At 72.2% G+C, this 113,454-nt stretch carries 103 protein-coding genes, 3 pseudogenes and 1 riboswitch (2 of these 107 only partly in view); of the genes and pseudogenes, 60 read left to right on the forward strand and 46 right to left on the reverse strand.

Annotated elements, in window-relative coordinates:
- Together ACPXBU_RS09275 and ACPXBU_RS09280 are read left to right on the forward strand one after the other, a co-directional pair.
- Nucleotides 1-5 carry the 3' end of an SRPBCC family protein gene (locus ACPXBU_RS09275; protein WP_425757734.1) on the forward strand. 1,099 nt of this gene lie to the left of the window's left edge, so 5 of the gene's 1,104 nt are visible here — the last part of the coding sequence; its start codon lies off the left edge, out of view; it ends in the stop codon at nt 3-5.
- Nucleotides 6-18: 13 nt separating this feature from the next.
- The gene (locus ACPXBU_RS09280; RefSeq protein ID WP_425757735.1) at nt 19-648 is read left to right on the forward strand and encodes a CG0192-related protein; all 630 of its coding nucleotides are present in this window, start codon (nt 19-21) and stop codon (nt 646-648) included.
- 42 nt (nt 649-690) lie between these two features.
- Here the strand turns inward: ACPXBU_RS09280 and ACPXBU_RS09285 are convergent, their stop codons facing one another.
- Nucleotides 691-2,727 carry a glycosyl hydrolase family 28-related protein gene (locus tag ACPXBU_RS09285; RefSeq protein ID WP_425757736.1) on the reverse strand — a complete coding sequence of 679 codons (2,037 nt, stop codon included), beginning with the start codon at nt 2,725-2,727 and terminating at the stop codon, nt 691-693.
- Nucleotides 2,728-2,948: 221 nt separating this feature from the next.
- Between ACPXBU_RS09285 and ACPXBU_RS09290 the strand changes: the two genes are divergently transcribed.
- Together ACPXBU_RS09290 and ACPXBU_RS09295 are read left to right on the forward strand one after the other, a co-directional pair.
- The gene (locus ACPXBU_RS09290) at nt 2,949-4,043 is read left to right on the forward strand and encodes an NYN domain-containing protein (protein WP_425757737.1); all 1,095 of its coding nucleotides are present in this window, start codon (nt 2,949-2,951) and stop codon (nt 4,041-4,043) included.
- Nucleotides 4,044-4,179: 136 nt separating this feature from the next.
- On the forward strand, nt 4,180-6,840 hold the full coding sequence (locus ACPXBU_RS09295; protein WP_425757738.1) for an AAA family ATPase: 2,661 nt from the start codon (nt 4,180-4,182) through the stop codon (nt 6,838-6,840).
- Between the two features lie 68 nt (nt 6,841-6,908).
- Here ACPXBU_RS09295 and ACPXBU_RS09300 read toward each other — a convergent pair whose 3' ends face one another.
- Complete coding sequence (locus tag ACPXBU_RS09300; protein ID WP_425757739.1) at nt 6,909-7,904, reverse strand: hypothetical protein; 996 nt, start codon at nt 7,902-7,904, stop codon at nt 6,909-6,911.
- Here ACPXBU_RS09300 and ACPXBU_RS09305 point away from each other — a divergent pair.
- From ACPXBU_RS09305 to ACPXBU_RS09315, 3 genes are all read left to right on the forward strand, one after another.
- Nucleotides 7,891-8,922 carry a hypothetical protein gene (locus tag ACPXBU_RS09305; protein WP_425757740.1) on the forward strand — a complete coding sequence of 344 codons (1,032 nt, stop codon included), beginning with the start codon at nt 7,891-7,893 and terminating at the stop codon, nt 8,920-8,922. The genes ACPXBU_RS09300 and ACPXBU_RS09305 overlap by 14 nt on opposite strands.
- 157 nt (nt 8,923-9,079) lie before the next feature.
- Nucleotides 9,080-9,301 (forward strand): hypothetical protein, encoded by a 222-nt coding sequence (locus tag ACPXBU_RS09310; RefSeq protein WP_030335934.1) that lies wholly within the window; start codon nt 9,080-9,082, stop codon nt 9,299-9,301.
- 289 nt (nt 9,302-9,590) lie between these two features.
- Nucleotides 9,591-9,773 carry a hypothetical protein gene (locus tag ACPXBU_RS09315; RefSeq protein ID WP_425757741.1) on the forward strand — a complete coding sequence of 61 codons (183 nt, stop codon included), beginning with the start codon at nt 9,591-9,593 and terminating at the stop codon, nt 9,771-9,773.
- 102 nt (nt 9,774-9,875) lie between these two features.
- Here the strand turns inward: ACPXBU_RS09315 and ACPXBU_RS09320 are convergent, their stop codons facing one another.
- From ACPXBU_RS09320 to ACPXBU_RS09330, 3 genes are all read right to left on the reverse strand, one after another.
- Nucleotides 9,876-10,937 carry a Gfo/Idh/MocA family oxidoreductase gene (locus ACPXBU_RS09320; RefSeq protein ID WP_425757742.1) on the reverse strand — a complete coding sequence of 354 codons (1,062 nt, stop codon included), beginning with the start codon at nt 10,935-10,937 and terminating at the stop codon, nt 9,876-9,878.
- An 88-nt stretch (nt 10,938-11,025) separates the two neighbouring features.
- Entirely contained in the window at nt 11,026-11,691 is a 666-nt protein-coding gene (locus tag ACPXBU_RS09325; protein WP_393367366.1) for a response regulator transcription factor, read from the reverse strand.
- Nucleotides 11,679-12,968 carry a histidine kinase gene (locus ACPXBU_RS09330; RefSeq protein ID WP_425757743.1) on the reverse strand — a complete coding sequence of 430 codons (1,290 nt, stop codon included), beginning with the start codon at nt 12,966-12,968 and terminating at the stop codon, nt 11,679-11,681. Before ACPXBU_RS09330 ends, ACPXBU_RS09325 begins: the two co-directional genes overlap by 13 nt.
- Before the next feature lie 153 nt (nt 12,969-13,121).
- Between ACPXBU_RS09330 and ACPXBU_RS09335 the strand changes: the two genes are divergently transcribed.
- The 3 genes from ACPXBU_RS09335 to ACPXBU_RS09345 are packed head-to-tail and all read left to right on the forward strand — an operon-like array spanning nt 13,122 to nt 16,269.
- Nucleotides 13,122-13,817: an SDR family NAD(P)-dependent oxidoreductase gene (locus ACPXBU_RS09335; RefSeq protein ID WP_393367368.1), complete on the forward strand. Its 696-nt coding sequence runs from the start codon at nt 13,122-13,124 to the stop codon at nt 13,815-13,817.
- Nucleotides 13,811-15,445 carry an MFS transporter gene (locus ACPXBU_RS09340; RefSeq protein WP_425757744.1) on the forward strand — a complete coding sequence of 545 codons (1,635 nt, stop codon included), beginning with the start codon at nt 13,811-13,813 and terminating at the stop codon, nt 15,443-15,445. Before ACPXBU_RS09335 ends, ACPXBU_RS09340 begins: the two co-directional genes overlap by 7 nt.
- Before the next feature lie 56 nt (nt 15,446-15,501).
- Entirely contained in the window at nt 15,502-16,269 is a 768-nt protein-coding gene (locus ACPXBU_RS09345; protein ID WP_393367370.1) for a TetR/AcrR family transcriptional regulator, read from the forward strand.
- Here the strand turns inward: ACPXBU_RS09345 and ACPXBU_RS09350 are convergent.
- The gene (locus ACPXBU_RS09350) at nt 16,266-17,114 is read right to left on the reverse strand and encodes a helix-turn-helix domain-containing protein (RefSeq protein ID WP_425757745.1); all 849 of its coding nucleotides are present in this window, start codon (nt 17,112-17,114) and stop codon (nt 16,266-16,268) included. The genes ACPXBU_RS09345 and ACPXBU_RS09350 overlap by 4 nt on opposite strands.
- A gap of 132 nt (nt 17,115-17,246) precedes the next feature.
- Between ACPXBU_RS09350 and ACPXBU_RS09355 the strand changes: the two genes are divergently transcribed.
- Both ACPXBU_RS09355 and ACPXBU_RS09360 read left to right on the forward strand, forming a co-directional pair.
- Complete coding sequence (locus ACPXBU_RS09355) at nt 17,247-18,170, forward strand: SDR family NAD(P)-dependent oxidoreductase (RefSeq protein WP_393367372.1); 924 nt, start codon at nt 17,247-17,249, stop codon at nt 18,168-18,170.
- Nucleotides 18,171-18,178: 8 nt separating this feature from the next.
- Nucleotides 18,179-20,350 carry a hypothetical protein gene (locus ACPXBU_RS09360; protein ID WP_425757746.1) on the forward strand — a complete coding sequence of 724 codons (2,172 nt, stop codon included), beginning with the start codon at nt 18,179-18,181 and terminating at the stop codon, nt 20,348-20,350.
- A 3-nt stretch (nt 20,351-20,353) separates the two neighbouring features.
- Here the strand turns inward: ACPXBU_RS09360 and ACPXBU_RS09365 are convergent, their stop codons facing one another.
- Both ACPXBU_RS09365 and ACPXBU_RS09370 read right to left on the reverse strand, forming a co-directional pair.
- Entirely contained in the window at nt 20,354-20,749 is a 396-nt protein-coding gene (locus ACPXBU_RS09365; protein WP_393367374.1) for a hypothetical protein, read from the reverse strand.
- Entirely contained in the window at nt 20,746-21,195 is a 450-nt protein-coding gene (locus ACPXBU_RS09370) for a hypothetical protein (protein ID WP_425757747.1), read from the reverse strand. Before ACPXBU_RS09370 ends, ACPXBU_RS09365 begins: the two co-directional genes overlap by 4 nt.
- Nucleotides 21,196-21,590: 395 nt before the next feature.
- On the opposite strand from ACPXBU_RS09370, the gene ACPXBU_RS09375 reads away from it, so the two are divergent.
- The 3 genes from ACPXBU_RS09375 to ACPXBU_RS09385 are packed head-to-tail and all read left to right on the forward strand — an operon-like array spanning nt 21,591 to nt 26,944.
- Nucleotides 21,591-21,815, forward strand: coding sequence for a hypothetical protein (locus tag ACPXBU_RS09375; RefSeq protein WP_393367376.1), 225 nt, complete (start codon nt 21,591-21,593; stop codon nt 21,813-21,815).
- A 54-nt stretch (nt 21,816-21,869) separates the two neighbouring features.
- Nucleotides 21,870-25,325: a BTAD domain-containing putative transcriptional regulator gene (locus ACPXBU_RS09380; protein ID WP_425757748.1), complete on the forward strand. Its 3,456-nt coding sequence runs from the start codon at nt 21,870-21,872 to the stop codon at nt 25,323-25,325.
- Entirely contained in the window at nt 25,310-26,944 is a 1,635-nt protein-coding gene (locus ACPXBU_RS09385; RefSeq protein WP_425757749.1) for a Na+/H+ antiporter, read from the forward strand. Before ACPXBU_RS09380 ends, ACPXBU_RS09385 begins: the two co-directional genes overlap by 16 nt.
- Here the strand turns inward: ACPXBU_RS09385 and ACPXBU_RS09390 are convergent, their stop codons facing one another.
- Together ACPXBU_RS09390 and ACPXBU_RS09395 are read right to left on the reverse strand one after the other, a co-directional pair.
- Nucleotides 26,945-27,343, reverse strand: coding sequence for a hypothetical protein (locus tag ACPXBU_RS09390; protein WP_425757750.1), 399 nt, complete (start codon nt 27,341-27,343; stop codon nt 26,945-26,947).
- Between the two features lie 34 nt (nt 27,344-27,377).
- Entirely contained in the window at nt 27,378-29,336 is a 1,959-nt protein-coding gene (locus ACPXBU_RS09395; RefSeq protein WP_393367381.1) for an amino acid transporter, read from the reverse strand.
- 166 nt (nt 29,337-29,502) lie between these two features.
- Between ACPXBU_RS09395 and corA the strand changes: the two genes are divergently transcribed.
- A complete protein-coding gene (gene corA, locus ACPXBU_RS09400) occupies nt 29,503-30,636 on the forward strand; it encodes a magnesium/cobalt transporter CorA (RefSeq protein WP_393367382.1) in 1,134 nt (377 codons plus the stop codon).
- A gap of 15 nt (nt 30,637-30,651) precedes the next feature.
- On the opposite strand, the gene ACPXBU_RS09405 is transcribed toward corA, so the two are convergent.
- The gene (locus ACPXBU_RS09405; protein ID WP_357245912.1) at nt 30,652-30,837 is read right to left on the reverse strand and encodes a hypothetical protein; all 186 of its coding nucleotides are present in this window, start codon (nt 30,835-30,837) and stop codon (nt 30,652-30,654) included.
- Nucleotides 30,838-31,030: 193 nt separating this feature from the next.
- Between ACPXBU_RS09405 and ACPXBU_RS09410 the strand changes: the two genes are divergently transcribed.
- The gene (locus ACPXBU_RS09410) at nt 31,031-32,308 is read left to right on the forward strand and encodes an MFS transporter (protein WP_425757751.1); all 1,278 of its coding nucleotides are present in this window, start codon (nt 31,031-31,033) and stop codon (nt 32,306-32,308) included.
- Nucleotides 32,309-32,359: 51 nt separating this feature from the next.
- Here ACPXBU_RS09410 and ACPXBU_RS09415 read toward each other — a convergent pair whose 3' ends face one another.
- A complete protein-coding gene (locus ACPXBU_RS09415) occupies nt 32,360-32,875 on the reverse strand; it encodes a 2'-5' RNA ligase family protein (RefSeq protein WP_393367948.1) in 516 nt (171 codons plus the stop codon).
- A gap of 77 nt (nt 32,876-32,952) precedes the next feature.
- On the opposite strand from ACPXBU_RS09415, the gene ACPXBU_RS09420 reads away from it, so the two are divergent.
- Nucleotides 32,953-33,477, forward strand: a complete 525-nt coding sequence (locus ACPXBU_RS09420; RefSeq protein ID WP_425757752.1) for a mycothiol transferase — start codon at nt 32,953-32,955, stop codon at nt 33,475-33,477.
- Nucleotides 33,478-33,487: 10 nt separating this feature from the next.
- Here the strand turns inward: ACPXBU_RS09420 and ACPXBU_RS09425 are convergent, their stop codons facing one another.
- Nucleotides 33,488-33,991, reverse strand: a complete 504-nt coding sequence (locus ACPXBU_RS09425; RefSeq protein ID WP_393367384.1) for a DinB family protein — start codon at nt 33,989-33,991, stop codon at nt 33,488-33,490.
- Nucleotides 33,992-34,120: 129 nt separating this feature from the next.
- On the opposite strand from ACPXBU_RS09425, the gene ACPXBU_RS09430 reads away from it, so the two are divergent.
- The gene (locus tag ACPXBU_RS09430; protein WP_425757753.1) at nt 34,121-35,032 is read left to right on the forward strand and encodes a DUF72 domain-containing protein; all 912 of its coding nucleotides are present in this window, start codon (nt 34,121-34,123) and stop codon (nt 35,030-35,032) included.
- 15 nt (nt 35,033-35,047) lie between these two features.
- Here ACPXBU_RS09430 and ACPXBU_RS09435 read toward each other — a convergent pair whose 3' ends face one another.
- On the reverse strand, nt 35,048-35,419 hold the full coding sequence (locus ACPXBU_RS09435) for a hypothetical protein (RefSeq protein WP_425757754.1): 372 nt from the start codon (nt 35,417-35,419) through the stop codon (nt 35,048-35,050).
- A 155-nt stretch (nt 35,420-35,574) separates the two neighbouring features.
- Entirely contained in the window at nt 35,575-36,204 is a 630-nt protein-coding gene (locus tag ACPXBU_RS09440) for a hypothetical protein (RefSeq protein WP_393367387.1), read from the reverse strand.
- A 196-nt stretch (nt 36,205-36,400) separates the two neighbouring features.
- Here ACPXBU_RS09440 and ACPXBU_RS09445 point away from each other — a divergent pair, with 196 nt between their 5' ends.
- Nucleotides 36,401-36,571 carry a hypothetical protein gene (locus ACPXBU_RS09445; RefSeq protein ID WP_393367388.1) on the forward strand — a complete coding sequence of 57 codons (171 nt, stop codon included), beginning with the start codon at nt 36,401-36,403 and terminating at the stop codon, nt 36,569-36,571.
- Between the two features lie 22 nt (nt 36,572-36,593).
- On the opposite strand, the gene ACPXBU_RS09450 is transcribed toward ACPXBU_RS09445, so the two are convergent.
- Both ACPXBU_RS09450 and ACPXBU_RS09455 read right to left on the reverse strand, forming a co-directional pair.
- The gene (locus tag ACPXBU_RS09450; RefSeq protein WP_425757755.1) at nt 36,594-37,457 is read right to left on the reverse strand and encodes an alpha/beta fold hydrolase; all 864 of its coding nucleotides are present in this window, start codon (nt 37,455-37,457) and stop codon (nt 36,594-36,596) included.
- A 99-nt stretch (nt 37,458-37,556) separates the two neighbouring features.
- Nucleotides 37,557-38,813 (reverse strand): hypothetical protein, encoded by a 1,257-nt coding sequence (locus ACPXBU_RS09455; RefSeq protein ID WP_425757756.1) that lies wholly within the window; start codon nt 38,811-38,813, stop codon nt 37,557-37,559.
- A 353-nt stretch (nt 38,814-39,166) separates the two neighbouring features.
- On the opposite strand from ACPXBU_RS09455, the gene ACPXBU_RS09460 reads away from it, so the two are divergent.
- The 5 genes and pseudogenes from ACPXBU_RS09460 (at nt 39,167) to ACPXBU_RS09480 (ending at nt 45,883) form a co-directional block, all read left to right on the forward strand.
- Nucleotides 39,167-41,224, forward strand: a complete 2,058-nt coding sequence (locus tag ACPXBU_RS09460) for a DNA gyrase/topoisomerase IV subunit B (RefSeq protein WP_425757757.1) — start codon at nt 39,167-39,169, stop codon at nt 41,222-41,224.
- A gap of 44 nt (nt 41,225-41,268) precedes the next feature.
- A pseudogene (locus ACPXBU_RS09465) lies at nt 41,269-41,670 on the forward strand (DNA gyrase subunit A); the annotation flags it as partial.
- A 12-nt stretch (nt 41,671-41,682) separates the two neighbouring features.
- Nucleotides 41,683-42,564, forward strand: a pseudogene (locus tag ACPXBU_RS09470) (LAGLIDADG family homing endonuclease); the annotation flags it as partial.
- A gap of 393 nt (nt 42,565-42,957) precedes the next feature.
- Nucleotides 42,958-45,039 (forward strand): annotated as a pseudogene (locus ACPXBU_RS09475) (DNA gyrase subunit A); the annotation flags it as partial.
- Nucleotides 45,040-45,364: 325 nt separating this feature from the next.
- Nucleotides 45,365-45,883 (forward strand): TrmH family RNA methyltransferase, encoded by a 519-nt coding sequence (locus tag ACPXBU_RS09480; protein ID WP_425757758.1) that lies wholly within the window; start codon nt 45,365-45,367, stop codon nt 45,881-45,883.
- 23 nt (nt 45,884-45,906) lie between these two features.
- Here the strand turns inward: ACPXBU_RS09480 and ACPXBU_RS09485 are convergent, their stop codons facing one another.
- From ACPXBU_RS09485 to pseB, 7 genes are all read right to left on the reverse strand, one after another.
- On the reverse strand, nt 45,907-46,542 hold the full coding sequence (locus tag ACPXBU_RS09485; protein ID WP_425757759.1) for an alpha-ketoglutarate-dependent dioxygenase AlkB: 636 nt from the start codon (nt 46,540-46,542) through the stop codon (nt 45,907-45,909).
- 34 nt (nt 46,543-46,576) lie between these two features.
- On the reverse strand, nt 46,577-47,773 hold the full coding sequence (locus ACPXBU_RS09490; RefSeq protein ID WP_425758003.1) for a PseG/SpsG family protein: 1,197 nt from the start codon (nt 47,771-47,773) through the stop codon (nt 46,577-46,579).
- On the reverse strand, nt 47,770-48,522 hold the full coding sequence (locus tag ACPXBU_RS09495; RefSeq protein ID WP_425758004.1) for a cytidylyltransferase domain-containing protein: 753 nt from the start codon (nt 48,520-48,522) through the stop codon (nt 47,770-47,772). Before ACPXBU_RS09495 ends, ACPXBU_RS09490 begins: the two co-directional genes overlap by 4 nt.
- A gap of 128 nt (nt 48,523-48,650) precedes the next feature.
- Entirely contained in the window at nt 48,651-50,420 is a 1,770-nt protein-coding gene (locus ACPXBU_RS09500; protein WP_425757760.1) for a class I SAM-dependent methyltransferase, read from the reverse strand.
- A gap of 205 nt (nt 50,421-50,625) precedes the next feature.
- Nucleotides 50,626-51,474, reverse strand: coding sequence for a hypothetical protein (locus ACPXBU_RS09505; RefSeq protein WP_393367396.1), 849 nt, complete (start codon nt 51,472-51,474; stop codon nt 50,626-50,628).
- A 10-nt stretch (nt 51,475-51,484) separates the two neighbouring features.
- A complete protein-coding gene (locus ACPXBU_RS09510) occupies nt 51,485-52,642 on the reverse strand; it encodes a DegT/DnrJ/EryC1/StrS family aminotransferase (protein ID WP_425757761.1) in 1,158 nt (385 codons plus the stop codon).
- Nucleotides 52,639-53,622, reverse strand: coding sequence for a UDP-N-acetylglucosamine 4,6-dehydratase (inverting) (gene pseB, locus ACPXBU_RS09515; RefSeq protein ID WP_393367398.1), 984 nt, complete (start codon nt 53,620-53,622; stop codon nt 52,639-52,641). The genes ACPXBU_RS09510 and pseB overlap by 4 nt, the downstream gene beginning before the upstream one ends.
- A gap of 365 nt (nt 53,623-53,987) precedes the next feature.
- Here pseB and ACPXBU_RS09520 point away from each other — a divergent pair, with 365 nt between their 5' ends.
- The gene (locus ACPXBU_RS09520; RefSeq protein WP_425757762.1) at nt 53,988-55,721 is read left to right on the forward strand and encodes a hypothetical protein; all 1,734 of its coding nucleotides are present in this window, start codon (nt 53,988-53,990) and stop codon (nt 55,719-55,721) included.
- Nucleotides 55,722-55,814: 93 nt separating this feature from the next.
- On the opposite strand, the gene ACPXBU_RS09525 is transcribed toward ACPXBU_RS09520, so the two are convergent.
- Nucleotides 55,815-56,324: a GNAT family N-acetyltransferase gene (locus tag ACPXBU_RS09525; RefSeq protein WP_425757763.1), complete on the reverse strand. Its 510-nt coding sequence runs from the start codon at nt 56,322-56,324 to the stop codon at nt 55,815-55,817.
- A 100-nt stretch (nt 56,325-56,424) separates the two neighbouring features.
- Between ACPXBU_RS09525 and ACPXBU_RS09530 the strand changes: the two genes are divergently transcribed.
- Genes ACPXBU_RS09530 through ACPXBU_RS09545 form a run of 4 tightly spaced genes read left to right on the forward strand, consistent with a single transcriptional unit; the run spans nt 56,425 to nt 59,149 of the window.
- Entirely contained in the window at nt 56,425-56,676 is a 252-nt protein-coding gene (locus tag ACPXBU_RS09530; protein ID WP_091401397.1) for an acyl carrier protein, read from the forward strand.
- A complete protein-coding gene (locus tag ACPXBU_RS09535) occupies nt 56,673-57,962 on the forward strand; it encodes an AMP-binding protein (RefSeq protein WP_425757764.1) in 1,290 nt (429 codons plus the stop codon). The genes ACPXBU_RS09530 and ACPXBU_RS09535 overlap by 4 nt, the downstream gene beginning before the upstream one ends.
- Nucleotides 57,955-58,710, forward strand: coding sequence for an SDR family NAD(P)-dependent oxidoreductase (locus ACPXBU_RS09540; RefSeq protein WP_357569970.1), 756 nt, complete (start codon nt 57,955-57,957; stop codon nt 58,708-58,710). The genes ACPXBU_RS09535 and ACPXBU_RS09540 overlap by 8 nt, the downstream gene beginning before the upstream one ends.
- Nucleotides 58,694-59,149, forward strand: a complete 456-nt coding sequence (locus ACPXBU_RS09545) for a hypothetical protein (RefSeq protein WP_425757765.1) — start codon at nt 58,694-58,696, stop codon at nt 59,147-59,149. Before ACPXBU_RS09540 ends, ACPXBU_RS09545 begins: the two co-directional genes overlap by 17 nt.
- A 27-nt stretch (nt 59,150-59,176) precedes the next feature.
- Here ACPXBU_RS09545 and pseI read toward each other — a convergent pair whose 3' ends face one another.
- Both pseI and ACPXBU_RS09555 read right to left on the reverse strand, forming a co-directional pair.
- Complete coding sequence (gene pseI, locus ACPXBU_RS09550; protein WP_425757766.1) at nt 59,177-60,229, reverse strand: pseudaminic acid synthase; 1,053 nt, start codon at nt 60,227-60,229, stop codon at nt 59,177-59,179.
- A 130-nt stretch (nt 60,230-60,359) separates the two neighbouring features.
- A complete protein-coding gene (locus ACPXBU_RS09555) occupies nt 60,360-61,529 on the reverse strand; it encodes a glycosyltransferase family 2 protein (protein WP_425757767.1) in 1,170 nt (389 codons plus the stop codon).
- A gap of 276 nt (nt 61,530-61,805) precedes the next feature.
- Between ACPXBU_RS09555 and ACPXBU_RS09560 the strand changes: the two genes are divergently transcribed.
- From ACPXBU_RS09560 to ACPXBU_RS09585, 6 genes are all read left to right on the forward strand, one after another.
- Nucleotides 61,806-63,041, forward strand: coding sequence for an acyltransferase family protein (locus ACPXBU_RS09560; protein WP_425757768.1), 1,236 nt, complete (start codon nt 61,806-61,808; stop codon nt 63,039-63,041).
- 92 nt (nt 63,042-63,133) lie between these two features.
- Nucleotides 63,134-63,583: a hypothetical protein gene (locus ACPXBU_RS09565; protein WP_425757769.1), complete on the forward strand. Its 450-nt coding sequence runs from the start codon at nt 63,134-63,136 to the stop codon at nt 63,581-63,583.
- 133 nt (nt 63,584-63,716) lie between these two features.
- Nucleotides 63,717-64,487: a hypothetical protein gene (locus tag ACPXBU_RS09570; protein ID WP_425757770.1), complete on the forward strand. Its 771-nt coding sequence runs from the start codon at nt 63,717-63,719 to the stop codon at nt 64,485-64,487.
- Nucleotides 64,488-64,771: 284 nt separating this feature from the next.
- Nucleotides 64,772-64,913: riboswitch (cyclic di-AMP (ydaO/yuaA leader) on the forward strand.
- A 232-nt stretch (nt 64,914-65,145) separates the two neighbouring features.
- On the forward strand, nt 65,146-65,994 hold the full coding sequence (locus ACPXBU_RS09575) for a C39 family peptidase (RefSeq protein ID WP_393367408.1): 849 nt from the start codon (nt 65,146-65,148) through the stop codon (nt 65,992-65,994).
- Nucleotides 65,995-66,127: 133 nt separating this feature from the next.
- The gene (locus ACPXBU_RS09580; RefSeq protein WP_425757771.1) at nt 66,128-66,874 is read left to right on the forward strand and encodes an alpha/beta fold hydrolase; all 747 of its coding nucleotides are present in this window, start codon (nt 66,128-66,130) and stop codon (nt 66,872-66,874) included.
- 58 nt (nt 66,875-66,932) lie between these two features.
- Nucleotides 66,933-68,234 carry a hypothetical protein gene (locus ACPXBU_RS09585; RefSeq protein ID WP_425757772.1) on the forward strand — a complete coding sequence of 434 codons (1,302 nt, stop codon included), beginning with the start codon at nt 66,933-66,935 and terminating at the stop codon, nt 68,232-68,234.
- Between the two features lie 40 nt (nt 68,235-68,274).
- Here the strand turns inward: ACPXBU_RS09585 and ACPXBU_RS09590 are convergent, their stop codons facing one another.
- The 4 genes from ACPXBU_RS09590 to ACPXBU_RS09605 form a co-directional block, all read right to left on the reverse strand.
- Nucleotides 68,275-69,963: a CDP-glycerol glycerophosphotransferase family protein gene (locus tag ACPXBU_RS09590; RefSeq protein WP_425757773.1), complete on the reverse strand. Its 1,689-nt coding sequence runs from the start codon at nt 69,961-69,963 to the stop codon at nt 68,275-68,277.
- A gap of 34 nt (nt 69,964-69,997) precedes the next feature.
- Complete coding sequence (locus ACPXBU_RS09595) at nt 69,998-71,515, reverse strand: D-ribitol-5-phosphate cytidylyltransferase (RefSeq protein ID WP_425757774.1); 1,518 nt, start codon at nt 71,513-71,515, stop codon at nt 69,998-70,000.
- 135 nt (nt 71,516-71,650) lie between these two features.
- Entirely contained in the window at nt 71,651-72,427 is a 777-nt protein-coding gene (locus tag ACPXBU_RS09600; RefSeq protein ID WP_393367955.1) for an ABC transporter ATP-binding protein, read from the reverse strand.
- 34 nt (nt 72,428-72,461) lie between these two features.
- Nucleotides 72,462-73,355, reverse strand: coding sequence for an ABC transporter permease (locus ACPXBU_RS09605; RefSeq protein WP_393367413.1), 894 nt, complete (start codon nt 73,353-73,355; stop codon nt 72,462-72,464).
- A gap of 179 nt (nt 73,356-73,534) precedes the next feature.
- On the opposite strand from ACPXBU_RS09605, the gene ACPXBU_RS09610 reads away from it, so the two are divergent.
- From ACPXBU_RS09610 to ACPXBU_RS09620, 3 genes are all read left to right on the forward strand, one after another.
- Nucleotides 73,535-74,173, forward strand: a complete 639-nt coding sequence (locus tag ACPXBU_RS09610; RefSeq protein WP_425757775.1) for a TetR/AcrR family transcriptional regulator — start codon at nt 73,535-73,537, stop codon at nt 74,171-74,173.
- Between the two features lie 123 nt (nt 74,174-74,296).
- Nucleotides 74,297-76,411, forward strand: a complete 2,115-nt coding sequence (locus ACPXBU_RS09615) for a DUF6077 domain-containing protein (protein ID WP_425757776.1) — start codon at nt 74,297-74,299, stop codon at nt 76,409-76,411.
- A gap of 231 nt (nt 76,412-76,642) precedes the next feature.
- Entirely contained in the window at nt 76,643-78,406 is a 1,764-nt protein-coding gene (locus ACPXBU_RS09620) for a CDP-glycerol glycerophosphotransferase family protein (RefSeq protein ID WP_425757777.1), read from the forward strand.
- A gap of 82 nt (nt 78,407-78,488) precedes the next feature.
- Here ACPXBU_RS09620 and ACPXBU_RS09625 read toward each other — a convergent pair whose 3' ends face one another.
- Complete coding sequence (locus ACPXBU_RS09625) at nt 78,489-78,827, reverse strand: DUF952 domain-containing protein (protein ID WP_425757778.1); 339 nt, start codon at nt 78,825-78,827, stop codon at nt 78,489-78,491.
- A gap of 113 nt (nt 78,828-78,940) precedes the next feature.
- Here ACPXBU_RS09625 and ACPXBU_RS09630 point away from each other — a divergent pair, with 113 nt between their 5' ends.
- From ACPXBU_RS09630 to ACPXBU_RS09640, 3 genes are all read left to right on the forward strand, one after another.
- Nucleotides 78,941-79,252 carry a hypothetical protein gene (locus tag ACPXBU_RS09630; protein ID WP_355031047.1) on the forward strand — a complete coding sequence of 104 codons (312 nt, stop codon included), beginning with the start codon at nt 78,941-78,943 and terminating at the stop codon, nt 79,250-79,252.
- Nucleotides 79,253-79,336: 84 nt separating this feature from the next.
- Nucleotides 79,337-79,993, forward strand: coding sequence for a response regulator transcription factor (locus ACPXBU_RS09635; RefSeq protein WP_393367418.1), 657 nt, complete (start codon nt 79,337-79,339; stop codon nt 79,991-79,993).
- Between the two features lie 9 nt (nt 79,994-80,002).
- A complete protein-coding gene (locus ACPXBU_RS09640) occupies nt 80,003-81,445 on the forward strand; it encodes an ATP-binding protein (protein WP_425757779.1) in 1,443 nt (480 codons plus the stop codon).
- Between the two features lie 10 nt (nt 81,446-81,455).
- On the opposite strand, the gene ACPXBU_RS09645 is transcribed toward ACPXBU_RS09640, so the two are convergent.
- The 4 genes from ACPXBU_RS09645 to ACPXBU_RS09660 all read right to left on the reverse strand — a co-directional run bounded on the left by ACPXBU_RS09645 (nt 81,456) and on the right by ACPXBU_RS09660 (nt 85,786).
- Nucleotides 81,456-82,418, reverse strand: coding sequence for a TAXI family TRAP transporter solute-binding subunit (locus ACPXBU_RS09645; RefSeq protein WP_425757780.1), 963 nt, complete (start codon nt 82,416-82,418; stop codon nt 81,456-81,458).
- 81 nt (nt 82,419-82,499) lie between these two features.
- The gene (locus tag ACPXBU_RS09650; protein ID WP_393367421.1) at nt 82,500-83,210 is read right to left on the reverse strand and encodes a hypothetical protein; all 711 of its coding nucleotides are present in this window, start codon (nt 83,208-83,210) and stop codon (nt 82,500-82,502) included.
- Nucleotides 83,211-83,317: 107 nt separating this feature from the next.
- Entirely contained in the window at nt 83,318-84,115 is a 798-nt protein-coding gene (gene yaaA, locus ACPXBU_RS09655) for a peroxide stress protein YaaA (RefSeq protein WP_393367422.1), read from the reverse strand.
- Nucleotides 84,116-84,166: 51 nt separating this feature from the next.
- Nucleotides 84,167-85,786, reverse strand: a complete 1,620-nt coding sequence (locus tag ACPXBU_RS09660) for a hypothetical protein (protein ID WP_425757781.1) — start codon at nt 85,784-85,786, stop codon at nt 84,167-84,169.
- 124 nt (nt 85,787-85,910) lie between these two features.
- Between ACPXBU_RS09660 and ACPXBU_RS09665 the strand changes: the two genes are divergently transcribed.
- The gene (locus ACPXBU_RS09665) at nt 85,911-86,951 is read left to right on the forward strand and encodes an App1 family protein (protein ID WP_393367424.1); all 1,041 of its coding nucleotides are present in this window, start codon (nt 85,911-85,913) and stop codon (nt 86,949-86,951) included.
- Between the two features lie 7 nt (nt 86,952-86,958).
- Here ACPXBU_RS09665 and ACPXBU_RS09670 read toward each other — a convergent pair whose 3' ends face one another.
- Nucleotides 86,959-87,606, reverse strand: coding sequence for a TetR/AcrR family transcriptional regulator (locus tag ACPXBU_RS09670; protein WP_425757782.1), 648 nt, complete (start codon nt 87,604-87,606; stop codon nt 86,959-86,961).
- Nucleotides 87,607-87,689: 83 nt separating this feature from the next.
- Between ACPXBU_RS09670 and ACPXBU_RS09675 the strand changes: the two genes are divergently transcribed.
- From ACPXBU_RS09675 to ACPXBU_RS09705, 7 genes are all read left to right on the forward strand, one after another.
- Nucleotides 87,690-88,697 (forward strand): alpha/beta fold hydrolase, encoded by a 1,008-nt coding sequence (locus ACPXBU_RS09675; protein WP_425757783.1) that lies wholly within the window; start codon nt 87,690-87,692, stop codon nt 88,695-88,697.
- 190 nt (nt 88,698-88,887) lie between these two features.
- The gene (locus ACPXBU_RS09680) at nt 88,888-89,271 is read left to right on the forward strand and encodes a hypothetical protein (protein WP_425757784.1); all 384 of its coding nucleotides are present in this window, start codon (nt 88,888-88,890) and stop codon (nt 89,269-89,271) included.
- A 5-nt stretch (nt 89,272-89,276) separates the two neighbouring features.
- Nucleotides 89,277-89,795: a hypothetical protein gene (locus ACPXBU_RS09685; protein ID WP_425757785.1), complete on the forward strand. Its 519-nt coding sequence runs from the start codon at nt 89,277-89,279 to the stop codon at nt 89,793-89,795.
- An 11-nt stretch (nt 89,796-89,806) separates the two neighbouring features.
- Nucleotides 89,807-90,196, forward strand: coding sequence for a hypothetical protein (locus ACPXBU_RS09690; protein ID WP_425757786.1), 390 nt, complete (start codon nt 89,807-89,809; stop codon nt 90,194-90,196).
- 108 nt (nt 90,197-90,304) lie between these two features.
- The gene (locus ACPXBU_RS09695; protein WP_425757787.1) at nt 90,305-90,778 is read left to right on the forward strand and encodes a hypothetical protein; all 474 of its coding nucleotides are present in this window, start codon (nt 90,305-90,307) and stop codon (nt 90,776-90,778) included.
- A gap of 244 nt (nt 90,779-91,022) precedes the next feature.
- The gene (locus ACPXBU_RS09700; RefSeq protein WP_425757788.1) at nt 91,023-91,682 is read left to right on the forward strand and encodes a DUF6346 domain-containing protein; all 660 of its coding nucleotides are present in this window, start codon (nt 91,023-91,025) and stop codon (nt 91,680-91,682) included.
- Complete coding sequence (locus tag ACPXBU_RS09705; RefSeq protein ID WP_425757789.1) at nt 91,683-92,183, forward strand: hypothetical protein; 501 nt, start codon at nt 91,683-91,685, stop codon at nt 92,181-92,183.
- Nucleotides 92,184-92,309: 126 nt separating this feature from the next.
- Here ACPXBU_RS09705 and glgB read toward each other — a convergent pair whose 3' ends face one another.
- Nucleotides 92,310-94,412, reverse strand: coding sequence for a 1,4-alpha-glucan branching protein GlgB (gene glgB, locus ACPXBU_RS09710; RefSeq protein WP_425757790.1), 2,103 nt, complete (start codon nt 94,410-94,412; stop codon nt 92,310-92,312).
- Nucleotides 94,400-96,475 (reverse strand): maltotransferase domain-containing protein, encoded by a 2,076-nt coding sequence (locus ACPXBU_RS09715; RefSeq protein ID WP_425757791.1) that lies wholly within the window; start codon nt 96,473-96,475, stop codon nt 94,400-94,402. The genes glgB and ACPXBU_RS09715 overlap by 13 nt, the downstream gene beginning before the upstream one ends.
- Nucleotides 96,476-96,714: 239 nt before the next feature.
- On the opposite strand from ACPXBU_RS09715, the gene ACPXBU_RS09720 reads away from it, so the two are divergent.
- A complete protein-coding gene (locus tag ACPXBU_RS09720; RefSeq protein WP_425757792.1) occupies nt 96,715-96,954 on the forward strand; it encodes an AbrB/MazE/SpoVT family DNA-binding domain-containing protein in 240 nt (79 codons plus the stop codon).
- 37 nt (nt 96,955-96,991) lie between these two features.
- Entirely contained in the window at nt 96,992-97,399 is a 408-nt protein-coding gene (locus ACPXBU_RS09725; protein ID WP_425757793.1) for a type II toxin-antitoxin system VapC family toxin, read from the forward strand.
- Nucleotides 97,400-97,795: 396 nt separating this feature from the next.
- On the opposite strand, the gene ACPXBU_RS09730 is transcribed toward ACPXBU_RS09725, so the two are convergent.
- A complete protein-coding gene (locus ACPXBU_RS09730; protein WP_425757794.1) occupies nt 97,796-98,023 on the reverse strand; it encodes a winged helix-turn-helix domain-containing protein in 228 nt (75 codons plus the stop codon).
- Nucleotides 98,024-98,278: 255 nt separating this feature from the next.
- Between ACPXBU_RS09730 and ACPXBU_RS09735 the strand changes: the two genes are divergently transcribed.
- Complete coding sequence (locus ACPXBU_RS09735) at nt 98,279-98,476, forward strand: hypothetical protein (protein WP_425757795.1); 198 nt, start codon at nt 98,279-98,281, stop codon at nt 98,474-98,476.
- A gap of 16 nt (nt 98,477-98,492) precedes the next feature.
- A complete protein-coding gene (locus ACPXBU_RS09740; protein WP_425757796.1) occupies nt 98,493-99,629 on the forward strand; it encodes a helix-turn-helix domain-containing protein in 1,137 nt (378 codons plus the stop codon).
- A gap of 25 nt (nt 99,630-99,654) precedes the next feature.
- Here ACPXBU_RS09740 and ACPXBU_RS09745 read toward each other — a convergent pair whose 3' ends face one another.
- Entirely contained in the window at nt 99,655-100,233 is a 579-nt protein-coding gene (locus tag ACPXBU_RS09745; RefSeq protein ID WP_393367436.1) for a TetR/AcrR family transcriptional regulator, read from the reverse strand.
- A 100-nt stretch (nt 100,234-100,333) separates the two neighbouring features.
- Here ACPXBU_RS09745 and ACPXBU_RS09750 point away from each other — a divergent pair, with 100 nt between their 5' ends.
- From ACPXBU_RS09750 to ACPXBU_RS09760, 3 genes are all read left to right on the forward strand, one after another.
- Nucleotides 100,334-100,750, forward strand: a complete 417-nt coding sequence (locus ACPXBU_RS09750; protein WP_425757797.1) for a nuclear transport factor 2 family protein — start codon at nt 100,334-100,336, stop codon at nt 100,748-100,750.
- The gene (locus ACPXBU_RS09755; protein ID WP_425757798.1) at nt 100,747-101,577 is read left to right on the forward strand and encodes an NAD-dependent epimerase/dehydratase family protein; all 831 of its coding nucleotides are present in this window, start codon (nt 100,747-100,749) and stop codon (nt 101,575-101,577) included. The genes ACPXBU_RS09750 and ACPXBU_RS09755 overlap by 4 nt, the downstream gene beginning before the upstream one ends.
- Before the next feature lie 278 nt (nt 101,578-101,855).
- A complete protein-coding gene (locus tag ACPXBU_RS09760) occupies nt 101,856-102,809 on the forward strand; it encodes an inositol-3-phosphate synthase (RefSeq protein ID WP_425757799.1) in 954 nt (317 codons plus the stop codon).
- Here ACPXBU_RS09760 and ACPXBU_RS09765 read toward each other — a convergent pair.
- Together ACPXBU_RS09765 and glgA are read right to left on the reverse strand one after the other, a co-directional pair.
- On the reverse strand, nt 102,781-103,275 hold the full coding sequence (locus ACPXBU_RS09765; RefSeq protein WP_393367444.1) for a hypothetical protein: 495 nt from the start codon (nt 103,273-103,275) through the stop codon (nt 102,781-102,783). The two genes, ACPXBU_RS09760 and ACPXBU_RS09765, sit on opposite strands and share 29 nt — an antisense overlap.
- 13 nt (nt 103,276-103,288) lie before the next feature.
- Nucleotides 103,289-104,539, reverse strand: coding sequence for a glycogen synthase (gene glgA, locus ACPXBU_RS09770; protein ID WP_425757800.1), 1,251 nt, complete (start codon nt 104,537-104,539; stop codon nt 103,289-103,291).
- A 72-nt stretch (nt 104,540-104,611) separates the two neighbouring features.
- On the opposite strand from glgA, the gene glgC reads away from it, so the two are divergent.
- Nucleotides 104,612-105,844 carry a glucose-1-phosphate adenylyltransferase gene (gene glgC / locus ACPXBU_RS09775; RefSeq protein ID WP_393367446.1) on the forward strand — a complete coding sequence of 411 codons (1,233 nt, stop codon included), beginning with the start codon at nt 104,612-104,614 and terminating at the stop codon, nt 105,842-105,844.
- A gap of 31 nt (nt 105,845-105,875) precedes the next feature.
- Nucleotides 105,876-107,516, forward strand: coding sequence for a phosphoglucomutase (alpha-D-glucose-1,6-bisphosphate-dependent) (pgm, locus tag ACPXBU_RS09780; protein ID WP_393367448.1), 1,641 nt, complete (start codon nt 105,876-105,878; stop codon nt 107,514-107,516).
- Between the two features lie 170 nt (nt 107,517-107,686).
- Here pgm and ACPXBU_RS09785 read toward each other — a convergent pair whose 3' ends face one another.
- From ACPXBU_RS09785 to wecB, 3 genes are all read right to left on the reverse strand, one after another.
- The gene (locus ACPXBU_RS09785; RefSeq protein WP_393367959.1) at nt 107,687-108,598 is read right to left on the reverse strand and encodes an NAD(+)/NADH kinase; all 912 of its coding nucleotides are present in this window, start codon (nt 108,596-108,598) and stop codon (nt 107,687-107,689) included.
- 100 nt (nt 108,599-108,698) lie between these two features.
- On the reverse strand, nt 108,699-111,803 hold the full coding sequence (locus tag ACPXBU_RS09790) for a M14 family zinc carboxypeptidase (protein WP_425757801.1): 3,105 nt from the start codon (nt 111,801-111,803) through the stop codon (nt 108,699-108,701).
- A 129-nt stretch (nt 111,804-111,932) separates the two neighbouring features.
- Nucleotides 111,933-113,015 (reverse strand): non-hydrolyzing UDP-N-acetylglucosamine 2-epimerase, encoded by a 1,083-nt coding sequence (gene wecB / locus ACPXBU_RS09795; RefSeq protein ID WP_425757802.1) that lies wholly within the window; start codon nt 113,013-113,015, stop codon nt 111,933-111,935.
- Nucleotides 113,016-113,191: 176 nt separating this feature from the next.
- Between wecB and ACPXBU_RS09800 the strand changes: the two genes are divergently transcribed.
- Nucleotides 113,192-113,454, forward strand: partial view of a bi-domain-containing oxidoreductase gene (locus ACPXBU_RS09800; RefSeq protein WP_425757803.1) — the beginning only. It continues 1,906 nt past the right edge of the window; only the first 263 of its 2,169 coding nucleotides appear in the window; the start codon lies at nt 113,192-113,194; the stop codon falls past the right edge of the window.

The following is a 113,454-nucleotide window of genomic DNA, read 5'->3' on the forward strand; positions in this document are numbered from 1 at the left end:
TCTGACTAGGCTGCCGGCATGGCACTGCTGCACAAGGCGACCCTGCGCCCCACGAAGCTCGACCTGCTGGCGACCTGGCTCCCCGACCGAGAGTGGTACACCGGGCCCGCCGGTGCCGAGGTGGTGAGCCGAGGGGCCTACCGCTTCGACGATCCGGCCGGCGAGGTCGGCATCGAGACACTGCTGGTCAGCACCCCCGACGGGCCGGTGCACCACGTCCCGCTGACCTATCGGGCCGCACCCCTCGACGGTGCGGACACCTGGTTGGTGGGCACCACCGAGCACTCGGTGCTCGGCCGGCGCTGGGTGTACGACGGCTGCGTCGACGAGGTGTACGCCGCCGCGCTGGCCCACGCCATCCGCACCGGCTCTGGCCAGGCGGAGCAGTACTTCGAGGTGGACGGTCGGCGTGAGGTGCGCGAGCCGAGTGTGACGGTCACCGTCAGCGGCGCCGGGAACGCCGACGCGCCCCCGGTCGGCGCGGTGCGCCGGGTGGTCGACGAGGACAGCACGCTCGTCGTCACCGACACCGTCGAACTTGTCGTCGTCCGCCGCCCCGGCGCTGCCGACGCCGCCGGCGCTGCGCTGCTCGGCAGGTGGAGCGGGCAGCCGACGACCGTGCCGCTGGCGTACCTGCGAGCGCGGTGACGCCGCGGTGGGCGGCCCGACGAGTCGGACCGCCCACCGCGTTCACCACTGCGCCGGAGGCGGGGGCGGCGACACGGGCGGCCGGTCGTCGCAGGTGATCGTGTTGGGCAGCAGCCACGGCGCGAGCCAGCCGCCGTCGTTGCCGCCGAGGTCGGTCACCGTGAACTCCGAACCGGCCGGGGTGAAGTGGAACGAACCGCAGTTGTTGACCCCCACCGCGCCCACGTGACGGGCGTCCACGTTGGCGAACGAGGCGGACCCGGCCGAGCGGGCGCTGACCACCGAGGTGCCGGTGCCGTCGACCCGGATGTCGCGGAACCGCACGTTGGAGATCGAGTAGAGGTCCTTCACCGGCCAGTCGCTGACCAGCATGATCGCGTTGTAGGTGCTGTCGAGGTACGCGTCGCCGGTCACCTCGACGGCCGCGTCGATGCTCCGGTCCAGGGCGAAGAACCAGATGGCGCCCAGCCCGATGTTCCAGTTCAACTCGTACGTGCCGGCGCGGGCGGTGGTGTTGTCGGTGATCCGCAGGTGCCCGGTGAACGGCTCCGCGCCGAAGCGGGCCCCGACGTGGATGCCGCTGCCCTCGCGGACCGGGTCGGCGACGAGGTTGTGCGAGACGGTGGTGTCCGTACCCCCGTAGATGGCGATGCCGTTGGCAAGCGTGGGCGACTGCACGGTGTTGTGGTCGAACGTGTTGCGCGCGTTCGCGGTCTTCTCCGACCACATCGCCAGACCGTCGTCGCCGGTGTTGCGGACGAAGTTGTGCGCCACGAGGGAGTCGGTCACTCCGGTGTGGAAGTTGAGCGCGTCGGCGATCTGGTCGACGACGATGTTGTTGGTGACGCGGACGTTGCGCATCGGCCCGTCGAACCACAGGCCGGCCTTGGTGTGACGCAGGTAGAGCCCGTCGATCGTGGAGTCGCTCATCGCCCCACCGATCGCGTTTACCTGGTCGGTGTCGATGCGTTCCCGGACGTCCCCCTCGATGGTGAAGCCGGAGAGGTGGACGTTGCGGCTGCCGCCGTCGGCGGCGTCGCGGCCGTAGAACCCGACGCCTGTGTGCACCGAGCCGTCCGGCGCGGGCGTGGGCAGGGCGACCTCGCGGCCCTTGATGACGGTGTACCAGTTGCCGGCGCCCTCGATCGTCACGTCGTCGACGATGATGTGCCGGTTGACCTGGTAGGTGCCCGGCGGAACGTAGACCTTGAGGTGCGCGCGCCGGGCGAAGGCGATGGCCCGATCGATCGCGTCGGCGGAGTCCCGCCGGCCGGTGGGGTCGGCGCCGAAGGCGAGCACGTTCGCCGCGAGGAGCCGGACGCGGGGCGGCGCAACCAGCTCGGAGTCGAGCAGGTCGATGACGGTCCAGGCGGCGGCGCTGCCGGTCGGCGCGGTCAGGCGGATCCGGTCACCGGCCCGGTAGGTGCGCCCGAGCAGCAGTCGCTGCTCGTCGTAGAAGTGGGTGGGCCGAAACGGCGTGCTGATGCTCGGGTACGGCGTGGTGGCCGCCGGCACGCACTGGCACTCGGTGATCCACCAGTCCGGGTGCAGCAGCCCGGCCTGCGGGTCGTTGGAGAACGGGTACTGGTTGTAGAGCCAGGAGTACTGCGAGGTAAGCGTCATGGTGCGGACGTGCCTGCCATTGGCGTCGACACGCAGCGGAGCGGTGATCCCACCGCCGGACGGGGCGTCCGGGATGCTGTACCGCACGCTGATCCCGTTCGCCGCGCTGGGGAGGACGAACTCCACGTACTCCCCGGGGGCGAGCCGGACCGCCCGGCGGCCGGAGGCCTCGGCGGGCAGCGTGTAGGCCGTCCGGTCGGGGCCGATGATCTCGCCGTTGGTGCGGGCGTTCTCCGCCTCCTGTTCGTCGAAGTCGACGTCGGCGCCGCGCCCGGCGACGAGTGCCGGGTCGAGGGCGGCGCGGGTGACCACCGGTCGCGTGCCGGAGGGCGCGGGCGGGCCGGCGACGGCGACGGTGGGCACGGCGACAAGCACGGCGAGGCCGGCGGCGAGCGCCACGGCGGTGCCGGCTCGTCGGCCGGGGCGTCCCCGGGCCGGCAGGATGCTGCGAATCATCGGTGACCCTCCTGGATGGGTGGTGGTGGAGGTCCGCCCGGCGCTTCCCCCGACGCCCGACATTGATCGTCATGATGCAGCACCGGACATCGCACTGCAAGACCACAATCGAAGAACGAAAATAGACGACCACCAGACCGCAAGAAATGGACGATCGGTGAGTTGAGGTGTCGCGCTTCGCCTGCGCCCAGACCGCCCACGCCCGGCGTACGCTGGGCCTCGTGGATCAAGAAGACCGGATCGCCCTGTTCCTCGACTACGAGAACCTCGCGTTGGGGGCGCGCGACCACCGTGGCGGCGCGGACTTCGACTTCCGGCCGATCGCCGACGCGCTCGCCGAGCGAGGTCGGGTGGTCGTGCGCCGCGCGTACGCCGACTGGTCCTACTTCGACGAGGACCGTCGGATGCTCACCCGGTCCCACGTCGAGCTGATCGAGATCCCGCAGCGGATGGGCGCGTCCCGGAAGAACGCCGCGGACATCAAGATGGCCGTCGACGCGATCGAGTTGGCGTTCGAACGCGACTACATCTCCACGTTCGTGATCTGTAGTGGCGACAGCGACTTCACCCCGCTCGTGCACAAGCTTCGCGAGCTGAACAAGCGGGTCATCGGTGTCGGGGTCGAGGGGTCGACGTCGGCGCTGCTCCCGCCGGCCTGCGACGAGTTCCTCTACTACGACCGCCTGGAGGGCGTGGACATCCCGCCGACCCGCAGCCGGCGCGGTCGTCCGACCCGCCCGGCCGGCCCGGATCAGCGCCCGCCCGAGCCGGAACTCGAGCGGGAGCCGGAGCCGGAGGTCGGCCGGCCGGCCGGTGAGGAGCCCGGACGGGACGTGGACGCGCTCGCCGTGCTCGTCGCCCAGACGGTGGCCGGTTTGCAGGGCAGCGCCAACGGTGCGGTCACCGCGTCCCGGCTCAAGCGCACCCTGCTGCGCAAGGACCCGACGTTCAGCGAGTCCGACTACGGTTTCCGCACCTTCGGGGAGTTGCTGCGGCACCTCGCCGAGCACACCGTGATCGAGCTGGCCGAGGGGCCCGCGAAGGGCGACCCCGAGGTCTCGCTGCCCGAGCACGGCGACCGGGAGGTGGCGTTCGGCCTGCTCCGTGGCGTGGTGGCGGAGCTGGGCAGCAGCGGTAACCCGGTGGCGCTGTCCGGGTTGAAGAACCAACTGCGCCGGGCCCGGCCCGACTTCAGCGAGAAGAAGCTCGGTTACCGCAGCTTCCTGCAATTCTGCAAGGCCGCGGCCACCGGTGGCGTGGTCGACCTGCGGTGGAGCCCCGAAGCCGACGACTACCTGCTGACCACTCAGAGCTGAGCGCCGCGCCCGGCCCGCCCGCCGTGCCCGCCGCGCCCCGCCGGCCCGGTCTCGCATCGACGGCTGTCGAGCGGGAGTGCCGGAACTCCCCCTAGGGTGAGTGGTAGGGCTGCCCGAGGGCGAGGTGAGGGTCGTCATGCCGGGACGTGGCGAATGGACGCTCGTCGGCCGCGACGACGAGCTGAAAATCATCGAGGACGTCGTGTCGTCGCGGTTGCCGGGGCTGGTGCTCGTCGGCGCCGCCGGGGTGGGAAAGACGCGGCTGCTGCGGGAGGCACTGGCCCGCGCGGCCCAGGACGGCGTCGAGTGCCACTGGGTCTCCGCGACCGGAGCGGCCCGGTCGATCCCGTTCGGCGCGGTCTCGCACCTGATCCCCGCGCAGACCCGACCGCGTGCCGATCCGGTGGGGCTGGTCGGCACCGTCGAACGCGACTTCGCCCGGCGCGGTGGTGACCACCCCATCGTGATCGGCATCGACGACGCCCACCTGCTGGACGAACCCTCCGCCGGGCTGCTGCACCAGCTCGCCGTACACGGTCTCGCCGTGGCGGTGGCGACCGTCCGGGCGGGCCTCCCGCTCTCCGACGCGCTCACCTCGCTGTGGACCGGGTCCGGCCGGCGACTCGACGTCCGCCCGCTTCCGGCCACCGCAGTGGAACACCTGCTCGACGAGGCCGCGCCCGGACCGCTCGACGCGATCAGCCGCCGGCGGCTGACGCGGCTCGCCGACGGCAACCCGCTGCTGCTGCGGGAGTTGTTGGCCGACGCCATGGACACCGGCGGGCTCCGCGAGTCGCGGGGGGTCTGGCGGTGGCGCGGCACCGCCTCGGGCAGCCCCCGGCTCGCCGAGCTGGTCAGCGCCCGGCTGCGCGCCCTGGAACCGGCCGCCCGGCAGGTGCTGGAGGTGGTCGCCTGCGGCGAACCGCTCTCCCTGGCACTGCTGGAACGATTCACCGACCCGGTCGCGATCGAGGCCGCCGAACGCAGCGGCATGGTGGTCGCGGAACGCTCCGGCGCCCGTACGGCGCTGCGCATGGCCCATCCGCTCTACGGGGAGGCGCTGCGCGCCAGCATGCCGGCCAGCCGGTCCCGCACCGTGTTCGGGCAACTCGCCGACGTGCTGGCCAGCATGCCGCTGCGGCGACGGGACGACGCGCTTGTCGCCGGGGTGTGGCAGCTCCGTTCGGGCAGCGTCCGGCATCCGGGCATCGCGCTGGCCGCCGCCCGGCAGGCGATCGACAGGTTCGACATCGACCTGGCCGAGCGGTTGGCCCGCACGGCGTACGACGCCGCGCCGGGCTGGGAGGCGCAGTGGCTGCTGGCCCGGGTGTTGCAGTACCAGGCGCGCAGCCAGGAGGCGCTCGACATGCTTCCGCCGGCCCCACCGCCGGGCAGCAAGCGCCTCGCCATGTGGGCGATCACCCGCGCCGGCCTGCTCTACTGGGGCCTGGACCGGATCGACGAGGCGCACGAGACGCTGCAAATGGTGCCGGCGGGCTCGCCCGGCCACGACCTGGCCGAGGCCACCCGGTCGTGGGTGCTGTTCTACGACGGCCGGTGCGAGGCCGCGCTGTCCGTCGGCCAGGCCGTGCTGGCCCGGCCCGACACGGGGGTACGGGCGGCCAGTTGGGCGACGATGGGCGCGGCGTCGGCGGCCGGGATGCTCGGTCGGCTCGGGCTCGCCGCCGAGCTGGCGGAGCGGGGCCGGACGGTGCTCGCCGCCGAACCCGAGCCGATGCCGTGGAACGAGGCGCAGGTCGGGTTGGGGCTCTGCTACGCCCAGTACGCTGCCGGCGAGCTGACCGCAGCCGCCGACCTGGCCGATCACGGCTATGCCGCGGCGGTGGCCAGCGACGCGCGGGGAATGGTCGCCGTGTGGGCCGGGTTCCGGGGGATCGTCGCCAAGACCCAGGGACGGCTCGACGCCGCCGAGGCGGACCTGCGGGAGGCCATCGCGCTCGTCGAGGAGAACGACCAGTACCACCTGGTGCGCACGTACTGGGCGGCGTTGGCGGGGGTCCGCGCGCTGGCCGGCGACCCGTCCGGCGCCCGCCGCTGGCTGGCCGCCGCCGACGCGCGGGAGCGCGCCGCGAACCGGATCTTCCACCCGTGGGTGGAGTTGGATCGCGCCTGGGTGCAGGTGGCCGAGGGTGATCTCACCGCCGCGATCCGTACCGCCCGCACCGCCGCCGACCTGGCTCGGGGCAGCGAGCAGCCGACAATCGAGGCGGTGGCGCTCTACGAGTGCGCGCGGCTGGGCGCGCCCGAGTCGGTGCGGGAGCGGCTGGGCGCTCTCGCCGAACGGCTCGGCGGGCTGGCGTCGACGCTCGCCGGCGCGGCCGACGCTCTGGTCCGCGATGACGGGCCGGCACTGGAGACCGCCGCGGGCGAGCTCGTCGCCCGTGGCCACACCCTGCTCGCCGCCGAGGCGCTCGGCGCCGCCGCCCGGGCGTACGCGCGGCGCGGCCGACCACGGGTGGCGGTGGCGCAGCGGGCCGCGACGCTGGCCCGGGAGTGCCGAGCGGTCCGGACGCCCCTGCTCACCGCGACCGCCGCGGGCGCCGAGGAGGCGACGCTGACCCGCCGGGAGCGGGACGTGGCCATGCTCGCGGTGACCCTGCCCAGCCGCAGCATCGCCGACCGGCTGGGATTGTCGGTGAACACCGTCAACAACAACCTGGCCCGCGTCTTCACGAAGCTGGGTGTGCGCAACCGCCGGGAGTTGGCAGTGGTGCTCGGCCACGACCGACCGGGGGCGCCGGACAGGTCACCGGGCGCGATTGATCCTCCACAGTAGGTAAGGGTGACTGATCTACCGGGTTACCGCACACCTGCCTACCGTGCGGTAACAACTACCGGCGCACCTCAGTCCCTGGAGGACGGCATGAGCCAATTGCACCCGGGTGGACCGCCAGGACCGCGACCCACCAGGTCGCCCCGCGTCCACAATGCTCTCTTCGCCGCCGGGGTGGCGGTGGCGGTGGCCACGGTCACCGCACTTGTCGCCCCGGCCGCCGGCGGCGCACCGGCCAGCCCCGCCGCCGCCGGTGCGGAGCGGGCGTCGTACGACGCGCCGCCGTGCACCCGCGAGTTGGAGGGTACGACCTGGCTGCTCGACCCGTGCGTCAAGCCGGGCGGGAAGCTTCCGGTGGAGGTCGAGGCGCGGCTCGCGCAGATCCGGACCCAGCACGCGGCCGAGGCGGCCGACTGCCCGGACCCGACCGGATCGCCGTCGGCCTCGACCGCGCCGACCCGGGCGACCCGGCCGCCCGTCACGGCGGAGCCGGTCGCGAAGCGTGCCCCGGCCGCCACCGCGACCGCACCCACCACGACGGCGTCACCCAGTTCGACGACGTCACCCAGTTCGACGGCCTCGCCCACCGGCACGCCCTGCCCCTCCGGCAGCGCGTCGCCGTCCGGTAGTGCCTCCCCATCCGGCAGCGCCTCGCCGTCGGGCAGTGCGTCGCCCTCGGGTAGTGCGTCGCCCTCGGGCAGCTCCTCGCCGTCGGGCAGCGCGTCGCCGTCCGGCAGTTCCTCGCCGTCGGGCAGCGCGTCCCCGTCGGGCAGTTCGTCGCCATCCGGCAGCGCGTCGCCGTCGGGCAGTGCGTCGCCCTCGGGGAGCGCGTCGCCGTCGGGCAGTTCCTCGCCGTCCGGTAGCGCGTCGCCGTCCGGGTCCGCGTCGCCCAGCGGCAGCGGCTCGCCGGAGCCGACCGACCCGCCCAACCCGACCGACCCGCCCACCGGCGGGCCGCCCTCGCCACCACCCCCGCCGCCGACCGGCTGCCCCAACGTGGCCGGCAACCCCACGCTGGTGGACGCGAACAAGGACCGGATCCGCTGCCGGGAGGTGCAGACGGTCACGGACGACACGGTGCTGACCCTGACCGGTGACTCGATCAGTTCCGCGCACCACCAGTTCGGTTTCGGGGTGGGCCCCGGCTGCCCGATGACCTCGTTCGACGGCCGCGGCATGCCCGGCAACAACGGCGTCTACAGCTACGGCCGGCGGTACTTCGACCTGGACGGCAGCGTCGTCGACTACGACAACTACGCGCGCACCGGGTACGGCACCGGGGACATCATCGCCGGTCGCGCCGGCCCCGACGCGTGCGGGAACGCCTGGGGTCGGGTGGCCAGCCCACTCGGCCTCGCCACCGCGCGGATCGCGAAGGCGAAGGCGGACGGGCACCACGCGTACCACGCCACCACCGGAGGGGTGAACAACACCAACTGGAACACCGTGCTGATCCGGCTGGCCATGTGTCGCGCGCTGGAGTTCGCCGGGGAGAGCCTCAACCCCACGGGTCTGTTCCGCTTCGAGTGGGCGGCCGTCGGCGGCAAGCAGGGCATCGTCACCAACGGTGGGGGCTGCAACTTCTGGCTCGACCTGCCGGCCGGCGAGGACTACTACATCAACATCGGGGTGCCGCGGTACAACGGCCCGGCTCAGTACGCCGGCATCACCGCCGATGCCACCACAATCGTCAACTCGTTGCTGGCCGCCGGCGCGGACAAGGTCGTCTGGATGCTGTATTACGACATCACCCCGGCCAACGTCGACATCGGTCAGTATTCCTGGGCCAAGCTCAGGTCGTTGCTGCCGACCGGATTGCAGTCATACCTGCCGGCGGCCCCGGTGTCGACGCTGCAACCGCTCATCGACCCGCTCTGGGTGGGCACCGTGCGGACAGTGATCAGCGATCTGAACTGGGCGGTCCAGCTCGGCGTGCCGTTCGACCCGGCCGTGCGGGTGGCGACCCCGCCGCCGTTCACGCCCGGCGACATCCAGATCACTGCCGAGGGTGGTTCGCCGCACCCCAGCCCCGCAGGCCAGGACGCGTTGGCCGCCACCCTGGCCGGTGTGCTCGGCGACATGTGAGCACCCGCTGACTGGTCGCTCAGGACGAGGAGGATCCGCCGATGCGGGTCCTCCTCGTCAACGCATAGGCCGAAATGCGCCGGAATTACGGCTATCGCCCTGGTATAAGCCCACCTGCGCCGTACCCCCGGCGCAAAATTTGCTATACGGTCGGCGAATGAAGGTCGAGGAGCATTGGTGGAACGGAGACACGACCCCGCGCGGACGCCGGGACGTGTATATCCGTACTGACGGGCAGGGTTGGGAGGTCCGCGCCCAGATCGGTGGGGCGTCGGGTCGTGAGCGGGTGCAGCAGTGCCCAAGCCGGGCCTCGGCGGCCATCCTCGCCGATGCCTGGCGCGGCACCCACCCATCCTGGCGCGAGCTGAAGCAGCGCTGATCCGGCACCGGGCCGGGCCGGCAAACGCTCCTGGGTTCCCCGCCCGGTGCGCTCCCCGGCCGGCCCGGCGCTCGGCTCATCGGCCAGCAATGCTCCGGCTCTTCAGGGCCGTGGACTGTGGGTCGCCGAGGACGTGGATTCTCCTCGATCAAGTGACGAAAAGTAGGTGTCCGAGGGCGGATTCGACTACTTTTCATCACCTGATCAAGGGACGCCGCGTGCGGTCCGTGTTCCCGCCCTCAGGCCGGGTACACGGAGACCTGCCGGTCGTGCCCGATGGAGGTCGCCCATGTCGCAGAGCCCCGACGAGGAGAACCCCGGCCTCGACGAGGAGGTTCGGGAAGCCGAGCGTCGGCTCGGCCACCTCACCACCTCGTCGGACGACGCGCTTACCGACGACGACGCGCGAGCGCCGGACGAGGCCCCCTCCGAGCAGGACGAGGTCCGTTCCGAGCAGGACGCCGACCAGTAGGTCCACTCGCCTTCGGTGACGTCGGTGTGTCCGGGGCGGTTTGACACCCCGACTTCGCGGAAACCGAGTCGATCATGAACGGGCCGGCGGTGATCGCCTCGGTCAGGCGGGCGGGACCGGCAGCACCGCGCCCTCGGCGGCCGATCGGTGCGCCAGCTCGATCAGCTCGACGGTGGCGACCGAGTCCCGCGGGTCCACCGGCATCGGCGTGCCGTCGCGCAGCGCCGCCGCCACCTGCGCGTAGAAGCTCTGGTACGCGCCGGGCTCGGTCGGCACCGCCCGCAGGTCGCCATCCACGCCGAGCAGGCCGTACCGCTCCGGCGGAACCTCGCCCCACCCCGGCTGGCCCGGTCGGCCGCCGTCGTGCAGGGCCGCCTCCTGCACGTCGAGGCCGTACGTCGTGTAGCCGGCCCGATCGCCCAGCACCCGCAGCCGGGGCCCGAGCTGCGCGGTCACCGCGCCCATCCACAGGTGCGAGCGCACCCCGTTGGCATGGGTCAACGCCACGAAGGCGTCGTCGTCGACGGCCGCGCCCGCGCGGCGGCGGTCCACCTCCGCGTAGACGCGCTCGACCCGGCCGAACAGTTGCACCGCCTGGTCGACGAGGTGGGCGCCGAGGTCGAAGAGGGCGCCGCCGGCCTCCTCGGGACCGGCAAGCTCCCGCCAGCCCGGCTTGATCGTCGGTCGGAACCGCTCGAACCGGGACTCGAAGCGCAGCACGCGGCCCAACTCGCCCTGCTCCACCAGTCGGCGGGCGGTCCGGAAGTCGCCGTCCCAGCGCCGGTTCTGGAAGACCGTCAGCGGCACCCCACGCTCGGTGGCCTCGCCGATCAGGGCGCGACCCTCCGCGGCGGTCGGGGAGAGGGGCTTGTCGACGACCACCGGCAGCCCGGCGGCCAGTGCCGCTCGGGCCATCGGCACGTGCTGCCGGTTCGGTGTCGCCACCACGACCAGGTCCAGAGCGTCCGGGGTACGCCACAGCTCGTCGGCGTCGTCGACCAGGCGGGCGTCCGGGAAGTGTTGCCGGGCCTGTTCGCGCCGCTGCGGATCGCGGGTCACGATCGCGTCGAGCCGCAGCCCGGGGGTCGCGGCGATCAGCGGAGCGTGGAACACCCGACCCGCCAGCCCATATCCCAGCAGACCGACCCGCAGCGCCTCCGCCATGCCCGTACCCCCGTCTCGCCGGCCCGCGCCCATCGGTGGCGGCGGCACCGCGCGTCGAATCTACGCCCCGACCTCGCCCCGGTGCTGGTCAGCCCGTCGGGTCGCGGCGCAGGTAGGTGAGCACCGCGAGCACCCGGCGGTTGGTGTCGTCGCTGGGCGGCAGGTCGAGCTTCAGCAGGATGTTGCCGACGTGCTTGCCGACCGCCGCCTCGGTGACGTGCAGTCGGCCGGCGATCGAGGCGTTCGACCGGCCCTCGGCCAGCAGCGCCAGCACCTCGCGTTCGCGGGCGGAGAGCGCGGCGAGCGGATCGCGCGGGCGATGCAGCAGTTGCCGCACCACGTCCGGGTCGATGGCGGTGCCGCCGGCCGTGACCCGGCGCAGCGTGTCGACGAACTCGGTGACCTCGGCCACCCGGTCCTTGAGCAGGTAGCCCACCCGCTGACCGTCGCCGCTGTCCAGCAGCGCCGCCGCGTACCCGGTCTGCACGTACTGGCTGAGCACCACCACCGGCAGGTGGGGTCGCTCGGCGCGCAACGCGACGGCCGCCCGGAGCCCGTCGTCGTGGCGGCCCGGCGGCATCCGGATGTCGGTGAGCACCAGGTCCGGTTGGTGTTCGCGGGCCGCGCCCAGCAGTTCGGGCGCGGAGCCGACGGCGGCGCACACCGTGAACTCGAAGCGGGTCAGCAGCGCGACCAGGCCCTCCCGCAGCAGCACCTCGTCCTCCGCGAGGACCACTCGGGTCACCGACGACACGGCAGCTCCACCCGGACCAGGGTAGGCCCGCCGGGCGGGCTGGACAGCAGCAGCCGGCCGTCCACGGCGGCGACCCGGTCGGCGAGACCGGTCAGGCCGGTGCCCCGGGTGGGGTCGGCGCCGCCACGGCCGTCGTCGGTCACCTCGACGACGAGGTCCCCACCGGACCGGCCGAGGCGTACCTCGGCGTGGGTCGCCCCGGCGTGCCGGACGACGTTGCCCAGCGCCTCGGACACCACGAAGTAGGCGGTCGTCTCGACGATCTCCGGCAACTCGCCGTGCAGGTCGGCGTGCACGGTGACCGGGATGGTGGCGACGTCGGCCAGCTCGCTCGCGGCACCGGCCAGACCGAGGTCGGTGAGGCTCTGCGGGCGGATGCCGTGCACCAACTGTCGCAACATCACCATCAGGCCCCGGGCCTGGTCGTGTGCCACGGCGAGGGGTCGGGCCGCCGGGGAGTCCTCGGGTACGTCCAACCGGGCCAGGCCGAGCTGGAGGGTGAGGCTCGTCAGTCGTGGTTGCGCGCCGTCGTGCAGGTCCCGTTCGATCCGGCGCCGTTCCGCCTCGTACGCGCCGACCAGCCGGGTGCGCGAACGGGCGACCTCGCGCAGCGCCGCCGCGTTCACCGGCCAGGCCAGCGCCCACCGGGTCACGGCTGCCTGCGCGGCGGCGATCAGACCGGCCGCGTAGCAGAGGACGGGCAGCAGCAGCACCGCCACGATCGCGTACGGGATGGCTTCCCCGGTGGTCTCGATCGGCTGCCAGATGACGACCGGCTCGGCGTCGCCGGCCAGCCAGGGACTGGTGATCATCCCGAGGTCGAGCAGCACCAGCAGCAGGAAGAACCAGTACACGACGGGCACGAGCCCGCCCAGGCAGAACAGGTACGCCACCTCTCGCCAGGCCCCGGCGCTGCGGTAGCGGGCGACCAGACCCGGCCACGGCGGCGCGGGCAGCGGGCGGTTGTCCACGAGCCGGAGCCGCCACCGCTCGATGACGGCCACCGGGAAGCTCACGATCGGTGCGACCGCCAGCAGGCTGAGGCTGCCGACCGCCAGGAACAGCAGCAGCGCGACGCCGGGTGGCCGACCGTGCAGCAGCAACCCGTTGGCGGCGGCCAGCAGCGGCGCGCCGATGATGAGCAGCCCGACGGAGAGCGTGCCCGCGATCGGCACGGTGCTGATCAGGTAGACCAGCGCCCGCCAGGGCCAGGCGGAGACCAGCCAGTTGCGGCGACGCAGCGCCTCGTCCAGCCGAGTAGGGGGTTCCGGGGTCATGCCGATGACGCTAATCGGGCACGACCTGGCGCCCCAGCCGTCCAGATCCCCTTTTCGAGGTAGGTCCAGCACTACCGACCCGTCGCGTGTGCGGCCTCCGGAAACGGGAAGAACGCGGCGTACGTGACCTGTCCGGGCAGCGGCTGGAGAGACATGGGTGCCAGAACCTTCGTGGTTGTCGGCGGTACCAGTGGCCTCGGCCTCGCGGTGGCCCGGCTGCTCGTCGACGAGCATCAGGTCGTGGTGTTCGGCAACGTGCCGGCCGAGGTCGCTGCCGCGACCGACGAGCTGGGGTGCGACGGCGCGGTCTGCGATATCTCCTCCTACGAGCAGGTCCGCGACGGGTTCGCCGAGGTGGTCGAGCGCTACGGCACGATCGACGGGGTGGCGGCCTGCGCCTCGATGTGGGCGGGCGGCGAGCTGGGGGACCTGTCGGTGGAGCACATCCGCCGAGCCGTGGAGATCAACGTTCTGGGCCTCACGTACCTGCTGCGGGAGGTGGTGGGGCACCTGCACCGGCAGGGCCACGGGAATGTCGTCTACATCGGCGCACTGGCGCTGGCGGCCCCCCGGCCCGGCATCCCTGTCTACCGGGCCACCAAGAGCTACGGGAACAGCCTCGTCGACTCGCTGGCCGAGGCGCAGCACAGCAACCGGGTGAAGGTGATGCAGTTGCACCCCGGTCCGATGCCGACGCGGTTGCAGGAACGGGTGGGCGCCGAGTTCCTGGACGAGGTGTACGCCCTGCCGGAACAGGTCGCCACCGAGGTCGTCCGGTTGCTGCTGCTCGAACCCGACGATCTCTACGTGTCCGGTGAGCGCGTGCTGCGCGCGGACGGGCGGTGGTGACGGCCGGAGCCGGACCCGACGACCGTCCGGCGTCGGCCTGGGCCCCGCTGCGGACCGTGGTCTACCGCAACCTGTGGTTGGCCCTGCTCGCCGCCAACATCGGCACCTGGATGCAGACGGTCGGCGCCCAGTGGCTGCTGATCCACCACTCCAACGCCTCCACTCTCGTCGCGCTGGTCCAGACCGCCAGCCTGCTGCCGGTGCTGCTGCTGGCGTTGCCCGCCGGGGTGCTGGCCGACAACTTCGACCGCCGGCACCTGCTGATCGCCGTGCAGCTGTTCCTGGTCGCCGTGGCGGTGGCGTTGACGCTGCTCACCCTGACCGACCGGATGCCGCCGGCGTTGCTGCTCACCCTCACCTTCGCGTTCGGGGTCGGGCAGGCGTTGACCCTGCCGGCCTGGGCGGCGGTGATCCCGGAGCTGGTGCCGCAGGATCAGCTCCGGTCGGCGTCCGCGCTCGGTTCGATAAGCGTGAACGTGGCGAGGGCCGTCGGGCCCGCGGTGGCCGGCGTGCTGATCGCCCGTACCGGCGTCGCCCCGGTCTTCGGCATCAACGCGGTCGCCTTCGGGATCTTCGCGTACGCGCTGTGGCGCTGGCGGCCCCGCAACGCCCGCGCGGTCGAGGTGCCCGAGCGGTTCACCGCCGCCCTGCGCGCCGGCAGCCGGTACGTACGCCACTCGCCGACCGTGCGCCGGCTCCTGCGTCGTGCGCTGGTCTTCGTGGTCCCGGCCAGCGCGCTGTGGGCGTTGCTGCCGCTGGTGGCCGCCCGGCGGCTGGGGTTGGGTTCCGGCGGGTACGGGCTGCTGCTGGCGGCTCTCGGCGTGGGTGCCATCACCGGCGGTGTGCTGCTGGCGGTGATCCGCACCCGGCTGTCGGCCAACCAGCTCCTGCTGATCGCCGGCGTGCTGTTCACCGTCGCGCTGACAGTGGTGGGCACCGTGCGGGTGGTCCCCCTGGTGCTCCTCGCCCTGCTGCCCGCCGGGATGGCCTGGGTGACGGTGCTGGCCAACGTCAACGCCGAGATGCAGCTCTTCCTGCCCAGCTGGGTACGGGCCCGGGGCCTGGCCGTCTACCAGGTGTGTTTCGCCGGTGGGCAGGCGGTCGGCGCTCTGGTCTGGGGACTGGTGGCCGACATGGCCGGGCTGGTCGTCGCCTATCTCGCGGCGGCGGCGCTGATGCTCGTCGGCACCGCGACCAGCCGGCTCTGGCCGTTGCCGGACCTGCGGTCGGTCAACCGTGAGCCGGCGGCCTACTGGCCGCAACTGCACCTGGCGCGGGAACCGGACCCGGGGGTGGGGCCGGTGCTGGTGACGGTGCAGTACACCGTCCGGCCGGAGCGGGTCGGATCGTTCCTCGCGGCGATGGACCAGGTGCGCGGCGCGCGGCAGCGGACCGGCGCGATGCGGTGGGGGCTGTTCCGGCCGGCCGAGACGACGGACCGGTTCGTCGAGGTGTACCTGGTGCCGTCCTGGGACGAACACCTGCGTCAGCACGGCGGTCGGCTGACCGGCGAGGATCGCGCGGCCGAGGAACGGGCCCGGGAATTGACCGACGACGAACCGGAGGTGCGGCACCTCGTGCCCGCCGCCGCCGGCCCGACGTTGTCCGACGACCGCGAGGAGCTGTGAGGTCGGGCCGCCGGGCGACGTACGGCGTACGCCCGCGTTGTTAGGATGACCGGATCATGGCGAGTGAACGCAGGGGGACCGCGGACCCGGCCCGCAGCCTGGCCATCCTCTGGCGCACCCGGGAACCGGCGAGCCGCAGCGCCGGCCCGGGGCTCAGCGTCGACCGGATCGTCCGGGCCGCGATCGACATCGCCGACACCGAGGGCCTCGACGCGCTGACCATGCGCCGGGTCGGCGAGGCGTTGGGCGTCGGCACCATGTCGGTCTACACCTACGTGCCGGGCAAGGCCGAACTCGTCGCCGTCATGATCGACACCGCGTACGGCGAGATGCCGCACCCCGCCGCCGAGGGGGACTGGCGGGCTCGGCTGGAGCGGGTCGCCCGCGACAATCTCGCGCTCTACCTGCGGCATCGGTGGATGCTCCGGGCCGAGACGACCCGGCCGGTGCTCGGCCCCCACCTGCTGGCCAAGTACGACCGCGAGCTGAGCGCGGTCGCCGACATCGGGCTCACCGACGTCGAGATGGACGCGGTGCTCACGCTCGTCCTCGGGCACGTGAAGAGTTCCGCCCGTGCCGCCAGCGAGGTGGTCGACCTGGAGCGCGAGACCGGCATGACCGACGGGCAGTGGTGGCAGTCGCACGCGCCCTGGCTGGAGACGTTCCTGACGGCCGGTGCCTACCCGACCGCCGCGCGGGTCGGCACGGCGGCCGGCCAACAGCACGGTGCCCCCTACGACCCGGACTACGCCTTCGAGTTCGGCCTGCAACGCGTCCTCGACGGGATCTCGGTGGTGGTCGCCGACCGGGCCACCGCCGGTTAGGGCGTGTGTCCGGCCGGATCGGGCGACGTGCCCACCGCGTGCCGGGCCAGCCGGGCGAGCGCGCGCGCCGACGGGCTGCCCGGCTCGGCGTGGTAGACGACGAGCGACTGGGTCGTGCCGGCGATGGTGAGCTTCTCGTAGCGCAGCTCCAGCTCGCCCACCCTCGGATGACGGAACGCCCGGACCCCGCCACCGGCGCGGGCGGCCACGTCGTGCCGGGCCCACAGCCGCCGGAACCGTTCACTGCCGGCGGACAACTCCTCGACCAGGTCGGTCAGCCGCGGGTCGTCGACCTCGGCGCCCACCTGCGCGCGCAGGCCGGCCACCGCGTTCGCCGCGACCGCCTCGGAGGCGGGGTAGAGCGACGGCACGACCGGGTCCAGGAAGACCGCGCGCAGCAGGTTCACGCCGACCGCGTAGATCGGGGCCAGCGCGGTCGCCACCGGGTTGGCGAAGAGGACGTCCAGGTGCCGGCCGTGCACCAGGGCGGGTGTGTGGGTCCACGAGCCGACGAGCTGTCGGATGCCCACCGGCACGCGTTCGGGCCGTCGCGCCGGGCGGCCGGTGGACGCCTGCTCGCCCAGCCGGTGCAGGTGCGTCGTGGCCGCCGCGTCCAGCCGTAACGCCCGGGCCAGCGCGTCGAGCACCTGCGTCGACGGGTGCCGGTCACGCCCCTGCTCCAGCCGCAGGTAGTAGTCGGCGCTGACGCCGGCCACCAGCGCCACCTCCTCGCGCCGCAGGCCGGGCACCCGCCGACGGCCGTGCGCGGGCAGCCCGACGTCGCCCGGCCTGATCAGCTCGCGCCGGGCACGCAGGTACTCACCGAGCGGACCGGCCGTGCGCACCAACCCATCCTAGGAGCGGCCACCGGCCGCCCATCCTGGTCCTGCCACTACCAGGAAAACCAGGAACCCGGCTAACGCCGGCCGGCGGGGTGACAGTTTGGGGCGTACGCACCAACGAGAGATGGGACAGAGATGAGCGAGCGACTCACGACCCCGTTCGGGTTCGCCTCGACCGCCGACGAGGTCCTCGCCGGAGTCGACCTGACCGGCAAACGGGCCCTCATCACCGGAGGTGCCGCCGGCATCGGCGTCGAGACCGCCCGCTCGCTGGCCGCCGCCGGCGCCGAGGTCGTCCTCGCGGTCCGTCGGGTCGGCGCCGGCGAGCAGGCCGCCGCGGACATCGCGGCCGGCCTGGGCGCGGACCGGGTCACCGTCCGCGAGCTGGACCTGGCCAACCAGGATTCGGTACGCCGGTTCGTCGCCGGTTGGGACCAGCCGCTGCACATCCTGGTCAACAACGCCGGGATCATGGCGCTGCCCGAGCTGGAGCGCACCGCCGAGGGCTGGGAGATGCAGTTCGCCACCAACTTCATGGGGCACTACGCGTTGACCGTCGGCCTGCACGACGCGCTCGCCGCCGCCGGTGGCGCCCGGGTGGTGTCGGTCAGCTCCAGTGGCAACCTCTTCTCCCCGGTGATCTTCGACGACCTGCACTTCGCGTTCCGGCCGTACGACCCGCTGCTGGCCTACGGGCAGTCCAAGAGCGCCGAGGCCCTACTCGCCGTCGAGGCGACCCGCCGCTGGTCCGGCGAGGGCATCTACGCCAACGCGCTCAACCCGGGTGCGATCGCCACCGGCCTGCAGAAGCACACCGGCGGGCTGCGTACGCCCAGGGAACGCCAGAAGACCCCGCAACAGGGCGCCGCGACCTCGGTGCTGCTCGCCGCGTCCCCGCTGCTCGACGGCGTCGGCGGTCGCTACTTCGAGGACTGCGCCGAGGCCCCGGTCGTCACCGAGCGGCCAGCCGACTACACGGGCGTGGCGGCGTACGCCCTCGATCCGGGCAACGCGCGGCGGCTCTGGGACGTGGCGGCGGAGCTGGTGGCGGCCGGGTAGCCGGCCCGATGCCGCAGAGACCACCGAGGCACGGCGACCAACCGCGACGCGACGACGTGGTGGAGTTGCGGGTGCACGGCGTGTCCGGGGCGCGACCCTCGGTCGTGCTGCGTGAGGCGAGGGTGCGGCAGGTCGCGGGCGACGACAGCGGGGGCTTCCACCGCCGCGCCGGGCCCGACGGCACCGACGCGGACGGCCTGACGCTGGAGGCGTACCGCTGGGGTGACCTGCCCTCGGGCACCGTGGCGCGGACGCTCTCCCTGGTCTTCCTGCTGCCGTTCATGCTCAGCAACCTGGCGGTGTGGATGCGGCCCGCCGGTCGCGCCGCCGCCGGGGTCACCGTCCTGTGCCGGCTCCTCGCGCTGAACCTCACAGTGGTCTACGTGGTGTCCATCGCCGGGGTCGGCCTCGACCTGCTCGCCTGGCGCTGTCTCGGCGCGGCGGACTGCCGGGCGCCGTTCGACACGCTGGCCGGGCTCGACGACCGACACGTCGGGCAGCGGCTGGCGGTGCTGGCGCTGCTGCCGATCGCCGCCGTCGCGCTCCTGCGGCTGCTCGGAACCCGCAGGTCCCGCCCGTCCGGCAACCCGCTGTGGGCGGTGGAGCCGCTGGTGGGGCGGCTGCGGGCGATCCACGTCGCCGCCGCGTTCGCCGTACTCGATCTGCTGTTGCTCGTGGCCCGCCGCGGCGGCGGCGCGACGCCCGCGACGACGCTGCTGCTGACGCTCAGCGCGGCGGTCCTGCTGGCCTGCGTCGGTCTGCTCGCCGTGCCGGGGCTTATCGACCGGGCGGCGACCGCACGGATGTCCACCTGGGCCGCCCGCGCGGCGGGAGTGGTCGCGGCCGGGCTGACCGTGGCGACCCTCGTCGCCGTCGCGGGCGACGATCGGGGCTGGTCATCGTCGGCCACGCTCCCCGGCTACGGCGCGATCACGGGCGCGGCGCTGCTCGGCCAGATGGTGCTGCTCGTGCTGCTCTGCGGGCTGGTGCTGTGGCGGCACGGTCACGTCCGGCGCCGGTCTGCCCTGCCGCGGGGACTGGGTGCGACGGTCATCGCGGCCATCGCGGTCGGTCTGTCCGGCGCGTTCTCCGCCGACCTCGTCTATCAGACGGGGGTACTGCTCGGCGGCTATCGCGCCGACGACGAGCCGCCGCTGCCGTACCGCTGGACGATCCTGGCGGTGTTCCTGCACCTGGTCGCGGCGGCGCTGGTGTGCACCGCGTTGACCGTCCTGTCCCGGCGTCGCCGGTGGCATGCGGCGGCGGACATCACCGCCCGCGACTTCCCCACGCCGCCGCCGGAGGCGACCGGACGGCTGCGGGAGGTCACCGGGGCCGTGGCCCGGGCGCGGTTCACCGAGTGGCTGGGCCCTCTGGCCACCGGGTACGCGGTGCTCGCCGTGGTCGGGCTGGCCGCGGGTCTGCTCGGGCAGTTCGGGCGCGAACCGGACGAGGTGGCGTGGCAGGTCTTCGGGCTGCCGACCGGGTTCGTCGGGATGGCGCTCACCGTGGGCACCTACGTCATCGCCGCAGTGGTCCTCGTCCTGTTGTCGGGTGGTGTGTTCGCCTACCGGACGGCATGGTTCCGCCGGCACGTCGGGATCCTGTGGGACCTGGGCACCTTCTGGCCCCGGGCCGCCCACCCGTTCGCGCCCCCGAGTTACGCCGACCGCGCGGTGCCGGAGCTGGCCGACCGGATCACCCAACTGGCCGAGCGGCACGCCGGGGTGGTGCTGTGCGGGCACAGCCACGGCTCGGCGTTGCTGGCCCTCGCGGTGCTGCGGCTGCCGCCGCGAACACGCCGACGGGTCGCGCTGCTCACCTACGGCTCCCCGCTGGACCGCCTCTACGCCCGGCTCTTTCCGGCGTACCTGAACGAGACCGTGTTGCGCGAGGTGGGGGAGCGGGTCGGCTGGCGGTGGCTCAACCTCTGGCGCGACACGGACCCGGTCGGCGGTTGGATCTTCGCCGCGCACCGGCCCGGGGATCCGCCGCCGGACGCCGCCGACCCGGCCGGGCGTGTCGACCGGAGGCTGCGCGACCCCCGGGACCTGCTGCCCGCACCGGGGGAGCGTCGACCGCCACCGCTGCGCGGGCACCACCCGGACGAGTCCGCGCCCGAGTTCCGGGCGGCCCTGCGGGAACTCGCCGGCCGGTTGCGCCGGTCGGACGACGAATGAGCCTCACCGGTCCTCGGACAGTCGCTCGGACTCCGCGACCACCGTGCGGATCTTGCGCAGGGTGGCGTCGGGGGCGTGCACTGCCGTACGCCACCTGTCCAGCGTGCGGGTCAGCACCCGGACCACGTACTGCAACTGGTTGACCTGCTCGCGCAGCAGCCCCAACTCCGACCGGGCGCTCACCGCCTCGCTCTCCAACTCGGTGATCCGCGTCTGGAGGGGTTGCACGAGCGTCAGGGCGGCCTCGGTGAGCGTGTCGGCGGCGTCGGCCTTGAACTTGCCCCGCTGCGACACGACCGTGGCGATGGCGGCCAGGCCGGTCGTGCCGCCGAGGACGCCGAGCAGGCTGAGCAACACCTGGACCCAGTGCGGTGCCTCGGGTGTCGATACCGAGATCACGTGACACCTCCCACGACCCGTCGGTGAGTCGTGCACTGGTGCCCGTGGGCCAGGCAGCGGAGGTCGGACGCGATCTGGGCGATCCGCCAGAAGGACCCCAGCACCACCGCGCTGATCAACGACGCGGCGACGATGCCCTGCTGGCCCGCCACCGCCACCAGCGCCACCGCGTACATGCCGGTGATGGTGCCGAGCATCAGCACGGACGCGAACTCGATGCCGAGGCCCGTGGAGAGCCGACCGGGCCACAGGATGCCCAGCAGCCCGCCCACGCCGACGGCGATCAGGGCGACCTCCCAACCGAGCTGGATGGGTTCCGGCATGGACAGTTGGACCGACGGTGGCCGGACGTCGAGCGCGAGCAGCAGGACACCACAGACGGGTGTCGTGATCAACGCGGCCACCTCGAACGGTTGGTGCTTGGCGCGGTTGCGCAGATGCCCCACGGCGACTCCTTGGTCGAGGACCGTGCTCGCCAGACCGACACCGGGCCTGTGCCGTGGGGTGGGTCGCGACCGCGGGGCGGTCCGTGCGGCGAAGCCCGAGGGCGGCGGTGCAGTTGGACGGTCGATGGGCGACTCGCCGCCGTTGGCTGCCGGTATCTGCCTGTGTATCACCGCCGACCGGTTCGCGTCCACCCCCGCAGAGTCGCATTTCCGCAGGTCAGGGCCACCTTCGGCGGTCTTTCGGCACGGGAGCGTCCGGCGGCCCGCTCACGTTTCGGAGGTATTACCGTCGTCCCTGCTCCACCACGATCATTATCGGTGGCCACACCTGTGCCCGACTCGGCACGATGACGATCACAGCCGCAGAGCGGGTTCCGCCCGCGGGAAGAGGTCCGATGAGCCGCTATTCGATGGACGAGCGCGAGGCATTCGTGGCGATGTCCCGCTTCGTGTGGCAGTTCGCGAACCGGGCCGGGGACGACCTGTTCACGCTTCTGGGAGACATCCACATCGAGGCAGACGGCGGACCAACGGACCCCGCCGCGTGGGACGACTGGTTGGCCTGCGTTCGCTCCGTGGTGGACGGCGCGGAAGACCCGGCCGGCGGCTCGGCCGGCTAGAGCCCGGTCAGCGCCGCATCAGTGCCCGCCGGCACGGCCGCCTAGATTGGTGTCATGACCAGGCAGTCGACGTCACCGGTGCGGGTGACGTTCGGCGTACTCGGGCCGGTGACCGCCGCCACCGAGAGCGGCCCGGTCCCGCTGCGGGGGCACCGGCAGCGCCTGGTGCTGGCCCGGCTGTTGATCGCCCACGGCCGGGTGGTGCCGGTGGACCGCCTCGTCGACGACCTGTGGGAGGTCCCGTCCGACGGCGCGGTGGGCGCGATCCGGACCTTCGTCGCCGACCTGCGCCGGGCGCTGGAGCCCGACCGGCCGCCCCGGCAGCCACCCCGCCTCCTGCTCACCGAACCCTCGGGGTACGCGCTGCGGACCGCCCCGGACGCGGTGGACGCGGCACGCTTCGAGGCGGCCGTCGGCGAGGCGGGACGACTGCTGACCGCCGACCTGCCCGCGCCGGCCCTGACGGCGCTGGACGCGGCGCTCGGGCTCTGGCGCGGACCCGCGTACGCGGACTGCGTGGGCGCCGTCTGGGCCGTCGCGGAGACCAACCGGCTGGACGAACTGCGGTTGCTCGCCGTCGAACGGCGGGCCGAGGCACTGCTCGCGCTGGGTCGGCCGGACGAGGCCGCCGCCGACCTGCCCGCCCACCTCGCCGGCCATCCGCTGCGGGAGGACGCCTGGCGGCTGCTCGCGTTGGCCCGCTACCGCGCCGGTCGGCAGGGCGAGGCGCTGGCCGCGCTGCGCGAAGCCCGCGACGCCGTGGTGTCCGCGCTGGGGGTGGACCCGGGGCCCGAGCTGCGCCGGCTGGAGGCCGACATCCTGGCCCAGGCGGCACACCTCACCCCCACCCCCGCGGTGGCCGTCGCGGCCGGTGCCGTTCGCGGTGGCGGTTCGGATTCGCCGCCGGGGCGACCGTTCGTCGGGCGGGACGCGGAGTTGGCGCGGCTGCGGCACGCCGCCGAGGCCGCCACCCGGGCGGGTCGGCCAACGCTCGCCCTGCTCAGCGGGGACCCGGGCGCCGGCAAGTCCGCCCTGGCCGAGGAGCTGAGCAGGCAGCTCGTCGCCGAGGGCTGGACCACGGCATGGGGTCGCAGCCCCGAGTACGACGGCGCCCCTGCCGCCTGGCCGTGGACGCAGATCACCGACGCGCTCACCGAGCCGGCCGGATCGGTGAGCGGCGGGCTGGTGGGCGGCGAGCCGGCCGGGCCGGTGGACGGCGGGCCGGCCGGATCGGTGGGTGGCGGGCCGGCCGGATCGGTGGGCGGCGTGCTGGCCGAGCCGGCGGTGACCGATGGCCCGAGTGATCCCGCCGTGGCCCGGTTCCGTCGGCACCGCGCGGTGGCGGCGCTGGTCTCCGCCGTCGCCGCCCGGGGACCTCTGCTGCTGGTCCTGGACGACCTGCACCGCGCCGACGGGGACACGTTGGACCTGCTCACCGGCCTGCTCGCCGGCCCGCAGCCGGCCACCGGCCCGATGCTGGTCCTCGGCACCTACCGGGCCACCGAGATCAGCCCGGAGCTAACCGCCGCGCTGGCCCGCGCGGCCGGACTCGAACCGGTGCGGGAGTACCTCGGCGGACTGTCCGGCGAGGCGACCGGCGCGTTGGCCCGTGCCGTCGCCGGGTCGGAGCTGGACGCGTCGACCGTCCGGCTGATCCACCACCGCAGCGGCGGCAACCCGTTCTTCGTCCGGGAGCTGGCCCAGTTGTCCGCGAGCGCGGGTCAGGCGGCGCTGGCGGCGGTGCCACCGGGGGTGCGCGACGTGATCCGGCACCGCCTCGCCCAGCTACCCGCGCCGACCCGTACCGTGCTGCGGCAGGCGGCGGTGCTCGGCCGGGACCTCGACCCCGCGGTGCTCGGCGCGCTCGCGGACGACCCGGCGGCAGTGCTGGACGCCGTGGACCGTGGGTTGCAGGCCGGGTTCCTGACCGAGCAGGAGTCCGACGGGCGGCTGCGGTTCACCCACATCCTGGTCCGCGACACGCTCTACGCCGACCTGTCCGCGTCGCGTCGCGCGGCCTGGCACGCGGCCGTGGCCGAGGCGATGCGACGGCAGCAGCCCGTCGACCCCGCCGCGCTCGCCCACCACCTGCTGCACGCCGGCGGGCAGGAGGCCGCCCACCGCGCCGCCGGCTACGCCCGAACCGCCGCCGAACAGGCCGAACGCGACGGCAACCCGCACGAGGCGGCCCGGCTGTGGGCGCAGGTCATCGACGCGTACGACCGGGCCGGGCGGGACGAGCGGCGCGAGCGGCTCGGCGCGGTGCTGGGCCTCGGGCGCGGGCTGGCGGTGACGGGTCGGTTGGCCGAGGCGCGGCGGCATCGCGCCGCGGCGATCACCGACGCCGAGGCGGTCGGCGACCCCCGGCTGACCGCGGAGGTACTCGCCGGGTTCGACGTGCCCGCCATCTGGACCCGCAATGACGACGACGCGCTCTCCGAGCGGATCGTGCGTGCCGCCGAGCACGCCCTGACCGGCCTCGGCCCGACCGGCTCGGCGCACCGCAGCCGGCTGCTGAGCACGCTCGCGCTGGAGTTGCGGGGCGCCACCGGCGACCGTGGCCGCCGGGCCGCGGCCGAGGCCGAGCGGATCGCCCGGACCGTCGGGGATCCCGGGCTGTTGGCGTTCGCACTGAACGCGCGTTTCATGCACGCCTTCCACCGTGTCGGGCTGGCCGACGAGCGGGCCCGGATCGGCGCGGAGCTCGTCGACCTGGCCACCCCGCAGCAGTTGGTGACCTTCGAGGTGCTGGGTCACCTCGTCCTGGTCCAGTCCTGCTGCGCGCGTGCCGACCGGGCCGGCGCGGACGCGCACGCCCGCGCCGCCGACCGCCTCGCGCAGCGCTACGAGCTGCCGCTGGTCGGGGTTTTCACCGGCTGGTACGCAGCGCTGCGCCTGGCCGTGGGCGGCGACCGGGACGCCGCGGCGACCGCGTACCGGGCCGCCGCCGAACGCCTGCCCGCCGACGCGATGCCGGGCCTGGCCCGGGGGTTGCTGCCACTCGCCCTGCTCGGCCTGCGACTGGCCGACGCCGTCAGCGAAGCCGGACCCGACCTCGGGCGTCAGCGCCCGATTCCCGGGCCGGACGACGAGGACTGGGCGAGGTTGGACTGGGGTCCGCACGAGCCCTGGGTCCGGCCGCTGCTGCTCGCCGCCGACGGCGACCGGGTCGCCACGCGGGCGGCGCTGCGGGCCCTCCCGGACGGGCCGCACGACCTGCTGCGGGAGGTGCGGCTGTGCCTCACCGCTCGGGCGGCGCTCGCCATCGGCGACCGGCGCACCATGGAACGCGTCGCCGCCGCGCTCCGGCCGGCCGCCGCCGAGCTGGCCGCCGGCAGCGGAATGGTCACCGCCGGCCCGGTGGCCGGGCACCTCGCCGAGCTGGCCACCGCTCTGGGCCACGACGAGGAAGCCGCCGCGCACCGCCGTACCGCCCACGCGCTCACCGCGCGCACCCCGGCGACTTGCCCGAACGTGCCGAACCGGCAACCGGGGTGCGGTCAGATGTAACCACCGGCGCGCGCACCGTCGCGCCGACGATCGAGGGGGTACGCGTGGAGGTGCTCGTCCTGATCGTGGTGCTGGGCGGCACCGTCCTGATCGGCACCACCCTCGGCGGTCGGTACCGGGTCGCCCCGCCGGTCCTGCTCATCGCGTTCGGGGTGCTGCTCGGGCTCACGCCGCCGCTGTCCGAGGTGACCCTGGAGCCGGACCTGGTGCTGCTGATCTTCCTGCCGGCGATCCTCTACCGGGAGAGCCTCACCATCAGCCTGCGGGAGATCCGGGCCAACCTGCCGGTGATCGGGCTGCTCGCCGTGGTGCTGGTGGTGCTCACCATGGTCACGGTGTCGTTCACCGCGCAGGCGTTCGGCGTGAATCCCGCCGCCGCCTGGGTGCTCGGCGCGGTCCTCGCGCCGACCGACGCCGCCGCGGTCACCGGCCTGGCCAAACGGCTGCCCCGGAAGCTCCTCACCACCCTGCACGCGGAAAGCCTGATCAACGACGGGACCGCCCTGGTGGCCTTCGCGGTGGCCGTGGGTCTGCTCAGCCAGAGCGCCGAGCCGGGCGTGCTGGGCATCAGCGAGGAGTTCGTCGGCGCCAGCGTCGGCGGCGTGGTCGCCGGCTTGCTGGTGGGGGCCGCCGTGGTGCTGATCCGCAAGCGGCTCGACGATCCACTGCGCGAGGGCGCGCTGAGCGTGCTGACACCGTTCGGCGCCTTCCTGCTCGCCGACTCGGTGCACGCCAGCGGGGTGCTGGCGGTGGTGGTCGCCGGGCTGGTGCTGGCCTACGCCGGCCCGCGGGTCATCCGCGCCCGGTCCCGGGTGCTGGCGTACGCGTTCTGGGACCTGACCACGTTCCTGATCAACGGCGGGCTGTTCGTCCTGCTCGGTACGCAGATACCCAGGGCGGTGCGGGGCATCACCAGCACCTCGCCCGAGCGGGCTCTGGTGATCGTGCTGGTGGTGACCCTTGTCGTCGTGGCCACCCGGCTGGTCTTCATCTACCTCACCGCGCTGTCGGCGCGGCTGCGGCGTCGCCGGATGGTGGACGACGCCCAGGATTCCCCCGGCTGGCGGGTGGGGGTGGTCGGCGGCTGGTCCGGTTTCCGGGGCGCGGTGTCGCTCGCCGCCGCGCTGGCCGTCCCGACGATGACGGTCGCCGGCCGGCCGGTGGTCGAACGCGATCTGATCATCTTCGTCACCGCGCTGGTGATCGTGCTGATCATGCTGCTCCAGGGCACCACCCTGCCGCTTGTGGTGCGCTGGGCGGGACTGGTCGGCGATCCCGGACGCGTCCACGAGACCAGGCACGCCCGGCGACGCGCCACCGAGGCGGGCCTGGCCGCCCTGCCGCAGGTCGCCGCCGAGGTGGGTGCCCGGGAGGAGTCGGTGCGCCGGTTGCAGGCCGAGTACCAACGGCACCTGGCGGACGTCAACGAGACCGGCGGGAGCACCGCCGAGGAACGTCGCGTGGAACGTCGACTGCGCCTCGGGGTCCTCGCCCACAAGCGGCGGGAGGTCACCCGGCTGCGCGACAACCGGGAGATCGACGACCTGGTGCTACAGGAGCTTCAGGCCGCGCTGGACAACGAGGAGATCCGGTTGCTGGGGCGCGAGCCCAACGACTAATTAGCAGCTCCGCAGGACGCGCTCGATGTCCGCACCCGCCTTCACGACCACGGCGTCGGCGCGAAGCACGTCGGGAAGGTGGCGCCGCTGCCCTTCGTGCGCGAGCAGGGTGGGGCAGCCGGGCGGAAGCACGACGGCGTCAGCGAGCCCGAGGTACTCCACGAGCAGGTCGAGAATGGCGCCGGGGGAGAAATGGCTGATCATGAGGCTGCCGAGCGTGTCGCCGGCAGGGGCGGCGTAGACGTCCGCCGTACCGCCGTCGTCGGCGCTGACGTGCCAGTAGTTGTCCTCGGGTTCTCGACTGTCGACGCGAGGCGCGAAGACGGCCAGGAACGCCGCACCCGCCATCGGTGCCGCATCGCCCTGCTCGAACCGCTGGACGACCATGTCGTAGCTCATCCGGGCAAGCTAGCCGATCATGTCAAGCCGCAGGTCAACCGGCGTGCACGTGCGGCCGGCGACACGGGTCGGGCTCCTGGCGGCGCAGGATCTCCCGGGTGACCGAGGCGATCGCGCCCTGCCCGAACGCCAGGTAGCGCAGGAAGTTGCGGGCCGGACCACCCTCGCTCCACTCGAAGTAGATGTGCGGTCGCCGCCCCGTCCGGTCGCGAATCTCCAGCAGCAGGACGGCGAGCGCGTTGGGCACCGAGGAACTGGTCAGGCTGAGCACCGCGAAGCGGTCGTCGGCCAGGACGCCGCGTACCAGCAACTCGGTCTCGAAGTCCGACGGGTCGGTGACGTGCACCTCGACGAAGATCACGTCGCTGTCGTCGGGGAAGTCGTTGTCCGCCATCGTCTGTGCCAACTTGGCGCGGTACTCGGCCTCGTCGTGCCGGTCTGGCTCGTGGGCGACGAGCCGGATTCGCCGTCCGGCACGCTCGTCGATCATCCGGGTGGCGACCGGATCCAGCTCGATCCGGTCCACCCGCAGCTCGTAGGCACGAGACACCCGGGACAGCACCGACACCACGATGATCCCGCCGATGAAACAGGCCGCGATCTTGACGCCGTCGGGGCGTTCCACCACGTTCGCCAGGGTGGTGTAGACGAAGACCACCGCGATGACGCCGAACGCGACGGTGCGACCGCGCTGACGCCGCCGGGCCGCCGCCAACGTCACCGCCGTCGCCGCCGAGGTGATCAACACCAGCACACCCGTGGCGTACGCGCCGCCCTGCGCGTCCACGCTGGCGTCGAAGACGACAGTGATCAGGAAGGCCACCGCGGTGAAGACCAGCACCAGCGGTCGGACGGCCCGCGCCCAGGCCGGTGCCATGCCGTAGCGGGGCAGGTAGCGGGGGACGAGGTTGAGCAGGCCGGCCATCGCCGACGCCCCCGCGAACCAGAGGATCCCGATGGTGGACAGGTCGTAGACGGTGCCGAACACCTCCCCGAGGTGCTGGTGCGCCAGGTAGGCGAGCGCCCGGCCGTTCGCCGGCCCGCCCGGCCGGAAGTCCTCCGCCGGGATCAGGATGGTGGTCGTCACGCTGCTGGTGATCAGGAAGACGCTCATGATCACCGCGGCCGTGGTGAGCAGTCGGCGCGCGCCGCGGATGCGGCCTAGCGGTCGAGCCTCGGAGTCCCGCGGGTCGCCCCGTACGCTCGGCATCACGGCCACCCCGGTCTCGAAGCCGGACAGGCCCAACGCCAGCTTCGGGAAGACCAGCAGGGACAGCCCGACCACCAGCCAGGGATCGCCGTGCGCGGTGGTCAGCGTCGTGGTCCAGTCCTCGACCGCGCTCGGGTGCGTCACCACCCGCCACAGCGCGTCGACCACCACCACCGCGTTCAGCGCCAGGTAGACCGCCACCAGCACGACGGCGATGCCGATGGCCTCGGTGAATCCCTTGAGGAACACCGCGCCCAGCAGCGACACGAGCACCAGGGTGACAAGCACCTCGTGTCCCCTGAACCCGTCCGGCCAGAAAGGGTTCTCGTCGATGTGCGCGGTCGCGTCGGCGGCCGACAGGGTGATGGTGATGATGAAGTCGGTGGCCGCGAAGCCGAGCAGAACCAGCACCAGCAACTTGCCCGGCCAGTAGCTGAGCAGGCGTACCAACATCGCGATGGAACCCTCACCGTGCGGGCTCTCCACCGCCACCCGCCGGTAGACCGGCAGCGCGCCCAGCAGCGTCACCAGCACCAGCACCAGGGTCGCCACCGGCGACAGCGCCCCGGCGGCCAGCGCCGCGATGCCCGGTTGGTAGCCCAGCGTGGAGAAGTAGTCGACGCCGGTCAGGCACATCACCTTCCACCACGGATGCTGCCGGTGCTCCGGTGGGCGTCCGTGTGGCCCCGGATGCCGCACGGCCTGGTCCGAGCCGGCGTCGAGCAACCACCCCCGCAGCCGGCCGCCGCGCCTGTCGACCTCCATCGGCGCGTCCCCCGTCATCCGCCCATGGTCACCGTGAGTATCCGCCCGTTGGGCCGCGCCCGTCCCCTGGTGCCCGGAACCCACCCGACGCGGGCCGGGGTTTCGGGCGGAGGACACGGGGGATGCAGCGCCCCCGGGTGTGCGGGAGCGCACCGGGCCGGACGGCGCCGGGGAGGGGACAGGCATGGTCGGTGGCCGTCGCTTCCGCCCTGGTGGTGGCTTCGGTCGCCAACTGGACGAGTACGAGACCCCGGTTGGCGTGCCGCCGCCGACGACGGTGCCGCCCGACCAGCCCACCGGCGGTCTGGTGGACAGCGCCGTCTACGTCCGAGGGCACCGCTTCGCCTCGCCGTCCGGGCTCGCCGAGACGTACCGCTGCCTGCAGGAGCAGGACGCCGCGATGGCCTGGATCGGGTTGTACCGACCCGACATCGAACAGATCACGTCACTGGCCCGGGAGTTCCGGCTGCACGACCTGGCGGTCGAGGACGCGATAAACGCCCACCAGCGACCCAAGCTTGAGCGGTACGGGCACACCCTGTTCGTGGTGCTGCGCGCCGCCCGCTACGACGACCTGCGCGAGGAGGTCGAGTTCTCCGAGCTGCACCTGTTCATCGGGCCGGGCTTCGTGATCACCGTCCGGCACGGTGAGGTCCCGGACCTGGCCGCGGTGCGGCGGCGGATGGAGACCGACGCGCCGATGCTCGCCCGGGGCCCGGAGGCGGTCCTGTACGCGATCCTCGACCAGGTCGTCGACGGGTACGCGCCGGTGGTGGCCGGGCTGGAGAACGACATCGACGAGATCGAGACCCAGGTGTTCGGCGGCGACCCGAACGCCAGCCGGCGCATCTACGGCCTCAGCCGCGAGGTCATCCAGTTCCAGCGGGCCGCCCGCCCCCTGCTCGCCGTGCTCGACGCGCTCGCCGACGGGGCCGGCAGCGCCGGCACGGACGAGGAGCTGCGCCGCTACCTGCGGGACGTGACCGACCACCTGACCCAGGTGGTGGAGCGGGTGGACGGTTTCCGGCACCTGTTGCAGAACATCCTCACCGTCAACGCGACCCTCGTCTCGCAGCAGCAGAACGAGGAGATGCGCAGCCTCACCGCGGCCAGCTACGCGCAGAACGAGGAGCTGAAGAAGGTCTCGTCCTGGGCGGCGATCCTGTTCGCTCCCACACTCATCGGCACCGTGTACGGGATGAACTTCGTCCACATGCCGGAGTTGAACTGGCGCTTCGGCTACCTGTTCGCGCTGCTGCTGATGCTGCTGGTCTGCGGCACCCTCTATGTGATCTTCAAGCGGCGCGGCTGGCTGTGAACCGCGCGGTCGGGATCACTCGATGCCGCGCAGGATGTGCCGTTCGTCCTCGACGTCGTCGTCGCCGGCGGCGATCCGGCCCAACAGGACGGCGGCGGCCCAGATCGTCAGTGGCGTCGCCGCCCCGGTCATGCCGCCGCCGGTCCGGTCGTCCCGGGCCTGGCTCCGCTCCGCACGTGCTGGTCTGCGCTGAGCCTGCATGGGCCCCGCCTCTCCTCGTCGAAGCCCTCGTCGGCGGCGCGACGTCCACGCTCCACCGGTACGACAGCCACTCGAACCTTCCCACGTTCGGCCATATTCGCACCGCTTCTTTACGGGTTTCCGACTGCGCCCTGCCAAACCGGACATTACGCATCGACGTTGGACGGACCTGACGACTGGGTAGGGAGACCGGGTGACCCGAGCTGCCGAGACGGTCTCGCCCGCCGTCCCCTCGCGCCGAGCGTTGCCCGTCTACCTCGTCGCCGCGACGCTGGCCCGAGGCGCGGACGCCGGCGCGGCGGTGGGGGTGGTGCTGCTGGCCACCCTGCCGGCGGTGGGGGCGGCCCGTCCGGCGCTGCTCGGCGGCCTGCTGGCCACCTGTCTGACCGCGCCGCACCTGCTCGGGCCGCTGCTGGCCCGCTGGCTGGACCGGGCGCCGGACGGCCGGGGCCGGTTGGCGGCCGGCTTCGCCACGTACGCCTCGGCGGTCGCGGCGGCCGGGCTGCTGCTCGGTCGGGTACCGGTCGGTGTGCCCGCGGTGTTGCTGATCGTCGCGGGAACCTGCGGACCGCTGTTGACCGGGGGTCTGAGCAGTCGGCTCGCCGGACTGCTCGACCCCGACGAACGGGTGCAACGTCGCGGTCAGGGCTGGGACGCGGTGACGTACGGGGTGGGTGGCAGCGCCGGACCGGGCGCGGTGGCCGCCCTCGCCGTCCTGGCCGGACCTCGCCTGTCCCTGGTCGGGTTGGGTGCCGCCACCCTGCTGGCGGCGGCCCTGGTGGCCACCCTGCCGGCGCGGGTGCCCGGACCGCGCAAGCCGGCGCGGGCGCCCGGATCGGGGGAGCCGGCGCGCGTGCCCGGACCGCGCAAGCCGGAGCGCAGCGGGCCTGCCGCCCGTGGCGCGATCCGGGCGCTGCTCGGACCCGGGCCACTGCGCCGGGTCACCGGCGTCACCACCCTCGCCGCGCTCACCGGCGGGACGGTGCCGGTGCTCGCCGTCATGCTGGCGGCGGACCTCGGTCGGGAGGCGGTCTCCGGCGCGCTGCTGGCCGCCGCGTACGGCTGTGGCAACCTGGCCGCCGCGCTCCTGGTCACCGCGTTACCGCTGGTCGGCGAACCGGAGCGACTCGCCCTGCGGTGGGCGGCGCTCAGCTCGGTGGGGCTCGCGCTCTGCGCCGCCGTACCCGGCTTTCCGGTGGCGGTCGTCGTGTTCGCCCTGGCCGGGGCGGCGACGGCGCCGCTGTTCGTGGCCACCCTGGCGGCGCGGTCGGCGTACGCGCCGGAGGCCGTGCGGGCGCAGGTGTTCGTGTCGACGGCCGCGCTGCGGGGGGCCGCCGGCTCGCTCGGCATCGGACTGGCCGGGGCGCTCGCCCCGCTGGGTCCCCGCCTGCTGCTGGTGGCCGGCGCGTCGATCCCGCTCGCCGCCGCGGTGGCGGCGACGGTCTCCGCACGACGACGGCGCGACAGGTGACCACCCCGTCCACGTCGGACGACGGTCCGGTCGGCGCGGGGCCGGCGGTGGTCAGGGCAGCGGGTGGGCGATGCCCCGGGCGTGGTCGGTGAGCGCCGCGCCGACAACGGTCGCGGCCAGCGGCAACACCTCGAGACAGCGGCGCACCGCCGCGGCCATCAGCGTGTTCGGCACCCGCATGGAGAGCGTGCAGTGCGGCACCCAGCGGCCCGGCCGGTAGTGCTCGGTCAGGGGGATGCCGGCGGCGGTGAGCCGGTCGGACACCATCCGCTGGTGGGTCAGCAGCTCCGAGGTGGGGGCCGGGCCGAGCCAGAGCACCCGGCCGACGAACTGCCCGGCGTGCTGGAAGTCCAGTCGCAGCGGGGCCGCGACGACGGTGCCGTGCAGCGCCTCGGCGACCTGCTCGGGGTTGAAGCGGGGTGCCACCGCGAGCGAGACGTGTGGCCGGTGGCGCCGCTCCCACAGCGAACGCATGCTCTGCACGCCCTCGGCCTCCAGGGCGTCCCAGAGCGCCCGGATCCGCCGGGTGGCGTCCGGGTCCAGATACAACTCCAACGCGGCGACCACCCGATCACCGTAGTGGCCGAGGTTTGATCGCACGCCCCAGCGGTACCTGAGGAGAAACCGACCCGAAGGGCGTGCCAGTGAACGTGAGCGACCTGCTGACCGAGGCGTACGACCGACTGCCCGACCTCGTGCGCGCGGCGGTCGACGGGCTGGGACCCGAGCACCTGCGCTGGGCGCCCGGCCCGGGTGCCAACTCGATCGGCTGGCTCGTCTGGCACCTGACCCGGGTCCAGGATCACCACGTCGCCGACCTGCTCGACGCCGACCAGGTCTGGGTCAGCGGCGACTGGGCGGGCCGGTTCGGGCTCACCGCCGACCCGGACAACACCGGCTACGGTCACTCGGCCGACCAGGTCGAGACGGTGCGGCCGGAGAGCGCGCAGGCGCTCGTCGACTACTACGAGGCGGTGGCGTCGCGGACCGGATCGTTCCTGGCCGGCCTGCGCCCGGCGGACCTGGACCGGGTGGTCGACGAGTCGTGGGACCCGCCGGTCACCCTCGGAGTCCGGCTGGTCAGCATCGTCGACGACGACCTGCAACACGTCGGCCAGGCCGCCTACGTGCGCGGCCTGATCGACGCGTCCGCGGGCAAGGGTCGATAGGCCTCGCCGGTCAGCCCATCGTCTTCGTGCCGTCGATCGACTCCCGCAGGATGTCGGCGTGCCCGGCGTGCTGGGACGTCTCGGCGATGAGGTGCAGCAGCACCCGGCGGACCGTCCAGCTCGCCCCCGGCTCGAACCAGGGCGCCTGCGGCAGCGGGTGCGCCGAGTCCAGGTCGAGGGTGGCGATCAGCGCGTCGGTCTGGTCGGCCACCTCCTGGAACCGCGCGACCAGACCGGCGAGGGTCTCGCCCGGCGTCATCTGGAACTGACCGACCCAGTCGATCTCCTCGCGCTGCATCGCCTCCGCTCCGCCCACGGCGAAGAGCATCCACCGGTGCTCGACGCCTGCCACGTGCTTGACCAGGCCGCCGAGGCTCAGCTCGCTCACCGTCGGGCGGGTGGCCGCCTGCTCGTCGGTGAGCCCGTTCACCGTGTGCAGGAGGAAACCTCGGTGCCGGCGAAGCGTCTGCAGTAGATCGGCCCGCTCACCGGTGAGTTGCTCCGTGCTGGTCATGCCGCCACCCCTCGTCGATGTTCACCCACCCTAGGGCGAGGCACCGACACTTCCGGTGTCGGACACCGCGTGCGACGCGTCATTCGCCAGCGGTTGCCGATCCGCGTCCGTGGCGGTCCACTGAATGACATGGGTGTGATTAAGGTGGGCACGTCGTCCTGGGCCGACCAGTCGTTGCTGCGCTCCGGGTGGTACCCACGCTCGGCCAACACGCCGGCCCGTCGACTCGGTTTCTACGCCAGCCGGTTCCCGCTCGTCGAGGTGGACACCTCCTACTACGCGGTCCCCGTCCCGGAGACCACGCACGGCTGGGTCGACGCCACACCTGACGACTTCACCTTCGACGTCAAGGCGTTCAGTCTCTTCACCGGCCATCCGACGCCTGTCGCCGCGTTACCCCGGGACCTGCGTCCGGCCGGTGGCCCGAGCCGGATCCGCCGTCGTGACCTGCCCGAGCGCGCGTACGACGAGCTGTGGGCCCGGTTCCGCGCGGCCCTCGACCCGATCGCGGCGGCCGGCAAGCTGGGCGCGGTGCTGTTGCAGTTCCCACCCTGGCTGGCACGCGGCGCCGCGGCCGAACGCCGGATCGTCGAGCTGGCGCAGCGCTGCCGCCCGTGGCGGGTCGGCGTGGAGCTGCGCCACGGCTCCTGGTTCGACGGTCCGGCCGCGGCCCGGACACTGGACCTGCTGCGCGCGCACGACCTGTCACTTGTCTGCGTCGACATGCCGCAGGGGCACCCGTCGTCGGTGCCCCCGATCCTGACCGGGACCGCGGAGCCGGTGATCGTCCGGTTCCACGGTCACAGCCAGGCCTGGCGTGACGGCGACAAGCAGGAGAAGTTCCGGTACGCCTACGGCGACGACGAGCTGCGGCACTGGGCCGGCCTGCTCGCGGACCTCGCCGGCGCGACCGACGACCTGCACGTGCTGTTCAACAACTGCTGCGCCGGTCAGGCCCAACGCGACGCCACCCGGTTGGCGCAACTGCTCACCGAGACGATGATCGCCGATCGGAGCGTCGCGGCCGGATCGACCGGCTGACCGTCCCCGGTGGGGTCAGGAGCGTCGGCCCCGGCTGCGCAGCGCGTCCTGCGTCGACTCGCCGATGTCGGCGTCGTCCGGGAAGGTCCGGCCGCTCGGCGCCGGGTCCGGTGGGGCACCGGGTCCGGCCATCGTCGTGCGGGTCGGCTCCACCGAGCCGAAGCCGTGCCGTCCCGCCGGGTCGGTCCGGCCCGCCGGGGCGCCCGCCCGCCGCTCCCCGCGTCGTCCCTCGGGCACCGCGGTCTGCTCGCTGCCCTCGTCCATCGGCGAGTCCGCGTCGGTGCCCCAGGGCGCGTCGGCGTCGACGCCGTCGCCGACGCCCCACGGCTGGGTCGCCTCCGGCTCCTGCCGGTCGTTGTCACCGCTGCGTCCCTTGTGCGCCGTCATGGCCACCCCGCTCCTCGGTCCGCCGCGGTCGGCGGACGGTGTGCTCTTCTCAGGTCGCGCGGTGTCGCCACCCGAGGGTCGTCGCGGCGCTGCGCGCGCTGGGCCGGCCGGCGTCCCGCCGTCGACAGGCGGTGGGACGCCGGCCGGCCCGGCGTTCAGCGTCCGGCCATCGCCATCGGCCGCTTGCCGTTACTCATGCCGGCCATCTTGATCATGCCTTTCGAGGCGCCCTTCATGCTGCTGCCCCGACCGAGAATCCCCTTGAAGACCTGGCCGGGCTTCTGCTGCTCACCCATGTACGCGGTGACCACGACCAGGGCCCCGGTCAGCGCCGGGATGGCCCACTGGAGCATCCTCATCTGCCGCTGCGAGGAGGCCACGCTCGCCGGGGTCTGGTGGTTGGGCTCCGTCGTCCCGCTCACCGGTGAGGCGCCGGCCTTCTCCAGGCGCATGCCGATCAACCGGCTGTAGCCGGTCACGGCGAGCGCGCCGATCGTCAACGCCGTCTTGATGGCGCTGGTCCGGCCGACCCCCGACTGAGCCGCCACGCGTGGGCTCTCGGTCACCAGTTCGCCGACCGCACCGGCCAGATGCGCGCCGATGGCGGCGGCGTTGACAGGGGTCCATCTGGACCATCCCGCCGACGCGACCGAGAGTCGCTGGGTCGAGTCGCTGATCTTCGCGGCTGCGCCGTTGACGCCGAAGGCACCCATGAGGGAGCCGCCGAACCAGGCCGCGAGACCCAGATCGTGCATCGAGCGCAGTGCGGTATGCCGTTCGGACATGTGATCCCCTTCCGCCGTGTTGGGCGCTGCGGCTTACCCGCCGCCCGGGCGGCTAACCCCGTCGCCCGGCGGCTGATCCGCGCCGCGACGGCACGACCGGGACGTTCGGGTTTCGACGTCGACCATCGCCGCCGGCAGGAGTCGTCCGCGCGGTGGCGGGTAGATCCCGAGCGACGCTGACGGAGAGGGGAACGGGATGTCGCAGCCGGACGAAAGTCGGGAGAAGACCCCCAAGACCGACGCGGTGCTCATGCACCCGGACAACGACCCACACCGGAACACCGCGGAGGTCGCGCCTCGCAAGGAGCACGCGGAGATCCAGGTGGAGCGCGACGGTGAGCTGGTGCCGCTGGACCAGGACGACTGAGCCCTCCGCGACCCGGTGCGGCTCAGTGGGGCGGCAGGTCGCCGGCGAAACCGGCGATCCGCCGCGCCAGCGGGGTGCTCGCGCGGACCCAGGAGAAGTGGTCCAGGGCGGCGCCGGCCTGCGCCGCCGTGTAACGCTCCCGGGTGAGCGGGGCGGCGGTGAGCTTCGCGCAGAGGTCGTCCATCGTCTCGTGCGGGGTGTACTGGTCGTCGTCCACACTGACCGCCAGCACCGGTGTGCGCACCGCGCGTACCGCCGCCTCGGTGTCCGTACCGTCGAGCCGGGGAAAACGGCCGGTCCGCGCGGTGTACGCCCAGTCGCGGATCACGCCGCGCGCCTGCCGCCCGCCGAAACCCCAACCCGGCCAGACCCCGAGCAGGGCTGCGGTGGCGGCGATCCCCTGGGTGTACGGCAGCACACCGAGGCCGCGCAGCCCTGGGTAGCTTCGCCAGTACGGGATGCCGACCGCGATGAGCGCCAACGCGTCCACCTCGTCGGCGCCGTGCAGGGCGAGGTGCAGCAGCGCGGCCTGGCCGCCGAGCGAGTGCCCGACCAGCAGCCGGTTACGCCCGTCCAGCCGTGGCTTGAGCGCGCCCAGCACGGCGCCGACGTCGTCGGCCAACTCGGCGTAGCCGTGGCGGTCGGCCCGGCTCGGCGTCGGGGTGCTCGCCCCGTTTCCGCGCAGGTCGGCGACGACCACGGCCAGCCCGGCGGCGCGCAGCTCGGTCGCGAAGGGCCGGTAGTAGCGGGCCCGCACACCCATCGCGGGCCAGATCACGACCACCGGCGCGCCCGTCGTGCCCACCGGCTCCGGGTAGACCTGCACACCCAACCGGCCGCCGTCGACGTCGACGAACTCCTGCGCGTACCCCGGGTCTGCGTCCACCGGCCCAGCCTACGGCTCCGGCGTTACCGGCGGGTAGCCGACGGCGCTCGGACGCGACGGAGGGCCCCGCCGTGGCGGAGCCCTCCGGTTGGCGACGGGTCAGGAGACGGAGATCGTCCCGTTTCCGGCGCGGACGCAGGCCACCGCGCGGGCGCTTGTGGAGGCCGCCCCGCTCAGGCACTGGCCGAGCACCTGGTGCCCGGTGGCGTTCGGGTGCCACGACTCCTGGCAGGTCTGGAAGTAGCTGACGCAGGTGTTGGCGATCCGCTGGATGGCGATCTTGTCCTTGCCGGCGAGGCTGGTGACGAAGGTGCCGCTCGCGCCGTCCTGCAACCGGATCGGCGTGGCCAGCGAACCCGTCGGGCTGCTCGTCTGCTCGCACAGCCGGGCGCCGTTGAAGGCCTGCTGCACGTTCAGGTACACCAGGTCGTCGGCGGGGAACTCGGCGGCCAGGGTGTCCCGCGTGGACTTCACGATGGCGCCCAGGGCCTGCGAGAAGCGGTGGCCCGGCGCCAGGCTGGCGCGGTGGATCGGGCAGCCGCCCGCGTACCGCTCGGCACCGAGGTCACGGAACTTGTCCCGGGTGTCGTCCCGGCCGTCCTCCTCGTAGTACGCCGGGGTCAGGTCCAGCGGCAGCGGGTTCGTGTAGTCCTGGAACACCACCCGGTGCTGCCCGTCCGGGTCGATCTGGTCCAGAGTGGTCAGCACCTGGCGGACGGCGGCGGTGGTCTCGGCGGTCGCGGCGCTGATCTGCGCGGCGGTGGCCAGGTCGGCGTCGCTGCACGGCTTCTGCTCGACCGGGCCGTTCAGGTACGCCCAGAACTCCCACCAGCCGGTCCACGCGTCGGCGATGAACCGGTTGGCGCACTTCTCCGCGACGCTGCCGAAGGTGAACGAGCTGTTGTTGGAACCCAGGCCGATCAGCACCAGGTCGATGTCCTGGGTCTGCGCGACGGCGCGGAGCTGGTCGAGCTGCGAGGCCACCGTACGGCCGTTGGTCCGCGCCTGCGAGGCGGTCGCGATGTCGTGCGGCTGGCCACCGGAGCAGGCCAGATTGAACCGGTTCTGGATGCCCGGCAGGTTGGCCTGGTTGAGCGAGGCGTTCGCCGAGCGGTGGCAGAAGAACGCGTTGTTGTTCGCGGCAGTCCAGCCGGGGAAGCCCTGGGCGACGCCGTTGACGTCGACCACAGGGGTGTACGCCCCGGCGCCCTCACCGCTGATGAAGCTGTCCCCGAGCGCTACCGCGGCGGTGGGTAGCGCGGCGGACGCGGGTGCGGGCAGCGCGACGGCTGTCGACAGCGCGGCCAGGGCGATCGTTAGTCCCGCGGCGAGCGCGGTACGGCGGAACCTGGGCATGGGGCCCCCATCCATCGAAAGATGAAAGATTCTCTGAGAGCGCGATCAGATCACCCTCGTGCAACGGGCGTCAATGGCCCGTAACAGAATCGTTCGATGAAAGACACGTGGCTCACTCCGGTCGCTTTCCGAAGCCGTGCGCCCCAACCGACCGTGATCGTGCCTTGCGTTGCGTGCTCCCGTGCTCACCGGCTGACTGTTCCGTGGCTCACGTCCGGCGGCTGCCGCGCGGCGGGTCGCGTAGGTCCTCCGGGAGTTGTCCTAGCCTCGGGCTAGGCTCGCTGCGGCGCGCCACGCCGGCTGATGTCGCCGGTGACCGGCAGCACACAGCCGAGACCGGGGAGTACGACCAGTTGACCGCAGAGCCTGACACCCTGTACGGGGCCGATGACCTCACCCACCTTGAGGGGCTGGACGCCGTCCGTAAGCGGCCCGGCATGTACATCGGCTCCACCGACAGCCGTGGCGTGGGTCACCTCGTCAACGAGATCCTCGACAACTCCACCGACGAGGGTGTCGCCGGCCACGCCAGCTCCGTCGAGGTGATCCTGCACACCGACGGCTCGGTGCAGGTCGACGACGACGGCCGGGGCATCCCCACCGATGTGCACGCCAAATCCGGCATCTCCGGCGTCGAGCTGGTGCTCACCCGGCTGCACGCCGGCGGCAAGTTCGGCGGCTCCGGTTACAAGACCTCCGGCGGCCTGCACGGCGTCGGCGCCTCGGCGGTCAACGCGCTGTCCCGACGGTTCGACGTGACCGTCCGCCGAGCCGGCAAGATCCACACGATGTCGTTCCGGCACGGCGTCCCGGGCGTCTTCGACGGCCCCGGACCGGACGCGCCCTTCACCGCCGGCCCCGGCCTCCAGGTCAGCGGCGCCATGAAGCGCAACCAGCGCACCGGCACCTCGATCCGCTGGTGGCACGACGCCCGCTACTTCGAGACCGGCGCCGCGCTCGACGTGGACGCGGTCCGCACCAAGCTGCGCAACACCGCGTTCCTGGTCCCCGGCGTGACCTACCTGCTGCGGGACCTGACCGGCGAGGCGCCCGCCGAGGAGCGGTTCCACTACCCCAACGGGCTCAGCGACATGGTGGAGTTCCTCGCGCCGGCAGGTGACCGGCCCGTGTCCGGCACCCTGCTGGTCAACGGCGAGGGGACCTACCGGGAGAACGCCGCCGACGCCAACGGCGTCATGCAGTCGAACGTGCAGCGGCGCGCCGAGGTCGAGGTGGCGTTCCGCTGGGGCACCGGCTACGAACGCACTGTCGAGTGCTTCACCAACACGATCCGCAACGCGCACGGCGGCACCCACCGCAAGGGCTTCGAGCGGGCCCTCGTGCGCGCCCTCGCCGACGCGGTCCGCAACACCCGCGGCCTGCTCAAGGCCAAGGAAGAGCCGCCCCTGCTGGACGACGTCCTGGAGGGGATGACAGCAGTGGTGCACGTGCGCATCCCCGAGCCGCAGTTCACCTCGCAGACCAAGGACGAGCTCTCCACCCCCGGGATCACCAAGGTGCTCCAGGGCCTTGTCGACGCGCACGTCAAGGCCTGGCTGGAGGACCGGCGCACCAAGGCCGAGGCCCGCACCGTCCTGCAGAAGATCGTCGACGCCGCCCGGGTGCGGCTCACCCAGAAGCAACAGAAGGACGCCGCCCGGCGCAAGACCGCCCTGGAGGGCGCGTCGATGCCACCCAAGCTCGTCGACTGCCGGGCCACCGGCGTCGAACGCAGTGAGCTGTTCATCGTCGAGGGTGACAGCGCCCTCGGGACGAGCAGAATGGCACGATCGTCGGAATACCAGGCGCTCCTGCCGATCCGGGGCAAGATCCTCAACGTGCAGAAGGCCAACCTCCAGCAGGTGCTGGACAATGCCGAGTGCGCCGCGATCGTCCAGGTCCTCGGTGCCGGCTCGGGGCGTACGTTCGACCTGGCCGCGCTGCGCTACGGCCGCGTGCTGATCATGGCCGACGCCGACGTGGACGGCGCGCACATCCGTACCCTGCTGATCACTCTCTTCGCTCGGTACATGCGGCCGCTCATCGAGTCCGGTCGGCTCTACGCCGCGATGCCGCCCCTGCACAAGATCACTACCAGGGGGCGCAACCCGCAGACCGTCTACACCTACACCCAGGCCGAGATGGAGACGACGGTCCGCAAGCTGGAAAAGGCCGGCAAGCAGATCGTCACGCCCATCCCGCGGTTCAAGGGTCTCGGCGAGATGGACGCCGACGAGTTGTGGGACACCACGATGAACCCGGCCACCCGGGCCGTCCGCCGGATCACCCTCGACGACGTCGACGCCGCCGAACGCATCCTCGAACTGCTGATGGGCGAGAAGGTCGAGCCGCGCCGCAACTGGTTGATCGACTCGGCCGACCGGGTCGACCGGGAAGCGATCGACGCGTGAGCGCCCGTTCCGTTCCACTTCCAGTTCCCGTGGAGAGCTGAGTCATGGCACGCCGTAAGGAAAACAAGGTCGATCTCTCCTCGTTCGACCAGGCCGGCGCGCGGGTCTTCGACAACCCGCTGGTCACCGAGGTCTCCGACTCCTACCTGGAGTACGCGTTCTCGGTCATCCACTCCCGCGCCCTGCCCGACGCGCGCGACGGCCTCAAGCCCGTGCACCGGCGCATCCTCTGGTCGATGTACGAGCAGGGCTACCGCCCGGATCGCGGGCACGTGAAGTCTGCCCGAATTGTCGGGGATACAATGGGAAAGTATCATCCACATGGTGATACAGCCATTTATGACGCTATGGTTCGCCTCGCGCAGGACTTCTCACTCAACGTGCCGCTTATCGACGGGCACGGGAATTTTGGGTCCCCAGACGATGGCCCGGCTGCCTCGCGCTACTGCGTTACGGGAGATACCCGGATTCGACTTGCTGACGGCACCAGCCCGCGAATTGCTGACCTGGTAAGCCTCGCTGCGGACAGCGAGGTCGACGTCGACTTCGAGGTGCTCGACAAAGACGGTAAAGCCGTTCAGGTTGACAGGGTGTTCAACTCCGGCGTCCATCCGACGGTCCGGATCGGCACGGATGCCGGTTTCTCGCTTCGGGGCAGTGAAAATCACCTGGTGCTCTGTCTTGAGTCGCCCATGGGCGTCCCCATTTTTCAGTGGCGACGGCTCGACGAGCTTGCAGTCGGCTCGATTGTCTGTGTGGCGCGCAATGCTTGGTCGCAGGTCATACCCACCGCTCGCGAATACTCGCTGGGCATTCTCGGTGGCGCATGGGCATCCGAGGGCTTCGCGAGTGAGACAAGGGCTGGGTTCAACAACACCGACGAGCACTTCTTCGATGAGGTTCTGCATGCGTACGACCAGGTGGTTGGTGGTCAGCGTTACGTCAGCGAGCGGCAGACCCGTCGCGACCGGAAGCGCATTCAGGAAATCGACGTCCAGATCTATGCCGGCGGCATGGACGCTTTCCGGGCAAGCCCATTGGTGGAGTTCATCGGGCATCAGGCCCGGGACAAGTTCATCCCGCAATTCGTCTGGAACGGTGGCTGGGGTGTCAAGCGCGCCTTCCTGATGGCTCTTTTCGAAGGCGACGGCGGGGTGCGGGTCGCCAAGGACAGCTTCACCATCCAGTACACGAGTTACAGTGCGCGGCTCACCAGGGATGTCCAAGAGTTGCTCACCGAATTCGGTGTCGTCGCCTGCTGGCGCCGCTACACGCGTCCCAGCGGCTCGGTCGAGCACCGCTTGGTGATTTCCGGTCTGCGAAACATCAAGGCATTCGCTAATCGGGTGGGCTTCCTCCGCACCAAACAGGCGAAGCTGAACAAGGTTCTGCGTCACGCGCCGCTGCGTCCGCATCGGCTGAGTAAGGATCACGTTCCCTTCGTCGCCGCATATGTGCGTGACACCTTGGACTTTGACCGTCGTGGTAGCGGGCGCAAGTGGCTGACGACGCACAACTTCGATCGCGTCGAGCGATGGGAGACCGAGCGCCTTCGAATCATTGATCGCATCAAAGAGCCGGAACTGCTGGCGACAATTCTTCCGATCATGGACTCTGGGTACCGGTTCGAGCGCGTCACCGAGGTAACGCCCTGCGAGCCGGCGGAGGTCTACTCGGTCCGGGTCAAGTCCGAGGACCATTCCTTCCTCGCCGGCGGTTTCGTCAACCACAACACCGAAGCACGCATGTCGCGGGAGGCGATGCTGCTCGTCGGTGAGCTGGGCGAGGACACCGTCGACGTCGAGCCCAACTACGACGGGTCGCTGACCCAGCCGACAGTGCTGCCGGCCGCCTTCCCCAACCTGCTGGTCAACGGCGCGTCCGGGATCGCGGTCGGGATGGCCACCAACATGATCCCGCACAACCTCGCCGAGGTCGTCTCCGCGGCCCGCTGGCTGATCAACCACCCGGACGCCACCCTGGACAAGCTCATGGAGTTCGTCCCCGGCCCCGACCTGCCCACCGGTGGGGTGCTGCTCGGCCTGGACGAGGTGCGCCGGGCGTACGAGACCGGGCGCGGTGTGGTGCGGATGCGCGGCAAGGTGGAGATCGGCCCGATCGAGGGCAGCCGGGGCCGCCAGGCGATCACAGTGGTCGAGCTGCCCTACGGCGTCGGCGCGGAGAAGGTCATCGCGGCGATCACCAACGAGGTCACCAAGACCAAGCGGCTGACCGGCATCGCCGACGTCAAGGACCTCACCGACCGGGAGAGCGGCACCCGACTCGTCGTCGAGTGCAAGGTCGGGGTCAACCCGCAGGCGTTGCTCGCCGACCTCTACCGGCTGACCCCGCTGGAGCAGTCGTTCGGCGTGAACAACCTGGTCCTGGTCGACGGGCAGCCGCGCACGCTGGGGCTCAAGGCGCTGCTGGAGGTCTTCCTGGCGCACCGCTACGAGGTGGTCACCCGGCGCACCTCGTACCGTCGGCGGAAGCGTCAGGAGCGGCTGCACCTGGTCGACGGTCTGCTGATCGCGCTGCTGGACATCGACGAGGTGGTCCGGCTGATCCGGGGCAGCGACGACGCGCAGGCCGCGAAGGACGGGCTGATGAGCCGCTTCGGCCTGTCCGAGATCCAGGCCACCTACATCCTGGACACTCCGTTGCGCCGGCTGACCAAGTTCGACCGGATCGAGCTGGAGACCGAGCAGGAGCGGCTGCGCGCCGAGATCGCCGAGTTGAGCAAGATCCTCGACGACGAGCGGGTGCTCCGGAAGGTGGTCTCCGACGAGCTGGCGGCCGTGGTCAAGCAGTTCAGCACCGAACGGCGGACGACGCTTGTCGACGGTGACCTGAAGGAGGTGTTGGCCGCGTCCGCGCCGGCCGGCCCGCTGGAGGTCGCCGACGACCCGTGCCAGGTGATCCTCTCGGCGACGGGGCTTGTCGCCCGGACCGCGGCCGAGTCGGAGGAGAGCGCCGAGGGGCGTCGGCGCAACGGCCGGGTCAAGCACGACACGGTACGCGCCATCGTGCACTCCACGGCCCGTGGTCGGGTGCTGCTGTTGACCAGCGCCGGTCGGGCGTTCAAGGTCGACGTCCTGCCGCTGCCGGTGTTGCCCGAGCAGGCCGGCACGGTGTCGCTGCGGGGCGGCATGTCCGCGGCCGAGCTGGTGCCGTTGGCGGCGGGGGAGACCGTGGTCGGCCTGGCCCCGCTGGGCGGGCAGGCGGAGGGCTCACCGGGGCTGGCGTTGGGCACCCGGCAGGGCGTGGTGAAGATCTGCGCGCCGGAGTGGCCGGTGCGCTCCGACGAGTTCGAGGTGATCGGCCTGCGCGACGGCGACGAGGTGGTGGGTGCGACCTGGTTGGCCGATGGGACCGAATCGCTGACGTTCGTCACGTCGGAGGCGTCGCTGTTGCGCTTCCCGGCCGGGCTGGTCCGTCCGCAGGGCCTCAAGGGCGGCGGGATGGCCGGCATCAACCTGCCGGCCGGGGCGCGGGTGGCGTTCTTCGGCGCGGTCCGCACCGACGACCCGGGGCACGGCGAGCCGATGGTGGTCACCTCCACCGGGGCGACGGTCAAGGTGACGCCGTTCAAGTCGTACCCGGCGAAGGGTCGGGCGACCGGCGGCGTGCGTGCGCACCGCTTCCTCAAGGGTGAGACGGACGTGGTCGTCGCCTGGGTGGGTCCGCGCCCGGTCGGCGCGACCGGCACCGGTGAGCCGGTGGAGCTGCCGGCGGCGGATCCCCGTCGCGACGGCTCCGGCTTCGCGGTGATGCTCGGCCCAACCGTGGTCGGCCACGTGATCGAACGCGACTGATCTCAACCTGCCGTCCCCGGGGTGTGTCTCGCCCGAGGGATCCGCGCGACTTCCGGGTAGGTGCTGCCTCCGACATGCCGCGGGCGGCATCTACCGGAAGCTGCGCGGATCTTGACGTTCGCACCTCCGCATGATCGCGCTCGATCCTGGTTGTAGTGGTATCGGCGCGTCGGCGATACCACTCGATCCTGGATGGAGCACGATCATGTGGAGGGAGCCCCCGGGGCGGTATGGTGAGGGCTCCTGTTGCCGGTGATGGCCTGGGTGCGCCGCCAAGCACCTCTCACATGACCTTTCTTCTGTCCGGCGGAGTCGCCGACGCGGCGTGAGCGCCGCCATCCGGGTCCGGCCGAGGCGCGAGCTGCGTGCCGCCCGCCGACCCCGCCAGCATCGCTGCTGGGGCCACCTGATCGCCGCCCCGCTCTGGCCGCTGCACGGCGCGAACCTGGGCACCCTGCTGCGTACCTGCGACGCGGTCGGTGCCTGCCTGGCAGTGCCGCCGTTTCGGTGGGTGGACGAGGCTCTCGCCCGCGGCAACACCCTGCGCCGGCCGGGATGTGTCCACCGGGTCGGCAGCCCGCTGCGGTGGCTGGCCGACGAACGGGCCGCCGGTACCCGGCTCCTCGGGGTGGAGTTGGCCGACGAGGCCATTCGACTCGGTGATTTGCCGGCCGCCCGGGGGCGCACCGTGGTGCTGCTCGGGCACGAGTCGACAGGCATCCCGCCCGAGGCCCTCGACCACCTGGACGCGGCCGTGGAGATTCCCATGGTCGGGCACGGCCAGAGCCTGAACGTCGCCGTCGCCGGATCGCTGGTCCTCTACAAACTCGCCGGCCTTCTCTAGCCCACCTACGGTGGGGCTTGAGTTCAGGCCACGCCGACCGGGCGGAACTGGACGCTCACCCGGGGGCCGACCGGGCGGGCGGTTTTCGGGATGGCGTGTTCCCAGGTGCGTTGGCAGGAGCCGCCCATCACGATCAGGTCGCCGTGGCCCACCGGGAAGCGCAGGCTGTCGCCGCCGCCACGAGGGCGCAGCAGCAGCGGCCGGGGCGCGCCGAAGGAGACGATCGCGACGACCGTGTCGGTGTGCGCGGAGCGGCCGATGGTGTCGCCGTGCCAGGCCACGCTGTCGCGCCCCGAGCGGTAGAGGCACAGGCCGGCGGTGACGAACGGCTCGCCCAGCGCGGGGGCGTAGTGCCGGGTCAGCGCGGCCCGGGCCTCGGTGAGCACGGGATGCGGCAGTTGCCGGTCGCCGTCATACCAGCAGAGCAGGCGGGGCACGTCGACCTCGCTGTCGTACATGGTGCGCCGCTCGGCCCGCCAGGGGACCTCGGTGAGCAGGGTGTCGAGGACGGCGTCGGAGCCGTGCACCCAGCCGGGGAGGTGGTCGACCCAGGCGCCCCGGCTGAGCTGGTGGCGGCGGATCAGGCCGGGCAGCGGCCCCAGGGTCGGCCCGGTGTCGGCCAGGTCGAGCATCGACGGCTGGTAGGCGGCCTGCGTCATACGGCCACCCTAGCAGCACTTTCGTACACCCGTGCTAGCGGCGGACCGTTGCTGGTCGGCCGGGACCGGCGGCGGCGCGTACGGCGTCGAACACCGTTTCCACGACCCGGGACCGGCCCCGCCCGTCGACGGTGGACCAGGCCTGCGCGGCGAGCGTTGCGCGGCGCTGCGGTGAGCTGAGCAGCCCGAGCAGGGTCCGTGCCGCCGCCGCGCGGGCGGCGCGTCCGGCGACGCCGGCGGCGGTCAGCTCCGGCAACTCACCGAGGCCGGCGGCGAGGCCGTGCCGCACCACCCGGGTGTACGACTCGCGTTGGTTGTCGACCACGCACACCAGCGCGGCGGGTGCGCCGAGGCAGCAGAGTTCCCAGGTGGACGTGCCGGCGGCGCTGACCACCAGGTCGGCTTCGGTGATCAGGGCGGGCAGTGTGCTGGTGGGTGGCACCGGCCGGATGATCTGCCCGCGGCCGGGGGCGACGTCCTCGACCTCGGCCTCGATCTCGGGTCGGCCGACGATGACCGTGAGGTCCATCGGATGACCGGTGGCGACGAGCACCCGGGTCAGTACCGGTGCCGCGCCGACCGCGTCGGTGCCGCCGAAGAAGGCCAGCACCCGGGGTCGGCTGACAGTCGTGGCGGGCGGGGGCGCCGCCGGCCGGGCGGAGATCACGGAGTCGCGCAGCAGGGCGTAATCGCTCCCGGCGAGCAGTCGGCCCGGCAGGCCCGCCTGCCCCGGCAGGCCCGCCTGCCCCGGCAGGCCCGCCTGCCCCGGCAGGCCCGCCTGCCCCGGCGGCCCCGGCAGCCCTGGCAGCTCCGGCGGCTCCGCCGCGGAACCCAGGCCCGGCAGCTCCGCGCCGAAGTTCTGGTCGAGGTAGAGGTCGGCGACCTGGCCCCGAGTGTCCCCGTCGATGACGGCGAGGGTGAACACGCCGGCGGCGCGTAGCGCGCCCGCCCCGGCCGGGTCCAGCTCGTAGGAGTCGAGGACCAGCACGTCGAGGTGGTGTCGGCGGGCCGCCTCGACCAGCTCGGCCGGCGAGTCCGGGCCCGGGTGCAGGGGGATGCCCCGCGCGGCCAGCTCCGCGGTGGCCCAGGGGAGCCGTTCGACGGTGCCGAACACCGCGACGTGGGCGCCTCGGGCGAGGAATTCCTCGGCGAGTGCCAGGCAGCGGACGAGGTGGCCGACGCCCCGCCGGGGGCTGGCGTCGCAGCGCAGCCCGACCCGCGGCGTGTTCAGCACTCCTCCAGCCGCTTCTGTCGGACGTCGGCGTTGAGCGCACGCAGGTGGGGTTGCCCGTGCAGCCAGTCGGCGAGCTTGGCCAGCGGCACGCTGACGTCGCCGAAGTGGTCGACGACCGCGCTGACCAGCGCCCAGTCCCGCTCGGTGTCGAGGGTCAGCCGCAGCGCCGACAGGTCCGGGGTGAGCGTCACCCCGAGCACCCGGAACAGCTCTGGATGGGTGTACGCGTACGAGGTCACGTGCACCCGGTGATGATCGGTGGCGAGCCGGTCCAGGGTGCGCAGCGTCTCCGCCGCGATGATCTCCACGTCCAGGCCGCGGGGCAGGGTGCGGGCGATCGACGTGCTCGCGTAGTCGAGCCCGGGGACCGCCCGGTAGACCGCTGCGACCAGGGCGATGATCTCCGGGTCGAGCAGTGGGCAGTCGGCGGTGAACCGCATGACCGCGTCGCCCGGGTACGCCGCGAGCGCACCCACGAATCGGCCCAGCACGTCGTCGACGGGCCCGCGGTGGCACGCCACGCCCCACCGCGCGCACTCGGCCACCACGGCGTCGTCGACGGGGTCCGTGCTGGTCGCGACCACCAGGTCGGCCAGGACGCCGCTGTCGCATGCGGCGCGCACCACCCGGCCCAGCACGGAACGCCCGGCGAGCGGGCGGAGCACCTTGCCGGGCAGCCGGGACGAACCCATCCGGGCCTGCACGATGCCGACGATCCGGGCTCCCGCGCCGCCCGCCGAGGCCAGCCCGTCCGTCGGAGCCGCGCCGTGCGTCGGGGCCACCCCGTGCGTCGGGGCCGCCGCGTCCGTCGGGGCCACCTCGTGCGTCGGCGCCACCTCGCGCGTGGGAGGCACCCCGTCGGCCGGTACGCCGGTCACTGCTGCTCCTCCTTCGGGGTGAGCGCGGCGGTGGCCCGGCGCTTGGCGGCGCGGGCGCCCCGCTTGGCCAGCCGGGCCGGGGTGATGGCGAGTCGGCCGACCCGGTAGCTCAACGACCCGCTGAGCAGGCCGATTGTCGTCTCCGCCCTACGCAGCGCCCGTTCCCGTGAGGTGAGCAGCTCCTCGGTCCACGCGGTCAGTGCCGCCAGCCGGGCGAGTTCCTCGCGCTGGCGCAGCCACGCCTCGCGGAGCTGTTGGTAGCTGCGCGCGCCGACCGGCGGGTCGGTGGGTGTGACGGCGTGCAGCTCGGTGGCGAGGTGGATCCTGCCGTCGGTGTCCAGCCCGTGCAGCGCCGCGGCGATCGCCGCCTCGGCCTCCACCGCCTCGGCGACCGTCGCGCGGTCCAGGTCGTGGCCGGCGAGGCCGCCGAGCACCACGGTGAGGCCGGCGACGTCGAGGGTGGACGGCCACGGGTGGGCGTACCCGCCGGTGAGCAGGGCCGTCGCGAAGCGCCACAGCCCGCGGGCCAGCACCACGTCGGCGGGCAGCGCTTCGGTGGCCCGCCAGCTCGGGTCGAGCACCGCGTACCGCTCGCCGTCGACGACCACGTTGTCGGCGCTGGCGAGCGCCGCCGCGCCGGGGATCCGGCCGTCGGTGTCGGCCTGGTCAGCGAGCCAGCCCGCGTACCCGTGCAGCAGCGTGCGCAGGGTGGCCAGGTCGCGGCGCAGGGCCGCGTCGAGCAGCAGGGTACGCAGCAGTCGGCCGGCCGGCACCGGCCCGGACAGCGCGCCGGCGTCCCGGTACGCGGCCTCGCGACTGGCGAACGGCGCGGCGGCCGGCAGGTCCGTTTCGGTGGTCGCGATCCGCCCCCACCGCCATCCCGACGGGCCGTGCAGCACCTCCAGCACACCGATCCCGGGCCGCCCGGTCTGCACGAGCACCACCGGCAGGTCCCGGTCGACGGCCGGTGGGGTGGGATCCGCCGGGTCGGCGGGCCGGTGGGCGAGCACCAGCCAACCCGGCGCGAGGTCGGCGGCACGGCCGGCGTGCAGCGCGTCCACCGCCAGCCGGGACGGGTCCTGGAGCACGGTGTCGCTCGGGAAACCGGCGCACGCGCCGTGCAGCACCGCGTCGAAGAGCCCGGAGCCGGTGTCGGAGTCGAGGTGGCCGGCGTCGAGCAGCGCCGTCGGGGCGTCGGCGTCGGCGTACGCGGCCCAGCACGCGCCCGGCCGCAGCCCCGCCGCGGTGAGCCGCTCGCGGAGCTGGTCCCGGTTGGCCGGGTGGGTCCGGTCGAGGACCCCGCCGACCGTCCACGCGGAATCGTCCCGGCCGGCGTACCAGGGGGTGGTGGCGACGAGTCGGTGCAGGCCGAGCGGGTTGTCCACGCACAGCACCAGCGCGCCACCCGGACGCAGGGCGGCGACCAGTCGCGCCAGCACGCCGTCCCAACCGAGGCGGGCGCCCTCCACCGACTCCACCGGGTCCAGCCCGGCCGCGGCGATCACCACGTCGTACGTCTCGTCGTCGGGCAACCCGGCCGGCCCACCCACCACCAGGTGGGCGGCCCGCTGGGCGAGCGCGACCGCGTCCGGGTGGCTGCGCAGCAGGCCTGTCACCTCGGCGTGGCCGAGCTGGTCGAGCAGGGCCGGATCGTGTGGCCCGGCCACCAGCACCCGGGCGCCGGGCGGCACGAGCCGGGCGGCCAGCGCGGCGACGGGTCCACCGTCGGCCAGGCGCTGCCGCGGCAGGTCGGACCAGGCCAGCATCTCGCCACCGGGAAGGGTGATCCGGCCGGCGGGTGCCGTCGCAGAGGCTGTCGGGGAACCCCGCAGCGGCTGCGACGGGCCCAGCCGACGACCGGCGGCGTTGGAGTGTGGTCCGGATACAACACCGGTATCCGGACCACACTCCGCCTTGCCGGATCGCCGCCTGGACTCCGCCTCGCTCGCCCCCGGGTTCCCCGACAGCCTCTCAGTCGTCACTGTGGTCCTCTTCCTCCTGGAGGTTCGCCCAACCGAGCAGCTCCCGCAGCTCTGCCGGCGTGCAGCGGTGGTCGGTGCCCAGCTCGGCGCGGGCGATCTCGACCGCGGTGGGCATGTCGACCTCGGTGCCGTGCAGTTGCGGCCACTGCCGCCGGATGCGGGCCGTCCCGCCGAAGGTCGGGTCCTCGTTGGACAGGATCATCGGGTCGCCGTAGACCGCCGGTTCGCAGCCGGCCGCGATGCCGTAGAAGATCGCACTGGTCAGCCGGTTGGATGCTACCCGGCGGTGCCGACGCAGCTCGGTCAACTGCTTGTCGAGGAACTCCGGGTCGGTGTCCTTCCACCAGTGTCCCCGGTAGCCGTGGCAGATCACCCGGAAGCCGGCGCGCTCGTAGAGCCGGCGGACCTTGCGCATCCGGTACTCGTGCCAGTAGAGGCAGACGGTGACCGGGCCGGGCTCGGTGTCCTGGATCAGCGCGATCAACTTCCGGTGGTCGCCCTTGACGTGCTGGCCCTCCCACCCGTGGAACGGATACCAGATGGTGCCCTCCCGCTCCTCCGCCGGCGGGTCCTCGGGGCGCAGGGCCAGCAGGTAGGCGAACGGCGCGCCGATGACGACCACGTTGCGCCGCCCCACCGACCAGGCCCGCCGGCGGGTCTGTTCCGACCAGAGCAGGCTCGGGGCGCGCTCGGCGTACGGGTGACCGGGCGCCAGGCCGTCGCCGATGTTCCAGCCGTGCTGCACGTACCCGTTGATCCGCGGTGGGTGCCGGTCGCCGAGACCGGCGTAGCGGGCCAGCACGTGCGCGTGGCCGTAGAAGTGGTTGGCGTGGTGCATCAGGTTCCCATCAGGCGGCGGAACGCACCGAGCCGACCCGCAGGGCCGCGGTCAGCGCGTCGATGACGCGATCCTGCTCGGCGTCGCTGAGCCCCGGGTAGAGCGGCAGGGACAACTGCTGGGAGTAGAACGACTCGGCCACCGGGCAGGACCCGCGCCGGTAGCCGAGGTCGGCGAAGGCCGGATGCCAGTGCACCGGAAGGTAGTTGACCTGGACGCCGATGCCGGCGGCGCGCATCCGGTCGTACACCTCGCGGCGACGCCCGTCGAGCACGCGGATCGGGTAGAGGTGCCAGGCCGGCTCCGCCCAGGACCGCCGGGTCGGCCGGAGTACGCCGTCCAGGTCGGCAAGTGCCTCGTCGTAGCGGGCGACCAGGGCGGCGCGTCGGGCGGTGAACTCGCCGAGCCGGCGCAGTTGGCTGCGGCCCAGGGCGCAGAGCACGTCCGGCAGGCGGTAGTTCAGCCCGAACTCGTGCACCTCCTGGTGCCAGCCGCCCTCGTCGCCGAAGCGCAGCTCGTCGCGTTCGCGGACCACCCCGACGCCACGGAAGCGGCGGGCCCGCGTGAGGAGCCGCGGGTCCAGCGCGGCGACGGCGCCGCCCTCGGCGGTGGTCAGGTTCTTGGTGGGGAAGAACGAGAACGTGGTCAGGTCGGCGAGTGAGCCGACCGGCCGACCGTGGTACGTCCCGCCGATCGAGTGCGCCGCGTCGGCCAGGAGCAACGCGTCGCTGCCCGCGACCGAAGCGCGCAGCGCGTCGTAGTCGGCGGGGTGACCGGCGTAGTCGACCGCGGCGACTACCTTCGTCCGCGAGGTGACGGCGGCGGCGGCCGCGGCCGGGTCGAGGCAGAACGTCTCGTCGTCGACGTCGGCGAACACGATCGTCGCGCCGAGGGCTACCGCGCTGCTGGCGGTCGCCACGAACGTCATCGGAGGGACGACCACCTCGTCGCCCGGTCCGACGCCGGCCGCCGCGTACGCCACGTGCAGGGCCGCGGTGCCGTTGGCGACGGCGGCGACACCGACCCCGCCCGTCCACCGGGCGAGGTCGGCCTCGAAGGCGTCGACCTGCGGGCCGGTGGTGAGCCAGTCGCCGCGCAGCACGTCGGCGACGGCGGCGATGTCGTCCTCGGTGATCGAGTGTCGGCCGTACGGGAGCATCCCCGTCATGCGGTGAGGCCGAGCATGTCGCGCAGCTGCTCGACGGTGAGCCACTCGTCGTTGGTGTCCGACTGGTAGGCGAAGCCGTCCGGCACCGGGTCGCAGTCGACCGGCGGCTGGTAGCCCCAGGTCGCGATCGTCGGCTGGACGATGAACCGGCCGTCGGCGCGCAGCGTCCGGCGGCTGTCGTCGGGCGCGATCATCTCCTCGTGCAGTTTCTCGCCCGGCCGGATCCCGATCTCGTGGGTGGTGGCGTCCGGGGCCACGGCCTCGACCAGGTCGAGGATGCGCATGCTCGGGATGCGGGGCACGAACAACTCGCCGCCCTGCATCTGGTCGAACGAGTCCATGACGAACTGCACGGCCTGGTCGAGCGTGATCCAGAAACGGGTCATCCGCTTGTCGGTGATCGGCAGGCTCTTGCCCTCGGCGGCCAGCCGGCGGAACAGCGGGACGACCGAGCCGCGGCTACCCACCACGTTGCCGTAGCGCACCACGGCGAACCGGGTGGGGTGCTGGGCGGCGTAGTGGTTGGCCGAGACGAACAGCTTGTCGCCGACCAGCTTCGTCGCGCCGTACAGGTTGATCGGGCTGGACGCCTTGTCGGTGGAGAGCGCGATGACCTTCCGGACGCCGGCCTCGATCGCGGCGTCGACGACGTGCTGGGAACCGGTGATGTTCGTGGCGATGTACTCGGAGGGGTTGTACTCCGCGGTGTCCACCTGCTTGAGCGCGGCGGCGTGCACCACGTGGTCGACGCCGTGCATGGCCCGGGTGAGGCGGTGCCGGTCCCGGATGTCGCCGATGAACCACCGCAACCGGGGGTCGTCGCCGAGTTGCTGGCGCAGCTCGTACTGCTTGAGTTCGTCGCGGGAGAACACGACCACGCGGGCGGGGTCGGCCTCGGTGAGGATGTGCCGGAGGAAGGTCCTGCCGAAGGAACCCGTTCCCCCGGTGATCAGAATGGACGATCCATTCAACTCACTCAATGTGGTGCTCCCGTGATCGTGGATGAACGGGCGGCCCTCGGCCGGCCGACCGGGGTGAGACGCTAACCATGGCGGGTTAACTCCCCGACGCTCGCGGGTGAACCGCGCCCCCTGCTCCTGTGAATGCCGAGCACCGCGTAGGCAAACACTTCCGGTCGGCCCGTAACCGGCCTGACCAGGCCGGATCGGGCCGCTACAGTGACCGCGCGAGTGACCCGGCAGCCCGGTTTGCGGCCGGTCGCGCGTTCACCCGACATCCGCATCGGCTCGGTGCGAGCGGGTCACCCCACGCGTCACCGGCGCCGGCCGACAGGCCCGGCCGGTCCACGCGGGGACCGGTCCGGCCGGCAGTTCTGGAGGCGTTCATGGCATCCGGTAGCGACGTGATCGACCGGCCGGCGGCGCCGGCGCGGACACCGGACCCCGCACCCGCGCGGCGCTGGCTGGTGCCGCTGCTGCTCGTCGTCGGCTGGGTGCTCAGCGTCGCCTGGCGGATGTGGCTGTCCCGGCACATCGTGCTGCCGATCGCGCACACCGACGAGGACAGCTACCTCAACACCGCCCGCGCGCTGGCCGGCGGGCCGGGCGGCTTCAGCAGTGAGAACGACCTGCTGCGCCGGGTCGGTTACCCGATGCTCATCTCGCCGGCGTTCCTCGGGGACCGGGACTTCAGCGACAGCTACCGGATCGTCCAGCTGATCAACGCGATGGTGAACTCGACGCTGTTGCCGTTGGCGTACCTGCTCGGTCGCCGCCTGCTCGGGCTGCGCCGGTCGTACGCGCTGCTCGGCGCGGTCGCGGCGGCGACCCTGCCGGCCACCGCCTTCTACGCGGGCATCGCGATGATCGACACGGTGATGGCCCCGCTCGTCGTCGCCTGGCTGCTCGCCGTGCACCGCTGGATCTCCCGGCCCGGCCCGCTCGCCGCCGCCACCGTCGGCCTGCTGGTCGGCGGGTTCCACCTGCTGCACTCGCGCGGCCTGGTGATCGTGGCGGTGCACGCCGGACTGGTCCTGCTGCTGCTCGTCCGCCGCCGGATCGGCCCGCCCGCGGTGCTCGCCGCGCTGCTGCCGGTGCTCGCCATGGCGCTCGTCAACGCCGCCGCCATCCGCTACCTCGGCGACAGGGTCTATTTGCTCGGCAGCACCCCCGGCGGCGGCACGGTCGAGGCGGTCGCCTCCGTCCAGGGCGTGGTCCGCGTCGGCGCGGGCGTCGCCACCCAGCTCTGGTACCTCGTGGTGATCACGTTCGGGCTGGCGGGAGTGGCCTGGGCCGCCGCCGTGCGCGAACTGTGGCGTCCACGGCACGGCGACGCCGCCCGCTGGACGATGGGCGTGGCGCTCGTGGTGACCGTCGGGGTGGCCGGCGGGGCGTCGGTGATCCTGGCCGGCATCACCGGCAAGCCGCTGGACGCGATCTACGGCCGCTACGTGCAGATGCTGGCGCCGTTCTGGCTGCTGGTCGGGCTCGGGGTGCTGCTCACCGCCGGGCGCCGGGTGGTGCTGCGCCGGGCGGCCGTCGCGGTGGCCCTGCTGGTCGGCGGCGGTGCGCTGATCGCCGTCCGCCTCGCGTACGTGGCCAGCCAGGGCCACCGGTTGCGCTACGGCGGTTTCAGCGCGCCGGACCTGGCGGCGTTGACCGGGGGCTGGCGGGAGATGCGCCCGGTGCTCGGGTCACTCGTCGGGATCGGCGGCTGCCTGCTGCTCGTCGCCGCCGCGCTGGTGCCCCGACTGCGGTTGCCGATGTTCGGCGTGCTCGTCGTGGCCAACCTCGTCGCCATGCAGGTGATCGAGCACCGCGTCGTGCGGCCCGCCGTCGCGAGCACCGCTCCGACGCCCCGGGTCGCCGACGTCGGCGTACGCCCCGGCGAGCGGGTCTGGGCCTCGACCGGCGTGCACTACGCCCTGCGGTTCAACCTGAGCCACCAGGTGACCTGGACCGACGTCCGGTGGTTCGGCGAGCAGCCGCCGGCCGCGGCGCAGGTGGTGTTCGCCCGCTGGGCGCCCGGCCAGCCCGACGACTGGGACGGCGCCGCGTACGGCTTCGTCCGGCTCGGCGGCAACCCGGCGCAGCACTGGGCGGCCTGGCGACGGGCCTGACCCCGGTGGACACCGCTAGTCGTGAACGGCGGATGTCCACCGGGAACACCATCGGTTAATGCTTCGGGACCATGACCCGAATGGGTACGACAATCAGCGTTGGCGGCGGTCGGCCCGAGCCAGGGAAATCGGGATTACGGTGATTTCCCGACCGTCGGACAACTCCTGTCTCGGGGTGCCCTCGACGAATCGGAAACGCCGGTTCATCTGTCGTACGACGGTATTGTGACCGAGCACCTCGCCGTCGAGTCGGTCCAGGTGCAGCCCGTCGAAGGCGTACTCGACGGCCTCCCGCATGACCCCCAGCCAGGCGGGCAGCGTCTCGTCCCGCCCGGCCAGCCCGTCGGCGTCCAGATAGAAGCCCCACGCACCGGTGCGAGGGCCGTCGAACCGCAGGTCGAAGAAGGTGACGACGCCACAGGGCCGGTCGTCGCGGACGTACACCAGCACCCGCCGGGACCTGTCGTCGCGGACCGCCGACCACCACCGGTCGTGCTCGTCGGCGGTGATTTCGTGGCTGGTCTTGCTGACCTGACGGTTCGTTTCCTGATTACGCCAGGACAACATCAGGTGAACGTCGTCCGCCGTCGCTTCGCGCAGCACGTGCGTCTCGCTTTCCTAGCTGTTCACGTCCGGTCGGAGCACCTTACCCGGGCGCACCGGGAAAGCAGATATGCATTCGTTGGGTTGTAGACTGCGCCGCATGAACGAATTGAGTCGCGCGCAGATCCGCGACCTCATGGCTCAGGTGCTGAAGAACCAGGACAAGGAGCTGCCCGCCGACGACGCGGCGCAGTTGCGGGAGATCGGGTTCCGGTCGCTCGACTTCTCCGAGCTGGCCCTGCGGGTGGAGGACGAGACGGGGGAGGAGCTCAACTTCGACGCCCCCGGCCTACGCCGCATCGCCACCGTCGGAGACGTCCTCGACTTCCTCGTCGAGCTTCAACACCAGTGACCGTCGCGACCGCGCGCGACACGGCACCCACGCCCCGGGAGCCGGCGGGCGCCGACAACCGGATCGTCGTCGGTGGCACCGCGCTGACCTGGCGGGCACTGCCCACACCGACGCTGCCCGACCCGGCCGCGGTGCTCGCCCACCGTGGCGTGCACGCGCTCACCGCCGCTCGGCAGCACGCCGTGCACGGCACCGAGCTACTGCTCAGCACCGCGAGTCGGGTCGACACGGCGATGCGCGCGGAGTTGCGGGAGGCCGGGTTCACCGTCGGCGTCCTCGACGACGACGGAGCACACCCGAGCGCGCCGGCCCGGCCCCGCGCCACCGAGGCCGGCCGGCTGTGGCTGCTGACCTCGGGCTCGACGGGGCGTCCCAAGCGGGTCGGGCACACCCTCGACACGTTGACCACCGTGCGGGCCGAGCAGCCCGACCGGACCTGGCTCTGCCCGTACGCGCCCGGCACGTACGCCTGGTGGCAGGTGGTCACCCTGTCGCTGACCCAGCCCGGCCAGCACCTCGTGGTGGTCGAGCCCGACGAGCTGGACGACTGGCCCGGCATCGCCGCCGCGTACGGGGTCGACGCCGCCTCCGGCACACCGACCTTCTGGCGGCGCACCCTCTACCGCGATGCCGCCGCGCTGGCCCGGGTGCCCCTGCGCCAGATCACCCTCGGCGGGGAGCCGGTGGACCAGGCGATCCTGGACCAGCTCCGGGACGTGTTCCCCTCGGCCCGGATCTCCTGGATCTACGCCTCGTCGGAGGTGGGAGCGTCAATTGTGGTGCACGACGGGCGCGCCGGCTTCCCGGTCGACTGGTTGGACCGGGACACCCCGGGCCGGCCCACGCTCTCCGTCCGCGACGACGAGCTGGTGGTCACCTCCCCGCACCACGGGGCCGGGCTGTCCGGCCCGATCCACACCGGGGACCGGGCGCAGGTGCTCGACGACCGGGTGCTGATCACCGGCCGCCTCGACTCCGACGAGATCAACGTCGGCGGCAGCAAGGTCTCCGCGGGCCTGGTCCGCGCAGTGCTGGCCGGGCATCCGGCGGTGGCCTGGGCCCGGGTGACCGGCCGCCGCGCCCCGGTGCTCGGCCGGATGGTGGTCGCCGAGGTGGTCCTCAGTCCCACCGACTCCACCGGCCCGCCTTCGGTCGGCACCTGTGTGCCCGACGAGGCCGCGCTTGTCCGCTGGTGCGCGGACCGGCTTCCCGAGCACGCGGTGCCCCGCCGGATCCGCGTGCTCACCGACATTCCCGTCAAGGAGACCCTGAAGAGCGATGTCTGATCCCGCCGTCACCCCGCTCGTCCCGCCCAGCACGGTGGTCCTCGTCTCCGGCGGTTCCCGGGGCCTGGGCCTGGCCATCGTCACCGACCTGCTCGACGCCGGCGTACGGGTGGCGGCGTTCGCCCGTACCGTCACGCCGGAGTTGGCGAAACTCGCCGCCGAACACCCCGACCGGGTGCACGTCGGCTCGGTGGACGTCACCGACCTGCGGGCCGCGCAGAGCTTCGTCCGCGAGGTGGAGCAACGCCTCGGCCCCATCGACGGCATCGTCAACAACGCCGCCGTCGGGCAGGACTCGTTGCACGTGCACACCGCCACCGACGACATCGCCCGGATCATCGAGACCAACCTGACCGCCCCGTTGCAGCTGACCCGGCTGGTGGTCCGCCGGATGCTCGGCAAGGGCATGCGCGGGCGGATCGTCAACATCACCTCGATCTGCGGGCAGCGCGGTTTTCCGGGCCTGGTCGCGTACTCCGCCACCAAGGGCGGCATGGACGCCGCCACCCGCTCGCTCGCCCGGGAGTTGGGCGGCCGGATGCTCGTCAACTCGGTCGCTCCCGGCTTCTTCGCCTCGGAGATGTCCGCCGTGCTCGGCCCGACCCAGCTCGACCAGATCGTGCGCCGCACCCCGACCGGTCACCTGACCGAGCCGGCGGAGGTCACGCCCGTGGTGCGGATGCTGCTGCGGGAGCACACGAACATCAACGGCCAGGTCATCGTGGTGGACGGTGCCGCCGCCATCTGACCTGGACCGGCAGCTCCGGCCCCGTCCGGTGCCGGGGCTGCTGGCCGTCGCCGAACGACACCTGCGCATCGGTGCTCCCGCCGCCCTGACCGACGCGGTGACCCGCAGTCACCTGGACGACGGACGCTGCGTCGGCTGGTACGGCCCGCGGACGCCGGGGTGGCGGGTGGCCATCGACGCGGAACGGGCCGACGCCCCGGTGCCCCCGGCGCTGGCCCGCAGGTTCGGCCTGGAGGACTTCTGGGCGCGGTGGACCCGCGCCGAGTGCTGCTGCAAGCTGACCAACGTGCCGGTGGCGGCGTGGTGGCGTCGCCACGGATTGAGTACGCCGGCCGACGGGTCCGCGGTCTGGCGGACCCTCTGGCTGGCCGACCTGGTGGTCACCGTCGGCTTCGTGCCCGACGATCGGGGTGCTGCTGTCGGTCGTCGATCCCGGTAGAGCTGCCCCCCGACGGTCGGACGACCGTCAGATCAGATCCCAGCTCAGGGGAGTGCCGCGGGAGACGTCGGTGGTGAAGGTGCGGCCCAACACCCGGTCGATCTCCACGGGGGGCAGGCCGCCGGCCGGCCGGATCGAGCGCACGTTCTGCGCGGACACCTGGTCACCGGCGCGCACGTCCTCGACCACGAAGAGCGAGCGGCGGAACCGCAGTCCCTCCCGCTCGGCCGGGGTCGGGCCGATCGCGGTGCCACCCAGCGCCTCGTACGCCCGGCCGGACTCGGCGACGAGCGCCGTCAGCTCCGCAGGGTTCAGCGAGAAGTCCGAGTCCACGCCGCCGTCGGCACGATCCAGCGTGACGTGCTTCTCGACGAAACAGGCGCCGAGCGCCACCGAGGCGACCGCCACCCCGATGCCGGGCGTGTGGTCGGAGAGCCCGACCGGCACGTCGAACGCGCCCGCCAGCACCGGCAGCCGGCGCAGGTTACTGTCGGCCGGCGGCGCCGGGTAGGACGCGGTGCAGGCCAGCAGGACGATGCCCGCCGCGCCCGCGTCCCGGGCGGTGCGTACCGCGGCGTCGATCTCGGCGACCGTCGCCATCCCCGTGGAGATCACCATCGGCTTGCCGGTGCTGGCCACGAGCCGGATCAGCGGCAGGTCGACAAGCTCCGAAGATGCGATCTTGTACGCCGGCGCGTCCAGCGACTCCAGCAGCTCCACGGCGGTCGCGTCGAACGGTGACGAGAAGACGGTCAGCCCACGCTCGCGGGCCCGCTCGAAGATCGGCGCGTGCCACTCGTACGGGGTGTGCGCCCGCTCGTAGAGGCGGTACAGGTTCTCCCCGCCCCACAACTCGTGCCCGGTGGAGATCCGGAACGCCGGGGTGTCGACGTCGATCGTGATCGTGTCGGGCCGGTACGTCTGGAGCTTCAGCGCGTGCGCCCCGCTCTCGGCCACCGCGTCGACGATGGCCAGCGCCCGGTTCAGATCACCGTTGTGGTTGCCGGACATCTCGGCCACCACGAACGGTCGCTCCCCGGCACCGACCAGGTGCGGTCCGATCTTGACTGTCGCCGTCATTCCGACCTCTGCTCAGGTTTGCCCGCACCCGCGTGCGGTGGTGCCGCTGTCGTCGTCCACCCGGCGGGCGGACGACCTGGAAAACCGGTGCGCCGGGAGTCGCTCCGGCTCCCGGCGTGGTGTGCGGTGGTCACGGCAGGCGGCTCCCGGCCAGCGCGTCGCGCCGATCCGCCGTGTTCCCGCCGTCCCGCGTCGTCGCGACGTCCGCCCCTCGCCCCGGGTCCTCGTCGGCGTTCACCGGGCTGGCCGCGGTGCCGACGCCACCCGCCGGGGCGCCGCGGCGCAGACGACCGGCGACCCGGTGCGCCTGGCGCAGCGCCGAGTACGCCAGCCAGTCACCGCGCCCGACGAGGCGGTGCTTGAGCCCGGTCACCCCGGTGGGCAGCGGATAGCCGCCGGTGGGCAGGTACCGGCGGTAGTGCGCGGCGGCCCGGCGGAAGAAGTCCCGCCGCAGGTGCGGGTGCAGCCGGTCGTCGTTGCCCACCACCACCAGGTAGTGGCTGATCATCAGCTGGAACAACTCGGCCCGCAACCGCTCGTCGGGGTGCCTGCGGGCGACCCAGTCCAACAGGCGCTCGTACTGGGCGAACGCGTCGAAGTGCCGGCCACTGCGGGTGGAGGTGATCGCGCCGTGCCGGCCCTGCCGGTACAGGTAGCAGACCCGGTCCAGCACGGAGATCTTCTCCGCGCCGATCAGCAGCGGGTGGCTGAACGGGATGTCCTCGTACCAGCCGGGGAAGAACCGCAGCTCCAACTGGTCCAGGAAGTCCCTGCGGACCACCTTGTTCCAGGCGGTGTGCTGCACCCGCAGCAGGTGCGGCTGGTCGTCGAGGCGGGTCACGTCGGCGATCCCGCGCAGCAGGTGACTGCTCGCGTCGACCTCCCGCCGGCCGTCCTCGTGCACCCGCAGGTGATCCAGCATCAGCACGTCGGGCTGGTGCTGGCGCAGCCGGTCCAGCACCGCCGGGATCGTGCCGGGCGGCACCCAGTCGTCGCTGTCGATGAACCAGACGTACCGGCCGGTGGCCACGTCGAGCCCCGCGTTGCGGGCCAGACCCAGACCCACGTTGCTGCTCAGGTGCACGACGCGGACCCGGTCGTGGCCGGCGGCGTACGAGCGGAGCATCTCGCCGCAGCCGTCCGGGGAGGCGTCGTCGACGGCGATCAACTCGACCGCGTCCGACTCGCCGGCCGGGATGTCGGCCCGGATCGACTCGAGGCACTGGTACAGGTACGCCTCGACGCCGTACACGGGCACGACGATGCTCAGCAGCGGTGCGTGCGTCGGCTCATTGACCACGCCCGCCACCTTCGACGACCCGGGTGGCCGGCCCCGGAACCGCACGTGACCGCCGATGGTGGAGTCGCTGAACTCCCACCCAGCGGAAGGTTAACGCCGCCCGCCCCACCACGCCCGGGACCGGTGGGACTCGTCCGGTTCACCCGGGAGTGACCCGGTAGGGTGCCCCGGGTGCGGCCCCGCCGGGCCGTCGCGGGCGTCGCCGCCGGGCCGTCCACGCCGTGCCGAGGAGGATACGAACGTGCTGGTGACCCTGCCAAGCCTCGGTATCCGCTCATGACGAGCGCCGCCGCGCCGTCGACCGCCCGGCCCGCCCCCGCACCGCTCCGGCTGCCCTCGCTGACCGGGCTGCGCTGGATCGCCGCGCTGCTGGTCTTCGGGTTCCACGCGGGCACCATGCGGATCATCGCCGAGCCGGACTACAAGGCCGTTGTCGACAAGCTGTTCGGCCTCGGCCTGTCCGGGGTGCAGTTCTTCTTCATCCTCAGCGGGTTCGTGCTGGTCTGGTCGGCCCGGGTCGGCGACTCCCGGCGTACCTTCTGGCGGCGTCGGATTGCCAAGATCTACCCCAACCACCTGGTGCTGTTCGGGGCGACGTTGCTCGTCGCCTGGTGGTTCGCCGACCCGGTCCTGCCGGCGGCCGCGTTGGAGAACGTGCTGCTGTTGCAGGCGTGGGATCCCCGGCCGGGCTGGTTCTACAGCCTCAACACGGTGAGCTGGTCGCTCTCCTGCGAGTTCTTCTTCTACCTCTGCCTGCCGCTGGCGCTGCCGCTGCTGCGCCGGGCCCGGCCGAAGCTACTCGTGGTGCTGATCGTCGCGCTGCCCCTGCTGATCCTCGCGCTCTGGCCGGCCCAGCACCTGGTGCCGGAGGTGAGCCGGTGGTGGTTCACCCAGATCTTCCCGCCGGTCCGGTCGCTGGAGTTCTGGCTGGGCGCGGTGGCGGCCGAGTTGATGCGCCGGGGACTCTGGCGCGGCCCGGGGCTGACCTGGGCCAGCGTCATCTTCGTGGGCACCTGGGCGGTTGCCACGCAGTGGATTCCCGCGGAGCTGTGGACCACGCTGCTCGCGGTCACGTACCTGCTGGTGATCACCGCCGCCGCGGACGCGGACGTGCGGGACCGGCGGTCGCCGTGGCGGTCCCGCCCGCTGGTCTGGCTCGGCGAGGTCTCCTTCGCCTTCTACCTGGTCCACGTGTTGGTGATGACGAGCGTGCTGCGCTTCACCGGCGACTGGGGGACCGGCTTCGAGGGCTGGCGCGGCCCGGTCGTGGTGCTCGGTTTCCTGCTGGTGACACTGCTCCTCGCCGGGCTGCTGCATCGCTACGTCGAAACCCCGATGATGCGCCGGCTCGCACCGCGCCGTCCGGCCCGAGCGGCGTCCGTCCCCGGACAACGCACGGCCGGCAGCCGGGCCGCCGGCAACGACGCCCCCGAGACCGGCGTGGGGACCCGCACCGAGGCCGGCGGGCCCGACCAGACCGACAATCGATCCACGTACGCGGACACGCGCTGACGCCATCCACCCTGGTCAGCGGGCTCGGCGCGGCGCGCGTCGACACGCCCGTGGTCGATGCGCCCGGGTCGGCACGACGGTAGCGTGGGGACGTGCTTCCGGTCGCGTTCACCTGTCCCCTGTGGTGGGTGGCGCGCTGGGCGACCCGGGTGCTGACCAGCCTCGCCGTCGTCGCGGCCCTGGCGCTCGGCGCCGGCCCGAACCCGTCCGCCGCGCCGAACCCGTCCGCCGCGTCGAGCCTGAGTGCCGTGCCGAGCCTGAGTGCCGCGCCGAGCCTGAGTGCCGCGTCGAGCCTGAGTGCCGCGTCGAGCCTGAGTGCCGCGTCGAGCCTGAGCGCCGCGCCGACCGTGGGCGCCGGGCCGAGTGCGGGTGTCGCCGGGGAGGCCTCCCCGGCCTGGTCGGTCGACGCGCAACCGGCGCTCCCCGGCGGTCAGGGCGCCGTCGTGACCGGCGCGCTGCCGGTGCGCGCGGCCGGGTCCGACCGGCTGCCCCTCGTCGACGGCTCCCGCAGCCGGGCGCCCCGGGGTCCACCCGGGCGCTGAGCCACCGGGACGAGCGTCCCGTCGCCGCGCCCTGTCGACAGACCAGCTCCGCACCCCGCCGACCCGTGGCCCGCCCGTGGCCAGGGGACTCGCGGGGCCCTCATCGCTCTGCTTCCTCCGCGAGGTGCCGACCATGGAGACCGCCGTCTTCTACCAGTTCGTAACCGAGGTACCGCAGGCCGCCGCCATCTGGTCGGCCCTGTTCCTCCTGGCGCTGGGCGTGCTCGCCGTGCTGGTCGCCAGGCCCGAACGGGACCGGCCCATCGGTGACCCGTCGCCGGCCGTACCGACCGCCCGCGAGGTGGCCGCGGCCGAGGTCGTCGACAGGCGCCGGTACGCCGAGGAGGTGGCTGTCGCCGCGGCCGGCGCGGCCAGGACGGCCCAGCGGCGGCGCGATGCCTGGCTGATCAGTCAGGAGCAGGCGGAACGGGCCTGGGCGCGGTACGACGAGGCGGACGCCGCCGCGCGCCGCTTCGCGGGATCCGGGGCGCTGCCCACCCCGGGCACCCCCCGCACCCCGGCCGAGTACGCCGCCCGGGAGCGCTACCTGCACCGTGCGGCGACGGCGGCGTACTGGCGGGGCGACCTGAGCATGGCGCAGCTCAGCGACGTGTTCGGGCGGCGGCACGGCTGGGATCCCCGGCGGCACCCGGTCGAGCAGGAAGCGCTGCTCAGCCGGGCGATCCGGGACGCGCGACGGGCCGACCACCAGGCCGCCGCCGACGCGGAGCGGGCCGCCTGGCGGGCCGCGGAACTGGCCGCCGAGTCGGCGCGCGCCCTTGTCCAGGAGGCGGCTTTGGCAGCGGCCCGGCTGCGGCCCAGCCGGGCACCGGCCCGCCGGCTGGTGCCCGGGGCTGCCCGCCCCGCCGTCGTGACACGCTGGCGTCCCGCCCGTGCGGGTTGAGCTCGATCCGTTATGTGAGCCCGCTCACCGCATTCCGAAATCGGGCGTCCGGCACGATCGGCTCGATTGTTCCCGGGATTGTGGCCGCACTTTTGGCGACCTGTCCGGTTGTCGCCCGTAGGCGTCACCGTAACCGCTTGTCCCATCGAGTCACGTCATCGGCCAGACGCGGAGAAATTGCTGCGCCGATCCGGGTTTACGCAGGTGAACCTGGCTTGGCAGGGTGTGAACGGGCCAGTAGTGTCGTCCCGTCCGGTGCGGTAACCGATCGCAAGAGGCGACGCCGCGCCGACCCGCTTAATCGTGATGAACGAACCGGGGACCCATCAGTAAGTCCGGGGTGAATCCGCGAGCCACGGCCCGCGGTAGGGCGATCTTCCCGCCCGAATCCGTCAGCTAACCCGGTAGGCGGTCTCGGAAGGAGTTCCATCCTCGTGCAGCATCTCTCCACCCCTCGGCTGTTCCCTCGCCTCCACGGCGCAGCGGTGCCCCCGCTCATCGGTCACGTGACGGTGAGCTGACCCCCGGGTCATCGCCCAACCGCCCGGCCACGCCGGGTGTTCCCCTGAGCGGTTCACCATCCGCGGACCATCGTCCGCGCGCTGGCCCCTGCCCGGATACCGGCCCGGCCCCGGTGTGCCGCTCTCCCCCCCGATCCGTGGAGGACCCCGTGAAGCACACCATGCAGCGTCAGCTCCGCCGCATCGCCACCCAGCGCCCGTACCAGATCGCCGCCGCCTCCGCCGCGGCCCTCGTGATCGCCACCACCACCGGCACCCTGCTCGCCACCACCGACGACGCGCCGGCCGGCCAGCGCACCGCGACCACTGTCGCCGAGATGCGCAGCGACGTCGCCGCCTCCCGTGGCGAGGTGCGAGACGCCTCCCCGTCGGCCAGCGCCGCGCCGACGAGCGCCGCCCCGGCCACCAGCGCCGCCGCGCCCGCCGCCAAGGCGAGCAGCAACCCGGACCTGACCCGCAAGCCGGAGCGGCCGAAGCCGCCGGCGACAAAGGTGCTCGACTACGAGTACGAGGCGCAGAACACCTACTACAACTGCGGCCCGGCGGCCACCCGCAACGCGCTCAGCGCCACCGGGATCGACCGTACCCAGGAGGAACTCGGCGCCGAACTGGGCACCACCGAGATGGGCACCAACTCGGCCGAGGACACCACGCGGGTGCTCAACGCCGAGGTGAAGGGCTCCCCGTACCGGACCCGGATGTTCGCCGGCGCGCCCAGCCCGGCCCAGATGGACCGCCTCCAGGCCGACGTCGTCAAGGCCATCACCGACGGCCGGGGCGTGGTCGCCAACGTCGTCGGGGACGCCACCGACACCGACGGCAGCTGGCACTCCTACGGCGGGGGGCACTACGTCGCCGTCGTGGGTTACAAGGACAACGGCCGCACGGTACGCATCGCCGACTCGGCGAACCCGTCCGACCCGTCGTACTGGATCACCACGATCGACCTGGCCAACTGGATCGCCAGCCGGGGCTACTCCGCCTGACCCAGGCACGCTGACCGCCACGGGCGCCGTCCCTCACGAGGGGCCGGCGCCCGTGGCGTCTCTCCCGCCGGTCCGGGGTACGCCCCCGTCGACGACTCTCGTCCGGGACCGTGAACCGTGGGAGACTGCGGCCGTGGTGGATGAATCGGGTGGTCACACCGGTCGACGGCCGGTCCTGCTGCTGTTGCACGGCATGGGGGCGACCGGTGACGTGTGGTTGCCGTGGGCGCCGCACCTGGAACGACACTGGCCCGGCCGGTGGCTGGCACCGGACCTCGCCGGCCACGGCTGGACGCCGCCGCTGCCGTCGTACTCCTTCGCCGGTTTCGCCCGGCGGATCGCGCCGGCCCTCGCCCTCGACGATCGTCTCGTCGTGCTCGGGCACTCGCTGGGTGGTGTGGTCGGCCTCGCGTTGGCCGCGCGCGACGCCGGGATGCCCGTGGACGCGGTGGTCGGGTTGGGGATCAAGGCGCTCTGGTCACCCGCCGAGCTGGACCGCGCCGCCGAGTTGGCCGCCCGCCCGGTGAGCTGGTTCGCCAGCCGCACCGAGGCGGCCCGCCGCTACCTGCGTGTCTCCGGGCTGGCCGGCCTGCTCCCGCCGGACCACCCGGTGGTGGACGCTGGCCTCCGTCAGGTCGACGGCCGGTGGCGTCTCGCCATGGATCCGAACGCCTTCGCCGTCGGCGAGCCCGACCTGAGCGCGCTGCTGGCGGCGATCGACGTGCCGGTGCTGCTGGCGCGCGGCGAGCACGATCCGATGGTCACCGACGCGCAGCTCAAGGAGTACGGCGTACCGGTCGCCACACTGCCCGGTCTCGGCCACAACGCGCACGTGGAGGATCCGGCGGCCGTCCTGGCGCTGCTGGACGCGTACCGCTGAGCTTCGTCGGGGTGATAAACCCGTAGTGCCGCCCCACCCCGACGCCTACCATTCCGCGGTGATGTCCCCTGTCGAGCAAGCCCTGGTCACGAGCGTGAGCCTGAACGTCGTCGACACCCGACTCGACGACGCGGCGCGTCGCTGCCGGCCGCTCGTCGCGTCGCTCGGCGCGGTGAGCCTCACCGCGTCCCGAACCGAGGTCGACGGCCCCCGCGCCGGGGTGAACCTGGACCTCGGGCTGACGCCGGCCTCCCCGTCGGCGTCCGGCGGGGAGGCGGTACGCCAGGTCGTCGCACCGCTGCTGGAGCGCTTCCGGTGGGGCCGTGGCGACCTCGACATCTCCGACACGGCTGCCGGCCATCCGTGGGGTTTCGCCGCCGGTCCCGAGCGGACGACCGACGGCGTGACGCCGTTGAGCGTGTCCGTCGGCGCGGTCGGTGACACTCCGGAGGAGTGGTGGGATCCGCCGGAGTGGCTGCCCGCCGACGCACCCGTCCGGTCCGTCCGGCGACGGGTCAGGCGACTGCCGGCAGCGGCGTCCGACGACGACGTGGTGGCCCGGGTGCACGCCCGGCTGACGGCCCCGGATCTCGACACCGCCCTGGTCCGCTGCCTTTCACTGCTCGGACGGGCGGACGTCTGGTCCGTCGACCTCCACCCGGTGGCGGTCGACGGGGGCGGCGTGTGGGGTCTGGCCCTGCTCCTGGTGCTGCCCCTGGTCGACGTGTCACCGCAGGCTCCCTTCGGGACCGGGGTGGACGCCCTCGCCGCCGAGTTCGGATTCCTGACGGGGCGCCTGCGCAGGTCACCGCTCGGCGTCTGGATGGTGGCGGCGATGGAGGCGGACCGACCACTCACCGAAGACCCGACGGTCGAGGCGCTGTACGTGCGGACCGGCATCGACCCGTTCGACCCGGGGCCGGTCGACCGGCCGGTGGAGACCCGGGAGATGGCGCTGAGTGAGGACGGTCCGGACGAGGCCGAGTTGATCAGCGCGATCGAGGAGGCGTTGCGGGACGCCGTACGGGTCGTGCTGACCGTCGACGTCGTCGGCCCGGTCGCGGACGCCACGGCCGTCGTCCGGGACGTCGTCGGGTTGGACGAGGAGGACATCGAGTCGGTCGGTAGCGAGACCCTCGCCGACGGGCGGCGGAGAATCGTGGCACACCTCGGGGCCACGCTGATGGGCGCCGAGGAGGTGCTGCGGTTCGTCGTCGCCTCCTCCGCACTCCAGCCGTGGGAGTTGTCGCTCCCCGAGTCGGCCGACGGCATCGCGACAGCCGAGTGGCACGCGCCGGCCGGCACGTCCGGGATCGTCCGGATCGAGCTGAACGCGGGGGATCGGCTCGGCCTGCGCTAGCCGCGTACCCTAGCCCTCTCGCCGGGCCCGACAGGCGGGGTCAGGCGAGGGGGGAGAGCTGCGGCGCACGCTCGGCCGCGGGGTCCTCCGTCGCCGCCAGCTCCCGGCGGGCGGCGGTCAGGAACGCCTCGGCGTACGACTCGGCGGGGAAGTCACCCAGGTAGCGCCGGCGGGTGGCCCAGCGCTCCGCCGCCAGCGGATCGGTGTCCAGCAGCGCGGTCAGCACCTCGTCCACGTTGGACAGGTCCCGACGCAGCACGTAACCCGACGCGGCCAACGGGAACCGCTCGGCGAACCTGTCGCCCTCGTCACCCATGTCGGTGACCGCGTACGGCTTGCTGGAGTAGAGGTAGTCCGAGATCACCCCGGACACGTCGGAGATCAGCGCGTCCGAGGAGTTCACACACTCGGTCAGGCTCAGCTCGCGGGCCGCCGCGCCGACGACGTGCGGGCGCCCGCTGCGGGCCCGGTCGGCGACGAGCAACTCGGTCAGCCGGCCCAACTGGCGTGCCGACGCCGGGTTCTGCGTCGTGTACGGGTGGGGGCGCAGGATCACCGTCGCGCCGCGCTCCAGGAGCCGACGCAGCAGCCCCTCGGCCACCGGCAACGAGCAGTAGTCGGCGTCGGCGTGGTGCCCGGTCCAGGTCGGGGTGTAGAGCACCGTCGGGTTGGCCAACCCCCGGGCCGGCTCGGGGCGTACCTCGATCGACTCCACCTGCGGGCGGCCCACCACCACGAACTTGTCCGCCGGGATCCGCACGCCCGCGCGGGCGTACCTGTCGATCGCGGCCGGCCCGGCCACGAAGATCCGGTCGAAGATCCCGGACACCGGGTTGGCGCTCGGCGCCTTGTCGCTGTCGCCGTGGTGCAACTGGACGTGGGTGAGCTGGGTGAAGCGGATGCAGTGGCTGTTCTTCGCCCCGTGGTTGACGTAGAACGCGGCCCGCAGGCTCGGCACCAGCGCCTCGTCCATCGCCCGCAGGGTGGGGCAGTAGACCACCGGCGCGTCGGTGGCCGCGGCGATCGGGGCCAGGAACTCCGGCTCGCGCAGCACGACGAGGAACGGCCGGCCGATCCGCCGCAGATACGGCAGCCACATGGTGACCTGGTATTCCGAGCCGGGCGGCGCGGAGAAGTAGAGCAGGAACTCCGGCTGGTGGCGGCGCAGCGCGCGGGCCACCGGCCCGCCACCGGCTCCCGGCCGGAACCGCCGCCGGGCCAGGTCCAGGGCGACAGCCCCGGTGCCCGCGCCGACCAGCAGGCTCGCGGCCAACGCCACGCCGGCCGGCAGGGTGCGCGCGGCGGCGAGCGCCAGGACGGCGAGCAGCCCGAGCAGTACGGTGCCGAGCCGGTCGGCGACCAGCGGCGTCCAGGCGCGGACCGGCAGGTTGGCCGCGCGGATCTCCAGGTTGCCGGCGGTACGCAGCGGCCCCACCAGCAGCACCAGCCCCAGCAGGACCAGGGCGGTGGCGACGAGCGTGAGGTTGAGCCCGTCGTCGAGCCGCCGGGAGTATCCGACCAGGATCGCGGCGGCGACAAGAGTCGTCTCCGCGACGAGGTCGGCGCCGGGCCGGATCCGCTGCTCGGCCGCCGAGGCGACGAGCGCGGCGACGGCCAGCGCCAGCCCCCAGCCGGTGGCGCCGGTGAGCGCCAGCACGACAAAGGCCAGCACGGCCAACCCGGTGCTCAGGCACCGGGCGGCCAGCTTTCGGACCAGGTCGCCGCGCATGTCGCTCCGTTCGTGGTTCCGCCGCCGGTAGGTGTCAGCTCGTCGACGCCGCGCCGGCCGGCGCCTGGAGGAGACTCGGCCCGGTCTGGGCCGGCACGCTCGGCGTGGGCCCGTCGCCGGGCGCCCGGCGTACGTCGATGACCTGGCCGGTCAGGTCGGAGATCAGCACGTCCAGCGACGACTGGGCGACGGCCTCGGCGGCGAGCAGGGTGTGCTCCGGCTCCTCGCCGAAGGCCCGCGTCCGCATCGGCGTGGCGGTCCGCTCCGGGTTGATGCAGTTGACGCGCACGCCGACGTCGGCCCACTCGTCGGCGAGCGCCTGGGTGAGGTTGACCAGGGCCGCCTTGGTGGCCGAGTAGAGCGCGTAGCGGGCCCGCCCCCGGGTGTAGGAGCTGGACGTGTAGAGCAGCAGCTGGCCCTTGGTCTGCTGGAGGTAGGGCAGCGCCTGGCGGGCGATTGTCACCGGGCCGACGAAGTTGACCTGGAGCAGCCGGTCCATCGTCTCCTCGTCCATCTCGGCGAGGGCGCCCTTCTCCAGGATGCCGGCGGTGACCACCACGTGGTCGATCCGGCCGGTGGCCTCGAAGGCGGTCGTCAGCGCGGCCTCGACGTCGGCGGCCCGCTCCACGTGGGTGCCGGTGCTGGAACGGCTGAACGGGAAGACCTGGGCGCCGTAGCGCCGGGCCAGCTCGGTCAGCTCGTGGCCGATGCCGTAGCTGCCGCCGAACACCACGATGGTGCGGCCGGTCAGCTCCTCGCTGTAGCTGCGGTGGTCGGTCAGCCGGGGCGCCTGCGCCGCGGCGAGCTGGAAGAGCTTGTCCGCCAGGTGCACGTCGACCGGGTGGGTGACCTTGATGTTCTCGTCCGAGCCGTCGATCACCTTGATCGGGGTGCCGGGCAGGTAGCGCAGCACCACGCCGCAGTCGTCGGTGGCGGCGAAGTCCCTGTCGTCCTCGGCGATCCGGTACGCCTCGCGGATGGTGGGGGAGCGGAACGCCTGCGGGGTCTGCCCACGGCGCAGCCGGGAGCGCACCGGGATGTCGGTGATGCAGTCGTTGTCGTCCACCTGGATGATCGTGTCCGCGGACGGGATGGCCACGTCCACGGCGTCGTAGGTCCACAGCGCGTTGACGCACTCGCGCACGATCCGGCCGCTGAGCAGTGGGCGGACCGCGTCGTGGAAGAGGATGTTGCAGTCCTCCGGGCCGACCGCGTCCAGCGCGATCCGGGTGGTGGCGTTGCGGGTGTCGCCGCCCTCGATCACCTTGCTGACCTTGCGCAGGCCGGCCTTCTCGACGATCTGCTGGGCGTCGTCGACGTGGCCGGTCGCCATCAGCACGATGATCTCGTCGATCTCCGGCGCCGCCTCGAAGACCGCCAGGGTGTGCTCGATGATCGGCTTGCCGGCGATCTTGAGGAGCTGCTTGGGGATGCCGAGGCCCAGTCGGGTCCCGGTGCCTCCGGCCAGAACCACGGCCACCGTCCGCGAGGGCCGCCACGGCGTCGAGGTCCCCGCTGCGGCGTCCGGGCCAGTGGTCTGGTCCTGCGTCATTGCCGGATCCTCACTCTCTTCGGATGCGTTAACGGAAGGTTCCGCCCGAGCGGCGACGGAATGAACCTTAACGCGCGGACCGCGCCGCCCCAACGCGGGCGACGCGGTCCATGGCGTCGTGTCGATGCAGGCTGTCTACTTGCTGTTCGCGTACGCCTCGTAGGCCCGGATGACCTCGTCGGTGGGCCCGTCCATCCGCAGGACGCCCGATTCCAACCAGATCGTTCGTTCGCAGGTGTCGCGTACGGAGGAGAGCTGGTGGCTGACGAGGAACACCGTGCCCGCGCCCTCCCGCAGCTCCCGTACCCGCTGCTCACTGCGCTTGCGGAAGCCCTTGTCGCCGGTGGCGAGCGCCTCGTCGATGAGCAGCACGTCGTGCTTCTTCGCGGCGGCGATGGAGAACCGCAGCCGCGCCGCCATGCCCGAGGAGTACGTCCGCATCGGCAGGCTGGCGAAGTCGCCCCGCTCGTTGATCCCGGAGAACTCGATGATCCCGGCGGCCTGTTGGGCCACGTCGTCCGGGTGCATGCCCATGGCCAGGCAGCCGAGGGTGACGTTGCGCTCGCCGGAGAGGTCGTTGAGCAGGGCGGCGTTCACGCCCAGCAGCGACGGTTGCCCCTGGGTGTGGATCGCGCCCCGGTTGACCGGCAGCAGGCCGGCGATGGCCCGCAGGATGGTGGACTTGCCGGAGCCGTTGCTGCCGATCAGCCCGATCGCCTCGCCCCGGTACGCGGTGAAGGAGACGCCCTTGACGGCGTGCACCTCCCGGATGTTCGGGGCGTGGGTGCGCTTGACCAACCGGCGCAGCGCGGCCACCGGGGTGGTGCCACCGCCGGCGCCCTGGTGCACCCGGTAGATGATGTGCGCGTCGTCGACCACCACGGTCGGGATGCGCTCCTGGGCCGCGGTCATCGTCGCGGTCGCCTCGGTGGGGGCCTCGAAGTGCTCAACCACGGCCGTACTCCTGTTCGCCGCGCCAGAAGTAGATGAAACCGCCCAAGCCGGCGAGCAGCGCCCACCCGCCGCCGACCAGCCAGAGCTGGGCCAGCGACTCGTTGAGCAGCGGTGCCTCCTCCAGCAGCGTGTACCGCGCAAGCTCGATGTAGACGAGCAGCGGGTTGTACTGCACGAGCGTCGTCGCCCAGCTCGGCAGCCGCTCGAAGAGGCTGACGTTGTAGAGGACGCCGGAGCCGTACATCCAGGTGCGCATGATGAACGGCATGACCTGCTTGAGGTCGCTCGACTTGCTGCCCAACCGCGCCACCACGAGGACGACGCCGGCGTTGAACACCGCCTGGAGGAACAGGGCCGGCACCAGCAGCAGCCACTTCAACGTGATCGGCTCGCCGGTGACGAGCACGATGCCGATCAACACCACCATCGACGCCAGCAGTTGCTGGAACTGCGTCAACGTCGTGGACAGCGGCAGGCTGGCCCGGGGGAAGTGCAGCGCCCGGATCAGCCCCAGGTTGCTGCTGATCGCCTGGGTGCCGGCCAGGACGGCGCTCTGGGTGAAGTTGAAGATGAACAGCCCGGTGGTGAGGTAGGCGATGTAGTTCGGCATGTCGTTCTGTGCCAGCACCACCCCGAAGATCAGGTAGTAGACCGCCGCGTTGGTCAGCGGGGTGAGCACCTGCCAGAGCTGGCCCAGCTTGGCGTTGCTGTAGGAGGCGACCAGCTTGGCGTTGGCGTACGCGGCGATGAAGTGCCGGTAGGCCCACAATTGGCGGCTGTACTCGACGAGGGTCGGTCGCTCACCGGCGACCCGTAACCCGTGCCGAGCGGCCAGCTGCGCCTGGGTCAGGCCCGTGTCGGGGTCGACCAGCGCGGTGGTGGCCATGGAAATGGCGCTCCGATCTTTCGTGCAGACGGGGTAGCTCGCGACGATGGAATCCTAGTGGGAGATGTGCGCGGGGCGCCGCCTCGTCGCTGCGTGGACAGTAGTCCGAAACACGTCGGGACGCAACCGTATCGTCGTTGCGCTACCCTGGGCACCGTGACCTGCGATAAGAGTCCCTGGTGACGACCGAGAAGAGGCGTGCCCCGGCCGGTGCGGCAGTGCTCCGTGGGGAGATCACCACGGCCATCCGGCGTGCCCTGACGCAGGAGCTGGCCGCGGTCGGCTACGGCCGGCTCTCCATCGAGGCGGTGGCGCGTCGCGCCGGTGTCAGCAAGACGGCGATCTACCGGCGCTGGAACTCCAAGCTCGACCTGGTGTTGGAGATCGTCGCCGCGGCGGCCCAGGGCAAGCTACCGGCCCTGGACACCGGCACCCTGCGCGGCGACCTCGCCCTGCTGTTCCAGGCGGTGGCACGTGCGCTGCGCCACCCGCTGGCGTCGCAGATCATCCCGGACCTGCTGGCCGAGGCGGCGCGCAACCCCAGCATCGACGCGACCCTGCGTCAGGTGCTGCACGCCCGTCAGCAGGAGATCGGCGGTCGCCTGGTCACCCGTGCCGTGCAGCGCGGCGAGCTGCCCGCCGACACCGACCCGGACGCGGCGATCGACCTCATCGTGGGCCCGCTCTACTGGCGGCTGGCCATCGCCCGTCTCCCGCTCACCGACGGCTATCTCGACAACCTGGTCGAGTCCGTGGCCGCCGGGCTCGGCGCCGACACTGTTCTGCCCCGTCCTCGGCCCGCCCCGATCTCGGGCTGACCAGGCGTCCGACACACCGCCGCCCGCAGCGGCGGTCGCCCTGTCCGATTCCGCTACGCTGCCCCCGGACACCCGGCCGGCAGCGCGCCGAAACCCTCATCCGTCTGACGAGTAAGGACGACCGTGGCCAACGTCGACAGCATCGCCGTAGCGCCCGCCGACCCGGACCCGACACCGCCCGCGCCCCGTCCGGTCGGTCGTCGTCCGGCCCAGTCCCGGGTACGCGCGCTGGTGGCCGTCGCCCCGGCCGTGCTCACCGACGGCGCCGTGCTCGCGTTCGCGCTCTTCACCGTGATCTACCACCTGGCCTTCCTGGGTGACCTGCGGCCGTCGGTGACCTTCCGGATCTGGCTGGTGGCCTGCGTGCTGCTCGCGGCCGTGGTCCTGCTGCGCGCCCGCCGTCGGCTCGTCGCCTCCCCGGCCGACACCGAGGGGACGGCGGCCGCCGACGGCGCGCCGGCCGAGCCGGAAGGCGCGCGGCCCGCCGTCGACCGCCGCCTGCTGATCGGGGTGCTTGTCGCCGCCGGCGTGGCCGCCGTCTCCGCCGGTGTCACCGCCGGGACCAGCGCCGGCGTCGCGTGGTGGATTCCGGCGGTGGCCGGCCTGCTCGCCGCGATCGGCGGGCTGCTGCTGGTACGCCAGATCTGGCTGCGCGGCCCGGTGTCCACCACCGTCGCCCCGGCGCCCACCGCGGCCCAGTCGGCGTACGCGCTCGTCGTCTCGGCGCTTGTCGGCATCTCCTCGTTCTTCATGGCCCGCAACACCCCGGACGACGTCTACTACGTCGGCAAGTCGGTCTGGATCGCCGAGCGCGACCTGATCCCGCTCAACGACTTCCTGTTCTCCGAGAACGTGCTGCCGGCCATGGGCTCGCAGCCGCCGATCCCGTCGATCGAGGTCTTCGACGGCGCGTTCGCCAACGTCGTCGGCATCCACGCCAGCTCGGCCCTCTGGTACGTGCTGCTGCCGATCATGGCGATGATCGCGGCGCTGGCGCTCTGGCGGTTGACGCACCGGTGGGCTCCGCGCCGTCCGGTGCTCGCCTTCGCCGTGGCGCTCGCGTACCTGTACCTCGTCGCCGGCGCGGACGCCGCGCTGGGCACGTTCCACCTCCTGCGGCTGCACGAGGGCAAGGGCATGTTCGTCTCGGCGGTCATTCCGCTGATGTGGCTCTACCTGACCGAGTGGTTCGACACCCGGTCGCGGCGCAGCCTGGTGCTCATCGTGGCGCTCTCGATCACCGCGATCGGCCTCACCAACACCGCGGCGATCATCCTGCCGCTGCTTGTCGGCGCCGCCGGCTTCGCCATGCTGCTCGTCGGCCGGTGGAAGGACGCCGCCATCGCGGCGGTCGCCGCCCTCGCGTACCCGATCGGCTCGCTCGTGGTCTCCCGTCTGCTGCTCGGCGGGATGTCCGCGGAGGGCGCGGACGACGCCTTCTTCGACGCGGCGTACACCTACCGGCGGACCCTGCTGTTCGGAGTGGTGGGGGTGATCAGTGGTCTGGCGCTGTGGTGTGGCCCCCTGCTCGCCCGTCGGCGTACGCCCGCGCTGCTCGCCGCCGGCGCGACCCTCGCGCTGAGCGTGATGTTGGTGCCCGGCGTGCTCGAGCTGATGAGCGCGTTGAGCGGGATCTCGGTGGTGCTCTGGCGCGTGCCGTGGCTGCTCGCCCTGCCGACGCTCATCGCTCTGCTCAGCACCGTGCGCGTGCCGACGTCGCGACCGGCTCTGTACCGCACGGCGGTCGGCGGGATCGCGGTGCTGCTGGTCGCCTCGTTCGCGCTGTTCGCCACCCCGATGTGGTCGGCGAAGAGCTGGGTCGACGTGCACAAGCGCCCGACCTGGAAGATTCCCCAGCAGCGTCAGGCCATCGCCTTCTGGATCAAGGGCCTGGACCGCCCGCAGGGCATGCTGCTCGCGCCGAAGACGATCATGCGGACGGTGCCGATCGTCACCAGCGAGGTCCGGGTCGTCCTGCCGCGGGACTTCTACCTCGTCGAGTACGACCTCACCTCCCAGTTCGCCAAGGACCGGCTGCTGCTGGCCGGGTTCGCCGACGGCACGGCCAGCCCGTCGCCGGCCGAGTTGACGCCGGCACTCGACCGCCTGGACGTCGGCACCATCTGCGTCTACAACGGCAACCAGTACGCCCGCGACACCGCGCCCCAGCTCGGCTACCGGGAGTTCGCCACGCGCAAGGCCCCCGGGGCGATGACCTGCTTCGGGCGGGCTGGCTGAGCGCTCCGCCCGTCGCCGGGCACCCGACGCCGGGGCGGGGTCGGGCCGCCCCGGGCGCGCGACTTTGCCCGAAATGGTGCGGGATACCCGAGCGACACCGAGCTGTCCCTTCGCGTTAAGGTCGCAGTCAGGCGCGGCCGGCCACGGTTGACCCGCCGCGCCAACGGGGGAATGACGTCGGCCCAGCACGGGCGCAGCCCGCAACGCATTCTCGTAGGGAGCGAACTCGTTTTGTTCGGCACGTTCACAGGACGCCTCGGAGTGGCCGCCCACAGCGCGCTACTGGTGTTGGCCTACCTGGTCATGCTCGTCGGTGGTCTGTTCGGCTGGGTCGGCCTGTTCGCCGTCGCCGGGCTCGCCGCCATCATCGGCGAGTTCGCCGTCGCCCGCTGGTCACCCCCGTCGCAGCTACTGCTGGAGAAGGTGGGCCTGCACTGGTCGTACCGGCAGCTGACCCGGGACCTCGCGGCCGTGTTGCTCGTCGCCGCCGAGGTGCGGCTCAGCGGCGGCGAGCTGACCCTGCTGCTGGCGCTGCCGGCCGCGGTGTGGGTCGTGTCGGTCTTCGCCGGCGCGCTCTCCATCATGATCGAGCGTCGGAACCCCCTCTCCGCCATGGTGCGCAACATCGAGCTGGGCGAGCTGCGCTCGGCTCCCCAACTGCCCGGCTGGGTGGCGGCGGTGGCCGGTGACCGGATGCCCCTGCTCAACCTGCTGCTGGTGCCGGCCGCCGTGGCCGCGGCGGTCCGGCACGATGCGACGCCGTTCTTCGCCGCCGCCGCGGTGGCGGTCGTGGCGACCGGTCTGGTGGGCGCGATCACCGCGCTGACCTGGTTGCGCGGCCGGGGCCGGAGCACGGGGGAGGGCCCGCTGCTGCCCGCCGTGCAGCGCTGGCTGGACAACCACCGGCCCGAGGTGGCGCTCTACTTCGCCGGTCCGGCCAAGGACGTCTACCAGGCGAACATGTGGCTCGCCCCGACCGAGGCGCTCCAGCAGCGCGCGGTGGTCCTGCTGCGCAGCCGGGACGCGTTCCTGGAGTTGGCCGACACCCGACTGCCGGTGATCTGCGTACCGACCGGGGTCGACTTCATGAACCTCGACCTGCGCAGCATCCGCGCGGCCCTCTACTCCGCGAACGTCGGCGCGAACATCCACATGCTGCGTGAGCCGAGCACCAAACACGTCTTCGTCGGGCACGGCGACAGCGACAAGCAGGCAAGCGTCAACCCGTACAGCAAGGTGTACGACGAGGTCTGGGTCGCCGGCCTGGCCGGCCGGGAGCGCTACGCCCGAGCCGGTGTGGGGGTCCTCGACTCGGACATCGTCGAGATCGGCCGCCCGCAGCTCGCCGGGGTGCACACCTTCGGCGCCGAGTCGGTGGACCGGCAGTTCACCGTGCTCTACGCCCCCACCTGGGAGGGCTGGCTCGACGACGACCCGTACCACACCTCGCTGGTGCTGATGGGCGAGCGGATCGTCAAGGGACTGCTCGCCACGACGCCCCGGCTGCGGCTGGTCTACAAGCCACACCCGCTCACCGGGTCGCGGTCCCGGGCGGCCCGGGCGGCGCACGACCGGATCGTGTCGGCCATCCGCGCCGCCGGCGGCGACCCGAACGCGTCCTCGCTGGACGGCACCGCGCACCTGGTGGTCACCGGCCGTACGCCGGCGCTGTTCGACTGCTTCAACCAGACCGACCTGCTGATCAGCGACGTGTCCAGTGTGGTCTCCGACTTCGTGCAGAGCCAGCGGCCGTACGTGGTGGCCAACCCGTCCGGCCTGTCCGAGGACGAGTTCCGCCGGGAGTACCCGACGGCTCGGGCCGCGTACCTGCTCTCCAAGGACTGCGGCGAGCTGGAGAAGATCGTGGCGGTCACCCGGGCCGGCGACGACCCGATGACCGAGGCCCGCCGGGAGCTGAAGACCTACCTGCTCGGCCCGGCCGAGGCGAACCCGATGGACCGGTTCCAGGAGGAGATCGACCGCCTCTGCCGCTGAGCGGCACCCACCGCGCCGCGACCGGCGCACGGATGACGCCGCGCGCCCGGCCCGACACCGTTCGGGTCGGGCGCGACCGGTTTCAGCCCAGCAGGGCGGCCACCGCGTCGGCGGCCGGAGTGTCCGCCTGCAACGCCCGCGCCGCGACGACCGCCGCGACCGGCAGCGGGCCGTACACGTGCGGAAAGAGGTGCCCGCCGCGCGACGGCTCCCACCGCAGCGTGTCACCCAGCCGCTCCTCGGCCACGCTGAGCAGGGTCAGGCCGGTCGCGCCGGCGAAGTGCCGGCGGGCCGTCTCGACCACCTGGTCGGCGCCGGAGAGGTGGATGAAGCCGTCCTGCCGGTCCACGGCGGAGCCGGTGAAGGATCCGGCGGCGAGGGCGTCGTCCCACTCCGTGGCCGACAACAGTTTGTAGATCACCACCGCAGCCTACGGGGGCGCCGTCGGCGCGCTCGCCCGGTTTTCGCCGGTACCGCCGCGCCCGTCGCCCCGGGCCGGGCATGCTCAGGTCAAGGGCCGCGGAGGGATGGGCGATGCAGAGCTACGACGACGACTGGACCGACAGTCAGCGCGCGCTGTACGACGAGTGCTACCGGGCGGGCGGCGAGTGGGCCGAGGACCCGGACACTCCGTCCGATGACGTACAGCACGTGATCAACCTGGCCGAGGCGGACGACGACGCCTTCAACGACGCGGAGATCGACTACCCGCCCCTTGTCGACGCGGTCACCCAGGCCAGCGGGGTCACCGTCACCAGCGTGCCGGCCAGCCACGAGGACCCGGGTTTCCGCGGCTTCACCGACGGCGTCCGGGACGCCACCGCCGACGACGTCTTCGGCTTGTAGGTCCGACCCGACACTCGGCTTCCCGCCGGGCGCGCGCTTCTGCCACCATTCGCAGAACAGCGCTGCGACGAAACGGGGGCACGGGTGCGGATCCTGCTGGTGGAGGACGACCGCCGGGTGGCCGCCGCCCTCTCCTCCGCGCTCACCCGCAGGGGCTACGAGGTCGAGCACGCCGCCACCGTCGCCGCCGCGCTCTCCGCCGCCCCGTGCGACCTGGTGCTGCTCGACCTGACCCTGCCCGACGGGGACGGCACCGACCTGTGCCGGGAGCTGCGCCGGCGCAGCAGCCAGCTCGGCATCATCGCGGTGACCGCGCGGGGTGAGGAACGCGATCGGGTGCTGGGCCTGCGTCTCGGCGCGGACGACTACGTCGTCAAGCCGTTCTCGATGGTGGAGTTGCAGGCCCGGATCGAGGCGGTGCTGCGCCGGGCCGCGAACGCCGCGCCGGAGCGCCACCTCATCCAGGCCGGGTCGGTGCACATCGACGTGGCCGCGCGGACGGTCACCGTCGACGGCCGCGCCGTCACGTTGACCCGCAAGGAGTTCGACGTGCTGCTCTCGCTGGCCCGCCAACCCGGGGTGGCGGTGCCCCGCGACCGCATCCTGCTGGACGCCTGGGGCACCACCTGGGCCGACCGGCACACCGTCGAGGTGCACGTCGGGTCCCTGCGCGGCAAACTCGGCGACGCCCGGCTGGTGGAGACCGTCCGTGGCGTCGGCTACCGGCTGCGCGCCGCGTGAGGGGCTGACGTGCGCCGTCGACTGGTGATCAGTTACCTGCTGTTGATGGTGCTCGTCCTCATCGCGTTGGAGACCCCGCTGGCGGTCACCATGGCCAGCCGCGAAACCGACCGGGTCCGGGCCGACCGGCTCGCCGACGCGACCCGGTTCGCCTCGCTGGCCGGGCCCGCGCTGCGCGACGCCGAGCCGGGTCCGATCGCGTCGGAGCTGAGCAGTTACGACGACCTGTACGGGATCGGCGCCGCGATTGTCGACCGGGAACGGAGCACACCTGTGGCGTCGCCGCGGTGGCGGCCCACCCCGGGGACCGCGTCGGTGCTGGACATGGCGCTGTCCGGGCAGCAGACCAGCGCCCCCGAGTCGGTCTGGCCGTGGACGACCGGCCCGGTGGTGGTGGCCGTGCCGATCAACGACGGTGGTGAGGTGCTCGGCGCGGTGGTGATCGTGACTCCGGCCGACCCGATCCGCCGGGCGGTCGCCGTGTGGTGGTCGCTGCTCGCCCTGGCCGGCCTGCTCGCCGTGCTGGCCTGCGTGCTCACCGCGTTCGGGCTGGCCGGTTGGGTGCTGCGCCCGGTCACCGAGCTGGACGCGGTCACCCACGAGATCGCCGAGGGTGACCGGGGCGCCCGGGTGCAGCACCGGCTGGGCCCCCCGGAGCTACGGCGCCTCGCGGCCAGCTTCAACCACATGGCCGACGTGGTTTCCGACGTGATGGACCGGCAACGCGCCTTCGTCGCGCACGCCAGCCACCAACTGCGCAACCCGCTCACCGCGCTGCGGCTGCGGGTGGAGGAGTTGGGCCCCAGCCTCACCGACCCGGACGGCCGGTCCGAGCACCGGCTGGCCCTGGAGGAGACCGACAGGTTGGCGCTGGTGCTCGACGCGCTGCTCACCCTCGCCCGCGCCGAACGGGAGGAGAACGAGCGGGTCACCGTGGACGCCGCCGCGGTGGCCGCGTCCCGGGTGGCTGCCTGGGCGCCGCTGGCCCGGCACCGTTCGGTCGCGTTGCTGCTGGCCACGTCCGACGCCCCGGCGTACGCGCAGACCGTGCCGACCGCCGTCGACCAGGCGCTCGACGCGCTCATCGACAACGCGGTGAAGTTCAGCGGTGCCGGCGGGGCGGTGACGGTGACCGTGGCCCGCCGCGACGACGGGGTGGTCCTGGAGGTGCGCGACTCCGGACCGGGGATGACCGAGAGTCAGCTCGGCCAGGCGACCGAGCGGTTCTGGCGGGCGCCGGACGCGCAGAACGTGGACGGCGCGGGGCTCGGCCTGACCATCGCCGCCGTGCTTGTGGACGCGTCCGACGGCCGGCTCACCATGCGCCCGGGGGAGACGCGCGGGCTGGTGGCCGCCCTGTGGTTTCCCGCGCCGGAGCCGGAGCCGGAGCCGGACTCGGAGCCGGCGGACGGCGAGTTGGCCACCGACCGGCGGCCCACCCTGACCCGGTAGGGCCGCGCCGTCAGGGTTTGTCCTCCCGGTACCAGGCGGCGGCGCCGGGGTGCAGCGTGAGCGGCGCGGTGACGATCGCCGAGCGGGGGCTCATCCGCCCCGCCGCGGGATGTGCGGCGGCCAGCTCGGCCCGCCCGTCCATCAGCAGGCGGGTCACCTCCCGGACCAACGGCTCCGGCAGGCTGGCGCTGACGATCAGATAGTTCGGGTCGGCCACCGTGGTCACCGCGTCCACCCCGTAGACGGAGCGGGGGATGTCCCGGGAGACGTACACCTGGCCGTAGCGCGAGCGCAGCCGCTCGGTCCATTCGCTGAGGTCCACGATTCGGGTGGCATGCTGCCGGGCCAGGTTCTCGATGCCCCACACGGGCAGCCCACCGGAGAAGAAGAACGCGTCGATCCGCCCGGAGCGCAGCGCTTCCACCGAGTCGTCCAGCCCGAGCCGCGTACGGCGTATCGCGTCGCCGCCGAGGCGGGCCACCTCCAGCAGCCGGGTCGTGGTGATCTCGGTGCCCGACCGGGGTGCGCCGACGGAGACCCGCCGGCCGCGCAGGTCGTCGAGCGTGCGTACCGGCCCTCCGGCCGTGGTGACCAGATGGAGCTGGTCGTCGTACACCCGGGCGATCGCCTCGACCGAGGAGCTTCCCGCGGTGCTGGTGGGCAGGACGTCAGCCTGGGTGAAACCCAGCTCCGCCCGGCCGGACTCGACAAGTTGGACGTTCTCCGCGGAGGCGGCGGTGACCACCACGCGGGCGTCGACGTCGGGCAGCTCCCGGTTGAGGATGGCCGCCAGCGACTGCCCGAACGCGTAGTAGACGGCGGTGGGGCTGCCGGTGGCGATCCGGATCAGCACCGGCTCGGTGGGGGCGTCCTGGCAACCGGCGGTGCTCAGGGCCGCGGTCAGCAGCACCGTCAACAGGGCTGCCGTCCCCGCGCGCGGACGCCCGGGCCGGCGGGAGGAGGTACGTCTCACGCGGTGCACTGTGCGCCGTCGGACTGGTGCGCGCAAGCCCGCTGCCGCACCGCTGCCGGGTGGGTGCGGCCGGAACCTCGATCAGCAGGCCGGGCGACGTGCCGGCGCCACGACCCCGCCCCGCGTCGCCGCCGGCCCGCGCGCCGGTGCCAACGCCGCGCTGCTCAGGATCCGGGCCCGGTCCGGGCCGTCGGCGACGCTGACCAGGAAGCAGCCGGTGCCGGGGCTCAGCCGGGCCGGCACGTCGAGCACGGCAGCGCTGCGAATCAGCACGGCGGCCAACTCCCGGTCGGCGAGCCGCACGCCGAGGATGTGCCGGCGGACGTGTCGTCCGGCGGCCAGCAGCGCCGAGCGCCAGGCCGCCGCCGCGAGCCGGCCCACCATCCGCCGGCGCGCCGGCGAGGCACCGGGCAACGGCCCGCCGAGCAGCTCGCGCCGCCCCTGCCACCAGCCCGCGTCCACCACCCGGGTGTACGCCTCCCGGTGCTCCTGCGGCACCCAGAGCCGGTGCAGCTCGTAGCGGCGGCGCAGACCGCCGACGACCACCTCGTGGGTCACCGGGATGTCCAGCCGGGCGAGCAGTTGCCGGGCCCGTTGTGCGGCGTCCTCCCGGTTGAACTCCACCCCGGGCGCGTGCGCCAGGCGTGCCGCGCTCGGTCGGGCGGCGGTCGCCGACGGCGTGCAGCGCAGCAGGCAGGCGGCCTCGAACGCGTCGCTCAGCGTCAGCCAGTCCAGCGGGGGCGGCGGCGTCGGCGAGCGCGGCCGGTCGAGCAGGGCGGGTTCGCGGGTCAACGGAGGCTCCCTCGTCGGAGTCTGGGTTCCCCTACCGTGGCCCCTGCCTCGCCGTTACGGAACTCCTCCGGCCCAGCCTTGAGCAAATCTTGCGACTGCTCCCACCGCTACAGGTCGGTGACCACCAGGTCCACCTGCCGCACCCGGCCGGGCGCGGCGGCCTGCTCCTCGACCGTGTGCTTCAACTCCCGCAGCGTGCCGAGCAGCTCCGCGGCGGTGCGCGGTCGGGCGCCGGCGACGAGCAGGTCGCGGACCAGCCGACCCTTTGTCGCCTTGTTGAAGTGGCTGACCACCGAGCGGACCGGCACGCCGTCGACCTCCCGCTCGTGCAGCACCCGCACGCTGACGGTCCGCTCGGCCAGCTCTCCCCGCGGCGTCCAGGTGGCCGCGTACGCGCCGGAGCGCAGGTCCAGCACCGGCCCTCGGCCGGCGGCGGCGTCCACCGCCGGCGTCAGCTCCCCGCGCCAGTACGTCGACAACGCCCCGACGCCCGGCAGGCGGGCGCCGATCGGGCAGCGGTACGGGGGGATCCGGTCCGCCAACCGGACCGCGCCCCACAGCCCGGAGCTGATCAGGATCGACCGGCGGGCCGCCCGCTGCGCCGCGACCGGCAACGAGGTCAGCTCCAGCGCCTCGTAGAGCACACCCGTGTAGAGCCGTTCGGCCGGTGCGGTGGCCGCCTCCCGCAGCCGGGCGTTACGGCGCAGTTCGCCCCGCTGGCCCTCGCTGAGGCCGAGCGCCGCCCGGGCCGTCGCCTCGTCCGGCCCGGCGCTCAACGCCACGAGCGCGTCCAGCACCCGCTCCCGGGCCGGGTTCAGTTCGGGCAGCGAGAGCCGGTCCGGGGCCCAGCGCCGCCCGGTGCCGGCGTCGGCCTTGCCCTCCGAGGGCGGCAGCAGGATGAGCATCGGGTCTCCTCGACGGGCGGGACGGCGGCCCGGCCAGCGTACGACCCGCCCTCAGCGCCAGGGCCGCACCGGGGTCGCGGGGTGGTACACGCGATAGCCGCCCACCTCGCGTACCGGTGTGGCATCGGCCCGGTCGGCGAGCAGTCGGCGCAGCCGCCGATCCATCGGGGAGCCGACCTCCACCACATAGCCCGGCCGGGCGGCCCGCCCGACCTGCCGCCAGTACGGGCGGTAGCGGTTCTGCCCGGGGGACAGGTCGCCGTCGAGCACCCCGCAGACCACCGTCTCGTCCGTGTTGAAGATCAGTCGGTTGCAGGTCCAGTAGTCCCCGTACACCTCGTGGGGGCCGTCGGCGCGCAGCGCGGCGGCCAACTCCCGGGCCTGGCGCTCCTCGGTCCGCGACGCGGCGGTGCCGGTGGCCGCGAAGAGCACGGTGACCACGAGCGTGGTCGCGGTCAGGGCGACGAGCAGGGCGGCGGACAGCGCGCCGGCGAACCGTCCCAGCACGCTGCTGGTGCCCCGCCAGGCGGTCAGCGCCGCCACCCAGAGCGGCCAGAGCACCGCCGGCAGCGACAGTTGCAGCACCGACAGGTAGCGGGCGTTGTCGAGTGGGCTGGTCGCGGCGAGCGGAGTGCGGACGTACGACACCAGGGTCAACGCGGCGCCCGCGACAAGCGCGAGCTGCACGACCGGCCCGACCCGCTCTCCGCGCGGGGTCGCGGCGGCCCGGCGGTACGCGAGCACCGCGAGCACCGCGGCGACCAGCAGCAGCAGCGGATACACCACTCCGAACCACTGTTGCCAGCGTCCGCAGCCGTCCACCGGGCAGAGCCCGTGCGCCAGCGGCACCCCCTCCAGCAGGCCGCCCCGGAGCCGCTCGGACCACGGCGGCGACGGCCCCGCCTTGGTGCTGACCTCCCGGAACACGGTCAGCGAGTCCTCACCCGGCCCGGCGCGCAGGTTGTCCAGGACCATCGGCGCGACCCCGACCACGACGCCCGCCACCAGCAGCAGACCGGACCAGCCGAGAAGGTCGCGCCGCAGCGCCCACACCAGCGCCAGCCCGGCCACCGCCAGGTACGGCAGGATCAGCCAGTCCGACCAGGCGGCCAGCCCGACGAGCAGACCGAAGAGCGCGACGGCGAGCCGCCGACGCCGCACGGTGCCGGCCGCCAACCCCACCGTGATCAGCAGCATCAGCAGCACCGCCGGCTTCACCTCCGGCCGCCCTCCGACGACGGTGAGCTGGTCGCGGACCACCCGCTCGCCGCCGAGCGCGAGCAGGCCCACGACGACCGTGGCGAACCAGGGCGCGCAGAGTCGGCGGGTCAGCCGGTGGATCAGGTAGAGGAACAGCGCGTACAGCGCGAGCATCGGCAGCCGCAGCACCGGCCAGCTCGGCCCGGCCACCGCCACCAGTGGCGCGGCCAGGTACGACTCCAACATCCCCATGTAGTGCTGGCCGTACAGGAAGACCGGGCGTTCCCGGCCCTGCCCGATGTGCAGCGCGGCGAGGCCGAAGGTGGCCTCGTCGCTGTTCGACGCCGGCACCGTGTACACCGTCAGGACCAGCCGGTAGACGACGCCGGCCAGCCCGAACAGCAGCGCGACGAGCGCCGGCCGGTCGAGTCGTGGACGCCACCGCCCACCGTGCTGCTCTGGATGCGACACGACCAACGCCCCCGTCGTCGTCCCGACCGGAGTGTTTCACGGACGGCGGGCGGGCCGGGGAGGTTCGGCGCAGCCGGAGTCGGCTCGCGTGGCCGCTGCCGTCGACGTGTGGCAGGGTTGGCGCGTGCCACCCACTCCCGCCGGTCAACTGGCCGTTCCGAACCTGCACCGGGCTGCGCGGATCGAGGACGCCGTACACCAACTCGTCCAGCGCCGGCTGCGGCGCACCGGCTGGCGGGTCAACATCGTCGCGTACACCGGTTACGGCGCCCCGGGCTGGGTACGGGTGATGTGTCGGGTGTTGCTGGGCCGACCGGACACCCGCCAGCGGGGCCGCCTCGACAAGGTCCGCGGCTGGCGCAGCTTCACCACCCTGCCCAACAAGCACGTCACAGTGACCATCGAGGCCGGCGGGGTACGGCACGAGACGCAGGCCGACCGCAGCGGCTTCGTGGACACGCTCGTCGAGGCCGACCTGCCACCCGGCTGGGGCACGGTCCGCCTCAGCGTCCCGGACGCCGAGCCGGTCGACGCGCCGGTGCGCATCCTCGACCCGGAGGTCAAGTTCGGCATCATCTCCGACATCGACGACACGGTGATGGTCACCGCGCTGCCCCGGCCGCTGCTCGCCGCGTGGAACACGTTCGTGCTCGACGAGCACGCCCGCAACGCGGTGCCCGGCATGGCGGTGCTCTACGAGCGGCTGGTCACCGCGCACCCCGGCGCGCCGGTCTTCTACCTCTCCACCGGCGCGTGGAACGTGGCGCCCACGCTTACCCGCTTCCTGTCCCGGCACCTCTACCCGGCCGGGCCGCTGCTGCTCACCGACTGGGGGCCGACCGCCGACCGCTGGTTCCGCAGCGGAATGGAACACAAGCGGGTCACCCTGGCCCGGCTGGCCCGCGAGTTCCCCGACGTGCGCTGGCTGCTGGTCGGCGACGACGGCCAGCACGACCAGGAGATCTACCGGGAGTTCGCCGCCGCCCACCCGGAGAACGTCGCCGCGGTGGCGATCCGCCGGCTCTCCCCGACGCAGTCCGTGCTGGCCGGCACCCTGCCCGCCCCGGCGGGTCGCCCGTCGTCGGGCCCGGTGGGGCAGAAGTGGCTGTCCGCCCCGGACGGCGCCGGCCTGTGGCAACTGCTGCGCGACGCCGGCCTGGTCTGAGCACCGGTCACGGGCCCGGCTCCTCGGTGTCCTGGGGTGCGGTGCCGAGGGACCGGCGGAGCATGCTGACCAGTTCCTCGGCCGCGTGGCGGCTGTCGAAGTCGGGGTCGGCGAGGCGCTCGGAGACGATCGCGTCGATGGCGCCGTTCACGATGACGGCGGTGGCCTGCGGGTCGACGCCGGGCCGGTAGTCGCCGGCCGCCCGCGCCGCGTCGATCAGGCCGGCGACCGCGTCCCGCCGGCTGCGCGCGTTCGGCGTGTCACCGATGCCGGTCTCCTCGCTCAACGCTTCGACGATCATCCGGGTGTGGTCCGGGTGGTCCCGCAGGTACGCCACCAGGGACCGGACGTACGCCTCCACCGCGGACGCGCCGGATCGCACCGCCACCTCGGCGCCGACGTACTCGGTGAGGGACTCCAGGACCGAGGCGTAGGCGGTTCGCACGACCGTGTCCTTGGACGGGAAGTGGTAGAGGACTGCCGCCTTGGAGATGCCGGCCGCCTCCGCGATCCGAGCCAGTGAGGTGCCCGGATATCCGTGTCGGGCAACCAGGTCGATGGTCACGCCAATGAGTTGCGCCCGTCGCGCCTGCTCGGTGATCGTGAGCGGCCTGGTGGGGCGGACCTGCGCGGATGAGGCGTCGTTCGGGTGCACCCGCTCACCGTACCGGCCGGTTCGCCATCCAATCTCTGACCTGTCGGTTGTATTTTCTACCATGCGGTTAGTAATCTGACCGCATGGTGATGAAGCTCGCGCGGAAGGTTGGCAACTCTCTGCGAGCGCACCGGCGCGGCCTTCTCCGGGCCGCCGCGGTGCTCGCGGTGATCACGGTCGCGATCGCGTACGCGCTGCGCGATCCGGCACCCGTCGGCTACTTCACGTCGACGGAGTCCCACGATCGTTTCGTCGGCGCCTACCGGGAGGCGATGGCGGAGTTACCCGAGCCCGACCGCACCCTCGACGTCCGGACCGGCTACGGCGTCGTCCGGCTCTACCACTTCAGCGGCGGCGCCGACCCGGCCGCCGCGCCCCTGCTCCTTCTGCCGGGTCGGGCGTCGGCGTCGCCGGTCTGGGCGGACAACCTGCCGCCCCTGCTGCGGCTGCGCGACGTCTACACCGTCGACCTGCTCGGTGAGCCGGGCATGAGCATCCAGCAGCGCCCCATCAAGGACACGGCCGCGCACGCACAGTGGTTGCACGAGGTCCTGCTGGCGCTGCCTGAGCCAACCATCCACCTGGTCGGCGTGTCGTTCGGCGGCTGGACGGCGATGAACCTCGCGGTGCACCGGCCGCAGAAGGTCGGGAGCGTCGTGCTGCTCGATCCGGTGCTCGTCTTCGCCGGCCTGTCCCCGGAGGTGGTGCTGCGGTCCATCCCGCTGAGCGTCCGCTGGGCGCCCCGATCCTGGCGGGACAGCTTCACCAGCTGGACGGCGAACGGCGCTCCGGTGCAGGACGTACCGGTCGCGCGGATGATCGAGGCCGGCATGCAGGCGTACGCGATGAAACTGTCCGCCCCGACACGGCTGTCCGAGCAACAGCTCGCGGCGGTCGGCGTCCCGGTGCTCGTCCTGATGGCGGGGAAGTCCCGGCTGCACGACGCGGGCGAGGCCGCGAAGCTGGCGGAGCGGTCCCTGCCCCGGGGCACCGTGAAGACCTACCCGGACGCGTCGCACGCCATCAACGGTGAGCACCCCGACGAGATTGCCGCCGACATCGGCGCGTTCCTCCGCGCGGAGCAGCCCTGACGCCCAATCGAGCCGACCGTCTGAGCCTGTCGGAACCAGGCGGCACCCCGGCGGCGGGCAGACCGGAGAGCGCGACGGCCAACACGTGACGTGGCACAGGGGCGTCCCCCGCCGGGTTGCCGCGCTGCGCTACGGTCCCATCCGAGCCGGCCGCCGTGGGCGGCCGGAGCGGGGGTCGATGGTGCGATACGTGCAGCCGCAGTTGGCGTCCGACGAACCGGTCCTGTTCACCCAGCGGGGATACTTTCCCTTTGGTGGCACGGTGTTCAGCGCCTACGGTGCTCTCCTCGTCCTCACCACCAGGCGCCTGCTCTTCGCGCCTGCTCGGATCTGGAAAATCCCCAACCCTGGAGAGGCCTGGGTCCGCGCCAAGTCGATGCGCCTTCCGGACGTGACGGCCGTCGAACCCGCGTCCGGCGCGCGGTTGACGATCAGTTCCCGGTACGGCGACACCGTCTCCTTCTGCGCCATCCTCCCCACGGGTCCGGGCTTCGTCTGGCAGGCGCGCGACGCTGTTCCGTATCGGGACGAGACAGTTCGGCGCATCAGGCAGGCTGTTCGCGAAGGACTCTGATGCCCATGAGGAGCTGGGGTGCGTGGTTCGGCGGTCTGCTGCTGTGGGCCGTGTTCGGCTTCATGATGGTGATGTTCAGCAGGAATCCGGCGAACGGTTGGAGCGAGTTGTTGCTGGTCGCCGCATTTTTCGTCGGCCTCTGTCACCTCGTCACGCTCGCCGCCATGTTCTCCTACGTGCGGGTGACTCCGGCCGCACTGCTGGTGATCAACCCGGGACTGTCGACAGCGATACCGTGGAGCCGTGTCCAGGAGGCGGTCGCGGAGCGTGGTCTTGTCGTACGGGTCAGCGGCGCCGAGGACGTCCACTGCTACGCGTTCCAGCCCTCCGTCGTCGGCCGCCTGATCGGTTATCCGGGCGCCCGTCGAGCGGTCAAGAAGATCGACAGTTACGGGCAGCGCGTGGCCCTCGCCGACGAGGGCGACCCGGAAAGCAGAGCCACCTGGCGGCGTCACCTGCTGTGGTTGGTGGGCGGCTGGTCGGTCTTCGCGTTACTCATACCCCCATTGGTCCGTGTCCTTTGAGGAGCAGCCAGATGCCCCACGAGCAGGTGACCGCGACCAGGCGTCGCGCGTCCTACCGTCTGCACGTCTTGTCCTGGCGGCTGGCGTTCCTGGCTGGTGCCCTCGCCGCGCTGACCCAGTTCCTGCGCGCCCAGCACGTCATCGGCCACCCGGCTTCAGTGGTCGTGGTCGTGCCACTTGTTGCGGTCTTTTGTGGGTCCTGGTTCCTGATGCTCGTGACCGGGGCGATGCAGGCAGCTCACTTCTCGGTCAACCCTCTCGGCAGTGGGGTGGTGCAGCGGCAGGTCCGGTTCAGTCGCATGCTTCTGGTGGATCTGGTGACCCTGCCGTGGAGCCCCAACGCCCGCCGGGAGCTACCTGCGGTCCGGCCATCGAAGTGGGTTGACGATGGAACCCGCTGACGTGTTGAGGTGTCTTCTCCTGGCTGTTGGGCGGGGATTGCGCCGAATCCGCGCTCCCGCTCACCGGACAGTCATGAATCCCTGAGGAAAGGAACGACGCTCGTGTGGATGGGCGCTGGTGACATGTCGGGCAGGGTTGAGGGCTTTCTCATGCCACTGCTCGTGGCGCTGTTCCTGATTGCCGCCGCCGTGGCGGTCAGGCGCTGCTGGCGAGGGATCGGGAAGGCGGCGACGATGCGGGGTTACTGGTTCTTGCCGATCTCACGTTCCGCCAAGAACGCGCTCTGGCGGGCCTCGCCGGCCGCGTTTCTCACGCTGCTCCTGATGGTGGTGATGCTGATCCCGTTGTGGGAGGTGTCGTCCGATCTCGCCACCGTGGTGATTCGGGTGGAAGCCGGCGCGCTCTTCTTTCTCATGCTGTCCATGCCGGCAATCATCTGGTTCAACCAGCCACGTTTCCTGGTCCCGCCGCCGTATCGCAGGGAGCCGGGGCTGATCTCCCTCTGGCGTCGCCGCCGGGCGATAGCCAGGGCTGCCCGACCATCCCGTGCCGTAGGCCGTCGTCCGTGGCCTGCGGCGTGACCACCTGACGCTGAACAGTCCTTTGAAGGCTCCGGGAACCGGAGCAGCCATGAGGCCCCGGTTGAGCGGACCGTCTCAGCCTGGCGAAGCCAGACGGCACCCCAGCGACGGGCAGGCCGCAGAGCTCGACGGCCAGCCGGTTGACGCCGGCCCGGTCTGGCCGCCGCCGGGGTTGCCGTGCTGGGCTACGGTCCCATCCGACCGGCCTGGGCGGTAGGTGGGGTGGGGAGTGACGGTGAATGGCGTGGCAGGTACGGCCGAGCTGCCCGACGGCGACAGTGACGAGACCGCGCGCCTGCAGGGTGAACAGACCGCCGCGTACGAGCGGCGCGGGCCGTTCTGGGGGCGGCTGACGCAGTTCGCGGCGGTGGTTGCCCTCGCGGCCGGCCTCGTTGCCTCGTCGCTGGCGCTGGACACCGTGTGGAGCTTCTACCCGGGCGTGGGAGTGTTCAAGTCCACCCCTGCCCAGCAGCCGGTGGAGGCGACGGTCCACGAGTGCCGCCGGGTCGGTCCGGTGAGCGGCGACGGGTTCGGCTACTGGTGGCACTGCGCGGTGACGGTGCGGACCCGCGACGGTCGCGAGGTGCGGACCGTGGTGCGGCACTCGACCGTCACCCCCGCCGACCGGGGCGGGCCGGTCGAGTTCCGCGAGGTCTGCCACGGCAAGGGCAACACCGACTGCCGGTACGGTCGTCCGGCGTGGCGAATCTGGGCCTTTGCCCTGGCGTTGCTGGGCATCCTGCGGACCAGCCTGGTTCTCCTGCTGCTCTTTCTTGTCGGGGTCTATCTGCTGAGAACCGTGGTGGGCGTTCCGAGGTACTACGCCTGGGTCAACCGCCGTGGCCAGCGCCGTCGCTTCGGGGCTCGACGAGCGGATGCCGTTCGATCACGTGATGGTGAGTAGTTGCCAGGAGATCCACAGAACTACTCAGCATCAAGTGATCATGAGGACGGCGTCATCTGTGGGTCCGGTGCTGGTGAGCTTTTGACGAGGGAGTTGGCAAGGGGGAGTGAGATGCCGGATGTGACGGACTGCCTCTGGAGTACCCGGTTCGTTCCTCAGCGCGGCGACACGTACGAGCGTTGGGTGATCGACTCCGAGGCGACGCTCACCGCCGTCGTCGATGAATTGGAGCACGTCCTCCACCGGGAGATCCCTGTCCTCGTCCGACTGCTCGACCGCGGTCACCTGCAGGACATCGCCGACCAGGAATTCGGACTGGGCTACGCGACATGGCAGGTCAAGGCCTGGTTGCTTGCCGAGGCTGGCAGGGCAGAGGAGTTGGAGCTAATCCTCCAGCCTCTGGAAGACGACGATGACGAAGAGGACGAGGACGAGTCTGTCTTCCAGGCTATGCGGCGTCTTGCCTCGTCGCGCGCGCATCAAGGCGCCGGTGAAAGGTGAGGTCCGACCATTCGTAGAAGAGCAAGATCGCGGACAACCATGTCGATCATGGAGTTGTGGTGCCTGATTCGGCGCTATGTAGGCGCTTTGTCACCCACCACAATTCCATGATCGACGAGGCGCGGGTTAGCCCTGGCGGAGCCAGACCGCGCCCAGCGGCGGGACCTGGAGGGCCGCCGAGGCGACCATCCCGTGCCAGGGCACGTCCTCGGCGCGTACCTGGCCCAGGTTGCCCACTCCGGAGCCGCCGTAGTGGTGGGCGTCGGTGTTGAGCACCTCGGTCCACGTGCCGCCGGCCGGCAGGCCGACCCGGTAGTCGTGCAGCGGCTGGGCGGAGAAGTTCGCCACGCACACCAGGGTCGAGCCGTCCGGGACGATCCGGACGAACGACACGGTGTTGTTGGCGACGTCGTCGCCGGCGATCCACCGGAACCCGGCCGGTTCGGTGTCCTGTGCCCAGAGCGCCGGGGTGTCCCGGTAGACCCGGTTGAGGTCGGCGACGAGGCGCTGCACTCCGGCGCGGGCCGGGTCGTGCAGCAGGTACCAGTCCAGGCCGCGCTCCTCGCTCCACTCCCGGTCGTCGGCCAGCTCGGAGCCCATGAAGAGCAGTTGCTTGCCCGGGTGCGCCCACATGTACGCCAGCAGCGCCCGGACGTTCGCCAGCCGCTGCCAGGTGTCGCCGGGCATCTTGCCGGCCAGTGAGCCCTTGCCGTGCACCACCTCGTCGTGGCTGATCGGCAGCACGTAGTTCTCGCTCCACGCGTACGCCAGGGAGAAGGTGAGCTGGTGGTGGTGGTGCTGGCGGTAGATCGGGTCCTTCGAGGTGTAGAGCAGGGTGTCGTGCATCCAGCCCATGTTCCACTTGAACCCGAAGCCCAGCCCGCCCTCGGCGGTGGACTGGGTGACACCCGGCCAGGCGGTGGACTCCTCAGCGATCATGACGACTCCGGCGTGGTGCTTGTAGACGGTCGCGTTCACCTCCTGCATGAGCGCGATGGCCTCCAGGTTCTCCCGACCGCCGTACTGGTTCGGGGCCCACTGCCCGTGCTCCCGGGAGTAGTCCAGGTAGAGCATCGAGGCGACGGCGTCCACCCGCAGCCCGTCGACGTGGAACTGGTCGCACCAGTAGAGCGCGTTGGCGACCAGGAAGTTGCGGACCTCGTTGCGCCCGAAGTCGAAGACGTACGTGCCCCAGTCGGGGTGCTCGCCCCGGCGCGGGTCGGGGTGCTCGTAGAGCGGGGTGCCGTCGAAGCGCGCGAGGGCCCACTCGTCCTTGGGGAAGTGCGCGGGCACCCAGTCCAGGATCACGCCGATGCCGGCGGCGTGCAGCCGGTCGACCAGGTGCCGGAAGTCGTCCGGGTCACCGAAGCGTGAGGTGGGCGCGTAGTAGCCGGTCACCTGGTAGCCCCAGGAACCGCCGAACGGGTGTTCCATCACCGGCAGGAACTCCACGTGCGTGAAGCCCAACTCGGTGACGTACGCGGTGAGCTGGTCGGCCAGCTCGCGGTAGCCCAACCCGGGGCGCCACGAACCGAGGTGCACCTCGTAGACGCTCATCGGCTCCTGGTGCGGCTGCCGCTCGGCCCGCCGGGCCAGCCAGTCCGCGTCGTTCCACAGGTACGTCGAGTGGTGCACCACCGAGGCGGTGGCCGGCGGTACCTCCGCGTACGCGGCCAGCGGGTCGGCCTTGTCCCGCCACTGTCCGTCGGCGCCCAGCACCCGGTACTTGTAGCGGGCGCCGACCCGGGCGTTGGGGACGAACAGCTCCCACACGCCGCTGGAGCCGAGTGAGCGCATCGGCCAGCCGTCGTCCGGGGCCCAGCCGGTGAAGTCGCCGACCACCCGCACGCCGCGGGCGTTGGGCGCCCACACGCCGAACGCGACGCCCTCGTCGAAGACCCGGGCGCCCAGCGCGTCCCACAGCCGCTCGTGCCGGCCCTCGCGGATCAGGTGCAGGTCCAGCTCACCGAGCGTCGGCGGATAGCGGTACGGGTCGTCGTGGGCGGTGCCGTCGACCTCCACCCGGTAGTCGAGCACGGTGCCGTCGACCTGGGCCTCGAAGACACCCACGTCGTGCACCCGCTTCATCGGATGCCGCTCGTCGCCGACGAGCAGCACCACGTCACCGGCGCCCCGGCGCAGCGTGCGGATCGTCGTCGAGCCCTCCCAGGGGTGCGCGCCGAGCAGCGCGTGCGGGTCGTGCGTCGCTCCGGAGATCAGCTGGTCCATCGGGCGTCCTTCGGGGCGGGGGCGGTCGGCGCGGTACCGCCGGACAGTTCGGTGGGCACGTCGGTGACGGTGAGGTCCGCCGGTACGACGCCGGTGGGCTCCGGCGTGGCGGGTGGGGTCGGGCGGCGCACGGTCAACACGTGCGCCGGTTGCAGGTACGGGTCGAGCCGCACCGCGTTGCGCTGACCCCAGTCGTAGCTGGTGCCGGTCAGCTCGTCGTGCACGGTGAACCGCTCGTGCCAGTCGAAGCCGAGCGCCGGCATGTCGAGCGTGGTGTTGCCCCACTGCACGATGCGCGGGTCGAACGAGCAGATCACGATGACGGTGTTGCCGGTGTCCGGGTCGTGCTTGGACCAGCAGAGCAACGCCGGGTTGTCGATCTCGTGGAAGACCAGGTTGCGGAGCTGGTGCAGGGCCGGGTTGTCGCGGCGTACCCGGTTGAGGGTGGTCAGGAACGGTGCCAGCGAGCGGCCCTGCGCCTCGGCGCCGGCCCAGTCGCGGGGGCGCAGCTCGTACTTCTCGTTGTCCAGGTATTCCTCCGCCCCCGGCCGGGCCACGTGCTCGAACAGCTCGAAGCCGGCGTACATGCCCCAGGACGGGGAGAGCAGCGCGGCCAGCACCGCCCGGATCTTGAACATCGGCGGGCCGCCGTGCTGCAACGACTCGTGCAGGATGTCGGGGGTGTTCGGCCAGAAGTTCGGCCGCATGTGGTCGGCCGACTCGACCAGTTCCTCGCAGTACTCCCGCATCTGCGCGGCCGTCGTGCGCCAGGTGAAATAGGTGTACGACTGGGTGAAGCCGATCTTGCCGAGGCCGTGCATGATGGCCGGCCGGGTGAACGCCTCGGCCAGGAACAGCACGTCCGGGTCGATCTTCTTGACCTCGGCGATCAGCCAGTGCCAGAAGTCGAACGGCTTGGTGTGCGGGTTGTCCACCCGGAAGATCCGGACGCCCTCGCCCACCCAGTGCAGCACCACCCGCAGCACCTCGGCCCGGATGCCCTCCGGGTCGTTGTCGAAGTTGACCGGGTAGATGTCCTGGTACTTCTTCGGTGGGTTCTCCGCGTACGCGATGCTGCCGTCGGCCCGGGTGGTGAACCACTCCGGGTGCTCGGTGACCCACGGGTGGTCCGGCGCGCACTGCAACGCCAGGTCCATCGCCACCTCAAGGCCCTGCGCCGCCGCCGCCTCGATGAACGCCCGGAAGTCCGCGGGCGTACCCAGGTCGGGGTGGATCGTGTCGTGCCCGCCCTCGGCGGCGCCGATCGCCCACGGCGAGCCCACGTCGGTCGGCCCGGCGGTGAGCGCGTTGTTGCGGCCCTTGCGGTTGATCCGGCCGATCGGGTGGATCGGCGGCAGGTAGAGCACGTCGAAGCCCATCGCGGCCACGCCCGGCAGCCGGTCGGTGGCGGTGGCGAAGGTGCCGGACCGGTCCTGCGTCGCCCCCTCGGAGCGGGGGAAGAACTCGTACCAGGCCGAGTAGAGGGCCCGCTTGCGGTCCACCCAGATCGAGTACGTGTCACCGGCGGTGACGAACTCCCGCACCGGGTGCTCCCAGAGCAGGTCGGCCAGGGCGAGTGCCGGGTCGACCCGCTGCGGCAACGGCCTGTCGGTCTCGACGAGCGCGGTGAGCGCGTCGGCGACCCGGGGCCGGTCGGCGGTCGGGACGAGGTCCCGGGCGGCGGCGAGCACCCGCGCGCCCTCGGCCAGGTCGTTGGCCAGGTCCTCCGGACCCTGCCCGGCGGCGATCTTCTTCGTCACCGCGTTCTGCCAGGTCAGGTACGGATCCTGGAACGCCTCCACGGCGAAGGCCCAGGAGCCGACGGCGTCGGGTCGGATGGTGGCGTGCCACCGGTCCTGACCGGGCTCGCCGGGGCGCATCCGGGTGAACGGCCTGGTGACGCCGTCCGGACCCATCCAGACCACGTTGCAGCCGAGCGCGTCGTGCCCCTCCCGGTAGGCGCGGGCCGACACCGGGACCGGTTCGTCGACCACCGCCTTGGCCGGGTACCGCCCGCACGAGACGACGGGGGAGACGTCTTCGATCGGGAACCGTCCAGTCACCCCGCCAACCTACTGCGCGAGATCAGTTCGCGCGCGGCCAAGCCCGCCGGTCCGTCCCTCCGCCGGGAACGCGCGTCAAGATCCACACGCGTTCCTTGAAACCACGGCATCGAGGCGACCCGGATACGACGGTTTCCTGCAACCCGAGTGGATCTAGGCCGGGCGATGGATACGCGTCAGGTGTGCTGCGCAGGGATCAGTGTCGCGTATCATATGTGACACGTGACAGGGGGTCGGGTATGCGGTTGAATAGCAAGGGCCAAGTCACCATTCCGGCAGCGTTGCGGGCCCAATACAACCTGCATGAGGGCGACGAGGTCGATGTGGTGGAGGAAGGCGGGGCCCTCCGCATCGTGCGCGTGCACGGTGCCGACACCCGGGGGGAGCGCCTCGTGCGCCACCTGCGGGGCCGGGGGAGCGCCAAGGAGACCGAGCACATGTCCACCGAGGAGCTGATGGAGTTGCTGCGTGGTGAGTGATCGGCTCCGGGCGGTGCCGCCACGTCCGTCCGAGGCGGTGACGACCCTGGTCGACACCAACGTGCTGTTGGACATCCTGACCGATGACCCGAAGTGGGCGGAGTGGTCCGGGACCGCCCTCGCCGAGGCCCGTGACGCGGGCTATCTGGTGATCAACCCGATCGTGTACGCCGAGGTGTCGGTCCGATTCGACCGCATTGAGGAATTGGACGAGGCGCTGCCCGCTGGGGACTTCCTTCGCGAGGAGCTTCCGTACCTGGCGGGTTTCCTCGCAGGCAAGGCCTATGCGCGATATCGGAGGTTGGGCGGCGCGAAGCGGTCGCCGCTTGCCGACTTCTATATCGGCGCGCATGCGGCCGTGTGCGGTTACCACCTGCTGACCCGTGACGGGGCGCGATACCGCACGTACTTCCCGACGCTGACGCTGACCGCACCCGGCGAATGACCGCCGCTCCCGTTGTCGGGCCGTCGTCCGTTTGTGCGCGGTCCAGCACCCGCCGGACCCGCCCCGCCCCTGCCCCGTCGCGACGATCCGCCGCAAGATCGCGCAACATCCTGGTTGTAGTGGTATCGGCGCGTCGGCGATGCCACGAGATCCTGGTTCGAGCGTGACCTTGGTGGCTGTGGGCGCCCCGAGCCCGGGATTTCGGTCTCGGGGGGTGTCACCCACTACCAGGACCGTGCGCTGCCTCCGTCACCCCCACATCAATGTGCGGGGCTCCACACGTGTTCAATGAAGGCGCGGCATCGAGGCGAGGCGGATGCCGCCGTTTCCTGGAACCCGAGTGGATCTAGGCCGGGCGAGGGGCCCGAACGGAGTCCGGCGGGCGTCGGGCGGGCGTCAGGCGGGCGGGTTCGGTGCCACGAACGAGCCCTTGCCCTGGTGTACCTCGATCCAGCCCCGCTCATCCAAGATCCGCAAGGCCAGCCTGATGGGCGTGGCGCTGGCCTGATATTGCTCGCCGAGTTCCGCGATGGACGGCAACTTGTCGCCGGGCTGGAGAGTGCCGGACTGGATCGAGCGGATCACATCATCGATGACCTGCTCGTACACGGGTTGTCTCGGCATGGCGGGGCCACCTCTCGTCAGCCCTCTGAGCATGCCATCGAACATGACACTCTGTGCATCCTGTGTTGACTCTGTGCTCACTGCACTCCAAGTTGGATTTCGAAGGTTCTCTCGTCAGCAGCGGAGCACCTCCACAGGGTCAGGGTGGGCGATGCCCCCGTGTCACCCACCCTGACCTGCGCCCCGTCCCGCGCCGACTCCAGCACCTATCACCCTCCACCACCCAGCATTTCGTCACTTCCCGAGGAGGCACAGTTGGACGAGCGTTTGCCGGAAGGGCGGCTGCCGCCCGCGTACCCGATCGTTGGGGCGCGGCTTCCGCAGCCGGACGGAGATCGGGTGCCCGGTCCGCCCCCGCCGACGGGGGCACCGCTCACCCGGCGGCAGTACGCCTACGGAATCGCGATCGCGGTGGTCGTACTCCTGTTGTTTGTGGTGGGGGTCCTGCGGTGAGCGCGACGGGCCGGCGGTGAACGAGTTGCCGGTGGGTCGCCGGGTCGCGCAGTGGCGGGTGCGGCGGAACATGACGCAGCAGCAGTTCGCCGACCGGCTCGGCAAGTCGAAGAGTTGGGTAGACAAGGTCGAGCGTGGGGCACGCCGGTTGGAGCGGGTGTCCAACCTCCGGGAGGTCGCCGCGACGCTGCGCATCGATGTGGAGGTCCTGCTGGCCACCCGGCCCGTGCGACCGACTCCGGTGGCCGCCGGGGTGGACGGTATCCGGACGGCGCTGGCCCGCTACGACCTGCCGGGCGCGGACCGACCGCCGCTGGTCGAGGAGTTGCAGGCCCGGCTGGACCATGCCGAGCAGAGCTATCGGCACGCCCGGTACCCGGAGTTGCTGGCACTGCTGCCCGACCTGCTCGACGCCGTCCGTGAAGCGCATGCCGCTCGCCCCGGCGCGACGGACGCGCTGCTGGTGCGGGTGTACACGCTCATCGCTCTGGTGTTGGTCAAGGTCGACCAGGGGGAGTTGGCCTGGCTCGCCGCCGACCGTGGAATGACCGTCGCCCTGGCGACCCACGATCCGCAGGTGGCCGGCATCGCCACCGTGTCACTGAGTCAGGCCCTGCGGTCCCGTGGTCGACGACGGTCCGCCCTGGATGCCGCGCTCGTCGCCGCTGACCGCATCGGTGCGTTGCGGGCCGGCGATGACTCTCCGGTCGGTTCGTCGCTTCAGGGCACGCTACTGATCCAGGCTGCGCTCGCCGCTGCGGGCGGCAAGGACCAACCCCGCACACGCCGGGCGCTCGACGGGGCCACGGGGATCGTCGGCCAGGCGGCGGTCGAGGCCGCCCGGGTGGTGGCCGAGGCGGCCCTTGGCGACGTCACCACGGCCACAGCTCGGCACGAGCGGCTGGTGGCCGGCGAGGAGTGGCGGTGGCTGCCGCCCGAGCACCGTGCCGCGTACCTCCTCGACGTGGCCCGCGCATATGCCCTGACCGGCGACATGCTTAGGGCTGGCCGGACGCTGCTCGACGCGGAACGCACCGCCCACAGCGAGGTGCACGACCGGCCAGCGGTACGAAAGCTGGTCGCCGTGGTGTGGCGGTCCGCCGACGCGCCCGCCGGCATCGTCCAGCTCGCCACCACCCTCGGCGTCGCCTGACGTCCGTCACCGGCCCCCGGGGGAGTCAGTCAGCGCGGTGGGCCTGCGGGGAGGCCGGATGGCCGTCGTGACCGAGTACGGAGTCGACAAGTGCGTTCAGTCCCTCGTGCCACCGCGCTTCGGGCCAGTCGCGTAGGTGCTCGACCAGGTCGCTGCGGACGGCGGCGAGCAGGGCGTGGGCCAGATAGTCCGCCGACTGCGGGCCGCGGGCCTCCGCGACGAGGCCGGCGAGCAGGGCGTGCCAGTAGTCGTACGCCTCATTGCGGTACGGACTGCCGCCCCCGGCGCTCTCCAGTGCCAGCGTGAGCACCCGGTTGTCGAGCTTGAAGCGCAGCATGGCCCGCAGCAGTTCGACGGCCTGCTCCGCCGCCGGCCGGGTGGCTGACACCGCGAGCGCAGCCTGCAACCGCAGTCCCCGTTGCTCGTAGAGGGCGCGGACAAGCCCGATGCGGTCGCCGAAGCGCCGGAACAGGGTGCCCTTGCCGACGCCGGCTGCGGTGGCGATGTCGTCCATCGACACCTGGTCGGGGTCGGCTGCGGCGTCGAAGAGACGCCCGGCGGCGGCCAGCACCGACTCCCTGTTGCGTAGCGCATCGGCCCGCACCGGACACCCCTCTCGCCAAACGGACTGCTGGTCCGTATAGTCGAAGCGGACCGGCGGTCCGAATCTTATCGCGACCGTCCCGGACGACGAAAGGACGATCATGTCGGACCACCCCACCGCCGTGTTCCATCGCGGCATGGAGCTGCTGCTCGCCAAGGACATGGCCGGGTTCATCGCGCTGTTTGCCGAGGATGCGGTGCTGGAGCTTCCGTTCGCACCGCCCGGCCAGCCGCGTCGGGTAGCCGGGCGCGCCGAGCTGCACGAGTATCTGATCAATTACCCCGCACTGCTGGACGTCCGCGAGATCCGCGATCGAACCGTGCACGAGACCAGGGACCCCGAGGTCATCGTCGTCGAGTTCGTCGCCTCCGGCTTCGTCGTCGCGACGGGTCGACCGTACGAGGTGCGCTACATCGCCGTCCTGACCATCCGTCACGGGCAACTTGTGCACTATCGCGACTACTGGGATCCGATCGCCGCACAGGAGTTGCTCGGTGGCGGCCTGGTGCGCTCATGATCCTGGTCATCGGTGGCACCGGGACCACCGGCCGTATCGTCGCCGCCACGCTTGCCGAGCGCGGTCACCCCACCCGGATCGCCAGCCGACGCCCCGCCATCAGAGGGGTCCGCTTCGACTGGCGCGACCCGACCACCCACCCGGACGCTCTGGGTGGCGTGCGCGCGATCTACGCCATCCCCCCGGTCGGCGAGGTCGACCCGGCGCCGATCATGCTGCCCTTCCTTGAGCGGGCACGCGACGCCGGTGTCCGCCGGGTGGTTCTGCTCAGCTCCTCGGCCGTCCCGCCCGCCGAGCACGGACTGGGCCTGGTACACGCACGCCTCGGTGAGCTGTTCGCGGAATGGGCGGTACTGCGGCCGTCCTGGTTCATGGAGAACTTCGTGGGTGAGCAGCCGTACGCCGTGAGCGCCCGCGACCATGGCGAGATCGTCAGCGCCACCGGCACCGCCCGGGTCGGCTTCGTCGATCCTGCCGACATTGCCGAGGTGGCGGTGCGGGCTCTCACGGACCCGACGCCGCACAACACCGACCACATCATCACCGGACCAGAGGCGCTGAGCTATGACGCCGTCGCCGCCGTCCTCACCGAGGTCGGTGGCCGGCCGGTCCGGCACCGTCCGATCGACGCGGCGGAGCTGGCCGAACGCCACAGCGCGAACGGCATACCGCCGGACTTCGCCCGCTTCCTCGCGAGCCTGGACACGGCGATCGCGGCCGGCGCGGAGGACCGGACGACGTCGACCGTCGCAGATGTGACAGGTCGTACGCCACGATCCTTCCGGGACTTCTGCCGGGACCGCCTGCGCGCCGACCGTCCAGGCTGACACCCGGTCGGCTGTCGGTGTCCTGTCCAGAGTTGGGGGACGCGGCCGTTGGGTGGTCCGCCGAGACGGAGAGTGGCCCGGATCCCGGTGTTGTACCCGGACCAATCTCCAACGCGGCCGGTCGCCGTCCGGGCTCGCCGCAGGCCGGCCTGCGACGGGCCTGAACGACGACCGGCGGCGTTGCGGTTTCGTCCGGATACCGGTGTACGACACTTCTGGCGCCGTTGATGATGCGGTCGCAGTGGATCACCGAACCGGAGGTGACGTAGCCTCCGGCCATGGTCGAACGGGTGCGGGTCGCGGTCGTTGGCGTCGGTAACAACACGTCGGCATTGGTGCAGGGGCTTGCTCTCTACCGCCAGAGCGGCAGTCTGGTCGGCATCCGCAGGCCGATGATCGACGGGCTCGGGGTGGGGGACATCGACGTCGTGGCGGCCTTCGCCACCTCCGCGGAGAAGATCGGTCGGGACCTGACCGAGGCGATCTTCCTACCGCCCAACAATTTCCTCCGGCTCAACTGCGACCTGCCCAGAGCAGGTGTACCCGTCACGAAGGGCCTTGTCGACGCGGCGGAGGTGGAACGGGTAGCGGCGGCGCTGGCCGGCGCGGAGGTGCTGCTCTACTCGGCGCCGAGCGGGCGGCCGCACACGGCACGGGCGTACGCGGAAGCAGCGCGCACAGCGGGTGTCGCCTTCATCAACACCACGTCCGACCCGGTCGCCCGTGATCCGGACGTGCTGCACAGGTTCGAGGAGGCGGGCGTGCCGCTGCTGGGCGACGACCTGGCCAGCCAGTTCGGCACCTCGGTGCTGCACAACGCGCTGCTGCGGCTCCTTCAGGAGCGGGGCCTCACCCTGGTCAGCTCCTACCAGGTCAATCTGGGCGGCACCGAGGACTTCCGCAACCTGGTCGACAACCCCAACACCAAGAAGCAGTCCAAGCTCAACGCCCTGTCGGAAAGCCACGCCGCCGGCACGGTCGAGGTCGCTCCGCTCGGCTACTTACCGCACCTCGCGTCGCAGAAGGTGGCGCACCTGAACATCGAGGCGCAGGGCTGGGGTGAGACGGCGGTGAGCCTCGACGTGAAGCTGAAGGTGCATGATCCGAGCGGCGCGGCCGGGGTCAACATCGACCTGATCCGCATCGCGGCGAGCGCGCTCCGCAACGGGCGCGGCGGTCACTCCGCCGAGGCGACTCCGTCACTCAAGTCCCCGCCGGGGACGGCGATCTGAGGCCGGTGGTGAGCAGGCGTTCGATCCGGGCGTACTCGGCGGTCATCTCCGGGGTGGCGAGGAAGTCGTCGAGATCGGCCGAGATCTGGAAGTCGACCTCCTCGACGGAGCGGATGGCCAGCTCGTACAGCTCCCCACGCTGGTCCTCCTCCAGGTAGGTGGTCCAGTGTTCGAGCGCGGTGATGACGATCAGAAGCCCCTGATCGAGGTCGCCGTCGGCGAGGACGCCCGCGTCGATCCGCTCCAGCTGTGCGCGTAGCTCCGTCGCGCTGGCCGTGCGGACATTTTCCCGGGCGGTGGCCAGTGCCGCCCACGCGTCCTCGTCCAACTCGTCGCCCGCGGCGGTGTCGAGCAGATCGCTGCGGACCAGCCGGGTGACCGTGTCGAGGCCGAAGGCACGCAGCTCGTCCTCCCCGGCCGCGACTACCAGACGGAGGATCGCCGCTTCGAGTTCGTCGTACCGCATGTCGCCGGCCGCCTCAGCCCGCGGAGCCCGTGAAGCCAGCGGAGCCCGTGAAGTCAGCGGAGCCCGCGCCGACGGAGCGGTACACGTCGAGGGTCTGACCGGCGATGGCGTCCCAGGAGAAGTGGTCCACCGCGCGCTGGCGACCGGCCAGGCCGAACCGCCCGGTCCGCGCCGGATCGGCGAGCAGCGTATTGATCGCCGCCGCCAGGTCGGCCACGAACGTCTCCGGGGCCAGCGGTCGGCCGGACCCGTCGGTGGCCTGCTCGATGGGCACCAGCAGGCCCGTCTCACCGTCGGCCACCACCTCGGGGATGCCGCCGGTCGCGGTCGCCACCACCGCCGTCTCGCAGGCCATCGCCTCCAGGTTGACGATGCCCATCGGCTCGTACACCGACGGGCAGACGAAGACGGTGGCGTGGGTGAGCACCTGGATCACCTCGGGCTTGGGCAGCATCTCGGCGACCCAGACCACCCCGGAACGGTTGGCCCGCAACTCGGCGACCAGCTCCTCCACCTCGGCGGCGATCTCGGCGGTGTCCGGTGCGCCGGCGAGCAGCACGAGCTGGGTGTCCGCCGGCAGCTCCCGCGCAGCCCGCAACAGGTAGGGCAGGCCCTTCTGTCGAGTGATCCTTCCCACGTAGACCACGCTGGGGCGGGACGGGTCGACGCCGAGCCGGTCGAGCACGTCTGTCGCCTGATCCGGCGCGTACTGAATGGTGTCGATGCCGTTGTAGACCACCCGGACCCGGTCCGGGTCTATCTGCGGGTAGGCGGTGAGCACGTCGTTGCGCATCCCGCCACTGACCGCGATCACCGCGTCGGCGGCCTCCATCGCGGTGCGCTCGATCCAGGAGGAGAGCGCGTAGCCGCCGCCGAGCTGCTCGGCCTTCCACGGCCGCAGCGGCTCCAGGCTGTGCGCGGTCACCACGTGCGGCACCCCGTGCAGCAGCTTCGCGGTGTGGCCGGCCAGGTTCGCGTACCAGGTGTGGCTGTGCACCACGTCGGCGCCGGCCGCGCCGGCGGCCATCTCCAGGTCCACACCCATCGTGCGCAGCGCGGCGTTCGCGCCGGTCAGGCCGGGCGGTTCGGGGTACGCGGTGACGCCCGGCTCGGTGCGCGGCAGACCGAAGCAGTGCACCCGGACGTCGGCGCGGCGGCGCAACTCCCGGGCCAGGTACTCGACGTGTACCCCGGCGCCGCCGTAGACCTCCGGCGGGTACTCGCGGGTGAGCAGGTCGACGCGCAGCGGGGTGGGTTCCGTCATGACCCCGCACCCTAATGCAGAAGAGTCCCCGTACGAGTGGTGAAGTCCGACGCGGGTGGATAGCGTCGGGGCATGGCTGCCAAGGTGCTCGCGATCGTCCTGGCGGGTGGGGAGGGCAAGCGCCTGATGCCACTCACCACGGACCGGGCCAAGCCGGCCGTCCCGTTCGGCGGGATGTACCGCATGGTCGACTTCGTCCTCTCCAACCTGGCCAACGCCGGCTATCTCAAGATTGTCGTGCTGACCCAGTACAAGTCCCATTCCCTCGACCGACACATCACCAAGACCTGGCGGATGTCCACGCTGCTCGGCAACTACGTCACCCCGGTGCCCGCGCAGCAGCGTCGTGGCCCGTGGTGGTTCGCCGGCTCGGCCGACGCCATCTACCAGAGCTTCAACCTGATAAACGACGAGCAGCCCGACTACGTGATCGTCTTCGGCGCCGACCACATCTACCGGATGGACCCGCGGCAGATGGTCGAGGACCACATCGCCTCCGGCGCCGCGGTCACCGTCGCCGGCATCCGCCAGCCGCTGTCGATGGCCGACCAGTTCGGCGTCATCGAGGTCGGCGAGGACGGCAAGCGGATCCGGGCGTTCCGCGAGAAGCCCACCGACGCGGTGGGCCTGCCGGACGCGCCGGACGAGATCTACGCCTCGATGGGCAACTACGTCTTCACGACCCGTGCCCTCTGCGAGGCGGTCGAGCGCGACGCCGCGGACAAGTCCAGCAAGCACGACATGGGCGGCAGCATCATCCCGATGCTCGTCGACCGGGGCGAGGCGAACGTCTACGACTTCCGCGACAACGAGGTGCCGGGCAGCAACGACCGGGACCGTGGCTACTGGCGTGACGTGGGGACGCTCGACTCGTTCTACGACGCGCACATGGACCTGATAAACGTGCACCCCGTCTTCAACCTCTACAACTTCGAGTGGCCGATCTACACCGAGCAACCGCCGTGGCCGCCCGCGAAGTTCGTCCACCAGTGGGGTGAGCGGGTCGGCCGGGCCGTCGGCTCGATGGTCTCCCCGGGTGTGGTGATCTCCGGCTCGCTGGTGGAGAACTCGATCGTCTCGCCGAAGGTGCGGGTGCACTCCTGGGCGCACGTCGAGGGCTCGGTGCTGATGGAGGGTGTGGAGATCGGCCGGCACGCGGTGGTCCGGCGGGCGATCCTGGACAAGAACGTGTTCGTCCCGGAGGGCGTCGAGATCGGCGTCGACCTGGAAAAGGACCGGCAGCGCTACACCGTCTCCGACAATGGCATCGTGGTGATCGGCAAGGGCCAGAAGGTCGAGCCGTGAGCGACAGGCACTCCCCGAGGAGGATCCCGCAGTGACCCACCCCCGTGCCGGCCAGCCCGCCGAGCCCGCCGACCTGGTCGACGTGCCGCGCCTGGTGACCGCCTACTACGCCGAGCATCCGGACCCCGCGGACCCGGCCCAGCAGGTCTCCTTCGGCACCTCCGGCCACCGCGGCTCCAGCCTGCGCAACGCGTTCAACTCCGACCACATCCTGGCGGTCACCCAGGCGCTCTGCGACTACCGGCGGGAGCAGGGGCTGGACGGGCCGCTCTTCCTCGCCCGGGACACCCACGCGCTGTCCGCGCCGGCCGCCGTGGACGCCCTGGAGGTACTCGCTGCCAACGACGTCACCGTGCTCGTCGACAGCCGCGACGGCTACACCCCCACCCCGGCGCTGTCGCACGCGATCCTCACCCACAACCGGGGTCGTACCAGCGGGCTCGCCGACGGCATCGTCATCACCCCGTCGCACAACCCGCCGGACGACGGCGGTTTCAAGTACAACCCCACGAACGGCGGGCCGGCCGACACCGACGTGACCCGGTGGATCCAGGACCGCGCCAACGCGATCCTGGCCGCCGGGCTCAAGGAGGTCCGCCGGATCACCCACGCGCGGGCGCGGGCCGCCGACACCACCGGGGAGTACGACTTCCTCGCGCACTACGTCGACGACCTGCCGGCGGCGATCGACATCGACGCCATCCGCGACGCCGGGATCCGCATCGGCGCGGACCCGCTGGGCGGGGCGAGCGTGGCGTACTGGGGTGAGATCGCCGAGCGGCACGGGCTGGACCTGACGGTGGTCAACCCGACTGTCGACCCGACCTGGCGGTTCATGACCCTCGACGGCGACGGCAAGATCCGGATGGACTGTTCCTCGCCCAACGCGATGGCGTCGCTGATCGCGGCCCGCGCCGACTACCAGATCTCCACGGGCAACGACGCGGACGCCGACCGGCACGGCATCGTCACCCCGGACGCGGGCCTGATGAACCCCAACCACTACCTGGCGGTGGCGATCGGCCACCTGTTCCAGACCCGCACCGAGTGGGGTCCGGCCGCCGCGGTGGGCAAGACGCTCGTCTCCTCGTCGATGATCGACCGGGTCGCCGCCGACCTGGGCCGGCCGTTGCTGGAGGTGCCGGTCGGCTTCAAGTGGTTCGTGCCCGGCCTGCTCGACGGGTCCGTCGGCTTCGGCGGTGAGGAGAGCGCGGGGGCGTCGTTCCTGCGCCGCGACGGATCGACCTGGACCACCGACAAGGACGGCCTGCTGCTCTGCCTGCTCGCCGCCGAGATCCTGGCCACCACCGGGCGCAGCCCGAGCGAGCACTGGGCGGAGTTGGCCGAGCGGTTCGGCGCGCCCTCGTACGCCCGGATCGACGCCCCGGCCACCCGGGAGCAGAAGGCCGTGCTCGCCAAGCTCTCCCCGGAGCAGGTGACCGCCACCGAACTCGCGGGTGAGCCGATCACCGCGACGTTGACCACCGCCCCCGGCAACAATGCCCCGATCGGCGGCCTCAAGGTCAGCACGAGGTCCGGCTGGTTCGCCGCGAGGCCCTCCGGCACCGAGGACGTCTACAAGATCTACGCCGAGTCCTTCCAGGGCCCCGACCACCTCAAGCAGATCCAAGAAGAAGCCAAGAACCTGGTAGACCAAGCCCTAACCCCCTAACCCCGCCCGACCCCCACCCCACCCCCTGCCCTGCCCCCGCCCGCCCGCTCGCCCGCTCGCCCGCGTTGATCATGGAGTTATAGCCCCGCACCTCGGCGTGTCGCAGCTATAACTCCATGATCAACGGGGTGGGTCAACGGGGGTGGGGGTTGGGGTGGGGTGGGGTGGGGTTAGCAGGGTGGGGGGATTTGTTGTTGGGCTCTTCGGCGGAGTTCTTCGGGGAGTAGCTCGCGGAGTTGCTCCGGCAGGAACGGCAGGTCGAGCAGTGTCATCTTCAACTGGTTGCGTTCCTGGTAGCGCAGCGGGTCGAAGCGGACCACCAGGCCGGCGTTGCGGCGGTACGTGATGTCCACGGTCCCTTCCGTGGCCGCGTCGCGGAACACCAGCCCGTCCATCTCCACCACGACCGGCGACGAGTCGGGCCGGAGTTCCAACCGGATCTTCTCGTCCGGCGAGAGCACCACCGACCGGGAGATGCCGGCCATCGGCGCCGACGGCGTGATCACCACCGAGTCCGCGGCGGGGGAGATCAGTGGGCCGCCGGCGGCGTAGCTGTACGCCGTCGAGCCGATCGGGGTGCTGACCACCACGGCGTCGCTGCGGTAGTAGCCGTACTGCTGGCCGTCGATGCCGAGGGTGACGCTGACGAAGCCGGAGCCGGGCTGGCGGACCAGCGCGATGTCGTTGAACGCCACGACGTCGTCACCGCACACGTCGCATGCGAGGCAGGCGTGCGACTCGACGGTGAAGTCCTTCGACAGCAGCCGACTCAGCGCGTCGGGCAGCTCCGGCGGCTCGATCTCGACGAGAAAACCCAGATGACCCAGGTGTACGCCGAGCACCGGCTTCGGGTCGCGGATGGCGGAGCGCAGCGCGCCCAGCATGGTGCCGTCGCCGCCGATGCTGATCAGCGCGTTGGCGCGGATGGCGACCTCGTCGGCCGGCACCGGTTCGACGCAGGACGGTACGCGGTGCTGGTCCTCCTCGCGCACCATCAGCGTCTTGTGGTGGCGCGTCGCCCACCGTTCGATGATCCCGACCACCTCGGTGACATCCCGGGTGGGGTGCAGCACAAGTCCCAGCCCCGACACCCGTACAGCTCACCACATTCGCGGTGGCCGCACCCCGCGTACCGCGAAGGTGCGCCGGCGGTCGCCCGACCGCCGGCGCACCTCTCCGCCGTCAGGGTCGGGGTCGACCGGTGAGGTGCCTCAGCGAGCGGGCGACCAGGTCGTCGCGGGCCGCCGGGGCCAGGCCCTCCAGCCCGAAGCCCAGATAGACGGTGTCGCCGGTGACCACCACCGAGCCCTCCTCGAACGCCCGCTGGCTGCGCGACCAGTCGGTCGCGTTGCCACCGGACCCGGCCGGTGGCCCGGCCACCGTCCAGCCGCCCAGATCGGCCGACTCGAACGAGGTCTCCGCCACGGCCGACCCGTCGACGAGCACCCGGGCGTCGTCCACGAAGACGCCGAGACCCTGGGTAGCCCAGTCCGAGGCGTACGTGATCGACACCTCGACCTGCTTACCGGCGTAACCGGACAGGTCCGCCACCCACTCCTTCCAGCCGCCGGAGGCGCCGGACGCCGCGTTCCAGCTGCCGGTGGTCCCGGTGGGCGAGCAGTCCGCACCCTGGTAGTGGGCGAGGAACGGGTGCAGATCGTCCCAGTTACCGAGGCAACTCTCCCCGGTGGCCGTGCTGGTCTTGCCGTTGGCGTCCGGCAGGGTCGTCCAGTTGTCGGTGCCCACCTCGTGGGCCTCGACGAAGAGGAAGTCCCAGTCCTGCTCGGTGTCGTAGGAGGTGAAGAAGCGCAACTCACCACTGCTCGCCCCGGTCAGGTCAACCGTGCGGGTGAGCCGCTTGTACGACTCGTCGCTCTGCCCGCTGTGCAGGTACCACTCACCGGTACGCGGGTCGAACGGCGCGGCGCCCGGCCGGGTCCAGCCCACCGGCGCGGAGCTGGCGAACTGGGGGAACTCGTCCGGCGGCAGGAAGCCCGACGTGGTCAGGAACGACGCGCCGTGCTCCTGGTTCTGCGCCGACCCCGGTGCGTTGAACTGCCCGCTGAAGCCGGTGAACACGCCGTCGGTGCCGGCGACCGGGTACGGTCCCCCCTCCGGGGAGGTGCCACCGTCGCTGACGTAGGTGTACGCGCCCAGCCAGTACTGCTGGAAGTCGTTCAACAACGGCAGACAGGTGTCGGACTCGGCGTCGGTGCACTCGGGCGGCGCGTCCGGGTGATAGACGTACGACCCGTTGGCGCCCTGGGCGTAGAGCGCGTACTGGCCGCTGATCAGGAGCTTGCCGCCCTCGTTGAGGTAGTCCCGGACGGCCAGTTCGGTGTTGAGCGCCGCCTTGGCCGTGGTGCCGGGCACCTGCCCGGGGGCCCGCAGGATGACGTCGTCGCCGGTCTCCCAGACCACGGTCTTGTAGTGCGACAGCACGCCCAGCGGGTGGGGCGCCGTGCGTCCCATCGTGTCGAAGTCGTACACGTCGCTGCTGCGCCCGGCGGCGCGTAGCGACGCCGCGACCTCGTCGGCGTACTTCGCCGTGGTGCCGGTCTGCGTCGGGCTGAGGCCCGTGACGTCCTCCATCGCGAGGACCAGCACGTCGCCGCCGATGTCGCTGTGCACCTGGTAGGTGAAGTGTTGACTGGCGACCACCCCGGCACGCGGTTTGCTCCCGGTGAACCAGACCTCCACCCGGTCACCGGGCTTCGCGCCGGTGACCGTGCCGCGCAGCTCGGCGTAGTAGTCGTCGTGCGTGTCGCCGTACCGCTCGCCGCCGCGCCACTCGCGGACCGCGACCGTCTTCGGTCGCCCGCCGTTGACCGTGTAGTGCATCCGGACGTTCTTCAGCGCCCGACGGGTGATCGAGGCGACCTGCTGGGTGCGCCCGTACGAGGTGTCGAACGCGTCCACCACGAAGTCCGGGGTGCTGCGGCCGACCACCGACACCGGGTCGTCCGGGTCCGCCGCGGATCGGGCCACGGCCAGCGCGAACGGCAGGTTCTTGCGCACCTCACCGGCGATGAGGGCCTCGTCGTCGGGGAAGATGAATTCGCTCGCGCAGTCCTCCGGGCGCCACTCGTCGTCCGGGTCGACAGCCGACGCGGCCTCGCAGGTGGACATCTCCGGCGTGAAGCCCAACGTGCCGTACTTGACGGTGGCGTGGCTGTCGGTGTCACCGTTCGTGGTGTACAGCTCGGCGGAGATGTCCGGGTCGTAGCCGGGCACCGCCGGGTGCGCGTCGTCACCGGCCATCGCCTCGTAGATCACGTCGTCCGGGGTGGGGGTGCTCACCTGCCAGCCGACGCCGTAGAGCAGCAACTGGGCCGCCGAGTGGTAGTTGACGAAGAACTCGAACCCGACCCGCTTGAACAGCCGGTCCAGGGCCGTGGTCTCCGGCTCCGAGTTGGGGCTCGGGCCCCGGTAGGTCTCGCTGTTGGGCTGCGGTGACGAGCCCTCGTTGTCGTACCCCCACTTGTAGCTGAAGTTGCGGTTGAGGTCGACGCCGTCGCCCGCGGTGATCTGCCCGTCGCCGTTGTTGTCCCGCAGGTTCTTGCGCCACAGGCGGTTACCGGGGGTGAAGGTGTGGTCGTAGCCGTCCGGGTTGGCGACCGGCAGGAACCACAACTCGGTGGTGTCCAACAGGCGGGTGATCTCCCGGTCGGTGCCGTAGCTGTCCAGCACGTGGTGCATCAGCCGGCGGGTCATCTCCGGCGTGATCCACTCGCGGGCGTGCTGCGCACCGGCGTAGAGCACCGCCGGCCGCCGCCCGTCCGGGACGGTCCGCGCGTTCTTGGTGACCTTGAGGGCGAGGATCGGCTGGCCCTGCTGGGTGCGGCCGAGCGTCTCCACCTTCGTCAGTCGGGGGAACCGGGCGGCGGTGGCGTTCAGCTCGTCCCGGAGGCCGCCCGGCTCCCCGTAGGGGCGGAACGCCGTCCAGCCGGCCGCGGCCTGCTCCCGCAGCGCCTGCGAGGCGTCCTTGCCGCGCACCTTCTTGACCGACAGGGGGACGCCCTGGTCGGTGAGTCGCTTGGCCTGCCGACGGCTGAGCACCGTCTCGACGGTGCTCTGTCCGGTGGAGTCGGTCTTCGCGTCGTGGCCGAGGTCGACCCCCGCCGCGCGCAGTGTGTCGCGCTGTTTCGCGTCGACGGTGCCGACGTACACCTCCAGGCCGTCGCGGGTGCCCGGATCGGACGACGGCCGCGCGCTGGCGGGTGGGGTCAGTGCCAGTGCGCCGAGCAGGGTGAGCACGCCGGCGATCGCCAGTCGTCTCGGTCTCATCGCGCCTCCTTGGGTCAAGGACCTGTAGGCGCGAGCCTTCGGTCTGGCCCTATCGATGTCAATAGTTCGATGAGCGCGAGGTGGCTGACCGTGTCGGTGCGGGTGCCGCTAGTGATCGAGTGGGACCGGCTACCGGAGCGTCGACGAGATGACGTCCGCGATGCGTGTACCCGCCGCGCCGTCCCACAGAGGAGGCGTGGGCCAGGCGGCGGGTCGCGGCGCGGCCACCGTGCTCGCCACGGTCTCGGCGAGCGTGGATCGGGTGACGAGGCGGTTGGTGCCGTGCGTGATCGTGATCGGGCGTTCGGTGTTGGGTCGCAGTGTCAGGCAGGGCACGCCGAGCATCGTGGTCTCCTCCTGCACCCCGCCGGAGTCGGTGACGACGACCGCCGCGCCGCGGACCAGGCTGACGAACTCGAGGTAACCCAGCGGGGGGACGACCCGCAGCGCGCGGTGCGAGAGCAGGCCGGCGCTTTCCAGGTGCTGCCGGCCGCGCGGGTGCAGCGGCAGGATGACGGGCAGTTGGTCGGCGACCGCGTGCATCGCCTTGACCAGGTCGACGACGTCCGTCGGATCGTCGACATTGCCCGGTCGGTGCAGCGTGGCCACCACGTACCGCTCGGGGAGCGAGAGCGCCGCCTGGATGCCGGCGACGTCGAAGCGGTCGAGATTGGCCAGCAGGGTGTCGATCATCGGGTTGCCGACCAGGTGGACCTTCTCCGCAGCGACGCCCTCGGTCGCGAGGTGCGACACGGCGTCGGGGCTGGTGGCGAACAGCAGGTCGGACACGTGGTCGACGACGACCCGGTTGATCTCCTCGGGCATGGACCGGTCGAAGCTGCGCAGCCCCGCCTCCACGTGCGCGACCGGAATGCCCAGCTTCGACGCGACGAGGGCGGCGGCGAGCGCGGAGTTGACGTCGCCGTAGACGACGGTGAGGGCCGGTCGGTCGACGATCATCAGCTCTTCCAGGCCGGTCATGACGCTCGCGGTCTGGCGCGCGTGGCTGCCCGAACCGACCCCCAGGTTGAGGTCCGGCTCGGGCAGGCCCAGTTGCCGGAAGAAGACCTCGGACATCCGTTCGTCGTAGTGCTGTCCGGTGTGGACGAGGCGCTGCGCCACGCCGTGCCGCTCCAGCGCGCGGATCACCGGTGCTGCCTTGGGGAAGTTGGGACGTGCACCCGCGACGTGCAGAACGGCGTCGGCTGGCATGGATCTCCTCGAAAATTCGGTACGAATCAACGGCGGCGCGCCAATAGTACAAGTTATCCAGTTTAGGGCATCTAATCGTCATAGAATGTCGAATGACGGATGCGTCGCGGTCTGTGTTGCCGAACCGGCGACCCCCGCGAACGATGTTCCTACTTCCCGAAGGCAGGCAGACCCGCGTGAAGCAGATCGTCCAATCGGTGTCCGGCGGAGAATTGCGCGTCGTCGACGTTCCCCAACCGGAGCCCGGCGCCACCGAGGTGCTCGTCGCCACGCGCAGATCCCTGCTCTCCGCGGGAACCGAGCGGGCTGTGCGCGAACTGGCGTCGGCGAGCCTGCTGCGCAAGGCACGAGCCCGCCCGGATCTGGTCCGCCAGGTCGTCAACCGGGCACGCACCGGGGGAGTCCGCTCCACGATCGCCGCGGTGCGCAGCCGGCTCGA

Origin of the sequence: Micromonospora sp. DT231 (genome assembly GCF_049847025.1) — a bacterium.
GTDB lineage: Bacteria > Actinomycetota > Actinomycetes > Mycobacteriales > Micromonosporaceae > Micromonospora.

What these genes read in the sequence shown, in the direction of transcription:
- ACPXBU_RS09280 (WP_425757735.1), top strand. Translation starts at nt 19, where the DNA reads ATGGCACTGCTGCACAAGGCGACCCTGCGCCCCACGAAGCTCGACCTG.
- ACPXBU_RS09285 (WP_425757736.1), bottom strand. Translation starts at nt 2,727, where the DNA reads ATGATTCGCAGCATCCTGCCGGCCCGGGGACGCCCCGGCCGACGAGCC.
- ACPXBU_RS09295 (WP_425757738.1), top strand. Translation starts at nt 4,180, where the DNA reads ATGCCGGGACGTGGCGAATGGACGCTCGTCGGCCGCGACGACGAGCTG.
- ACPXBU_RS09310 (WP_030335934.1), top strand. Translation starts at nt 9,080, where the DNA reads ATGAAGGTCGAGGAGCATTGGTGGAACGGAGACACGACCCCGCGCGGA.
- ACPXBU_RS09315 (WP_425757741.1), top strand. Translation starts at nt 9,591, where the DNA reads ATGTCGCAGAGCCCCGACGAGGAGAACCCCGGCCTCGACGAGGAGGTT.
- ACPXBU_RS09320 (WP_425757742.1), bottom strand. Translation starts at nt 10,937, where the DNA reads ATGGCGGAGGCGCTGCGGGTCGGTCTGCTGGGATATGGGCTGGCGGGT.
- ACPXBU_RS09330 (WP_425757743.1), bottom strand. Translation starts at nt 12,968, where the DNA reads ATGACCCCGGAACCCCCTACTCGGCTGGACGAGGCGCTGCGTCGCCGC.
- ACPXBU_RS09335 (WP_393367368.1), top strand. Translation starts at nt 13,122, where the DNA reads ATGGGTGCCAGAACCTTCGTGGTTGTCGGCGGTACCAGTGGCCTCGGC.
- ACPXBU_RS09345 (WP_393367370.1), top strand. Translation starts at nt 15,502, where the DNA reads ATGGCGAGTGAACGCAGGGGGACCGCGGACCCGGCCCGCAGCCTGGCC.
- ACPXBU_RS09355 (WP_393367372.1), top strand. Translation starts at nt 17,247, where the DNA reads ATGAGCGAGCGACTCACGACCCCGTTCGGGTTCGCCTCGACCGCCGAC.
- ACPXBU_RS09360 (WP_425757746.1), top strand. Translation starts at nt 18,179, where the DNA reads ATGCCGCAGAGACCACCGAGGCACGGCGACCAACCGCGACGCGACGAC.
- ACPXBU_RS09375 (WP_393367376.1), top strand. Translation starts at nt 21,591, where the DNA reads ATGAGCCGCTATTCGATGGACGAGCGCGAGGCATTCGTGGCGATGTCC.
- ACPXBU_RS09380 (WP_425757748.1), top strand. Translation starts at nt 21,870, where the DNA reads ATGACCAGGCAGTCGACGTCACCGGTGCGGGTGACGTTCGGCGTACTC.
- ACPXBU_RS09390 (WP_425757750.1), bottom strand. Translation starts at nt 27,343, where the DNA reads ATGAGCTACGACATGGTCGTCCAGCGGTTCGAGCAGGGCGATGCGGCA.
- ACPXBU_RS09395 (WP_393367381.1), bottom strand. Translation starts at nt 29,336, where the DNA reads ATGACGGGGGACGCGCCGATGGAGGTCGACAGGCGCGGCGGCCGGCTG.
- corA (WP_393367382.1), top strand. Translation starts at nt 29,503, where the DNA reads ATGGTCGGTGGCCGTCGCTTCCGCCCTGGTGGTGGCTTCGGTCGCCAA.
- ACPXBU_RS09405 (WP_357245912.1), bottom strand. Translation starts at nt 30,837, where the DNA reads ATGCAGGCTCAGCGCAGACCAGCACGTGCGGAGCGGAGCCAGGCCCGG.
- ACPXBU_RS09425 (WP_393367384.1), bottom strand. Translation starts at nt 33,991, where the DNA reads ATGACCAGCACGGAGCAACTCACCGGTGAGCGGGCCGATCTACTGCAG.
- ACPXBU_RS09430 (WP_425757753.1), top strand. Translation starts at nt 34,121, where the DNA reads ATGGGTGTGATTAAGGTGGGCACGTCGTCCTGGGCCGACCAGTCGTTG.
- ACPXBU_RS09435 (WP_425757754.1), bottom strand. Translation starts at nt 35,419, where the DNA reads ATGACGGCGCACAAGGGACGCAGCGGTGACAACGACCGGCAGGAGCCG.
- ACPXBU_RS09440 (WP_393367387.1), bottom strand. Translation starts at nt 36,204, where the DNA reads ATGTCCGAACGGCATACCGCACTGCGCTCGATGCACGATCTGGGTCTC.
- ACPXBU_RS09445 (WP_393367388.1), top strand. Translation starts at nt 36,401, where the DNA reads ATGTCGCAGCCGGACGAAAGTCGGGAGAAGACCCCCAAGACCGACGCG.
- ACPXBU_RS09455 (WP_425757756.1), bottom strand. Translation starts at nt 38,813, where the DNA reads ATGCCCAGGTTCCGCCGTACCGCGCTCGCCGCGGGACTAACGATCGCC.
- ACPXBU_RS09485 (WP_425757759.1), bottom strand. Translation starts at nt 46,542, where the DNA reads ATGACGCAGGCCGCCTACCAGCCGTCGATGCTCGACCTGGCCGACACC.
- ACPXBU_RS09500 (WP_425757760.1), bottom strand. Translation starts at nt 50,420, where the DNA reads ATGCTGGCCTGGTCCGACCTGCCGCGGCAGCGCCTGGCCGACGGTGGA.
- ACPXBU_RS09505 (WP_393367396.1), bottom strand. Translation starts at nt 51,474, where the DNA reads ATGCACCACGCCAACCACTTCTACGGCCACGCGCACGTGCTGGCCCGC.
- ACPXBU_RS09510 (WP_425757761.1), bottom strand. Translation starts at nt 52,642, where the DNA reads ATGACGGGGATGCTCCCGTACGGCCGACACTCGATCACCGAGGACGAC.
- ACPXBU_RS09520 (WP_425757762.1), top strand. Translation starts at nt 53,988, where the DNA reads ATGGCATCCGGTAGCGACGTGATCGACCGGCCGGCGGCGCCGGCGCGG.
- ACPXBU_RS09530 (WP_091401397.1), top strand. Translation starts at nt 56,425, where the DNA reads ATGAACGAATTGAGTCGCGCGCAGATCCGCGACCTCATGGCTCAGGTG.
- ACPXBU_RS09540 (WP_357569970.1), top strand. Translation starts at nt 57,955, where the DNA reads ATGTCTGATCCCGCCGTCACCCCGCTCGTCCCGCCCAGCACGGTGGTC.
- pseI (WP_425757766.1), bottom strand. Translation starts at nt 60,229, where the DNA reads ATGACGGCGACAGTCAAGATCGGACCGCACCTGGTCGGTGCCGGGGAG.
- ACPXBU_RS09560 (WP_425757768.1), top strand. Translation starts at nt 61,806, where the DNA reads ATGACGAGCGCCGCCGCGCCGTCGACCGCCCGGCCCGCCCCCGCACCG.
- ACPXBU_RS09570 (WP_425757770.1), top strand. Translation starts at nt 63,717, where the DNA reads ATGGAGACCGCCGTCTTCTACCAGTTCGTAACCGAGGTACCGCAGGCC.
- ACPXBU_RS09590 (WP_425757773.1), bottom strand. Translation starts at nt 69,963, where the DNA reads ATGCGCGGCGACCTGGTCCGAAAGCTGGCCGCCCGGTGCCTGAGCACC.
- ACPXBU_RS09595 (WP_425757774.1), bottom strand. Translation starts at nt 71,515, where the DNA reads ATGACGCAGGACCAGACCACTGGCCCGGACGCCGCAGCGGGGACCTCG.
- ACPXBU_RS09600 (WP_393367955.1), bottom strand. Translation starts at nt 72,427, where the DNA reads ATGACCGCGGCCCAGGAGCGCATCCCGACCGTGGTGGTCGACGACGCG.
- ACPXBU_RS09605 (WP_393367413.1), bottom strand. Translation starts at nt 73,355, where the DNA reads ATGGCCACCACCGCGCTGGTCGACCCCGACACGGGCCTGACCCAGGCG.
- ACPXBU_RS09630 (WP_355031047.1), top strand. Translation starts at nt 78,941, where the DNA reads ATGCAGAGCTACGACGACGACTGGACCGACAGTCAGCGCGCGCTGTAC.
- yaaA (WP_393367422.1), bottom strand. Translation starts at nt 84,115, where the DNA reads ATGCTCATCCTGCTGCCGCCCTCGGAGGGCAAGGCCGACGCCGGCACC.
- ACPXBU_RS09675 (WP_425757783.1), top strand. Translation starts at nt 87,690, where the DNA reads ATGGTGATGAAGCTCGCGCGGAAGGTTGGCAACTCTCTGCGAGCGCAC.
- ACPXBU_RS09685 (WP_425757785.1), top strand. Translation starts at nt 89,277, where the DNA reads ATGAGGAGCTGGGGTGCGTGGTTCGGCGGTCTGCTGCTGTGGGCCGTG.
- ACPXBU_RS09690 (WP_425757786.1), top strand. Translation starts at nt 89,807, where the DNA reads ATGCCCCACGAGCAGGTGACCGCGACCAGGCGTCGCGCGTCCTACCGT.
- ACPXBU_RS09695 (WP_425757787.1), top strand. Translation starts at nt 90,305, where the DNA reads ATGGGCGCTGGTGACATGTCGGGCAGGGTTGAGGGCTTTCTCATGCCA.
- glgB (WP_425757790.1), bottom strand. Translation starts at nt 94,412, where the DNA reads ATGGACCAGCTGATCTCCGGAGCGACGCACGACCCGCACGCGCTGCTC.
- ACPXBU_RS09720 (WP_425757792.1), top strand. Translation starts at nt 96,715, where the DNA reads ATGCGGTTGAATAGCAAGGGCCAAGTCACCATTCCGGCAGCGTTGCGG.
- ACPXBU_RS09730 (WP_425757794.1), bottom strand. Translation starts at nt 98,023, where the DNA reads ATGCCGAGACAACCCGTGTACGAGCAGGTCATCGATGATGTGATCCGC.
- ACPXBU_RS09750 (WP_425757797.1), top strand. Translation starts at nt 100,334, where the DNA reads ATGTCGGACCACCCCACCGCCGTGTTCCATCGCGGCATGGAGCTGCTG.
- ACPXBU_RS09755 (WP_425757798.1), top strand. Translation starts at nt 100,747, where the DNA reads ATGATCCTGGTCATCGGTGGCACCGGGACCACCGGCCGTATCGTCGCC.
- ACPXBU_RS09760 (WP_425757799.1), top strand. Translation starts at nt 101,856, where the DNA reads ATGGTCGAACGGGTGCGGGTCGCGGTCGTTGGCGTCGGTAACAACACG.
- ACPXBU_RS09765 (WP_393367444.1), bottom strand. Translation starts at nt 103,275, where the DNA reads ATGCGGTACGACGAACTCGAAGCGGCGATCCTCCGTCTGGTAGTCGCG.
- glgA (WP_425757800.1), bottom strand. Translation starts at nt 104,539, where the DNA reads ATGACGGAACCCACCCCGCTGCGCGTCGACCTGCTCACCCGCGAGTAC.
- glgC (WP_393367446.1), top strand. Translation starts at nt 104,612, where the DNA reads ATGGCTGCCAAGGTGCTCGCGATCGTCCTGGCGGGTGGGGAGGGCAAG.
- ACPXBU_RS09790 (WP_425757801.1), bottom strand. Translation starts at nt 111,803, where the DNA reads ATGAGACCGAGACGACTGGCGATCGCCGGCGTGCTCACCCTGCTCGGC.
- wecB (WP_425757802.1), bottom strand. Translation starts at nt 113,015, where the DNA reads ATGCCAGCCGACGCCGTTCTGCACGTCGCGGGTGCACGTCCCAACTTC.